The organism is Neiella holothuriorum, assembly GCF_019457915.1.
In the GTDB taxonomy this organism is placed as follows: domain Bacteria; phylum Pseudomonadota; class Gammaproteobacteria; order Enterobacterales; family Neiellaceae; genus Neiella; species Neiella holothuriorum.
On record NZ_JAHZSS010000003.1, the window covers coordinates 57,672 to 173,014 of the forward strand.

The 115,343-nt window shown below is 48.5% G+C and carries 107 protein-coding genes (2 of these 107 cut by a window edge); 64 read left to right on the plus strand and 43 right to left on the minus strand.

Going from position 1 to position 115,343, the window contains the following annotated elements; genetic code table 11:
• The 6 genes in view from trpA to K0504_RS03830 are tightly spaced (at most 10 nt apart) and all read right to left on the minus strand, a layout consistent with a single transcriptional unit that may run on beyond the window.
• Positions 1 to 378 carry the beginning of a tryptophan synthase subunit alpha gene (trpA, locus tag K0504_RS03805; RefSeq protein WP_220102837.1) on the minus strand. It extends 444 nt beyond the left edge of the window, so only the first 378 of its 822 coding nucleotides appear in the window; the start codon lies at positions 376 to 378; the stop codon falls past the left edge of the window.
• Positions 375 to 1,571: a tryptophan synthase subunit beta gene (gene trpB / locus K0504_RS03810; RefSeq protein WP_220102838.1), complete on the minus strand. Its 1,197-nt coding sequence runs from the start codon at positions 1,569 to 1,571 to the stop codon at positions 375 to 377. Before trpB ends, trpA begins: the two co-directional genes overlap by 4 nt.
• A 10-nt stretch (positions 1,572 to 1,581) precedes the next feature.
• Positions 1,582 to 2,964: a bifunctional indole-3-glycerol-phosphate synthase TrpC/phosphoribosylanthranilate isomerase TrpF gene (trpCF, locus tag K0504_RS03815; RefSeq protein WP_404822989.1), complete on the minus strand. Its 1,383-nt coding sequence runs from the start codon at positions 2,962 to 2,964 to the stop codon at positions 1,582 to 1,584.
• Positions 2,961 to 3,989: an anthranilate phosphoribosyltransferase gene (gene trpD, locus K0504_RS03820; protein ID WP_220102839.1), complete on the minus strand. Its 1,029-nt coding sequence runs from the start codon at positions 3,987 to 3,989 to the stop codon at positions 2,961 to 2,963. Before trpD ends, trpCF begins: the two co-directional genes overlap by 4 nt.
• 10 nt (positions 3,990 to 3,999) lie before the next feature.
• Entirely contained in the window at positions 4,000 to 4,623 is a 624-nt protein-coding gene (locus K0504_RS03825; protein WP_220102840.1) for an aminodeoxychorismate/anthranilate synthase component II, read from the minus strand.
• Positions 4,620 to 6,230 carry an anthranilate synthase component 1 gene (locus tag K0504_RS03830; protein WP_220102841.1) on the minus strand — a complete coding sequence of 537 codons (1,611 nt, stop codon included), beginning with the start codon at positions 6,228 to 6,230 and terminating at the stop codon, positions 4,620 to 4,622. Before K0504_RS03830 ends, K0504_RS03825 begins: the two co-directional genes overlap by 4 nt.
• 360 nt (positions 6,231 to 6,590) lie before the next feature.
• Between K0504_RS03830 and rnm the strand changes: the two genes are divergently transcribed.
• The 4 genes from rnm to scpB all read left to right on the plus strand — a co-directional run bounded on the left by rnm (position 6,591) and on the right by scpB (position 9,723).
• Entirely contained in the window at positions 6,591 to 7,463 is an 873-nt protein-coding gene (rnm, locus tag K0504_RS03835) for an RNase RNM (RefSeq protein ID WP_225917951.1), read from the plus strand.
• Between the two features lie 113 nt (positions 7,464 to 7,576).
• Complete coding sequence (locus tag K0504_RS03840) at positions 7,577 to 8,197, plus strand: L-threonylcarbamoyladenylate synthase (RefSeq protein WP_220102842.1); 621 nt, start codon at positions 7,577 to 7,579, stop codon at positions 8,195 to 8,197.
• A 3-nt stretch (positions 8,198 to 8,200) separates the two neighbouring features.
• Positions 8,201 to 9,052, plus strand: a complete 852-nt coding sequence (locus K0504_RS03845) for a segregation and condensation protein A (protein ID WP_220102843.1) — start codon at positions 8,201 to 8,203, stop codon at positions 9,050 to 9,052.
• A 44-nt stretch (positions 9,053 to 9,096) separates the two neighbouring features.
• Positions 9,097 to 9,723 (plus strand): SMC-Scp complex subunit ScpB, encoded by a 627-nt coding sequence (gene scpB, locus K0504_RS03850; RefSeq protein ID WP_220102844.1) that lies wholly within the window; start codon positions 9,097 to 9,099, stop codon positions 9,721 to 9,723.
• Positions 9,724 to 9,949: 226 nt separating this feature from the next.
• Here scpB and rsmF read toward each other — a convergent pair whose 3' ends face one another.
• Positions 9,950 to 11,413 (minus strand): 16S rRNA (cytosine(1407)-C(5))-methyltransferase RsmF, encoded by a 1,464-nt coding sequence (rsmF, locus tag K0504_RS03855; RefSeq protein WP_318837927.1) that lies wholly within the window; start codon positions 11,411 to 11,413, stop codon positions 9,950 to 9,952.
• A gap of 20 nt (positions 11,414 to 11,433) precedes the next feature.
• Here rsmF and K0504_RS03860 point away from each other — a divergent pair, with 20 nt between their 5' ends.
• From K0504_RS03860 to K0504_RS03870, 3 genes are read left to right on the plus strand one after another with little or no spacing between them, the layout of a single operon-like run.
• A complete protein-coding gene (locus K0504_RS03860) occupies positions 11,434 to 12,663 on the plus strand; it encodes a nucleoside recognition domain-containing protein (protein WP_220102845.1) in 1,230 nt (409 codons plus the stop codon).
• Between the two features lie 48 nt (positions 12,664 to 12,711).
• On the plus strand, positions 12,712 to 13,473 hold the full coding sequence (locus tag K0504_RS03865; protein ID WP_220102846.1) for a Nif3-like dinuclear metal center hexameric protein: 762 nt from the start codon (positions 12,712 to 12,714) through the stop codon (positions 13,471 to 13,473).
• Between the two features lie 18 nt (positions 13,474 to 13,491).
• The gene (locus K0504_RS03870) at positions 13,492 to 14,244 is read left to right on the plus strand and encodes a methyltransferase (RefSeq protein WP_220102847.1); all 753 of its coding nucleotides are present in this window, start codon (positions 13,492 to 13,494) and stop codon (positions 14,242 to 14,244) included.
• On the opposite strand, the gene K0504_RS03875 is transcribed toward K0504_RS03870, so the two are convergent.
• A complete protein-coding gene (locus K0504_RS03875; protein ID WP_220102848.1) occupies positions 14,201 to 15,097 on the minus strand; it encodes a transporter substrate-binding domain-containing protein in 897 nt (298 codons plus the stop codon). The two genes, K0504_RS03870 and K0504_RS03875, sit on opposite strands and share 44 nt — an antisense overlap.
• 54 nt (positions 15,098 to 15,151) lie before the next feature.
• Between K0504_RS03875 and K0504_RS03880 the strand changes: the two genes are divergently transcribed.
• Complete coding sequence (locus tag K0504_RS03880; RefSeq protein ID WP_220102849.1) at positions 15,152 to 16,888, plus strand: glycoside hydrolase family 36 protein; 1,737 nt, start codon at positions 15,152 to 15,154, stop codon at positions 16,886 to 16,888.
• Between the two features lie 2 nt (positions 16,889 to 16,890).
• Here K0504_RS03880 and K0504_RS03885 read toward each other — a convergent pair whose 3' ends face one another.
• Positions 16,891 to 17,514, minus strand: a complete 624-nt coding sequence (locus K0504_RS03885; RefSeq protein WP_220102850.1) for a hypothetical protein — start codon at positions 17,512 to 17,514, stop codon at positions 16,891 to 16,893.
• Positions 17,515 to 17,842: 328 nt separating this feature from the next.
• Between K0504_RS03885 and K0504_RS03890 the strand changes: the two genes are divergently transcribed.
• The 10 genes from K0504_RS03890 to K0504_RS03935 all read left to right on the plus strand — a co-directional run bounded on the left by K0504_RS03890 (position 17,843) and on the right by K0504_RS03935 (position 29,812).
• Positions 17,843 to 19,048, plus strand: coding sequence for an outer membrane beta-barrel protein (locus K0504_RS03890; RefSeq protein ID WP_220102851.1), 1,206 nt, complete (start codon positions 17,843 to 17,845; stop codon positions 19,046 to 19,048).
• Positions 19,049 to 19,099: 51 nt separating this feature from the next.
• Positions 19,100 to 21,037 (plus strand): ATP-dependent DNA helicase, encoded by a 1,938-nt coding sequence (locus K0504_RS03895; RefSeq protein ID WP_220102852.1) that lies wholly within the window; start codon positions 19,100 to 19,102, stop codon positions 21,035 to 21,037.
• A gap of 35 nt (positions 21,038 to 21,072) precedes the next feature.
• Complete coding sequence (gene tsaB / locus K0504_RS03900; protein ID WP_220102853.1) at positions 21,073 to 21,783, plus strand: tRNA (adenosine(37)-N6)-threonylcarbamoyltransferase complex dimerization subunit type 1 TsaB; 711 nt, start codon at positions 21,073 to 21,075, stop codon at positions 21,781 to 21,783.
• A gap of 149 nt (positions 21,784 to 21,932) precedes the next feature.
• Positions 21,933 to 22,766 (plus strand): class I SAM-dependent methyltransferase, encoded by an 834-nt coding sequence (locus K0504_RS03905; protein WP_220102854.1) that lies wholly within the window; start codon positions 21,933 to 21,935, stop codon positions 22,764 to 22,766.
• A gap of 5 nt (positions 22,767 to 22,771) precedes the next feature.
• Positions 22,772 to 23,626 (plus strand): alpha/beta fold hydrolase, encoded by an 855-nt coding sequence (locus K0504_RS03910; RefSeq protein WP_220102855.1) that lies wholly within the window; start codon positions 22,772 to 22,774, stop codon positions 23,624 to 23,626.
• Positions 23,627 to 23,825: 199 nt separating this feature from the next.
• Positions 23,826 to 25,499 carry a long-chain-fatty-acid--CoA ligase FadD gene (fadD, locus tag K0504_RS03915; RefSeq protein WP_220102856.1) on the plus strand — a complete coding sequence of 558 codons (1,674 nt, stop codon included), beginning with the start codon at positions 23,826 to 23,828 and terminating at the stop codon, positions 25,497 to 25,499.
• 183 nt (positions 25,500 to 25,682) lie between these two features.
• Positions 25,683 to 27,017 carry an Lcl C-terminal domain-containing protein gene (locus K0504_RS03920; RefSeq protein ID WP_220102857.1) on the plus strand — a complete coding sequence of 445 codons (1,335 nt, stop codon included), beginning with the start codon at positions 25,683 to 25,685 and terminating at the stop codon, positions 27,015 to 27,017.
• A gap of 89 nt (positions 27,018 to 27,106) precedes the next feature.
• Positions 27,107 to 27,574 carry a hypothetical protein gene (locus tag K0504_RS03925; protein WP_220102858.1) on the plus strand — a complete coding sequence of 156 codons (468 nt, stop codon included), beginning with the start codon at positions 27,107 to 27,109 and terminating at the stop codon, positions 27,572 to 27,574.
• 18 nt (positions 27,575 to 27,592) lie between these two features.
• Positions 27,593 to 29,071 (plus strand): ATP-binding protein, encoded by a 1,479-nt coding sequence (locus tag K0504_RS03930; RefSeq protein WP_220102859.1) that lies wholly within the window; start codon positions 27,593 to 27,595, stop codon positions 29,069 to 29,071.
• Between the two features lie 36 nt (positions 29,072 to 29,107).
• On the plus strand, positions 29,108 to 29,812 hold the full coding sequence (locus K0504_RS03935; protein ID WP_220102860.1) for a response regulator: 705 nt from the start codon (positions 29,108 to 29,110) through the stop codon (positions 29,810 to 29,812).
• A gap of 33 nt (positions 29,813 to 29,845) precedes the next feature.
• On the opposite strand, the gene K0504_RS03940 is transcribed toward K0504_RS03935, so the two are convergent.
• Together K0504_RS03940 and K0504_RS03945 are read right to left on the minus strand one after the other, a co-directional pair.
• The gene (locus tag K0504_RS03940; protein ID WP_220102861.1) at positions 29,846 to 30,226 is read right to left on the minus strand and encodes a hypothetical protein; all 381 of its coding nucleotides are present in this window, start codon (positions 30,224 to 30,226) and stop codon (positions 29,846 to 29,848) included.
• A 39-nt stretch (positions 30,227 to 30,265) separates the two neighbouring features.
• On the minus strand, positions 30,266 to 30,658 hold the full coding sequence (locus K0504_RS03945; RefSeq protein WP_220102862.1) for a rhodanese-like domain-containing protein: 393 nt from the start codon (positions 30,656 to 30,658) through the stop codon (positions 30,266 to 30,268).
• A 296-nt stretch (positions 30,659 to 30,954) separates the two neighbouring features.
• On the opposite strand from K0504_RS03945, the gene K0504_RS03950 reads away from it, so the two are divergent.
• From K0504_RS03950 to K0504_RS03990, 9 genes are all read left to right on the plus strand, one after another.
• Positions 30,955 to 31,728 carry a class I SAM-dependent methyltransferase gene (locus K0504_RS03950; RefSeq protein WP_220102863.1) on the plus strand — a complete coding sequence of 258 codons (774 nt, stop codon included), beginning with the start codon at positions 30,955 to 30,957 and terminating at the stop codon, positions 31,726 to 31,728.
• 250 nt (positions 31,729 to 31,978) lie between these two features.
• Positions 31,979 to 32,914: a homocysteine S-methyltransferase family protein gene (locus K0504_RS03955; RefSeq protein ID WP_220102864.1), complete on the plus strand. Its 936-nt coding sequence runs from the start codon at positions 31,979 to 31,981 to the stop codon at positions 32,912 to 32,914.
• Between the two features lie 31 nt (positions 32,915 to 32,945).
• Complete coding sequence (locus K0504_RS03960) at positions 32,946 to 33,083, plus strand: hypothetical protein (protein WP_220102865.1); 138 nt, start codon at positions 32,946 to 32,948, stop codon at positions 33,081 to 33,083.
• Positions 33,080 to 35,422, plus strand: a complete 2,343-nt coding sequence (locus K0504_RS03965; protein WP_220102866.1) for a winged helix-turn-helix domain-containing protein — start codon at positions 33,080 to 33,082, stop codon at positions 35,420 to 35,422. The genes K0504_RS03960 and K0504_RS03965 overlap by 4 nt, the downstream gene beginning before the upstream one ends.
• 298 nt (positions 35,423 to 35,720) lie before the next feature.
• Entirely contained in the window at positions 35,721 to 36,620 is a 900-nt protein-coding gene (locus K0504_RS03970; protein ID WP_220102867.1) for a sterol desaturase family protein, read from the plus strand.
• A 94-nt stretch (positions 36,621 to 36,714) separates the two neighbouring features.
• Positions 36,715 to 37,533: a DUF2797 domain-containing protein gene (locus K0504_RS03975; RefSeq protein WP_220102868.1), complete on the plus strand. Its 819-nt coding sequence runs from the start codon at positions 36,715 to 36,717 to the stop codon at positions 37,531 to 37,533.
• Complete coding sequence (locus K0504_RS03980) at positions 37,530 to 39,527, plus strand: RecQ family ATP-dependent DNA helicase (protein WP_220102869.1); 1,998 nt, start codon at positions 37,530 to 37,532, stop codon at positions 39,525 to 39,527. The genes K0504_RS03975 and K0504_RS03980 overlap by 4 nt, the downstream gene beginning before the upstream one ends.
• 85 nt (positions 39,528 to 39,612) lie before the next feature.
• Positions 39,613 to 39,894 (plus strand): hypothetical protein, encoded by a 282-nt coding sequence (locus K0504_RS03985; RefSeq protein WP_220102870.1) that lies wholly within the window; start codon positions 39,613 to 39,615, stop codon positions 39,892 to 39,894.
• A 540-nt stretch (positions 39,895 to 40,434) separates the two neighbouring features.
• Positions 40,435 to 40,638 (plus strand): cold-shock protein, encoded by a 204-nt coding sequence (locus tag K0504_RS03990; protein ID WP_220102871.1) that lies wholly within the window; start codon positions 40,435 to 40,437, stop codon positions 40,636 to 40,638.
• Between the two features lie 252 nt (positions 40,639 to 40,890).
• On the opposite strand, the gene K0504_RS03995 is transcribed toward K0504_RS03990, so the two are convergent.
• Complete coding sequence (locus K0504_RS03995) at positions 40,891 to 41,274, minus strand: YchJ family protein (RefSeq protein WP_220102872.1); 384 nt, start codon at positions 41,272 to 41,274, stop codon at positions 40,891 to 40,893.
• 147 nt (positions 41,275 to 41,421) lie between these two features.
• Between K0504_RS03995 and K0504_RS04000 the strand changes: the two genes are divergently transcribed.
• Positions 41,422 to 43,266, plus strand: a complete 1,845-nt coding sequence (locus K0504_RS04000; RefSeq protein ID WP_220102873.1) for a DUF885 domain-containing protein — start codon at positions 41,422 to 41,424, stop codon at positions 43,264 to 43,266.
• Here the strand turns inward: K0504_RS04000 and K0504_RS04005 are convergent.
• The gene (locus K0504_RS04005; protein WP_220102874.1) at positions 43,258 to 43,656 is read right to left on the minus strand and encodes a TraR/DksA C4-type zinc finger protein; all 399 of its coding nucleotides are present in this window, start codon (positions 43,654 to 43,656) and stop codon (positions 43,258 to 43,260) included. The two genes, K0504_RS04000 and K0504_RS04005, sit on opposite strands and share 9 nt — an antisense overlap.
• A gap of 136 nt (positions 43,657 to 43,792) precedes the next feature.
• Here K0504_RS04005 and K0504_RS04010 point away from each other — a divergent pair, with 136 nt between their 5' ends.
• From K0504_RS04010 to cobO, 10 genes are all read left to right on the plus strand, one after another.
• Positions 43,793 to 44,251, plus strand: a complete 459-nt coding sequence (locus tag K0504_RS04010; RefSeq protein WP_225917952.1) for a hypothetical protein — start codon at positions 43,793 to 43,795, stop codon at positions 44,249 to 44,251.
• Between the two features lie 148 nt (positions 44,252 to 44,399).
• Entirely contained in the window at positions 44,400 to 45,227 is an 828-nt protein-coding gene (locus tag K0504_RS04015) for an HvfB family MNIO-type RiPP peptide maturase (protein ID WP_220103048.1), read from the plus strand.
• Complete coding sequence (locus K0504_RS04020) at positions 45,224 to 45,994, plus strand: HvfC family RiPP maturation protein (protein WP_220102875.1); 771 nt, start codon at positions 45,224 to 45,226, stop codon at positions 45,992 to 45,994. Before K0504_RS04015 ends, K0504_RS04020 begins: the two co-directional genes overlap by 4 nt.
• A gap of 125 nt (positions 45,995 to 46,119) precedes the next feature.
• Complete coding sequence (locus tag K0504_RS18475) at positions 46,120 to 46,254, plus strand: hypothetical protein (protein WP_264082954.1); 135 nt, start codon at positions 46,120 to 46,122, stop codon at positions 46,252 to 46,254.
• Positions 46,255 to 46,408: 154 nt separating this feature from the next.
• Positions 46,409 to 46,951 (plus strand): adenine phosphoribosyltransferase, encoded by a 543-nt coding sequence (gene apt / locus K0504_RS04025; protein WP_220102876.1) that lies wholly within the window; start codon positions 46,409 to 46,411, stop codon positions 46,949 to 46,951.
• Positions 46,952 to 46,969: 18 nt separating this feature from the next.
• Positions 46,970 to 49,681, plus strand: a complete 2,712-nt coding sequence (gene dnaX, locus K0504_RS04030; RefSeq protein WP_220102877.1) for a DNA polymerase III subunit gamma/tau — start codon at positions 46,970 to 46,972, stop codon at positions 49,679 to 49,681.
• Positions 49,682 to 49,729: 48 nt separating this feature from the next.
• Entirely contained in the window at positions 49,730 to 50,056 is a 327-nt protein-coding gene (locus K0504_RS04035) for a YbaB/EbfC family nucleoid-associated protein (RefSeq protein WP_220102878.1), read from the plus strand.
• Positions 50,057 to 50,374: 318 nt separating this feature from the next.
• Positions 50,375 to 51,163, plus strand: coding sequence for an ABC transporter ATP-binding protein (locus K0504_RS04040; protein ID WP_220102879.1), 789 nt, complete (start codon positions 50,375 to 50,377; stop codon positions 51,161 to 51,163).
• The gene (locus tag K0504_RS04045) at positions 51,160 to 52,179 is read left to right on the plus strand and encodes a FecCD family ABC transporter permease (protein ID WP_220102880.1); all 1,020 of its coding nucleotides are present in this window, start codon (positions 51,160 to 51,162) and stop codon (positions 52,177 to 52,179) included. Before K0504_RS04040 ends, K0504_RS04045 begins: the two co-directional genes overlap by 4 nt.
• A gap of 13 nt (positions 52,180 to 52,192) precedes the next feature.
• A complete protein-coding gene (gene cobO, locus K0504_RS04050) occupies positions 52,193 to 52,795 on the plus strand; it encodes a cob(I)yrinic acid a,c-diamide adenosyltransferase (RefSeq protein WP_220102881.1) in 603 nt (200 codons plus the stop codon).
• A gap of 40 nt (positions 52,796 to 52,835) precedes the next feature.
• Here cobO and K0504_RS04055 read toward each other — a convergent pair whose 3' ends face one another.
• The 4 genes from K0504_RS04055 to metG form a co-directional block, all read right to left on the minus strand.
• Positions 52,836 to 53,231: a hypothetical protein gene (locus K0504_RS04055; protein WP_220102882.1), complete on the minus strand. Its 396-nt coding sequence runs from the start codon at positions 53,229 to 53,231 to the stop codon at positions 52,836 to 52,838.
• A gap of 121 nt (positions 53,232 to 53,352) precedes the next feature.
• The gene (locus K0504_RS04060; protein ID WP_220102883.1) at positions 53,353 to 54,924 is read right to left on the minus strand and encodes a SulP family inorganic anion transporter; all 1,572 of its coding nucleotides are present in this window, start codon (positions 54,922 to 54,924) and stop codon (positions 53,353 to 53,355) included.
• A 73-nt stretch (positions 54,925 to 54,997) separates the two neighbouring features.
• Positions 54,998 to 55,912, minus strand: coding sequence for a 1,4-dihydroxy-2-naphthoate polyprenyltransferase (locus K0504_RS04065; protein WP_225917953.1), 915 nt, complete (start codon positions 55,910 to 55,912; stop codon positions 54,998 to 55,000).
• A 221-nt stretch (positions 55,913 to 56,133) separates the two neighbouring features.
• On the minus strand, positions 56,134 to 58,179 hold the full coding sequence (gene metG / locus K0504_RS04070) for a methionine--tRNA ligase (RefSeq protein WP_220102885.1): 2,046 nt from the start codon (positions 58,177 to 58,179) through the stop codon (positions 56,134 to 56,136).
• 278 nt (positions 58,180 to 58,457) lie between these two features.
• Between metG and apbC the strand changes: the two genes are divergently transcribed.
• The 6 genes from apbC to K0504_RS04100 all read left to right on the plus strand — a co-directional run bounded on the left by apbC (position 58,458) and on the right by K0504_RS04100 (position 64,239).
• On the plus strand, positions 58,458 to 59,534 hold the full coding sequence (gene apbC / locus K0504_RS04075) for an iron-sulfur cluster carrier protein ApbC (RefSeq protein WP_220102886.1): 1,077 nt from the start codon (positions 58,458 to 58,460) through the stop codon (positions 59,532 to 59,534).
• An 88-nt stretch (positions 59,535 to 59,622) separates the two neighbouring features.
• A complete protein-coding gene (dcd, locus tag K0504_RS04080; protein ID WP_220102887.1) occupies positions 59,623 to 60,213 on the plus strand; it encodes a dCTP deaminase in 591 nt (196 codons plus the stop codon).
• The gene (locus K0504_RS04085; protein ID WP_220102888.1) at positions 60,200 to 60,679 is read left to right on the plus strand and encodes an AAA family ATPase; all 480 of its coding nucleotides are present in this window, start codon (positions 60,200 to 60,202) and stop codon (positions 60,677 to 60,679) included. The genes dcd and K0504_RS04085 overlap by 14 nt, the downstream gene beginning before the upstream one ends.
• 256 nt (positions 60,680 to 60,935) lie before the next feature.
• Positions 60,936 to 63,023: an elongation factor G gene (fusA, locus tag K0504_RS04090; RefSeq protein ID WP_220102889.1), complete on the plus strand. Its 2,088-nt coding sequence runs from the start codon at positions 60,936 to 60,938 to the stop codon at positions 63,021 to 63,023.
• Between the two features lie 344 nt (positions 63,024 to 63,367).
• Positions 63,368 to 63,652, plus strand: coding sequence for a GNAT family N-acetyltransferase (locus K0504_RS04095; protein ID WP_220102890.1), 285 nt, complete (start codon positions 63,368 to 63,370; stop codon positions 63,650 to 63,652).
• Between the two features lie 38 nt (positions 63,653 to 63,690).
• Positions 63,691 to 64,239, plus strand: a complete 549-nt coding sequence (locus K0504_RS04100; protein ID WP_220102891.1) for a TlpA family protein disulfide reductase — start codon at positions 63,691 to 63,693, stop codon at positions 64,237 to 64,239.
• A 6-nt stretch (positions 64,240 to 64,245) separates the two neighbouring features.
• Here K0504_RS04100 and K0504_RS04105 read toward each other — a convergent pair whose 3' ends face one another.
• The 3 genes from K0504_RS04105 to yciA all read right to left on the minus strand — a co-directional run bounded on the left by K0504_RS04105 (position 64,246) and on the right by yciA (position 65,683).
• Positions 64,246 to 64,647: a hypothetical protein gene (locus K0504_RS04105; protein ID WP_220102892.1), complete on the minus strand. Its 402-nt coding sequence runs from the start codon at positions 64,645 to 64,647 to the stop codon at positions 64,246 to 64,248.
• Between the two features lie 15 nt (positions 64,648 to 64,662).
• Complete coding sequence (locus tag K0504_RS04110; protein WP_220102893.1) at positions 64,663 to 65,121, minus strand: GNAT family N-acetyltransferase; 459 nt, start codon at positions 65,119 to 65,121, stop codon at positions 64,663 to 64,665.
• Between the two features lie 139 nt (positions 65,122 to 65,260).
• Positions 65,261 to 65,683 (minus strand): acyl-CoA thioester hydrolase YciA, encoded by a 423-nt coding sequence (yciA, locus tag K0504_RS04115; protein ID WP_225917954.1) that lies wholly within the window; start codon positions 65,681 to 65,683, stop codon positions 65,261 to 65,263.
• A 134-nt stretch (positions 65,684 to 65,817) separates the two neighbouring features.
• Here yciA and K0504_RS04120 point away from each other — a divergent pair, with 134 nt between their 5' ends.
• From K0504_RS04120 to K0504_RS04130, 3 genes are read left to right on the plus strand one after another with little or no spacing between them, the layout of a single operon-like run.
• Positions 65,818 to 66,693, plus strand: coding sequence for a putative RNA methyltransferase (locus K0504_RS04120; RefSeq protein ID WP_220102894.1), 876 nt, complete (start codon positions 65,818 to 65,820; stop codon positions 66,691 to 66,693).
• Positions 66,675 to 67,139, plus strand: a complete 465-nt coding sequence (locus K0504_RS04125) for a SixA phosphatase family protein (RefSeq protein ID WP_220102895.1) — start codon at positions 66,675 to 66,677, stop codon at positions 67,137 to 67,139. Before K0504_RS04120 ends, K0504_RS04125 begins: the two co-directional genes overlap by 19 nt.
• A 56-nt stretch (positions 67,140 to 67,195) precedes the next feature.
• A complete protein-coding gene (locus tag K0504_RS04130; RefSeq protein ID WP_220102896.1) occupies positions 67,196 to 68,482 on the plus strand; it encodes a CinA family nicotinamide mononucleotide deamidase-related protein in 1,287 nt (428 codons plus the stop codon).
• A gap of 180 nt (positions 68,483 to 68,662) precedes the next feature.
• Here K0504_RS04130 and K0504_RS04135 read toward each other — a convergent pair whose 3' ends face one another.
• Together K0504_RS04135 and K0504_RS04140 are read right to left on the minus strand one after the other, a co-directional pair.
• Positions 68,663 to 69,844, minus strand: a complete 1,182-nt coding sequence (locus tag K0504_RS04135) for a cystathionine beta-lyase (protein ID WP_220102897.1) — start codon at positions 69,842 to 69,844, stop codon at positions 68,663 to 68,665.
• Between the two features lie 87 nt (positions 69,845 to 69,931).
• A complete protein-coding gene (locus K0504_RS04140) occupies positions 69,932 to 70,477 on the minus strand; it encodes a DUF1415 domain-containing protein (protein ID WP_220102898.1) in 546 nt (181 codons plus the stop codon).
• Between the two features lie 206 nt (positions 70,478 to 70,683).
• Here K0504_RS04140 and argA point away from each other — a divergent pair, with 206 nt between their 5' ends.
• Positions 70,684 to 72,006, plus strand: a complete 1,323-nt coding sequence (gene argA / locus K0504_RS04145) for an amino-acid N-acetyltransferase (RefSeq protein WP_220102899.1) — start codon at positions 70,684 to 70,686, stop codon at positions 72,004 to 72,006.
• Here the strand turns inward: argA and K0504_RS04150 are convergent.
• The gene (locus K0504_RS04150) at positions 72,003 to 72,338 is read right to left on the minus strand and encodes a hypothetical protein (RefSeq protein WP_220102900.1); all 336 of its coding nucleotides are present in this window, start codon (positions 72,336 to 72,338) and stop codon (positions 72,003 to 72,005) included. The two genes, argA and K0504_RS04150, sit on opposite strands and share 4 nt — an antisense overlap.
• Before the next feature lie 205 nt (positions 72,339 to 72,543).
• On the opposite strand from K0504_RS04150, the gene rluB reads away from it, so the two are divergent.
• Positions 72,544 to 73,446: a 23S rRNA pseudouridine(2605) synthase RluB gene (gene rluB / locus K0504_RS04155; protein ID WP_220102901.1), complete on the plus strand. Its 903-nt coding sequence runs from the start codon at positions 72,544 to 72,546 to the stop codon at positions 73,444 to 73,446.
• 88 nt (positions 73,447 to 73,534) lie between these two features.
• Here rluB and K0504_RS04160 read toward each other — a convergent pair whose 3' ends face one another.
• The 3 genes from K0504_RS04160 to K0504_RS04170 all read right to left on the minus strand — a co-directional run bounded on the left by K0504_RS04160 (position 73,535) and on the right by K0504_RS04170 (position 75,434).
• Positions 73,535 to 73,771: a hypothetical protein gene (locus K0504_RS04160; protein WP_220102902.1), complete on the minus strand. Its 237-nt coding sequence runs from the start codon at positions 73,769 to 73,771 to the stop codon at positions 73,535 to 73,537.
• A gap of 141 nt (positions 73,772 to 73,912) precedes the next feature.
• A complete protein-coding gene (locus K0504_RS04165) occupies positions 73,913 to 74,587 on the minus strand; it encodes a tRNA-uridine aminocarboxypropyltransferase (protein ID WP_220102903.1) in 675 nt (224 codons plus the stop codon).
• 106 nt (positions 74,588 to 74,693) lie between these two features.
• Entirely contained in the window at positions 74,694 to 75,434 is a 741-nt protein-coding gene (locus tag K0504_RS04170) for a YciK family oxidoreductase (protein ID WP_220102904.1), read from the minus strand.
• 215 nt (positions 75,435 to 75,649) lie between these two features.
• Between K0504_RS04170 and K0504_RS04175 the strand changes: the two genes are divergently transcribed.
• The 4 genes from K0504_RS04175 to K0504_RS04190 all read left to right on the plus strand — a co-directional run bounded on the left by K0504_RS04175 (position 75,650) and on the right by K0504_RS04190 (position 82,516).
• A complete protein-coding gene (locus tag K0504_RS04175) occupies positions 75,650 to 78,196 on the plus strand; it encodes a VolA/Pla-1 family phospholipase (protein WP_220102905.1) in 2,547 nt (848 codons plus the stop codon).
• Between the two features lie 240 nt (positions 78,197 to 78,436).
• Positions 78,437 to 80,221: a M3 family metallopeptidase gene (locus tag K0504_RS04180; protein WP_220102906.1), complete on the plus strand. Its 1,785-nt coding sequence runs from the start codon at positions 78,437 to 78,439 to the stop codon at positions 80,219 to 80,221.
• An 87-nt stretch (positions 80,222 to 80,308) separates the two neighbouring features.
• Entirely contained in the window at positions 80,309 to 81,391 is a 1,083-nt protein-coding gene (gene sohB, locus K0504_RS04185) for a protease SohB (protein WP_220102907.1), read from the plus strand.
• Between the two features lie 60 nt (positions 81,392 to 81,451).
• Positions 81,452 to 82,516, plus strand: coding sequence for a GGDEF domain-containing protein (locus tag K0504_RS04190; protein ID WP_220102908.1), 1,065 nt, complete (start codon positions 81,452 to 81,454; stop codon positions 82,514 to 82,516).
• Between the two features lie 11 nt (positions 82,517 to 82,527).
• Here the strand turns inward: K0504_RS04190 and K0504_RS04195 are convergent, their stop codons facing one another.
• Entirely contained in the window at positions 82,528 to 83,820 is a 1,293-nt protein-coding gene (locus K0504_RS04195; protein ID WP_220102909.1) for a dicarboxylate/amino acid:cation symporter, read from the minus strand.
• A 174-nt stretch (positions 83,821 to 83,994) separates the two neighbouring features.
• Here K0504_RS04195 and K0504_RS04200 point away from each other — a divergent pair, with 174 nt between their 5' ends.
• Positions 83,995 to 86,346: an Ig-like domain-containing protein gene (locus K0504_RS04200; protein WP_220102910.1), complete on the plus strand. Its 2,352-nt coding sequence runs from the start codon at positions 83,995 to 83,997 to the stop codon at positions 86,344 to 86,346.
• A 69-nt stretch (positions 86,347 to 86,415) separates the two neighbouring features.
• On the opposite strand, the gene K0504_RS04205 is transcribed toward K0504_RS04200, so the two are convergent.
• Positions 86,416 to 86,856, minus strand: coding sequence for an Rrf2 family transcriptional regulator (locus K0504_RS04205; protein ID WP_220102911.1), 441 nt, complete (start codon positions 86,854 to 86,856; stop codon positions 86,416 to 86,418).
• 204 nt (positions 86,857 to 87,060) lie between these two features.
• On the opposite strand from K0504_RS04205, the gene rnd reads away from it, so the two are divergent.
• The 4 genes from rnd to K0504_RS04225 all read left to right on the plus strand — a co-directional run bounded on the left by rnd (position 87,061) and on the right by K0504_RS04225 (position 90,041).
• Positions 87,061 to 88,182 (plus strand): ribonuclease D, encoded by a 1,122-nt coding sequence (gene rnd, locus K0504_RS04210; RefSeq protein WP_220102912.1) that lies wholly within the window; start codon positions 87,061 to 87,063, stop codon positions 88,180 to 88,182.
• Positions 88,183 to 88,269: 87 nt separating this feature from the next.
• Positions 88,270 to 88,548, plus strand: coding sequence for a YcgL domain-containing protein (locus tag K0504_RS04215; protein WP_220102913.1), 279 nt, complete (start codon positions 88,270 to 88,272; stop codon positions 88,546 to 88,548).
• Positions 88,549 to 88,557: 9 nt separating this feature from the next.
• Positions 88,558 to 89,592 (plus strand): lytic murein transglycosylase, encoded by a 1,035-nt coding sequence (locus tag K0504_RS04220; RefSeq protein ID WP_404822990.1) that lies wholly within the window; start codon positions 88,558 to 88,560, stop codon positions 89,590 to 89,592.
• Positions 89,592 to 90,041, plus strand: coding sequence for a YcgN family cysteine cluster protein (locus tag K0504_RS04225; protein WP_220102914.1), 450 nt, complete (start codon positions 89,592 to 89,594; stop codon positions 90,039 to 90,041). The genes K0504_RS04220 and K0504_RS04225 overlap by 1 nt, the downstream gene beginning before the upstream one ends.
• A gap of 45 nt (positions 90,042 to 90,086) precedes the next feature.
• On the opposite strand, the gene dsbB is transcribed toward K0504_RS04225, so the two are convergent.
• Positions 90,087 to 90,608, minus strand: coding sequence for a disulfide bond formation protein DsbB (gene dsbB, locus K0504_RS04230; protein WP_220102915.1), 522 nt, complete (start codon positions 90,606 to 90,608; stop codon positions 90,087 to 90,089).
• 421 nt (positions 90,609 to 91,029) lie between these two features.
• Here dsbB and dusC point away from each other — a divergent pair, with 421 nt between their 5' ends.
• Together dusC and K0504_RS04240 are read left to right on the plus strand one after the other, a co-directional pair.
• Positions 91,030 to 91,998 carry a tRNA dihydrouridine(16) synthase DusC gene (dusC, locus tag K0504_RS04235; protein WP_220102916.1) on the plus strand — a complete coding sequence of 323 codons (969 nt, stop codon included), beginning with the start codon at positions 91,030 to 91,032 and terminating at the stop codon, positions 91,996 to 91,998.
• 188 nt (positions 91,999 to 92,186) lie between these two features.
• Positions 92,187 to 94,145, plus strand: coding sequence for an OPT family oligopeptide transporter (locus tag K0504_RS04240; RefSeq protein ID WP_220102917.1), 1,959 nt, complete (start codon positions 92,187 to 92,189; stop codon positions 94,143 to 94,145).
• Positions 94,146 to 94,226: 81 nt separating this feature from the next.
• Here K0504_RS04240 and K0504_RS04245 read toward each other — a convergent pair whose 3' ends face one another.
• The 12 genes from K0504_RS04245 to K0504_RS04300 form a co-directional block, all read right to left on the minus strand.
• The gene (locus tag K0504_RS04245; RefSeq protein ID WP_220102918.1) at positions 94,227 to 94,502 is read right to left on the minus strand and encodes an amphi-Trp domain-containing protein; all 276 of its coding nucleotides are present in this window, start codon (positions 94,500 to 94,502) and stop codon (positions 94,227 to 94,229) included.
• 11 nt (positions 94,503 to 94,513) lie between these two features.
• Positions 94,514 to 95,875, minus strand: coding sequence for a metallophosphoesterase family protein (locus tag K0504_RS04250; RefSeq protein WP_220102919.1), 1,362 nt, complete (start codon positions 95,873 to 95,875; stop codon positions 94,514 to 94,516).
• An 8-nt stretch (positions 95,876 to 95,883) separates the two neighbouring features.
• On the minus strand, positions 95,884 to 96,600 hold the full coding sequence (locus K0504_RS04255) for a histidine phosphatase family protein (protein ID WP_220102920.1): 717 nt from the start codon (positions 96,598 to 96,600) through the stop codon (positions 95,884 to 95,886).
• Between the two features lie 18 nt (positions 96,601 to 96,618).
• Positions 96,619 to 97,758: an HprK-related kinase B gene (locus K0504_RS04260; protein ID WP_220102921.1), complete on the minus strand. Its 1,140-nt coding sequence runs from the start codon at positions 97,756 to 97,758 to the stop codon at positions 96,619 to 96,621.
• Between the two features lie 23 nt (positions 97,759 to 97,781).
• Positions 97,782 to 98,675 carry a GAK system ATP-grasp enzyme gene (locus K0504_RS04265; protein WP_220102922.1) on the minus strand — a complete coding sequence of 298 codons (894 nt, stop codon included), beginning with the start codon at positions 98,673 to 98,675 and terminating at the stop codon, positions 97,782 to 97,784.
• Complete coding sequence (locus K0504_RS04270; RefSeq protein WP_220102923.1) at positions 98,668 to 100,302, minus strand: aminoglycoside phosphotransferase family protein; 1,635 nt, start codon at positions 100,300 to 100,302, stop codon at positions 98,668 to 98,670. The genes K0504_RS04265 and K0504_RS04270 overlap by 8 nt, the downstream gene beginning before the upstream one ends.
• A gap of 302 nt (positions 100,303 to 100,604) precedes the next feature.
• The gene (locus tag K0504_RS04275) at positions 100,605 to 101,084 is read right to left on the minus strand and encodes a CYTH domain-containing protein (RefSeq protein ID WP_220102924.1); all 480 of its coding nucleotides are present in this window, start codon (positions 101,082 to 101,084) and stop codon (positions 100,605 to 100,607) included.
• Between the two features lie 24 nt (positions 101,085 to 101,108).
• A complete protein-coding gene (locus K0504_RS04280; RefSeq protein WP_220102925.1) occupies positions 101,109 to 101,852 on the minus strand; it encodes a ParA family protein in 744 nt (247 codons plus the stop codon).
• The gene (locus tag K0504_RS04285) at positions 101,849 to 103,399 is read right to left on the minus strand and encodes a CHAD domain-containing protein (RefSeq protein ID WP_220102926.1); all 1,551 of its coding nucleotides are present in this window, start codon (positions 103,397 to 103,399) and stop codon (positions 101,849 to 101,851) included. Before K0504_RS04285 ends, K0504_RS04280 begins: the two co-directional genes overlap by 4 nt.
• On the minus strand, positions 103,399 to 103,569 hold the full coding sequence (locus K0504_RS04290; protein ID WP_220102927.1) for a ribbon-helix-helix protein, CopG family: 171 nt from the start codon (positions 103,567 to 103,569) through the stop codon (positions 103,399 to 103,401). The genes K0504_RS04285 and K0504_RS04290 overlap by 1 nt, the downstream gene beginning before the upstream one ends.
• A 194-nt stretch (positions 103,570 to 103,763) precedes the next feature.
• Positions 103,764 to 104,747, minus strand: coding sequence for an ABC transporter substrate-binding protein (locus K0504_RS04295; RefSeq protein WP_220102928.1), 984 nt, complete (start codon positions 104,745 to 104,747; stop codon positions 103,764 to 103,766).
• A 267-nt stretch (positions 104,748 to 105,014) separates the two neighbouring features.
• Positions 105,015 to 105,500, minus strand: a complete 486-nt coding sequence (locus K0504_RS04300) for an FKBP-type peptidyl-prolyl cis-trans isomerase (RefSeq protein ID WP_225917957.1) — start codon at positions 105,498 to 105,500, stop codon at positions 105,015 to 105,017.
• Between the two features lie 459 nt (positions 105,501 to 105,959).
• Here K0504_RS04300 and K0504_RS04305 point away from each other — a divergent pair, with 459 nt between their 5' ends.
• From K0504_RS04305 to K0504_RS04315, 4 genes are all read left to right on the plus strand, one after another.
• Positions 105,960 to 108,257 carry a chondroitinase-B domain-containing protein gene (locus tag K0504_RS04305; protein ID WP_220102929.1) on the plus strand — a complete coding sequence of 766 codons (2,298 nt, stop codon included), beginning with the start codon at positions 105,960 to 105,962 and terminating at the stop codon, positions 108,255 to 108,257.
• A 145-nt stretch (positions 108,258 to 108,402) separates the two neighbouring features.
• Positions 108,403 to 108,567, plus strand: coding sequence for a hypothetical protein (locus K0504_RS04310; RefSeq protein WP_220102930.1), 165 nt, complete (start codon positions 108,403 to 108,405; stop codon positions 108,565 to 108,567).
• A 1,102-nt stretch (positions 108,568 to 109,669) separates the two neighbouring features.
• On the plus strand, positions 109,670 to 109,798 hold the full coding sequence (locus K0504_RS18480) for a hypothetical protein (RefSeq protein WP_264082955.1): 129 nt from the start codon (positions 109,670 to 109,672) through the stop codon (positions 109,796 to 109,798).
• 650 nt (positions 109,799 to 110,448) lie between these two features.
• Positions 110,449 to 111,450: a hypothetical protein gene (locus tag K0504_RS04315; RefSeq protein ID WP_220102931.1), complete on the plus strand. Its 1,002-nt coding sequence runs from the start codon at positions 110,449 to 110,451 to the stop codon at positions 111,448 to 111,450.
• A gap of 136 nt (positions 111,451 to 111,586) precedes the next feature.
• Here the strand turns inward: K0504_RS04315 and K0504_RS04320 are convergent, their stop codons facing one another.
• Both K0504_RS04320 and gltB read right to left on the minus strand, forming a co-directional pair.
• A complete protein-coding gene (locus K0504_RS04320; RefSeq protein ID WP_220102932.1) occupies positions 111,587 to 113,074 on the minus strand; it encodes a glutamate synthase subunit beta in 1,488 nt (495 codons plus the stop codon).
• A gap of 13 nt (positions 113,075 to 113,087) precedes the next feature.
• Positions 113,088 to 115,343, minus strand: partial view of a glutamate synthase large subunit gene (gene gltB / locus K0504_RS04325; protein ID WP_220102933.1) — the 3' end only. Its footprint extends 2,343 nt past the window's final position; the window shows 2,256 of its 4,599 coding nt (coding positions 2,344-4,599); the start codon falls outside the window, past its right edge; the stop codon is at positions 113,088 to 113,090.

A 115,343-nucleotide genomic window follows, 5' to 3' on the forward strand; every position in this document is an offset into this window, starting at 1 on the left:
GGCTTTGGCACAGTCAGCATAAAAAGATTCAATGCCATTGGCGAACACCAAGTTGGCATACATCAGCAAGCCAATTGGTAGATCAGGAAACTCCGCACGAATTTTGCCAATGAGATCAAAACAGAGGCGTGGTGTTGTGCCACTGTCCAACGCTCGGATGGTTGCCGCTTGAATCGTCGGGCCATCCGCAAGGGGATCAGAAAACGGAATACCAAGCTCTAGCGCATCGGCACCCGATGTCACCAGAGTTCGTATAATTTCCAAACTCAATTCGGGATTCGGATCACCAATGGTCACAAACGGTACAAAGGCGCCTTGTTGCTTGGCGGCCAAAGCATCGAACATCAAGTCGTAACGGCTACTAGCGACGGTGCTCATGACATAACTCCTTTGTTCTTTAAGATCTCATGGACAGTGAAGATATCTTTATCACCGCGCCCCGATAGGTTGACCACTAACAGTTGATGTTTTTCTGGGGATTGGCGGGCCATGCGTAATGCCATTGCCAAGGCATGGGACGATTCCAGTGCCGGAATAATGCCTTCATGGCGAGCAAGCTCCTGAAACGCATCCAACGCCTCATCATCGGTGACCGAATCGTATTCAGCACGACCGATGGAGTGAAGGTACGCATGTTGCGGACCAACTGATGGAAAATCTAGCCCGGCAGATACCGAATAAGATTCCTGTACTTGGCCGTCATCGTCTTGCATGAGAGGGGCTCTCATGCCAAAGAAAATACCGTCTTTGGCGTGTTTGAGCGGGGCACCATGCTCGCCACTTTCAATACCGTGGCCGGCAGGCTCGACACCAATCAAGCGAACATCTTTCTCATCAATAAAATCAGCAAACATACCTATCGCATTCGAGCCGCCGCCGACACAGGCGATCAGCGCATCCGGTAAGCGACCTTCGGCCTGTTGAATTTGGACTTTGGTTTCTTCGCCAATCATGCGTTGGAATTCGCGTACGATGGTTGGGAATGGGTGCGGACCAGCCGCAGTGCCCAGCAGGTAGTGTGCTTTTTCATAACTCGCAGACCAATCCCGCAAGGCTTCGTTACAGGCGTCTTTGAGGGTGGATGATCCCGAATGTACCGGGATCACCTCGGCGCCCATCAACTTCATTCGAAACACATTTGGGCTTTGACGTTCAACGTCCTTGGCGCCCATGTAAACTTTGCATTTCATGTCCATCAATGCGCAGGCGAGGGCCGTTGCAACACCGTGTTGGCCAGCCCCTGTTTCCGCGATGATTTCATTCTTGCCCATGCGTTTGGCGAGTAAAACCTGGCCTAACACCTGATTCGTTTTATGGGCACCGCCGTGCAGCAAGTCTTCGCGTTTGAGATAAAGCGTAGTGTTAGTGCCTTTGGTCAAGTTACGGCAACGTGTCAGCGCCGTAGGGCGGCCGGCATATTCCTTCAACAGGCTACTGAACTCGGCCTGAAACTCAGGATCGTTTTGTGCATCAACAAAGGCTTTTTCTAACTGCTTAAGGGCAGGCATCAAAATTTGCGGTACATACATACCGCCGTAAGGGCCAAAAAATGGGTCAAGTAAGGTTGTCATGGAGCAATCCTTAATAATGTCGCAGCGCGCTAAAAACGCTGTCAATTTTGTTGTGATCTTTGATGCCGGGAGCTGATTCAACACCAGAGTTGAAGTCCAGCCCGGCGCAATTGAGTGCCGCCGCTTGAGCTGCATTTTGCGGATTGAGGCCGCCAGCAATCATGATATTGCTGACATCGACATCTGCTAATAACTGCCAGTCGAATGTGGTGCCGGTGCCCCCGCTTTGCGAGCCAATACGGCTGTCGAGCAAGTGACGATCAACCGACCATTGGTCAAATTCAGGCAAGCAGTCAGTCACACCGTGGGCTTTCCAGATGGCAATGCCATCCGTTAATAGCTGGCGTAGTTCGTTGATGTGAGCGGGTTGCTCACCGCCGTGCAATTGAACCGCGCTCAGTTTCAACTCGTTGGCAATGGCGGCCACTTGCGCAGGCGTATGATTCACAAACACGCCAACGTATTGCAGTGGCGCACCGGCCATCACGTGACGTGCTTGTTGGGTGTTAATGCAGCGCGGTGACTTTTCAGCAAAAATAAGGCCACCATAAACGGCGCCCGCCTTGAAGGCTGCTGCAGCGTCTTCGGTTCGCGTTAGGCCGCAAACCTTGTGCTCGCCTAACACTAATTTACTAGCGGCACGGCTGACGTTGGGTTGCGACATCAGCGAACTGCCAACCAAAAATGCGTGTGCGGTTTGATGTAAATCGCGGACTTGTTGATGTGTGTAGATACCGCTCTCGGACACGATGATTCGGTCAGCTGGGATCTGTTTCCCTAGCTCAACGGTGCGTTCTAAATCAATGCTTAAGTCCCTCAAATCTCGGTTATTGATGCCGATAACTTTGGCATCAAGTGCAATGGCTCGCTCTAACTCGTCTTGTGTTGAAACTTCAGTCAGTACGCCCATACCAAGTTGGTGAGCCAAATCAGCCAGCGGTTTGTATTCGTCATCGGTCAACACTGACAGCATGAGCAAGGTTGCATCAGCACCATGTAAGCGCCCTAAGTAAATCTGGTAAGAATCGATAATGAAATCTTTCAAGATCACCGGTTGACTAACTTGATCGCGAACTTGCTTCAGGTATGCCATACAGCCCTGAAAGTATTTGCTGTCGGTTAAACAGGAAATGGCAGAGGCCCACGGCAAGTAAGCCTGAGCTATTTCATCCAAATCGAATGGCTCGCGGATCAAGCCTTTTGACGGCGAAGCCTTTTTGCACTCTAAAATGAACGCAGGACTGATAGCGCGCAAAGCGCTGTAAAAATCGCGATCAGATTCGGTGACATCGTTGATAAAGCTAGCTAGTGGGCGCGACTGCTTTAACTCAATCAAGGTCTGTTGCTTGTCGGCAACAATCTTTCCCAGAATGGTGTCATCTAACATGCTCATGATTCCACCCGACTTGCGCTGGCCAGTGCGGTTAACGTTGCCAACGATTGCCCTGAGTTAATGACCGCCATGGCTTGTTCGGCGCCTCGCCGTAGGTTTTCAGCTTGGCCTGCCAAGTACAGCACCGCACCAACATTGGCTGCAATGGCAGCATGCTGGGCAGGTTCTCCTTGACCGGCAAGAATTGCCGTGGTGATTTCGGCATTCTCAGTTGGCGTGCCGCCAACCAGTTCTTCAACCGAATATTCTGGCAAACCAAAATCCGCAGGGGTGATGGTTTTTTCGGTGATGTTGCCGTGGTCGACTTCTGCCACCAAGGTTGGGCCGTGCAGGGCAATTTCATCTAAACCTGAGCCGTGAACGACCATGGCGCGATTTACACCAAGCTTCACTAACGCCTGGGCGATGGGCTGTACGAGTTCTGGCGCATAAACGCCCAATAACATGACATCGGGGCGAGCTGGGTTAATCAATGGCCCTAAAACATTAAATATGGTGCGCGACTTTAGTGCGCCACGGACGGGCATCGCATGGCGAATGCCAGAGTGATATTCGGGCGCGAAGATGAAACAAGCACCGCTTTTCTCAAGTGCTTTGGCAGCAATCTCGGGCGACATTTGAATATTCACCCCAAGGGTTTTGAGCAAATCGGCTGAGCCTGATTTACTACTTACGCTGCGATTACCGTGCTTACAAACTGTTAAGCCTGCCGCCGCTGCGACCAATACGCTGGTAGTTGAAATATTAATGGTATTAAGGCCATCACCACCGGTACCAACAATGTCGACGACTTGGCCTTCCGGACGCGGAAATGTCTTGGCCGCTTGTCTAAGTGCTTGCGCAGCACCAGCAATTTCATCGGCGGTTTCGCCTTTGATTTTTAGAGCGGTGAGCAGGCCAGCCATTAATGCTGGGTCAACATCGCCCTGTACAATGGCGGCAAATATAGTCGCCGTTTGTTCTGCGCTTAAATCTTTACCTGCGCACAGCAATTCGTAGCTCGATAAGATTGAGGATTGAGTCATTTGGGTATCCTTATTCAGCAACCTGTGGCGCGCTGGCAGATGCGGTTTTCGCCAGAGCCCAGGCTAAGCTTTGGTTAAGCAACTTGGCGCCGTCGGTGGTGAGGACCGATTCAGGATGAAACTGCATGCCGAGCACGCGATCGTCTAAATTCATCACTGCCATTGGAATGGCGTCGTAGTGCGCGACGACTTCCAAACCGCCGGCAACTTCGGTACCCATCAGCGAGTGATAACGCGCGACCGGTAACGGCTGTTGTAAACCACAAAACATGTGTTCACCGCAATGGTCGATTAACGACGATTTGCCATGAACAATATCGCCAGCAGAGCCAACTTTGCCGCCGTATTGTTCGATCAACGCTTGATGACCTAAACAGATACCAATAATTGGCACGTTCCCGCGGGCGAGGGCAATCAAATCAATCATGCAGCCAGCTTGATGTGGTGCACCTGGGCCGGGGGATAGTACGAGCACCGCCTGATCGGGGCAGGCTTTAATGGCGGCCATAACTTTGTCTGCGGCTAAGTTATTGCGATAAACCGTAACCGGATAGCCTTCTGAGCGAAATTGATCGACCAGATTGTAGGTAAACGAGTCAAAGTTATCGAGTAAGAAAATATGGGCCTTGCTCATGAATGGCCTCCTGCCTGAGCGATTTGCTCGTTGGCGTAGCGAATGGCGCTCATAACGGCTTGAGCCTTGTTGCGTGTTTCGTCAGCTTCAGATTGCGGATCAGAATCGTAAACCACGCCCGCGCCAGCTTGCACATGAGCGACTTGGTCTTTGACAAAAGCCGAGCGAATAACGATACAAGTGTCCATCGTACCGTTGCCATTAACGTAACCCACGGCACCGCCGTAACTGCCGCGGCGCTCTTGTTCAACGCTACGAATTAGTTCAGACGCTCTGATCTTCGGTGCGCCGGTGAGTGTGCCCATATTCATACAGGCTTGGTAAGCGTAAAGCGCATCAAGATCGTGACGCAAGGTTCCCACCACTCGCGATACTAAGTGCATCACGTGAGAATAGCGGTCAACTTTAAGCAAATTAGCAATGTGGCGAGTGCCGGGTTCGGAAATGCGCGCTACGTCGTTGCGGGCTAAATCCACTAACATCAGGTGTTCAGACAACTCTTTCTTATCGAGTCGAAGTTCAAGCTCAATCCGGCTATCGAGATCGGGGTTAATGCTGCCGTCGTCGTTAAAGCCCCGGCGGCGCGTGCCGGCTATCGGATAAACCTCTACATCGCGGCTGGTGGCGCAAAATTTAACGGCACATTCCGGCGAGGCACCAAACAGCGTGAAGTCCTGATCTAACATGTAGAACATGTATGGGCTCGGGTTGCTCTGCCGCAGGGCTTGATAGGCTAATAGGCTATCGGGACAAGTGAGGCTGAAAGTGCGTGATGGCACCACTTGGAAAATATCACCAACAAAAATGTTTTTCTTGAGCGCAATGACATGGTCAGCAAAAGTCGCATCGTCCATGCTTTCCGCTACAGCGCTATCAACAGGTTTGCCGGCGGTTGGCAAATGGCGTTGCAGTGATGCATCCTGACTTTGCTTTTCAATCTCTTTAATGCGTGACGGTACGGCTGCGGCGACGCTTGTGGCATTGGCACCACCAAATACTGTTGCCACCAAATGACATTGCTGCGCAACATGGTCTAAATGAAGCAAGGTTTCCGCTAAATAAAATACAAAATCTGGGCAGCTATTGGCGCCTTGAGGAACCTCTGGTAACTGTTCAATACTGGCAATCATGTCGTAAGCGAAAACGCCACCTAAGAAGATCGCATTGGCTTCATCGCTATCTGTTTCAATACCGTTGATAATGGTGCGCAATGCATCGAATGGCGATGCTGATTTGAGCCGGGCTTCTTCATCGAGATCGAATTCAGGCTCGGCAAACGTTGCGGTAATGACATTACCGCTGAACGCGGTAGCAGCACAGCTGTTGAGTTTTGAGTCGAGGAAAGGCAACAAGCTGCTGCCGTTATCCGTCAATGCTGTGATTGACACGGTACGACCGTGGCACTCCAACCGCAGCGCCGCATCAATGAGCATAAGACTTTGAGTATGCTGTTTGGAGTCAATTTCTGCGGATTCCAACAACATGCTATTGCGTTGATTGTTGCTCGCGCAAATCTGGGCGTAAAGAGCGAGCGGATCGGCCTGATAGCTCAGCGATTGGGTAATCACATGAGCATGGCCTTCAGGTAGCTGAGTTAGCTGACTCATAAGGCCTCCTGATGGGCTTGCCGAAGCACTGGCTGATGAGTGAATGGCATTAACAGTCGTTTCATCTCTGCGTGTCCTTATTGATGGTCTTTGGCATTCGCCTTAACCAGCAGAGTCGAGATACAAAAAAGCCCGCTCTTGCTGGAGCGGGCTTGGCGATTCGATATTTTCAGGCAATCAAAACTCAACGCACAACCCGCAAGGGACGTGCCACCACCAGTTGGTTAAATGAGTGTTTTGAACGAAAGTCATTGCAACTGCCTGTTCTCTGTAGTTGGATGATATAGGTACTTGATTGGCTAAAACTTGTCAAGCGAACTGGCTAAAACCACCGCAAATTAACTAAAAAACGAGCAGATATTGGACTCACAAACCGTTGCCGCTGAGCTGAACGAAAAGCTGACCATCGATTTACATTGCCATAGTACGGCATCTGATGGCGTATTAACGCCGCAAGAGCTCATCATGCGAGCAAGTAATATGCAGGTCGATGTATTAGCCCTGACCGATCATGACACCATCGAAGGACTTAAGGCTGCACGCCTTGTCGCCACAAGCATTAAGCCGCCCGTGCAATTGATAAACGGCGTTGAAATTTCCTGTGCTTGGCAAGGATTAGAAATCCATGTCGTGGGGTTAAATTTTGATGCTGAGCATCCAGCACTTAATGAATTACTTGGTAAACAGGCCGAGCGCCGGCTAACGCGAGCGATGACAATTGCTGCTCGCTTGCAACGTAAGGGCCTTGAGAACTGCTGGCGAAAAGTGTCGTTGTTAGCGAAGGGCGGTCAGGTCACACGCGCTCATTTTGCGCGGTTGTTGGTCAATGAAGGCTGGGTTAGTTTGCAGAAAACAGCCTTTAAAAAGTACTTACGAAAAGGCCGTAATGCTTATGTCGCGCCGCCGTGGTGCAGTATCAGCGAGGCCGTTTTGGCTATTCAGGCCGCGGGTGGCCAAGCCGTGTTGGCCCATCCATTGGATTATCAGTTGGCGGATAGTTGGTTACAGCGTTTGTTACAAGAATTTGTCGATGCTGGCGGCGATGCCATGGAAGTGGCACAATGCCAGCAGACACCAGCTCAACGGTTGAAATTAGCTGAGCTGGCTAAAAAATACGCATTGCTAGCCTCGCAGGGCTCCGATTTTCATTTTCCGGCAGGGCGTCGGGAATTGGGGCGCAGCCTCCAGTTGCCAGAAGGATCAACGCCAGTTTGGTCATGCTGGGCACCATAGCCAGTGCTAACAATGTTTAAGCGCATTGCGCTTCATAATAAGTTGAGCCGCGTTGACGATTACAATTGATAACAACGCCCTCATAGAAGCTAGCAACAGTTAGGAATAAAGTGATGAGTCAATTTTTTTATGTTCATCCTGACAACCCGCAAGCACGCTTGATTAATCAGGCTGCGGCTATTGTGCGCAATGGTGGCGTGGTTATTTACCCAACGGATTCGGGCTACGCCATTGGTTGCCATATTGGTGACAAAAAGGCACTGGAACGCATTTGCCGTATTCGTAAAATCGATAAAGAGCACAATTTTACGTTGGTATGCCGAGATTTATCGGAGCTGAGCCTATATGCCAAAGTTGAAAACACCGCATTTCGACTGATCCGCAATAATACGCCAGGTGCTTACACTTTTATTTTCAAAGCAACCAAAGAAGTACCTCGCCGACTCCTCAACCCCAAAAAGAAAACAATTGGTATTCGAGTACCGGATAACACCATTGCACTGGCGTTGCTTGAAGCTTTGGGTGAGCCGTTGATGTCGACAACCTTGATTTTGCCTGATAATGATGTGGCCGAATCTGACCCCGAAAGCATTCGTGATCGTTTAGAGCATCAGGTTGATTTAATTATCAACGGTGGTGATCTCGGCGAAGCGCCTACCACAGTGGTTGATTTCACGGATGACGAACCGGTTATTTTGCGTGTGGGGCAAGGCGATCCGGACGTCTTTTCTTAATTCATGAGTGCGGTTGATCCTGAGCCTCAATCACAGCAACAAACGTCAGCGGCAAGTCCTACTCAACAGCAGCCGCTGCCGCTAGGTTACGTGCGCGGCGAAGCCTTTATTGAACAACCGCAAGATTTGTATATTCCACCTGAAGCCTTGGCTGTTATTCTCGATGTATTCGAAGGGCCAATGGATCTGCTGCTTTATCTGATTCGTCGTAATAAGTTAGATATTTTGGATTTGCCAGTATTAGAAATTACTGAGCAATACATGGAATATATTGCGTTAATGGAAGAGCTGCAGCTCGAACTCGCAGCTGAATATTTGCTGATGGCAGCACTGTTGGCAGAGCTGAAATCGCGCATGCTATTGCCCAAACACAGTGATAGCGATGGCGATGAGGCTGATCCTCGCGCCGAACTACTAAGGCGCTTGCAAGAATATGAATTGTTCAAACGCAAAGCCGAAGAAATCGAGCAGCTCCCCCGTGATGAGCGAGATTTCTTTCGCGCAACAGCGGCGCTGGATGAATCTGTTCAGCCTTTAAAGCTGCAGCCCGAAGTTGCGATGGACGATTTGATGCTGGCATTTACTACGGTCGTAAAACGCGCTCAGGCTTTCGACCATCATCACATCGAGAAAGAAACCTTATCAACGCGTGAACGCATGACCAAGGTTCTCGAATCGCTGCAGCATGGCCGCTTTGTGTCGTTCGAAAACTTATTTGATGTGACTGAAGGTAAGGCTGGGGTTGTGGTGACCTTCTTAGCCGTATTGGAATTGGCAAAAGAGCAATTGTTAGAGCTGACTCAGAATCAACTATTCGCGCCGATTCATGTGCGGGCTAAAGCGCCAGAACAGTAGATAGAACAATAAGCGCCTATTCGGACAAATCATAGAGATCAAGCATGGCAACTCAAATTAATGATCAACAATTAATTCAGGTCATCGAAGCTGCATTATTTGTTGCCGATCAACCGCTTACGCCGGTGGCTTTGCGCGATTCGGCATTGCAACAATTCGTGGTGCCGTTACCTCGAATTCGCGATGCGCTTGAACAGCTTCGGCAAGATTATTTGTCTCGGGGCGTTAACTTGGTAGAGGTTGGTTCTGGCTTTCGCTTTCAGACTGCACCGGCGGTGAGCGAACAAATTGCCATGATGTGGAGCGAGCGGGCGCCACGCTACTCACGTGCGACCTTAGAAACCTTATCGTTGATAGCCTACCGCCAGCCGATAACTCGTGCTGAAATTGAAGATGTTCGCGGCGTGTCGGTCTCGACGCAGATCATCAAGACGCTGCAGGAGCGCGGTTGGATCAAAGTCGTCGGTCACAAAGAAGTACCAGGGCGCCCATCGTTATGGGCGACTACTCCTGTGTTTTTAGACTATTTTGGCCTTAAGAGTTTGAGCGAACTACCTGAGCTTGAAATGCCAGAAAACGCCCGCGAATTGGCGCTTGCCAATGAATACCCGCTACTCAATACTGATCCCGAAGCACTTCAAAAGCAGCCCGCCGAAGCCAACGACAATTAGCTTTCAAGGCATTAAACCGGCAGGTAAATTTGAGGCAAAAAAAAGCTCGGAACGATTCCTGTTCCGAGCGTAGGGGAATGGCTCATGTTGAGCCGTGCGCTAACTAACTGTTCCAGACTGGCAGCCCGAGGCGCTGCCCTCCTGTCATGTTTTAAAGTCTAGGCAATAATTCCTGATACGCCAATTTTTTGCTCGCTTTTTACGCGTTTATTACTCGAACATGCCGTTAAAACTCAGTAACCGCCTGATCGCGAACAAGATCTCTAGGTAACAAATTTTTAACTTTACCGTTGACCGCTTTGCCAAGCCCAAGCACTTGCGCCTCGAATGTAATAATGACTTCGCCTTTGGCCGGCAAGCCGTCAACGCCACTGACGACTTTGCCTTGCAGGTAATCACGCGCTTGGACTGCGTCTAAGCTGACTCTGCCCTGTGTTGCATGTTGGCCAAATGCCATCACGTATTCATGGCTTAGACGAAAATCGCGTTTAAATTGTTCGGCCACTTTCACACCGATGCGATCCATTCGAATTTTGTTGATAAGCGGTGTCAGTGCATTGGGGAATAGCCAGTAAGCATTGTCGCGTTGGTACCAAGTCATCTCCGCCGGTCGACTTAGCCCGTAATTGCTGAGGTGCTCATCGATCGCACTTTGAGCTTTTCGGGTCATCGGGCCATAGGGAAATTTACCCAGTTTATAGTCCAATGGTGGTGGTGCGTCAGTGGTGCCTGTTTTAGTAAAGGCGGCAATGAAAAAGCCCTCACAATCGAACAGTTGTGGCCAAATGTGGAGGTAGCCCTCAGCTGTTTGTGCTTTGCTGGCTCCCTCGAACAAGTTGCCCAATGAGCGCGCCTCAACCTTGCCTGCAAACGTCTCCAGTAGATGTTGGCAAACGTCCTGATTCTCTTGCGCATTCAAGGTGCAGGTTGAATAAACTAAAATGCCGTTGGGTTTAAGGGCATGAAACGCGCTGACGATTAATTGTTTTTGCACGGCGGCCAGTTGTTCAGTGCTTTCCAGCGACCAGTTTTTAAATGCGTCAGGATCTTTTCGCACCGAGCCTTCGCCAGAGCAGGGCGCATCGAGCAACACGGCATCGAAGGTATTGGGTAAGGCGGCACCAAACACGCTGGCATCAAAGTGTGTCAGCGCTGCATTTCTCACGCCACAACGTTGAATGTTGGTGAATAAACCTTTCAGCCGAGAGCCTGATAATTCGTTGGCGACTAAGCCGCCTTGGTTGCCCATGAGCGCGGCTAGTTGGGTGGTCTTTGAACCCGGCGCTGCGGCCATGTCGAGTACTAACGTTGGTTTTTCACATAAATAGGAGAGCGCCATTGGCGGCAGCATTGAGCTGGCTTCTTGAATGTAAAACTGTCCATTTAGATGACTAACATGGTTACCCAATTGATAGGTTGGCTGGCCGTTCAGCCAAACGCCCTCTGGGCACCAAGGAATGGGATCGGCTTGTGCCGTCAATTTTTGTAAGCTTTCGCCTGCGGGCATTTTCAGGCTATTAAGGCGAATACTTTTACGCAACGGCTGCTGGCAAATGTCGAGCAACGACTCAATGCTTAAGTGGCTGGGTAGTATCGCTTTGGTGTTTTCAATAAACTCTTGAGGGAATTCCACTTTTGGCATGATCGTAATGGGCTGGTAATTGATAAGATCAGCGCCGGATCTTACCACAATCAAATCAGGGAAATGATGTGTTAAATCGCGTTTGGCTGGTGATGATACTTGCCAGCATTGCCACGGCACTAAGCCAGTGGCTGTTTTTTGGCGATGTCAGCAGCGTCAATGGCTTGGTCAGCGCTTTATTTAGTAGTGCTGAGCTGGCGGTAGAGATCGCGCTTGGGTTAATTGGTGTGCTGTGCTTGTGGCAAGGTTTGTTTGCCATTGCGGAGCGCTGTGGCGCTGTTGATTGGTTGGCCAAGCGGGTGGCTCCATTGTTTCATGTGCTTATGCCGGGGATCCCAAAAGGCGACCAAGCATTTGGCAGTGTCACCATGAATTTAGCGGCGAATATGCTGGGACTTGATAATGCAGCTACGCCGTTGGGCATCAAAGCGATGCAGGATCTCCAACGGCATAATAAAACGCCGGAAGTCGCTAGCGACGCACAAATCTTATTTTTGGTGCTCAACACCTCGTCAGTAACCCTCATTCCAATCACCGTATTTTTGTACCGCGCTCAGCAAGGCGCAGCGTCGCCGGCAGATGTGTTTTTACCCATTTTGTTAGCCACTAGTGCGTCAACCTTAGCCGGACTGTCGATGGTGGCATTCATTCAAAGAATTAACTTATGGCAGCGCCAACTCATGGTGTTTTTCGCCATTGCCGGTGCGGTATTGTTTTCTTTGGTTGCTTACCTAATGCAACTGAGTGCCGACGCAATTAGTAGCCAATCGACGCTCATGGCCAACTTGCTATTACTTGGTTTTATTAGTGTTATCTTGCTTTTGGCGCATCGCCGTCAAGTTGCGGTGTACGACGAATTTATCGTGGGTGCCAAACAAGGCTTTGAGACGGCAGTCCGACTCATTCCATTTCTTGTGGCCATGCTCGTGGCTTTAGCGATGTTAAGAGAAAGCGGCCTACTTGGCGCATTAGTCGCGGGGATCGCAGCTGTGGTTGCTGCGTTAGGAGGCGATACGGCGTTTGTTGATGCGATGCCAGTGGCTTTTGCTAAACCGTTTTCTGGCTCGGCGGCGCGCGCTTTGCTCATCGATACAATGCATGTGCATGGCGCCGATAGTTTTGTTGGCCGCCTCGCGAGTATTTTTCAGGGCAGCACCGAAACCACATTTTATGTCTTGGCAGTCTATTTTGGCGCGGTCGGGATCCGCAATAGTCGTTACGCCTTATGGTGCGGTCTATTTGCCGATGTAGTGGGCATCATTGCCGCAATATTCATCGGTTACTGGTTTTATGGTTAGAGCTTTGCCGATAGAATGCGCGGTCAGATTTAGCAGAGGAATAGCAACATGAAGCGGCAACAACTAATCGATTATCTCGACGAACTTCTGCAAGCCGATAAAATTCGCGACTACTGCCCTAATGGCTTGCAAGTTCAAGGGCGCGACGACATTCAAAAAGTGGTTACTGGGGTAACCGCCAGTCAAGCATTGATCGACGCTGCTATTGCCGCAAATGCTGATGCCGTATTGGTGCATCATGGTTACTTTTGGAAAAACGAATCGCCTGTTATCACCGGCATGAAATACAACCGGTTAAAGGCATTGCTCGATGCCAACATCAATTTAATCGGCTATCACTTGCCGTTAGATGTGCACCCTGAGTTAGGCAATAACGCACAGTTGGCGAAGCGCTTAAATATTGTTGATTGTGTTGGGCTGGATCCAAATGATGCCTTTTCAGTCGCCATGAAAGGACGTTTTGCCGAACCGATCAGCGGCTCTCAACTAAGCCAATCATTGCTGCAGTTGTTGAATCGAAAGCCGCTTCACATCGATGTTAAAGACCAACCGTTGCAAACAGTAGGCTGGTGTACCGGTGGCGGTCAGTCGTTTATCGAGCAAGCGGCATTAGCTGACTGTGATGTATTTATTACCGGCGAAGTGTCGGAGCAAACGGTGCACGTGGCCCGTGAGCTAAACATCGATTTTATTGCCGCTGGTCATCATGCCACCGAGCGATATGGCGTTGAAGCATTGGGTCACCACTTAGCGCAGCAGCTGCAGCTGCAGCTGGATGTTCAGTTTATTGATATCGACAACCCGGCATAATGGCGTGATCAGAACAGCATGAAATCGAATTTTGATGGCGCGATTGCTAAGTTTGCGCGCAGTATTTATCAAACCCCAAAGGGGAAAGTCAGGCTCGCTGTGTTGCAGCGTGATTTGCTGAGGCTCCGAAATGGTAAGCCCCTTCGAATACTCGACGTTGGCGCAGGCATGGGGCAAATGGGACTGTGGTTTGCCGAAGCGGGTCATCAGGTCGTGTTGTGCGATATTTCTGCCGACATGTTAGAAGAAGCGCGCCAGCGTGCGGTTCAACTTGGCGTCGCTGATCAAGTCGAGTTGATTCAATCTGACTTGTTCGAATTGGCCGACATTGGCACATTCGACATAGTGCTGTGTCATGCCGTGTTGGAATGGGTTGAGCGCCAACAGCAATTTGTTGAGCGGCTCACGAAATATGTTGGTGCACACGGATGGCTGAGCCTAATGCCGTACAACGCCACATCTAAATTGATGCATAACTTAGTGCTGGGTAATTTTGAGTATGTTGCCAGTGGCATGAAACGCCGCAGCCGGCAACGGTTAAGCCCACAATGGCCTGTCGTGTTGTCCGAATTAGAGTTGTGGCTAAATGAGTTACAGCTGGATTTGAACGTATGCTCGGGTGTGCGCGTATTTAGTGATTATGTGCGCGACCGAGATCATGCTGTTGCCAATGAAGAGCAGTTAATCGAACTCGAGTTGCAGCAATCACGCAACCCAAACTTAATTCCTATTGCCCGCTATGTGCATTACCTTTGCCAGCGAGCTGGTTAACGGCATGTGGTGAAAGCCACCAGTCCGTTTGCATTGGCGGAATTTGTTCCGGTAAAAAAGGATTGTTGAGCTTGATCAGCGCACGCGGGTGGCTCGCTATTTGAGAGGCAATTTGGCCGAAATGTTTGTCGAACAGCGCCTTAAAGCTGCCATCTTCCAACGCTAAGGCAAAGCCTGCAAGCAATCGCTCGGCCAATTCAGTATTACTGCGATTGACGAAAAAGTAGCGCGGAAACACATAAAATAACGCAATGTCCTGATTGATCTTCAACTGGTCGTGAATCTTCGACTGTTCCACAAGCTCTAGTTGGATCTCATTTAAACCGCGTGGCAGGTAATCGATCTGCCCGCTACTAAGCATCGAGAATAATTCCTGATATTGCGGTGATGTCATTACCGGTAGTCGGTTGCGATACAAAATTCTAAGATCTTCCCAGTGTAAACCAAAGCCTGCGATGGCTTTTTCACGCAGTTGCTTGAGATCTGTTATTGTTTTGAATTTTGAATCTGACGATTCAGTGGTCAGAAGTAATCTGTAGCCCAACATGCCTTGCAGTAACGGTTGCTTGATGGCTTGGTAGTTGGCTTCGCGGCGTTTGCTAGTTGGTAGAAATGCGATATCGACAGCGCCTCGAGTGAGGGCGCGCAGACCTTGCTGCTCGGTTAATTGATCATTCAATGGGCTAGCTTGACTGGGGCCGTAGTCGTTCGCAGTGATATTCAGTAAGTGCTGTAGTAACTCAATGTCATAGTTAAACCGTTCGTGGCTTTGAAAGTACACGATCTGACTTTGAGCATGGCCGCGAGGGCAAAGCAACAACACCACAACCACGAGGGCAAAAAGTCGAACCACCAACGCCTCCAATACACTAGACTAACGTCAAACTTGAACTGCAATTTTGTCAGTATGCCTCATACGCCCACGCAATCAACCTTACCTGTGCCGTGTTTTGAAGGCGGTAGCAATCGTGGCATTAAATTGGTTGATGGTGTTGCACACGTATCGGGTCAGTCGAGCACGAGCCCGATTGACAATGTACTGCTGGCCGCTTGGGATGTTAGTGCCTGGCTCGACGCTCCCATTTTAGCGGATGGCTATCAAATGCTATGTCAGTGGCAAGGCTCATTAAGGGCGCCAGTGGCTGTGAGCCGCTGTGCTGATAACGACGCTGACTATCGCCGATATCCCGCTGAGCAAACGCGTTTTTACAATTACTTGCTCATAGAGTTGGAACCCGATAACAGTTATTGGTTAGTTGGTTTTGCCGATTGCCATCAATTCAATGGCTACTTTGAATGTCGCCACGATAGCCAATTAGTTGCGGTCGTTGAGACTGAATCGTTATGCCTCGAACCGGATCAGACAGCAGTTTTACCGACGCTCGTTAGTTTGCAAGCTGACTCAATCACCGCCGTGTTTGGCAAGTTCAGCACGATCATTCAATCACGTCATGGCACGCCTAAAATTCAGCAAAGTGTTAAGGGCTGGTGCTCGTGGTATCACTACTATGAGCACATCACGACAGACATTATTGCTGACAACGCCAAGCAACTGGCACAACAGTGGACTGAGGCCGATCTGGTACTGATTGACGATGGTTACCAGCGAGCCATGGGCGACTGGTTAATCCCGTCTAATAAATTTGCTGGCGGCGTTGAACAGGCCATTGATGCCATCACGTCGACTGGTTGCCGCCCCGGCATTTGGTTAGCGCCGTTTATTGCGCAGTTAGATTCGCAGCTTTATAAGGAACACCCCGATTGGTTTGTACACCATGCTGACGGCAGTCCATTGTTAGCGGACAGCGTTACTTATGGCGGCTGGCGTTGTACCCCCTGGTTGTTACTTGATACCTCTCAAGATGCCCCCTGTGAATTTTTGCAGCACACGGTTGACACCATGAAGCAACAGTGGGGTATTGCGTTATTTAAACTCGATGCCTTGTACTGGGGCGCATTGGACGTGCCGAGGGCTCACCCAATGACTAGTGTGCAAGCTTATCGGCGCGGGTTAGCTGCGATTAAACGCGGCGCAGGCGATGCTTGCGTTCTTGGCTGCAATGCGCCGATGTGGCCTTCACTTGGATTAGTTGACGCGATGAGAACGAGTGATGACATTCATCGTCATCAGCATCGGTTTAATCAACTTCATTTGGAAAATGCAGGCCGTAGTTGGCAGCATCGTGCTTTGTGGTTGCTCGACCAAGATTGCTTAACGTTAGAGAATTTGAATACTGAGTTCCAGCAACAAAGCGCACGCCCTGAGGCTTATGAATTTCATGCAAGCTCGATACTCGCGCATGGCGGTAATTTGATATTAGGCGATGCGATGAATTGTTTGTCTGCTAGTTCAACATTGAAAGTGTCTCAGTTACTAGCGCGACTCGCGTGCACCGAGCAAGTTGTGGATTATCAGTCATTAGCGTTTGATCGAGCATCACTAATATTAGATGACAACACCACGTTGTTTTTTGCATTTCATACTAATGCCGAAGTCAGTAAAACCTTTAATTTTCAGACGAATTACGACGTTGACTGGTTTGATTTTTGGCAAGGTATTGCCTTGGCTGATCAGTGTCAGGCATTACAAGTGGAGGTGGCGCCCAATCAGGCTAGGGTGGTGGTTGCTAAACGACGACTTTGAATTTAAAAGTCGAATTGCAGCTGCAAACCAAGGTTGGCATCGCCTAGACCAGGGATTGTGCCGGTGGTGTAAACAGAGCGAAGGCGAGTGCGCTCATCAAGTGCCATGGTCGCACCTAAACCGAATGCCATTTTAGCTTCCGTAAATTCGATGTCGGCGTAAGGCATGTATTGTTGCAGTGGATCATCTTGGCTGCGGTGGCTTAACGCATAAAACAAAGGATCGTATGCTTGAGTAAACAATTCAAAGCGTACGTTATCCGATGGCAACGCAACTAATGGCATTGAAAAATAGCGATAGGATTCGGCTTGGGTGTCATAAAAGCCATCGGTTGCAGCCGGCAAAATTTCAATTTTATGGCTGTAATTGACCAATGACTGGTAAAACGAATTGTAGGTTTGCACCACCGCTTGGCGAGCTCTGGTTAGCGATAAAAAGTCGTATTGTTGGTTCGCGTCAAATTCGTCATAGGCTTGTTGGCCTGTCGGCAATTCAGTCGACGAATTAGCTGTGCTAGATAAACTTTGATAGTCGAGGTAGTCGTCAGTCATTGCATGGCAAACACTGTTTAGTGAGAGCAGCAACACCCCAAACGCTAATATTGTTGAGCTAACAAAATACTTCATAGAGACCTTTTCACGACGAACAACTTCAAATGTACGTGTACTGCATCCGGTCAGTAGACGCAGCCAAACTACCAGCTTTGTTGCACAAAAATCAACCAGAATGCTCGATATTAAAGATTTCTGTGAAGCCTTCGTAAATTTACGGTTTGCCAATGCCGTTCGGTTGAACTAATTGCCATTGCTTCAATACATGCTGATTTTTGGCATAAATCTGAGTGCGCGACAGGTTAAAACTAGGTGGCGGTGTGCTGATTTGTCTGTATCATTTGCACCAACTAAAGCCCAACAATAAGGGCTTATTAAATTTGTTTTAAAGGGATGATTCGATATGCGGAGCTTTGTTACCGCCGTTCTGCCAAGCGCAGGCGCTGTTCTAATGTTGGGCACACAGCTAGCTCAGGCTGCGGGTTATGAGCCAGCGCAAATTGACGTGGGAGCCGGCTTAGGGTTGGTGCCTCAAATCGCCATCAAAAATGGTTTCGATGACAATACTGCCAACCAATCTTCAAATGAAATCGACAGTTGGTTTACTGTAATCAAACCCCGTCTAACACTGGAAGGTGGCGGAGACATTAGTCACTTGGCCGTTACTTATGAATTGGCTGACGGGCGTTATCACTCCAGCGATGAAGATGACTTTACCGATCATAAATTTATCACTGAATTGCACCATGAATTTACCAGTAAACACCGGGTTGATTTAGATTACCGCTTCAGTCGTGTACATGAAGAGCGGGGCACAGGTATAAGCGAAGGGCAAGGCGAATCGCTGACCGAAGTGGCTGAAAAAGACATCCATCGGGCAGATTTGGTATATGGCATTGGCGCTGCACAAGCGCGCTTTAACTTCGATATTAATGTTAATTACGAAGATCTCGCCTACCGCAATTACGAGCAATTAACTCAATATAGTGATTACGATACCATTGGCGGCGGCGCCACTGTTTATTACCGTTTGGGGCCTGATTCGTCACTCCTTCTTGACGCACAATACGCCGAGCGATCTTATGATCTATTGCCACCGTCGGGGCTTAGCCGTGATAGCAGCGATCAACAGCTGCGCTTGGGTTTTCGCTGGCAAGCAACGGGCGTTAGTGCCGGAACGTTTAAGCTAGGCTACGCAGAGCGTGATTACGATGACGCGCAGCGTTCGGACTTTTCTGGCCTGACGTGGTCATTGGGCGCTGAATGGGCACCAAAAACCTATTCAACGTTTTATATCGAAAGTGGCCGCAGGGCAAAAGATCCTGATACGCTCGGTGATTACGTGAGAGAAACAACGGCGCAAATCCGCTGGGAACATGGCTGGACGGAGCGCTTTACCACTCTTGCCTCCATTGCCTATCAAGATGAAGAATATACTGGCATTGAACGTGACGATGACGCACTGACCGGTGAAATTGGCGCCCGTTACCATTGGCGCCGTTGGCTAAACACCGATTTGAGCTATCAATACATTGACCAAGACTCAACATTCGATGCGCTCACCTACGACAAAAATATCTATTGGCTTACCGTGACGGCTTCACTTTAATGGCGACAACGAACGGCTCTGACATGCCACAACTCTGCGAGCGCCATTAATATGGCAGTAAAAAGTGTTGCCAAATGCTTTGAGCCAGACGGAGAGCTAGCCAAAGCGATCCCGCAATTCCGCCCGCGTGATGCGCAAATTGATATGGCAAAAGCTGTTGAAACAGCCATGAAGCAAAAAACTAGCTTGGTGGTTGAAGCAGGCACTGGTACAGGTAAAACCTTCGCCTATTTAGTGCCAGCGCTTCGTCATAAAGGCAAAACCATTGTCAGCACCGGTACCAAAGCGCTACAAGAGCAGCTGTTTCATCGTGATTTGCCTACGGTTGTCGATGCACTGGCCTGTGGTCGCCCGATTGCGCTTTTAAAAGGGCGCTCTAATTACTTGTGCCGCTATCGTATGAATTTGCACCTAAAGCAAGCCGACACGCTATTAGAAGCAGACTTGCAGGCTGATTTGGTGATTGTTAAGCGGTGGGCGAATACGAGCGACAGCGGTGATATTGGTGAACTTACCGAGCTGGGTGAGGATAGCCGTATCTACCCCTATGTCACCTCCACCCAAGATAACTGCTTGGGGCGTGATTGTGCGGACTATGACGAATGCTATTTATTAAAAGCCCGCAAAAAGGCGCAAGAAGCAGAAGTGGTGGTGATTAATCATCATTTGTTTTTTGCTGATATGGCCATTAAAGACACTGGTTTTGGTGAACTGTTGCCTCAAGCGGACACGTTTATTTTTGATGAAGCGCATCAGCTGCCTGACGTTGCCACTTTATATTTTGGTACGTCGCTATCGACACGCCAGCTGACGGATTTAAGCAAAGATGTTGAAGCGGCTTATCGCAGCGAAGCGAAGGATCAAGCGCAGCTTAGTAAGGCGGGTTCACGTTTAAGCCAAGCGGCTCAAGACTTACGCCTTTGTTTTGCGCGAGATCCCAGTAAAGGAAATTGGCGCGAGCAGTTACAAACCCCAGATGTTCAACGCGCGATTAAACGACTAACAGATGATTTAAGCTTTTTATTTGATGTACTGAAACTGGCGTTGGGTCGCGGTAAGTTAATCGATCAATGTTGGGAGCGATGTAGCCAATATATCAATCAATTAAAAGCCGTTTGCCAAGTTGAAGAGCTGGGAAATAGTTATTGGTTTGAAACAACGCCGCGCCACCTGATCATGCATTTAACACCGCTTGATATCGCCAGCCGATTTGAAGACTTCATGGGGCAGCAGCATGCCAGTTGGGTGTTTACCTCCGCCACCTTAAAAGTGGCCGATGGCTTTGGCCACTTTGCTAGCCAAATGGGGATCCAGCGTACTGCTGAATTAGGCTTGGCCAGCCCATTTGACTACCAGCAACAAAGCTTGTTGTACGTGCCGGCAAACTTGCCTGAGCCGGGTGGCGGTCAGCCCACTACCGATCAGTTTATTAATTGTATTATGCCGCTTATTAATGCGAGTCGTGGTGGCGTGTTTGTGCTGTTTACCAGCCATCGTATGATGCAGCTTGTGGCAGCGGCTATCACTGAACAACTGACTCGGCCAGTGTTGGTACAAGGTAAAAGCTCAAAGCGAATTCTACTTGACCAGTTTGTAGCTGCAGGCGACGCCGTGTTATTGGCCACCGGTAGTTTTTGGGAAGGGGTCGATGTCCGAGGCGACGCATTAAGCTGTGTTATTATCGATAAATTGCCCTTTGGGGCTCCGGATGATCCGCTATTAAGCGCGCGCATTGAAGATTGCCGACGTGGCGGAGGAGATCCATTTGGCAGCATTCAGATTCCACAAGCGGTGATCACGCTAAAGCAGGGCGCCGGGCGTTTAATTCGCTCCATCACCGATCGCGGTTTGTTGGCCATATGCGATGCCCGCTTGGCGTCACGCGGCTACGGCAAAACCTTTCTACAAAGTTTGCCTGATATGCCACGCACTCGCCTTGAAAGTAAGGCTGTAGCGTTTTTGCAGCAGCAACTGTCCGACAACGACTAAACCACTACAACGACAAGATAACGAAAGAAACCTTCATGACTAAAGCACGGATCCTGGCGATTGATACTTGCACTGAGAGTTGCTCAAGTGCGCTGCTCTGCGATGGCGACATTATCAGTCAAAGCCAATTAGCGCCGCGTGAGCACGCCAAATTATTACTACCTATGGTCCAGCAATTACTCGCTGACGCGCAAATGAGTTTAAGCCAACTTGATGCCATTGCATTTGGCCGTGGCCCGGGAAGCTTTACTGGTGTGCGGATTGGTACTGCAACGGCGCAAGGGTTGGCGTTTGGCGCCGATTTGCCGGTATTACCGATTTCAACCCTACAAGCCTTAGCACGGCAAGGTTATCGTTTATCCGGCATCGAGCAACAATTGGCAGCTATTGACGCGCGCATGAACGAAATGTATCTGGGCGCCTATCGTCATCTCGACGGTGACATGGTTGCCGTTGCCAAAGAGCGGGTTTGCCCACCCGAACACTGGCGTGAGATCATCGAAAGTGCGCCAGCTACTTCCGATTGGTATGCGACTGGCTCTGGTTGGAACGCTTACTTAGCAACTCTCGGCGAGTTACCGTCTAATGTAACGTGTCATGCTGACGACCTATTTCCGCTCGCAGAAGACATGGTTGCGTTGGCTGAGTTTGCTTGGGCTCGAGGTGAAGCTGTGGATGCGGCACTTGCACAGCCTGTTTATTTACGCGATACCGTGACCTGGAAAAAATTGCCCGGCCGCGAATAATTTTTAAGCTAAATTCTCACCAAATCAGCTCAAGCCAGCCGATTCTGTTTCAAAATATGAATAGGGCTGGCTATTTTGACTGAAATTCCCTTATGTTATCGCCCGTACTCTTCCGTAATGACAATAAATCTCAATAAAGGAATAACCCTATGTTAGGACGCTCGTGGACTAAAAAAATAGCTACCGGCCTAAGTTTCTGTACGTTGCTCTCGGCGGCAGTTATTTCCGCTCAGGTATCGGCAGATCCGCAATTAACAGAGGTTGTGGCTGATGAACGCCGTGGCGATGCGGCTAAGCGTGATATGTATCGGCACCCAACCCAAACCCTCAGTTTTTTCGGCATTAAACCAACGGATACGGTCATTGAGTTGGCACCGGGCGCTGGCGCTTGGTACACCGCTATTTTGGCACCTTATTTAAAAGCAGAAGGTCAGTTTATTGCGGCTAACTTTGTAACAACTGGCGATGAAAAATCGTATTACGTGCGCGCAGGTAAGAAATTCCTCAAAAAAGTAGAAATGAACAAAGACTGGTGGGGTGATATACAAGTCGTTGAATTTTATCCGCCAGAAGCGAGTAAGCTCGCTGAGCCGAATAGCGTGGATATGGTGGTGAGCTTCCGCAGTCTGCACGGTTGGCATCGTGATGGTAATTTGCAAGATGTTGTCGCGTCGGTATACCGCGCGTTAAAGCCAGGCGGCGTGTTTGGTGTGGTTCAACACCGCAGCTTGCCTTCAAAAACCAATGAAGAACTTAGAGGCACGGGCTACATTAATCAGAATGAAGCGATTGCGTTGATTGAAGCGGCTGGTTTTTCGTTACAAGCGAGTTCAGAAATTAACGCCAACGCCAAAGACACCAAAGATCACCCGAAAGGCGTTTGGACGTTGCCGCCTTCGCTACGTCTAAAAGATCAAGATAAAGACAAATATCTAGCGATTGGTGAAAGTGACCGCATGACCTTGAAGTTCGTTAAACCATAACGACCATGCAACACCCTTGGCACTATGAGCTGGCGGGCTTAACGCTCGCTGGCTGGTTGCACCGCCCACCAAACGCCACGCCCGACACGCCTTTGATTGTGGCAACTCATGGTTGGCTTGATAACGCTAACTCGTTTCTGCCACTGGCTAAACGATTAACCAACTATCAACTCCTCGCATTCGACTGGCCTGGTCATGGCTTATCAGATCACATCGCCGAGCATAGCAATTATCACTTTGTTGATTGGGCCGACACCTTACTGCAGGTGTTGGACGCGCAAATTGGTCCGGTGATTTTGCTAGGTCATTCCATGGGCGCATTGGTCAATACCTTAGTTGCGGCGGCATTTCCGGAAAAAGTCAGCAAGCTGATCTTAATTGAAGGCGCCGGACCGTTAACCGTCGAGCCCGAACAAGCAACCGCTATGTTGCGTAAAGGCTTGCTGAGTCGCACGCGAACCCGCAATAAACTGGCGCGTCATTTCGACACATTGGAAGACGTCGTTAAAACTCGGCAACAGGCATCGCCTGATTTAAACGATGCACTGGTGACGCTATTAGTGGAGCGCAATGTGGAAGCTTCGAATCAGCAGCTGCGCTGGCGCTACGATCCACGCTTAAAAGCGTTATCGGCAATGCGCATGACTGAGTTACAAGCACAACAGTTATTATCGAATATAGAATGCGACGTGCTAACCGTTATTGCTGATCAAGGCTATGCGCAAGTACGTCAGCTGCTTGAACAACGCCGCTCATGTTTTAAATCCATACAAAAAGTAGTGCTACCAGGCGGCCATCATGTGCATATGACACGCCCCGATGATCTTGCCGAGCTTATCGATGAATTTGTCGCCAACTAAAATTCAAACGCTTGATTGAAAATATGCGCTAGCTCTCAAGCTGAGCATAACAATCGATGCGATTTCGCAAAATTGTGTCACGATTCCAACATTAGAGTGTTAGCTCTAGCTGAATTCCTCCAAAGTTAACATTGGCTGGAGTTTTTGCAGTTACACTCAATCGATAATCTAAAAAAAAACAACATTGCAGGAGAGCGCAGTGGAGAAGATCTGGCTAAAAAATTATCCAGAAGGGGTTCCTGAAACCATTAACCCCGAACACTACACCTCACTGGTCGATATCTTTGAAGAGTCGGTCCGAAAATATCCGGATCAGCCAGCGTTCATTAATATGGGTGCTGTTCAAACCTTTCGCAGTTTGGAAGAGCAAAGCCGCGCATTCGCCGCGTACTTGCAACACGAACTAAAACTTGAGAAAGGTGATCGTGTTGCCATTATGATGCCCAACTTGCTGCAATATCCCATTGCGCTGTTTGGTGCCTTGCGCGCCGGCATGGTCGTCGTCAACGTGAATCCCTTGTATACACCACGTGAACTCAAGCATCAGCTAAATGACTCCGGTGCGAAGGCGATTGTGATCGTATCTAACTTTGCCCACACCCTTGAAAAAGTGGTTCGTGAAACGCCGGTACAACACGTTATTTTGACCAAGCTGGGTGATCTACTGGCACCGGTCAAACGAACATTGGTTAACTTTGTGGTTCGTTACGTCAAGAAGATGGTGCCCAAATACGACCTACCTGGCGCGTTATCGATGCGTCGTGCGTTAGCCAAGGGTCATCAACTGACTTACGTGAAACCGAGTATTACGCATGACGACTTGGCATTCTTGCAATACACGGGTGGCACTACGGGCGTAGCAAAGGGCGCGATGTTGTCGCACGGCAATATGGTCGGTAACTTAGAGCAAGTTGCCGCGGTGGTCAGCCCTGCTATTGTGCCGGGCAAAGAATTTATCGTCACGGCGTTGCCGCTCTATCATATCTTTGCGTTGACCGCGAACTGCCTAACCTTTATGAAATACGGTTGCGCCAATTTGCTCATTACCAACCCTCGTGACATTCCTGGCTTTGTTAAAGAGCTTTCGCGGTATCCGTTTACCGTCATGACGGGGGTAAATACATTATTCAATGCACTACTCAACAATGATGACTTCAGAGCAATGGACTTTAGCCGCTTTAAACTAGCCATCGGCGGTGGTGCGGCGGTTCAGCGAGCGGTTGCTGAACGATGGCAAGATGTCACCGGCGCGGTATTGCTTGAAGGTTATGGCCTGACCGAATGCTGCCCGCTAGTCACGGTATCGCCACTGAATCAACCCAGTTACAACGGCAGTATTGGACTACCAGCGCCTTCCACGGATATGCGCTTGGTGGATGACGAAGGCAATGATATTGGTCCAGGTGAGTCTGGCGAGCTTTGGGTCAAAGGGCCTCAGGTGATGCAAGGCTATTGGGGCCGCCCCGATGCAACTGACGAAGTGATTGTTGAAGACGGCTGGCTTCGCACTGGTGATGTTGCCAAGGTGGACGATGAAGGCTACTTCTACATTGTCGATCGCATCAAAGACATGATTCTGGTGAGTGGCTTTAATGTCTTTCCGAATGAAATCGAAGATGTGGTTGCCATGCACCCTGATGTGGTGGAAAGCGCCGCGATTGGTATTCCGCACGAAGTAACTGGCGAATCAGTAAAAATATTTGTGGTGAAACGAAGCCCTGAATTGACCGAGTCTGCCTTGATCCAGCACTGTCGCAAGCACTTAACTGCTTATAAAATCCCGAAGCAAGTGGAGTTCCGCGATGACTTACCTAAATCGAATGTTGGTAAGATACTTCGACGAGAATTGCGTAAGCATGAGGTTCAGGAGTAACGCCGCTCGTTGCCTGCTCACCTGAATTCACTAAGCCAAGCTGAGATGCTTGGCTTTTTTTGTAAAAAATTTGATAGACCTTTGGTTAGTCAAATGTTGCACAAACACTCCTCGTCGGCTGCACAGTTTCTTCATAATTGATCATTACCTTGTCCCTATCGTCAATTTACATAGGGCAGCTGTATGGGCAGTGTTCGAAATGGTCTTAGCTTTGGCCTTGTTCTTTCTGCGCTGCTATACGGATGTGGAAGCAGCGGCTCCGGCTCAGACACTCAAAATTCGGTAACTTATACAACCGATAGCGGTAGCTCTGGTTCAACGGCGGAATTACCTCTGGCCAAGTTACAGGTGGTTGATACAGGCCAGCTGTTGTGTTTTGACAACACAAATGAAATCACTTGCCCCAACCAAGATGAATCATTCTATGGACAAGATGCACAACAGCTTGGCTTGACCTTTGATTTACAACTCAATGGTGATGGCACCGTTACTGATTACAACACCGGATTGATGTGGCAGCAGAGCCCTGATCAAAATGGCGATGGCGTCATCGATATCAACGACAAGTTGACTTATGAGCAGGCTACCGATCAGTTGCCTTTAAGTTACGCTGGCTACGATGATTGGCGCTTACCGACCATCAAAGAATTGTATTCCCTAATGGACTTCCGTGGCACCGATCCGAGCGGCTATGACGGAACCGACACATCCAACCTGATTGCCTTTATCGACCGGGACTATTTTGATTTTGCTTACGGCGATACGGCTGCGGAAGAACGCCTTATTGATGCGCAATTTGCCTCCAGCACCTTGTATGTAGACGAAACGGCAAACGGTGGTGACTCTATTCTCGGGGGCGGTACCTTGTTTGGCGTTAACTTCGCCGATGGCCGTATCAAAGGGTATGGCTTAAGCCTGCTCGGTTCGGACAAAGATTTCTACGTTATTTATGTGCGTGGCGAAAGCGGCTATGGCGAAAACCAGCTCGTTGATCATAACGACGGCACCATCACAGACCTAACAACAAGCTTGATGTGGCAGCAACATGATTCCGGCGTTGGCTTAAATTGGCATGATGCATTGGCCTACGTACAACAGCAAAATGAAGCGAGCTTATTGGGTTATAGCGACTGGCGCTTACCGAATGCGAAAGAGCTGCAAAGTTTGGTCGACTACAGCCGTTCGCCAGTCACCTCAAATTCGCCAGCCATTGCCGCTGAATTTGATAGCACGGCCATCATCAACGAAGCCGGTGAACTGGACTATCCATTTTACTGGACCAGCACAACCCATAAAAACTGGACTGACAGCGCTGGCGGCGCGGCAGCCTACGTCGCGTTTGGTCGCTGTCTTGGCTTTGATACTAACAGTGACTCGTGGATTGACGTTCATGGGGCAGGCTGCCAACGCAGTGATCCTAAAGTGGGCGACCCTGCTGATTACCCGCAAGGCCATGGGCCTCAGGGCGATGCCATTCGCATATTCAATTATGTGCGACTAGTCCGCGGCGGCAGTTAGTTATCGGTTTTCGGATCCTGAGGCATTGCTAGCAATGCCTCAGGATTTCTGTTTCGTTCATCATGAATAATACCAACAAGGAAACTACTATGACGTCTATTCAAGGCTCAATGAGTAACATGATGCCGCCTCCGCCCAAAGGGCAAAACAGCACGACTCTCACTGAAGAGCAGTCTCAACTCATTACCGAAACGCTTGAGCAATATGATGCTGATAATTTAACGGAAGCCGACGCAAAAGCGATTGTTGAAACCTTCAGTGAAGCGGGTATCCAGCCCAGTGAAGCATTCGCCGCGCAACTCGATGAACTGGGGTTTGATGCAAAAGCAATTGGTGATTCTGCTGGCATGGATGGGCCTCCTCCACCACCACCGCCAGGTGAGCAAGTCGCTTCTCTGAGTATCACTGAAGAAATGCTGAGCGAGCTCAATACACTACTTAACGAGATGAGCGAAGGTAACTTGTCAGACGATGAGCAAGCGAATACATTGTCTCGGATTAAAGATATTTTTGAACAAGGCATGCCCGAAGGGGGCTTAGTTGATATTACCGTATAACGCGCTGGTGGTGTTGTTTTGACACTATCGAAAAAGCTAAACGGTGCCTTTCTGGGCATTACCGTATTTGTGCTGTTGCTGATGCTTGGTTTGGCCCGTTGGAGTTTTGAGCGCGGCTTTCTTGAATACGTAAACGCCATTGAAACCTCTCGCCTAGAAAGCCTAAGTAGCATGCTCTCTGAACTGTATGTAGCCCAAAACGAGAGCTGGGATACCATGACGCGCTCTCAGTTCAACTGGATGTTGAACATGTCCGCGGTGATGGCTCGCGGAGACGGTGGCGACTTTCTGCCACCACCACGCGCACGCCGAGAGCCGCCTCCGCCGCGAGGTGCACGTTCAGCGGCCGATGGCGGGCCAAGTCGTTTTCCTCCGCGTGGGCCGGGCCCACAAGGCGGTCCTCCAATTGGTGGGCCACCGCCAACTCAATTGCACGATATGAACGGCAATGTGATTGTTGCTGATAGCCTTGAAGCGCTAGATGACAATGCGATTCGTGTACCCGTTATGGTCGGGAAAATTCAGGTTGCTACCTTGTTAAGTGCGCCCAAGTATCACTTTGATTCACCAGAGGAAACCGCCTTTTCTCGCCAACAATTGATCACGTCATTATTGGCGGCGCTAGCTTGTTTAGCGTTGGCTGGCGCGGTAGCGTTTTTTGTGTCAGGTCGTATTCTTGGCCCTATTCGGCAAATGATTGCTAACGTATCGCGTTTGTCGAAGGGCGATTACACCGCACGTCTTGATGGCAAACAAACCGATGAACTAGGCCAATTAATGACCGATATGGATCACCTTGCGTTTAGTTTGGAGAAAAACCAGTCGGCAAGGCAGCGCTGGATTGCGGATATTAGCCATGAATTGCGTACGCCGATGACCGTGCTCACCGGCGAGTTGGAAGCCATTAAAGACGGCATTCGGCCGTTCGATCATCAGCAACTCATGTCAATTGATCAGGAGATCGCGCGCTTACGCCGTTTAGTCGATGACTTATATCAGCTTTCATTGTCTGACATTGGTGGCCTGCGATACCGGTTTGAAAATTTGGATTTATCTGAACTTGTTCAACTGTCGGCCGACTCGATAGTCGAACGTTGCAAAGGGCGAGGGCTAACCTTAACCGTTAGCGCCACACAAGCGTTTATGGTCAATGGTGACGAGCAACGTTTGCAGCAATTGATTACTAATCTGCTAGAAAACGCCATTGCCTATACTGATCAGCCGGGCCAGATCCAACTGGTCTTGGAAGCGTGCGGTCAACAGGTGTGTTTGTCGGTGCGTGACTCGGCTCCTTCGGTACAACCAGAGGTGTGTGAGCAGTTATTCGAACCCTTGTATCGGCAAGACTCGTCGAGGCAACGACGAGAATCCGGTGCAGGCCTTGGCCTTGCCATCTGTAAAAATATTGTCGAAGCACATCACGGCTCCATCAATGCCACGCCATCGGCCATTGGCGGATTGGAAGTTAATGTTAAATTGCCCCTTTTGCTGAATTGATAGCATTTGAACAGGGTAGCCTGAGGTAAACCTTATATGTCACAACCCCTTGTATTTATCGTTGAAGACGAACAAAAAATTGCTCAGGTCTTGGTTGATTACCTAGAGCAATCCAATTATCAAACCACCACGTTTTATAGTGGCGAGGGGGTTGTTGGCGCTGTGCGTGATCAGAAGCCCGATTTCATCATTCTCGATGTGATGTTGCCGGTTGTGGATGGCTTAACGCTATGCAAAGACATTAGAAAATTTTCGCAAGTGCCTATCATGATGCTGACTGCTCGTGTTGACGAAATTGATCGCTTGCTTGGGTTAGAGTTCGGCGCCGATGATTACGTGTGCAAACCATTCTTACCGCGAGAAGTTGTTGCGCGGGTGAAAACCATTTTGCGGCGGATTGAACATACTTCGGAGTTGGCAAATAGCGAACAATCTCAAAGCCAAAAAGTTATGCGTTATCGAGAAGTGGTACTGGATGCGGATCAATTTCGCTGCGAAGTCGCCGGCAATACGGTGATTTTAACACCGGTAGAATTTGCACTACTGCAAACCATGTTGGCTAAACCCGGCCGGGTGTTTAGTCGCGAGTTGCTGATGCGTGCCTGCTATGACGATATGCGCGTGGTTAGCAATCGGACGATTGATAGCCATATCAAAAACTTACGTAAGAAAATTGATGCCGAGTCGGACGAAGATGATTTGATCCACTCCATTTACGGTCTCGGCTATAAAGTTGAATAGATAGACCGTAAAATTTATCAGCAATTGCGCTGTTTAGCCGAATGGGGCGACCGCAGACCAGATAAAAGCAAGTGCTAGGACAACACCTAGCACGCCAATAATGCGAAAAACGTTAGCGAATTTAGTGGCAGCCCAAACCGCGAACTGCTGATGAAATCGAGGCGGTGTAAGCAGCAAGCCAACACCGACACAAATTAACAAATAACCCAACACCGTTATGATTGTGGGGATAGCGGTTTGGTGCGCCAACGCGACAAACAATGCGCCGATCGTGATCCGGCTGATAATCTCGAATAAATGGAAGTGGCGCTGTTGGCTAAATCGAATGATGCCATCGGCAAACGAGTGCGGGTTGTAGACCATCCATAAACAAAAGCCAGCCATTAAAAGCCCAAATGCGATGACGACAATCACAGCAAGGGCTCTTTAGTGGAAGCGCTCCACGGGTGGCTTTTAGCAGCCACAAACAACATCTTTGCCGGTCGAAGCTTGACTACCGTCGGTCGCGTAGCCATCTCTGAGCCACCAATCCAAACCGCCCAATAGTTCTTTTACCTTGAAACCAAGCTGGGCCAGCTTAAGCGCGCCTTTAGTTGATGCATTACAGCCAATACCGTCGCAATAACTGACGTAAACAGCGTCTTTATCGAGCTGTTGAGTGGTTTCTTCGGTCATGGTTCGATGAGGAATGTTGATGGCTCCAGGAATATGCTGCAGGGCAAAAGCTTCTGGCGAGCGGGCGTCGATCACAACAATATGTTGATTCTCAGTGAGCGAGACATAGAGATCCCACGAGTCAATTTCATAGTTCAACTTATCTTGATAGTGCCTGATTTGCTCATTCATCAAGGTATTCTCCATAGATTTTTTATGTGGTTCAGCCGACATTCTTGGTTACTAAAAAGAGTGCCTGACAAGTCTACTTCCACCTAAAATGGGAGCGATGATCATCATCTTGCACGAACTTGCGAAGCAAATGTCGATTTTATAACGTTAATTGCATTGGTGATGAGATTTCAAGTTTTGCGAACTCCCTCGTGAAATGTCATTGGGCCGATGAAGTCCGATTCACCCGCCATTGGCAGTGCTAAAACCGGCATCGCCTCGCTATTTTTTGTTCACTTAGACCGAAGGAGCTTGTAGTGGATTACCTAAAAATCAACAAAGAGTCGTGGAACAAAAGAACAGAAATCCACGTTGCGTCGAAGTTCTACGATGTTGACCGGTTTTTACAAGGAAATACGTCGCTTCAAGACATAGAGTTGCGCGAATTGGGGCCAGTGGCAGGTAAAACCTTGCTGCATTTACAATGTCATTTTGGTTTAGATACGCTGTCTTGGGCCCGTTTGGGGGCAAAAGTAACTGGGGTCGACCTATCGTCAACAGCCATTGATAAGGCAAATTTACTGGCGAAGCAAACGGCGTTAGATGCTCGTTTTATTTGTTCCGATCTCTATAGTTTTGGTGAAAACTCAACCGAGCAATACGATGTTGTTTTTACCTCGTATGGGGCGCTTTGCTGGTTGCCCGATCTAGCGCATTGGGCAAATGTTGTCGCGCGCAGTTTGAAACCTGGTGGAACCTTTTATATCGCCGAATTTCATCCGTTTCATGACGTGTTGTCAGGCTATTCCTACTTTCATAATTTAACCCCAGATATTGAGGAAGAGGGGACGTATACAGAAAATGACCCAGGTGACACGCAAACAGTTATAACTTGGGCACACCCGCTAAGCGAAGTCATTTGTGCGTTGATTCAAGCGGGTATTCAGATCGAACAATTCAATGAATACCCGTACAGCCCTTACAATTGTTTTGATGGTATGACTGAGCGAGAAACGGGTAAGTTCTATCTCAAACACCTCGAGCAAGACATCCCACTGGTATATACCATCACAGGCACAAAAGGTGCATAAAAAGCTATATTACGAAGCCTTCCATCCCGCTGCGGGTTGCTGTTAAGCGCACTAATGCGGCTAATTTAGCGGAATTCACGCTAGCCAATCGATGAGCTACCACAACATGAGTGGGTGTATGGCTCGATACGCACGCGAGCGTTGCAGATGAAAGCCGAGTGGACGATACGTAAGCGTCAACGCAATGCTTAACTGTAAATGGATATCGCACTGATGAATCTTGCGCTAACTGTGCTAGGAGGGGACTAACATGGCGCTTTATCGACATAACCTGCCTCATCTCGGTGCGGATATTTTTGCATGCTATACCGGCATGGACACGGAGATTCTATTTCGCGATGGCATTGATTTACCGGGGTTTGCTTCGTATCCCTTGTTACTTAACCCGCAACATAAAAATTTAATCCGTAATTATTACTGCCAATTGGCCGAGCTAGCCCGCGAGCAAAACGTAGGGTTAATTTTAGATTCGGTAACTTGGGTGGCCAACCGAGATCGAGGCGCTGCGCTCGGCTTTACGCCCTATGACTTAAAACACTTCAATATGGCCGCCATTGATCTTCTTGTCGATGTAAGACAAAAAATGGGAGATCTGCCAACGGTGCTCTCAGGACAGGTTGGCCCACGAGGCGACGGCTATACTGCTGACGATAGGATGACGACTGAGCAAGCGGAACACTACCATGCCGAACAAATTCAAGTGTATTCGCAAACCGAAGTGGACTTCATCAGCGGGTTCACCTTGTGTTATCCCGAAGAAGCATCGGGCATCGTGAGAGCGGCCACAAAGTATAAGTTGCCAGTCGCTATTTCATTTACGGTTGAAACTGACGGGCGACTACCAACCGGCATGTCGGTTAAAGACGCTATTGAACAAGTAGATGACGAAACCTATGGTAAGGCGATCTATTTCCTGATCAATTGTGCCCATCCGGAGCACTTGCTGAATACATTTAGTGATGGTGTTTGGTTGCAGCGTTTAAGAGGCGTGGTGGTCAATGCTTCTCGGTGTAGTCATGCTGAACTGAATGATTCAGAGACGCTAGATGATGGTGATCCTAATGAGCTGGGAATGCAGGTCGCCAAGCTGCGTCAGCAATTTCCTCACTTTACCATATTGGGAGGCTGCTGCGGCTCTAACCTGCGTCACATGAAGCGCATACTAGAACAAGCAAAGGTCGCATAAGCGTCTATCGACTCAAGGAAACTGGAGCGTCATGGAGAGTAAAACTTTAGAGCTAGGCACAACTAAGTGCTTGTTGCGTCGTGTCGCAACAGGTATTCGCCTACGCACGCTAGCTTCACATTTGGCAATTGAACGAAGCAAATTAGGTGTTGGTTGGATGTCGCCATGATTTACCGGTTTGGTGCCTATGAAGTCAATACGGATGAATATCGGCTAACCTGCAAGGGGCGATTGATTGCAGTTGAGCCAAAGGTTTTTGATGTTGTTGCCTACCTTATTGCTAACCCCAACAGGGTCGTGCCCCGAGCTGAGTTTTTCACTGAGTTATGGGCGGGAGTAACGGTCTCTGATGCCACATTAAGCAATCACATCAAGCTCGCGCGTGCTGCGCTTGGCGATAACGGCCACGACCAGCGCGTTATAAAAACCGTGCATGGTCGTGGCTATCAATTTGTCGCCGTTGTGGAAAAAGGCGAAAAGGAAAATGTGTTGGCGACAGAAGCGCCAAACGCGGCCTCGCCGCCATTTGTTGTGGAACAGGCCAAGCTCGACTCGTCAAACGCTCAATCCACCAAGTGGATGCCGATGGTTTGGGTGGCCTTGATAGTTGTCACTCTGATCGTGATTGCCGCAGTGGCTTTTGTTCTCGGCCCATTTCACAAGGCGACGACTCTGCCGCTAATGGATTCGACAAGTCTGGTGGGGCAGCGCTCGATTGCCATCCTGCCGTTTAAAAACTTAACGCGGTCAACGACAGACGATTATTTTACCGATGGCATTCATGGCGATTTACTCACTCAAATTTCAAAAATTCACGGTCTAAAAACGATTTCCCAATCGTCTGTAATGCATTACCGCGCTAGCCAACAGAGTTTAACTGAGATCGCTAATGAGTTAGCGGTGGAGCATCTTCTTGAAGGTAGTGTGCAGCGAGCGGGCGATCATATTCGTATTGCCGTTCAATTGATTGAGGCAAATACCAATGAGCAACTATGGGCAGAGACCTATACGCGAACCTTGAGCGCTGAAAATATTTTTACGATTCAACATGACATCGCCTTGTCTATCGTCACGCAATTAAATCTTATTCTCGCGCCTAGTGATGCAGCACTAGATACGCCTTTTCCCACCACAAATTTACAGGCATTAGAGGCATATTTCAGAGCTAAAGCCATGTTCGACCGAGGTACCCGCCAAGGCTTTATTGAAGGAAGCCGGTTACTCGAACGTGCCATTGCATTAGACCCTAACTTTGCTTCAGCTTATGCCGAGTTGGCCCTTGCGCGGTTGGGCCTTATTTATTGGGCTGGCTTACCAACGGCAGCCCAGATCGAAAGTGCCAGCGACAGTGTCAAAAGGGCGCTGGATTTAACCCCGCATTCAAGTGATGCCCACACAGCGCGTGCGGTACTTAACAGCAATAAGGCACTATTCAGTGAGGCGGAACAAGCGTTTCAACATGCTATTTCACTGAACCCGAACAACGCAAAAGCGTTGCACGAATACGGCTTATTTTTGTTGTGGCGGCGTAATGCGCCATTTAAAGCGACCGATGTATTGACCGAAGCGAGACGAACTGCACCCCGCGACGATAACATTGCATTGGCACTGGTGAGTGCGCTGACGAACTCCGGGCGATTTGACTCGGCGTTGCAGCTGGTCGACTTGGTGTTGGCGCGATCACCTAACTTAGCGCCGGCGTACCGAGCTAAATCGGATATTTACTATTGGATGGGCCATCACCTTGCACAATCCCAATCGTTATTGAGCGAGAGTTTACGGTTAGATCCTAATATGCCCTTTAATGCCATGGTCATGTCCACTGCGTACGTTATGGTGGGCGAAACCGAGATAGCTAGTCGCTGGTTAAGGCACGCGGTAAAGCTAGCACCGGATGCCAATAACGCTGAATTTTCGAACGTCATCATCGAATTGTTCAACGGCAACCGAAATGGTGCGTTTGATGCCTATATGGCGAGCGATATTGACGAATTTGTTTTTCCTGTGGTGATTTATGACGTCGTGGCCGAAGGGATAGCGCTGAATCGACTTGACGTGCTTGAACAGTATTATCGGCGGCACTTTGCCCCACTTTTTATCGACAACGCTGAGATTGATGTAACTAACTATATTCCCGCCATTGCCGTTGCTCGCATATTCATTGCAAAAGGCCGATATCAAGCTGCAGAACGATTGCTCCATCAGAGTTTGGCGGTCGTTCAAGTGCCGCCATATGGCGGTTGGAATTACCGAGAAAATGACTGGAAAACCAAAATATATTTGGCTTTGGGAGAAACTGATTTAGCCGTACTGTCGTTCAAGGAATATGTTGCTGCTGGCTTTGGCGCGTTGTCCATTATCGATGACCCTTTGTATCAGCCGCTGCGCAAATATCCGGAATTCCTTACCGCTATTGATGTGATGAAACGTTATCTCGAAAATGAACGAGAAAAAATGCGGCAGATGGCGCTAGACGGTTCGTTGATGCTGCCACCCGAAGATAATTAAATGTCGCTGTTACGTCGCCTTCTATTAGTAGTGCTCATGACGAGGCCCTACTATCGTTCGGGTGAAGCGCTTCCCGCCGGGTGCTAAGGCAAGGGATCTTGTTCCCAGACCGAAGGTAATCGGCGCCGTTATCAAAATAATAGATAATCGTTAGACAGTGCATAAGCAACTTACCTGCCGCTCTTACATCATCACAGAGCGTGCTAGGGCTGAGATTTACCCATCAATTGGGTAACGGGATGTGAAAGCTACTAGCTTCCCAAAACCAAACAAGGCGCAGTTGAAAAGGAGTTTTACCATGCATCTTTCAGAATCTCAGAAACAGTTTTTATGGACATTGCCGCAACCGATGTTTGTACTCGGTGGGACCATTCTCATGGCGTTGGTATGCGTATATGAGTGGATGGATAAATGGATATTACTGACGTTAATGATGTGGTTATGCATTCCTGTCATCATGTTAGGCGAACGAATATCACCCCGTCGGAAAGACTGGTGGCTTAGCCGTGGCGATCTATTTCGCGATGTGTTCTGGGTACTATCGTCCTATCTATTTTGGATTCCATTCTTTACTGAATATTACGAAGGGCCGATTCAAAGTGTATTTGGGCGTTTGCGAGACTCAGTGGGATTTAGCCTTAGCCTAGAAGCTCACAGTATCGGCGGTTTATTGATGATGGCGCTGCTAGCAACGCTTATTATCGAATTCATTGCATATTGGCTTCATCGTTTGCAGCACCGCTTTTTGTTCTTTTGGCGGATTCATGCAACTCATCATCATATCTCTAAGATCAGTGTGGGCCGCACCAATAGAACTCATCCATTAGAGTTCATTGGCCTAACGCTTGGTATGGCTGTCACGGTTAGTTTTCTGGTCGCTAGTACTGATGTGATCGCCGTTATACTGGCATTTAAGACGCTTTCGGTGAACGTCAACCACGCTAATATGCCATTGCGCTCAGGTGTCTTTGGTTGGATCTTTAATACCGCCGAATATCATCAACTTCACCATTCTAAAAACTATGCCGAGAGCAACAGAAATTACGGCTGTGTAGTGATTTTATGGGATCGGGTGTTCGGCACCTTTTCAGCAAAACCTCAAATTGAGCATGCGGGGGCGGGCACAGGCCAGAAACTGCCACTTTGGAAACAATTGGCACTGCCGTTCTTCTCCAATCGTGCATTGCGGAAATTGTAATGCGTGCTTTGCAATTGATGTGTTATGTCTAACGCAGCCTTTGAGCGTGCCCTGCGGTATACTGCGCGGCGAACAATTGGCTTAAAGGTTAACTATGCAAGGCACTCTTAAGAAACTCCAAACTTCGTTGAATGATGCTAACGAGGTTGTGTATCAATTGCCGGTTGGCGAGCAGTTGTTACCCCTTAACCCGCTCATTGGCAGCAAACTTAAGCTCAGTCACACCGGCAAGATCAACTGCTGTAATTGCGGCAAGGTGACTAAGAAAAGCTACTCCCAAGGCCACTGTTTTGTGTGCATGAAAAAGCTCGCTAGCTGCGACATGTGCATTATGAAGCCCGAAACCTGCCATTATGCGCAAGGGACATGCCGCGAGCCGAGTTGGGGAGAAGCAAACTGCTTTGTGCCTCACTATGTTTATTTGTCGAATACGTCAGGCGTCAAAGTCGGCATCACTCGGCATACCCAAATTCCGACCCGCTGGATTGACCAAGGCGCCACACAAGGGCTTCCAATCTTTAAAGTGAAGTCGCGTCATGTATCTGGTTTGGTTGAAATTGCGCTAGCCAAGTTGGTCGCCGATAAAACCCATTGGCAGGCGATGTTGAAAGGTAATAATGAAAATATCGATTTGAACCAAAAGGCCGCGGAGCTGATCCCTCTCATCGAGGATGCGCTCACTGATATTATTCAACAGCACGGTGCTGATGCCATTGAACGCCTCGACCAAGCGATTCAGCCGATACACTACCCAATTACCCAGTTTCCGCTCAAAGTTAAATCCTACAACCTTGATAAAGCGCCACAAATTGACGATGTACTTGTGGGGATCAAAGGCCAGTATCTGATTTTTGAAAATGGCGTGATCAATATTCGAAAATATACCTCGTATGACGTTGTTGTTGAGGCATGAGTGCTCAAACTGTGCCTCATTCAGCAGCGCTAACCGCAACGCTCAAAGACAAATTTGGTTTTGAGCATTTTCGGCAAGGACAGCAAGAGGTTATCTCGCGTGTTTTAGCTGGCGATTCTGCGCTGGCGATTTTCCCGACGGGCTCGGGGAAATCGCTGTGTTATCAGTTTTGCGCAATGCAAATGCCAAACTTAACCTTAGTTGTTTCGCCATTGCTGGCGCTCATGAAGGATCAACTCGATTTTTTAACTGCGCATCATATTCCTGCAGCAAGTCTCGACTCGAGCCTTAGCTACGACGAATATCGTCAAGTCGTTGCCTATGTGAAAAGCAACAAACTTAAAATTTTGATGGTCTCAGTTGAGCGCTTTAAAAATGAGCGTTTTCGTTTGCTAATGGAAGGCGTTGATATTTCGTTATTGGTGGTTGATGAAGCCCATTGTATTTCTGAATGGGGTCATAATTTTCGGCCAGACTATTTAAAGCTGCCAAGCTATCAGCAAGCCTTACATATTCCACAGACATTGCTGTTAACGGCCACGGCCAATAAGCAAGTAAAGCTGGATATGGCAAACAAATTCAATATTGCCTCAGATGCCATTGTGCAAACAGGGTTTTACCGTTCGAATTTAAACTTAAATGTGGTGGCGGTGGATGAGAGCGAAAAGGCCTCAGAGCTTCACCGTCTGCTCAATCAGTATGAAGGGCAAAGCGGCATTGTATACGTGACCCTGCAGAAAACAGCAGAGCAGGTTGCCAGCAACTTGCAGCGTGCCGGTATCAATGCCAGTGCTTACCATGCAGGCATGAAAAATGACGAGCGTTGGCGAATACAAGATGGCTTTATGCGCGGCGAAATTCCTGTTGTGGTCGCCACCATTGCATTTGGTATGGGCATAGATAAATCGAACATTCGTTATGTCGTGCATTACGATCTGCCAAAGTCGATTGAAAACTATAGTCAGGAAATTGGTCGTGCAGGGCGCGATGGCTTGCCTGCAGATTGCTTTGTGTTAGGTAATTTAGACTCGCTAAATACCATTGAGAATTTTGTTTACGGCGATACACCCGAACAATCAGCCATTGAAGCGGTGTTGAATGACATCGCGCAACGCCCAGACCATCAACAGTGGGAAATGCAACTTTATAAACTGTCTAACACCTCAAACATTCGCCAACTCACGCTAAAAACCCTCTTAGTTCAGTTGGAAATGCAAGGTGTGTTGACGCCGTTGTATACCTACAGCGCAGACTATTCCGTGAAAATGCTGTCTGACGAAAGTACGATTTTGGCCACTTTTGACGGCGAACGTCGCTGGTTTGCCGCATGTGTTCTCGAACACATTCAGTTTAAGCGCACGTGGGGCTCCGTCGACTTCGAAGGGATTTATGCGGCCTGCAAAGACTCGGGCAATCTTGGTGACCGCAAACGGGTTATCGCGGCATTGGAATATTTCAAAGAACAAAGCTGGATTGAGTTAAAACCTTCGGGCGCCGCCGAGGTGTTTGCAGTTAACGCTAAAGCCATGGATGATGATCTTGCGAAGCGGCTTTCCGGCCACTTTTCGACCCATGAACAAAGTGAAATCAAACGGATCGCCTTACTGTTGCGTTTTTTACAGTCGACGCGATGCTTAAGTTTCGGATTGGCGAAATATTTTGACGATCAAAACGCACCGCAACAATGCGGCCATTGCAGCGTGTGTAAAGGGCATACCGCTCAGTTTTCGGCACCGAAAGCCGTACACCTTGATACCAATTTGCTGCTAACAACTAGCCAGGCGTTAACGGCACATTTGCAAGAGCGGGGCATCTCAGCGCCGTCGAACGAGTTAATCACGCGATTTTTAGTTGGTATTAATGTGCCAGTGTTTACGCGTACAAAAGCAAAAACAGTCGCTGGCTTTGGCATTGCTGAATCGATGCGTTATGACAGCGTACTGAAAGTATTAATGAGTCAATGTTTACCTCAAGATAAAAGTGACATTGGGTAAAGACTCTAAGACGATTGGGTAACGACGCATCCGAACAGGTGGCGTTGGGTTTAGTAAATGGCTTTGAACACAAGAAGGACGTTGTATGAATTTGGATAAAGCGAAAAAACGTATCGCGAAACAGGTTAACAAAGGTTTCAATGGATACCCCTCGATTACCCTGCAGTATTTAGGCGCAACTAAGGAAGTTGCCACAGAAGTCGTTGTTCAATTTACGATGAATGAAGGCGAGAGTGCGCAAGAGCAGCGTTTTTCTTGTGAAACAGACATCCGAGAAAATGAGTTGATTCAAACGACGTTGCTCAAAGTCATTGAGCGAGCGAATGTCAACTCTGTCGTTGAAATTGAAGGCGTGACAGTTGTTTAGTTTTTACTCATAAAGGCTCGTTAATCGACTAATTTATTCGTGTTGTTCTTGAGAATAGAAATTAATTTCAGCCATTAAGTATTGTTGAACGGATACTTTATTAGCACTCGTTCGCTTGATTCGGCACTTTAAACCACGAATATAAGCCTGAAAGTACACCAAATTGATAGATTAAATAATTTTTTGTGAGTCGATAAATATTTGTTTTGTTCGGCATAACCTTCACTTTTTTACGCACAAAAATTGTGCTGAGTACTGTTTTTGGGTTCCGTTACTCGCATTTAATTAAAGTTTTTTCGGCTTTAAGTTGCTGTTTTAAATGTGTATTTTTGTTTGTTTTTCGCTGAGCTTTGTATTCGAACGACAACCGACTATTGGTCATAACAACATGTGCCAACAATAGCGACGCGAACGGCCAAAGGGCTAATTGCTCGCTGCGCCCAGTCAGTAAGGTGTAATGTTCTCTTATATCAAGGGCTATTTATGTTATGGTACTGTCGGAAATTGAACACGAACATCACAGTAATAGAGAGAAACAGTATGAGTTCAGGAACAGTAAAGTGGTTTAACGGCGACAAAGGCTTCGGTTTTATCACTCCAGATGATGGCAGCAAGGATTTATTTGTTCACCATTCAGAAATTCAAATGGATGGCTACAAATCACTTGATGAAGGTCAGAAAGTAGAATTTGTTGTTGGCCAAGGTCAAAAAGGACCATGTGCTACCAACGTAAAACCTTTATAAGCGATTAAATGTAGTCGTCTGACATAGGCCTTTATTGGCATTGTGTCTGAAAAGGTTACCAGTGAAGAATTTGCATGTTGAATTAGTTGCAGATTTTTCTTGGTAACCTTTTTATTTGTCGAGAAAAAAGTGATGCGTGCTAACGCAATGATTGGCCACCATCAACCGATTAGTCACTTCCTTGAGTACAACTTACTCTGCTGATGACCTTTCCCAAAAACCATCGACGTAGCCACTTTGGCGATGTACCAATTAATCACTGCGATCCAAGTACCACCACCGGCCTTTTTCAAAGCGAAAGTTTGCGACTTCGTGGTGCTGTTTAAGTTGGCCTGATTGGCGGTACAGCGCAACAAATTCAACCACACCTTTAGTGCCCAGCTTATGAGATTGCGCCACGTTCAACGCCAACCAAGCACAAGAGTCATTCCAGGTCTTAATGGCATCGGCATCTGCGGGGCGTGTCGAGGGGTGCCAGCTTTTTAAAATGAAGTCTAAGTCGCCAGTGGCATGAGCACTATAGCGTGCACGCATCAACTGCTCTGGGTGGCGAGCAAGTTTTGGATTCAGGTGAATCGCACTGCAACATTGTTTAGCCGCTAACATTGAGCCACAAGGGCATTGGTTTTTCTTCATGATGGTTTGCATTGCAAGAATAAAGAACCGATATGGTGCGGATCATAACTAGCTGTTGTCAAATCAGAATCATCTAGTTTATATCGATATTGATGGCGTCTGGCGCTACAATCAGCGCTCAGTTGTTCATTGCTCGTTGGATCTTCTATGCGCCCCTCTGCGTTGTTTACTACTACCGCTGCTGCGTTATTCCTTACCCTAGCAGGATGTGATAATTCAGGCTCTACTGCTAACACAAATCCTTCTCCTGATGCGCTCATCAATGTCGGGGAAGAATGCGATATTAGTCAGCTTAAAGGCGTGTTGGACGATTACTTTATTGCATCGAAACAGCTTTATCCAATGTGGGCAACGGCGCTTGGCGATACCGAACTAAACGGTAAGTTTGCCGATGGCCTATCCGATCAATGGTTAGCGCAGCGCCACACGTTAAACACGCAATCGTTAGCTCAAATACAGCAACTTAATACCAGCTGCTATCGTCAAGGCGAGCAGCTCATTGTCAACGAGTTTACTCGGTCGCGCCAATTGGCCTTGGTGGGCGAAACCTTTCCCACGCGATTTTTACCGCTTAATCAATTTAGCAATCCGTATTCGAGCTTAATTCAGTTTGCTTCAGGCAAAGCGGCGCAACCATTTGCAACGGTGGCAGACTTTGAAAACTTTAATGCCAGAGCTGAAGCGTTTACGCGCTGGGTTGATCTTGCCATCAACCGAATGAACGAAGGCATTGAGAGTAATGTGACACTGCCGCGAGTGTTAGCGCTCCGGTCGGCAGAGCAAATTCGTCGGACCTTGGGCTTGCCACAGTCTGAAAGCCCTTTGTGGGGCGCTTTAGTGCAGGCAGTGGCCGATGATACCTGGACGCCGCAAGAGCGCCAAAAAATTACAGCCCTGTTTGAACAAAGCGTTGAACAGTACATTGTGCCCGGATTGGCCAAGTTGGCCGACTATCTCGAAACGGACTATTTGGCAAAAACGAGAGCATCCGATGGCTATTGGGGCTTGCCTAATGGACGGTTGTGGTACAAGCACTACGTCAATGTATTTGTTGATGACACCCGATCGGTAGAAGAGATTCATCAACTCGGTTTAAGTGAAGTCTCGCGAATTCACCAACAAATGCTAGAGATTGGCAAGTTAGTCGGCATTGAAGGTGACCTACAGGCGGTGTTCCATGCCATGACGTCGGACGACAAGTTTTACTTTGACAATGGCCAGCAGCTCGTTGATGGCTATAACGAACTTAAGCAACACATCAATCCGTTGCTCGATGACTATTTCGCCAATCAACCCGCGCAAGATTATGAGATTCGCGAAGTCGAAGCTTACCGAGCGGCCAATGCAGCTGGCGCAAGTTATATGATGGGCAGCCGAGATGGCTCTCGCCCTGGAGTGTTTTACGTTAACACCCACAACTTACGTGCTCAGCCTAAATGGGGCATGGTAACCCTGTCATTACACGAAGCATCCCCAGGCCATCACTTTCAAATTGCAACCCAGTTAACGTTGCCGGTGTTGTCGGAGTACCAAAACTACCAAAGCAATGGTGCGTTTGTTGAAGGTTGGGCGTTGTATGCCGAACACCTCGGTCTAGAAATGGGATTGTTCAACGACCCTTATGATCATTTTGGCAAGCTAAGTGATGAACTCTTGCGGGCCATGCGACTGGTTGTTGATACTGGTTTACATGATAAGGGTTGGAGCCGCGAACAAGCCATCAGTTACATGATCAATAGCTCGCCAATGGCCAAAAGCGACATTGTGGCAGAAGTTGAACGTTATATGGCTTGGCCGGGGCAAGCATTGAGCTACAAGCTAGGCGAGCAAACCATTTTGGCATTGCGCGCCAAAGCGGAACAACAATTAGGTGACAGGTTCGATATTCGGGAATTTCATGACGTGGTACTGCGAAACGGCTCGATTAGCCTCCCCACGTTACGATTACAAATTGAGTTGTGGCTTGCTCAGAAACAGCGCGGATCAGAGTAAGATCCGCTTATTATTTTTGATGACATGCTTGTGAATCTGATCACAAGCATAACAACGCTGGGTAGTGGCATCGCGTTGGAGCATGTCTGTTTCAATCGATTTTTCGCAATCAGCACAAAAACCATAAAGGCCTAGCTCTGTTTGTGCTAACGAGGCATCTACTGCTCGTAAACGATTTAAAATTCGATTCACTTCTTGGCTTTCTTCATCCGCTAACGCATCAACAATTTCATCGCAGCTTAACGTTTTAAGCTTTTGCAGCACACGCTGAACCTCAGTTGAGTCAACTGCGTGTAGCGCCATTGCCAAATCTGCGATTAGTAGCTGTCGCTCGCTTTCCAACGTCTTTTTGAAACGCTCAATTTTTGCCATGAGTTGTTTGGTAGCCATATGTCTTGCCTCATTAAGTGCTGCCGAGTATAGGAAGGCGACTTTGGTGAACCAATGACTCATATCAAAACCGGGGTAACTAGCAGGGGACTAATTGCCAATTCATTGTTCCCGATTAAGATTAAATGGCTACTCAATGCAAATTTTTGAAATTTTTTTCTTGTGCGTTGGGTCTTTTATTTTGACTGGAGAGGCAACAGCAGCAAATTTAGCTGGCGCCACAATGATACAAATAAAATATAAAGGTATGATTATGAAACACTTAAACAAAAATTCTGTTGCTGCGGCTGTTGGTGCGGTTGCTGTTGGTTCTGTGATGGCTATGCCAGCTCACGCAGAAGCTTCACCTTTCGGGTTGACTGATCTGGTCGCCGGTTATCAAGTCGTGGCGCCAGAAGGTGGTTGTGGCGGTAAAGAGAAAAAAGAAGCCGGTTGCGGTGAAGGTGGTTGTGGCAGTAAAGGGGAAAAAGAAGCCGATTGCGGTGAAGGCGGTTGTGGCGGTAAAGACAAAAGTAAGGAAGAAGGCAACGGTGGCGGTAAAGACAAAACTAAGAAAGAAAGCAACTGTGGCGAAGGTTCATGCGGTAACAAATAAATGACCGTGTTACGGCATTGAGCTTAGCAAGTGACATTTGGGGCTGACTGAATGAGTTGGCTCTAGAATGATTACAAATAGTCAGCGCTCGTGCTGGCTATTTTGTTTGAGTGACAAGCGTAGAGGAATTATTTTGGTTAAGTTTGATATGCCCTGTGGGGCAGGGTTGGGCTTTAAGCGGCGCATGCTTGATGACGTGCTGAGCGGGAAACCATCGGCCGTTGACTTTTTCGAAGTCGCTCCGGAAAACTGGATCCCATTTGGCGGAAAACTCAGTAAAAAGCTTCGCTCGTTAACCGAAAAACACCCCTTCATTACGCACGGATTGTCACTATCAATTGGTAGTCTCGATCCGTTGGATGTGGATTTTGTAAAACGGGTGAAGAGTTTTCTCGATGAACACAATATTCAAATTTACTCAGAGCACCTGAGCTACTGTAGTAGCGACGGCCACCTGTATGATTTGATGCCCATCCCGTTTACCGAAGAAGCCGTCAAGCACGTTGTTGGTCGAGTGAAACACGTTCAAGACATAATTGAACGCCCTTTGGTGCTGGAAAATGTTTCGTATTACGCAGCCCCAGGCCAGCAACTGAAAGAGCTTGAGTTCGTTAATGCGGTTCTATCAGAGGCCGATTGTGGCCTGCTGCTCGATGTGAACAATATCTACGTCAATTCGATTAACCATGGTTACGATGCGCTGGAGTATCTTCAAGGCTTACCATCAGAGCGGATAGTTTATGGTCATATTGCGGGCCACTACGATGAAGCCGAAGATCTCATCATCGATACCCATGGCGCTGATGTTATTGATCCAGTTTGGGCTTTGTTGCAGCAGGCTTATGCGCATCATGGTGTTTTTCCAACCCTGTTGGAGCGAGATTTCAACATTCCGCCAATGCCTGAGCTATGCGTTGAAGTTGAAAAAATTGCTGAATTTCAGCGCCAAAGCCTGACGGCGGAGCAGCGCGCATGAGTCAATCCGATGATTATCGCTGGCATCAGCGTCAATTTGCTTCCTATATCCGCAACCCCGAGCAGAATACGCCGCCGCAAGATATCGAGCCGCGCCGTTTAGCTGTGTATCGCCGCTTAGTCTTTAACAACGTGAAAAGCTTTGTTGAAGAGGCTTTTCCTGTGCTTTGGAGCGTATGGGGAGAACATCACTTAGATGAAGAAGTCGCGGACTTTCTGGCCCTGCATACGGCGGAATCGCCTTATTTTATCGATATTGCCGAGGAATTTTTACAGTATTTGATTTCAGAGCGACAGGCTAAGGCGGATGATCCACCATTTCTAATTGAACTTGCTCATTATGAATGGGTTGAGTTTGAGGTAGCTTTTCATCGGCCAAGTCGCTTGGTTAAGCCGCTCCTTGCAGACAACATCGGATTATCAACGCCCATCGAGCTGGCTGAAACTGCACGAGCGCTGCAATATCAATTTTCAGTTCATCAAATCCGTACTGATTTCCAACCAAATGAGCCGGCTGAGCAGCCCGTCTATCTAGTGGTTTATCGCAATGACGAAGACGATGTAAAGTTTATGGAAGTTAATGCGGTCACTGCGCGATTGTTGCAGCAGCTTGCTGAGCAACCTGGGCAAACCGTACAAACCTTGATTGAGCTGATGCAGCAATTAATGCCTGAAGTCGCGCCAGAGCAAATCTCGCAAGGCTTAATCCAAGTGCTTGCTAGTTTATGTGTGCGTGGCATTGTTAAGCAGTCGCTCAAACCTGCTTAACAAAGTAGTGACAGCTATGGGTATAAGTAAATAGCAAAAATACCCTAGTAAAACACTCGGTCTTCCGATACGATGCGCGTTCGAAAATTATAAGCATTCCTATTCGTAAAGCTGGATGATTGAGTATGTCTTCTGAAAACTTTAAAGAACCCTACAACTTAGGTTATTTTTTGGCATTTCTAGCGGTATTGGCTCTGCCAACGCTCGTGGCTACGTTAACGTGGATAAGAGTACTCGGTGGCTGGGATTGGCAAACCTAATCAACGCTGACGAAAAGTTATACAAAAAGCGCCTTTGGGCGCTTTTTTTGTGCTCTGGGATCGCTAAAACTCTGATCCCGCGGGTTGGCCCATCCGCCATTCTGTGACACCATTGTCGCTTGATTTTTTTCAGCTTGAGCAAGCCTAAAACGCTATGAGCGAACAGTATTCCTTTATTAAAGCTTCTATCCGTACCATTCCGGATTATCCAAAATCAGGCATCTTATTTCGAGACGTCACTTCGTTGTTAGAAAACCCTACGGCATTTCACCAATCCGTTGAATTATTGGCCAAGCCCTTTAAAGACAAAGGCTACACCAAAGTCATCGGCACCGAAGCTCGTGGCTTTTTATTCGGAGCGCCTGTCGCATTGGCGTTGGGCTTGGGCTTTGTACCTGTGCGTAAACCAGGTAAATTGCCCAGTGACACCATCAGCCAAAGTTATCAGTTGGAATACGGCGAAGACACCTTAGAAATTCATCAAGGCGCAGTTGGGCCAGGTGATAAAGTGCTGTTAGTTGATGATCTGCTGGCTACTGGCGGCACCATAGAGGCAACGGCAGAACTTGCTCGTAAACTCGGTGCAGAAGTTGATGAAGCGGCATTCGTTATTGCGTTACCCGACTTGGGAGGCATTGAGCGGCTGGAAAAAATTGGTCTGAAATCCCATTACTTGTGTGCATTTGACGGCGACTAAATTTCAAAAGGAACGGACATGAGTTATCAGGTATTAGCACGGAAGTGGCGGCCAAGTAAGTTTTCAGAAGTGGTTGGCCAACAACACGTTGTTCAGGCGCTGACCAATGCCATGGAAACGGGGCGCCTCCACCATGCTTACCTGTTAACGGGTACCCGCGGCGTGGGTAAAACAACCCTTGGCCGGATCTTAGCCAAAAGCCTCAATTGCGAACAAGGGCCTGCTGCTGAGCCGTGCGGCGAATGTAGTGTATGCGTTGAAATCGATGAGGGGCGATTTGTCGATCTGATCGAAATTGATGCCGCATCACGCACTAAAGTTGAGGACACTCGTGAGATCCTCGACAACGTTCAATATCGGCCAACCCGTGGCCAATACAAAGTTTACCTGATCGATGAAGTGCACATGCTGTCTAGGCACTCGTTCAACGCGTTACTCAAAACCTTGGAAGAGCCGCCTCCGCATGTGAAGTTTTTGCTGGCAACAACCGATCCGCAAAAGTTGCCGGTGACGATTTTATCGCGCTGCCTGCAGTTCAATTTAAAAGCCATGACCGTTGAGCAAATCATTGGTCAACTGCAATTTGTGCTTGGGCAAGAGCAGGTGAGTTTTGAGCCACTTGCGGTTGAGCAAATCGCTCGAGCGGCTGAAGGCAGTATGCGAGATGCATTGAGCTTGACTGATCAGGCGATCGCACACGGCCAAGGGCAACTTACCGATACTCAAGTGACGGCCATGCTTGGCCTGATTGATCGTGATTATGTTCGCGCCTTAGTCAATGGACTGTTGTCTGGCCATGCCGAAGCTCTGATGGAGCAAGTTTCGATCGTCGCGGGCTTTGCGCCGGACTACGACAAGCTGCTTAGCTCATTGCAAAGTTTGGTTCACCGCGCATCGCTCGCTGCGCTTGCGCCTTCCGCGGTAGCGCCTCATGAGCCAGAGCGTGAATTATTGCAGCGCTTAGCGACGCATTGGGCGCCAGAGCAGTTGCAACTTGCCTATCAAATTTTATTGCAAGGACGACGAGATTTAGCCTTTGCGCCAGATGGCCGCAGCGGCTTAGAAATGATTTTGTTACGTGTATTGATGTTCCGACCGATGCATCAAATTGATTTACCAAAACACGAAGTCATGGTCGCAGCACCAACCGCCGTGCAGCAAACAAGCGCACCGGTAACATCTGTGTCGCCATCTTTACCCGAAGATAAGCTCGAAAATAAGCCAGAACCAGCAGCATCGTCGGCTACAGATACTCCAGCGGAACTAGCTCCAACGGCTACACCACCAGCACAAACTAACCCTGTGCAATCGGCCGTTAATGAACCCGAAAGCACGCCTGTAGATGAAGTCATACCATCAGTTACGTCCGAGGCAAACGAATTAGCTGAGGCTAAAGCTGAGGTTCGACCTGACGCCGAGGCGCCGTTCGATGCTCAAGTACTCGACGCACCAACTCAGCCAAGCGAGCCTACACCGGAAATCAGCACTGCCGCGCAACCCGAGGCTGTGAGTTCCACAGAATCAGCGCTTGAACCAAGCGGTGCGGCGCCTATTTCTCCGCCAACGCCCCATTCGGCACCTGTTGATGATGGCATGGCCGCATTATTGGACGCAGCAAACCAAGCCGAACCGGACTTGGCCAGTTTGGAAGCACAACAAGACTACATCATGGCGATGGCGCAAGATCAGGGCTTTAGTCCTGAGCCTCCTGCGGCTCAGGAGCCGGTAGACACATCGCTGCTGGCGAATGAGCCGCCGCCACTTGCTGATGCTCAGCAAGCTGCAGACGCTAGCTCGGCAAGCATTGGTGCATCACCATCACCATCACCGCTGAGCCCTGAGCAACCTGCTGATAACCATTTGAAAGCACCCGCATCTAGCCTTAGTGCCATGTTGAGTGCACGCAACCAGCTGCGCAGCCAAATAAAGCAACTTGAAAGTCAGCGCGCCACAACAACACCAGTTAGTGCAAGTAATAAAGCGAAGCCGGCTTCAACAGAGCCAGAGGAGCCAGACCGAGAATCGGTTGTTGCTGCGCAAACACCTCAACAGACTGCCGTTCCGAATAAAACCGCTGTGACAGCGGCGGTATCGACTGATGGTGCTGAAGATGTTGAGTCAAGGTTAGAAGTAAGCCAAACCGCAGCGCTTGTTAATGACGAACCTGCCAATATTGTAGCGGCGGATGCTGATTCAGCCGTGCCATTGCCAGCGCAGCCAGATGACGATGTAGCATCACAGTCTGCAAGCAATGCTGCACCACAGACTATGGCCGATGATACACAAGCTAGCTCAGTGACACTGCAGCCTGAGGTCAGCCAAGTGCCAGGCGCAAGTGGCCAAGGGCAGGTGAAAAGTTGGTGGGAGCAACTCATTGACACCTTGGGTTTTGATGCCCTTAAACGCCAACTTGCCTTAGATTGCGTGCTTGAACCTTCTGGTCAAGGCTATGTCTTACAAGTACCCGAGAAAGCGAGGCACTTGGCAACGGACGTTAATTTAACGATATTGCTGGAGCGCATTCATAGCTATGTTGGCCTGAATACGCCGATTGATATCGAACATGAAGCCAGTATTGAGGCTGAAACGCCTCGTCAGGCACAAGGGCGGCGCGCTGAAGAGCGACAACGCGATGCCGAAATAACGATTGCCAACGATCCGATTGTAAAACAACTGCAACAGACCTTTGACGCTGTCGTAGACGAAGATACAATTAAACCAATTCAATGACCGCATGAAGCGGTCCATGCATCAAATATTCATAAAGCGAGAAAAAATATGTTTAAAGGCGGAATGGGCAACATCATGAAGCAAGCGCAACAAATGCAAGAGCGCATGCAACAGGCCCAGGATGAAATTGCCAAGATGGAAGTCACCGGTGAAGCCGGCGCAGGCTTGGTAAAAGTTACCATGACAGGTAGCCACGGCGTGCGTCGTGTCGAAATTGACGAGAGCCTGATGGACGATGACAAAGACATGCTCGAAGATTTGATTGCGGCAGCCTGTAACGACGCAGCGCGTCGCGTTGATGAAACCAGCAAAGAGCGTATGGCTGAAGTCACCGGAGGCATGAATTTACCACCGGGTATGAAAATGCCGTTTTAATGGTAACGAATTGATTAAAAGGCCGCTTCGCGGCCTTTTTTATTGAGCCTGCTAAGCGGCTAAGGTATAACAAACGGAAGTGGCATTGTGTGTCACAACGCGCCGGATGAATGTGGTGAAAACCCACAGCTGTACCCGCAACTGTAAGCACAGCACGTCGTCAGTAGTGACGTGTTATGGCAAGTCAGATCTCCAGCGCCAACCTTTATTGTATTGTCCAAGCGGGATCACTTGGCGGTCACTCTCGCTAAAGCGTCGTCATTCCTTCAAAGCGAACAGTGAACAGTCCTGCCTAATTATGAAGTGAACAAGCAGGAAATGGCTGACAGCAACCTCTACTCAATCAAGCAACTCTCATGGCATGCAAGTAGCAAAGCTATTTTGCACAATATTGATCTGACTATTCCTAGTGCTGCAATGACGGGCATTATTGGCCCTAATGGTGCCGGCAAAACGAGTTTGATTCGGTGCTTGAATGGCTTTTATCAACCGAGTGCTGGAACCATCAATTTTAACGGTGGTGAATTGGCGCAATGGACATCACAACAGTTAGCGCAACAAATCGCTCTGGTGAGCCAGCAACCATCGGTCGATGATGGTTGGACGGTGTTGCAATTAGTCGCCACTGGCCTGCTTCCTTATAAACGCTGGTTTGAGGGCGATTCTCTGGGCGATGTTAAAGTGATTGACGATGCGCTTCAGCAAGTAGGCTTAGTCAATCAACGCGACCAATTACTGCAAACGTTATCTGGCGGCGAGTTGCAGCGGGCACTATTGGCAAAAGCGTTGGTACAGCAGCCTCATTGTATGTTGTTGGATGAGCCCACTAATCATCTGGATGCGCGCTATCAGCATCAGTTAATGAAGCTTATACGGGCGTTGCCAATGACCGTGGTCGCGAGCATCCACGATATCAACCTCGCAGCCCAGTATTGCGATTACCTTATTCTGCTGAAGCAAGGTCAAGTCATCGCCCAAGGCGCTGTGGCCGATGTATTCACAGCAGACAATCTATCGCTACTTTTTAGCGTGCCAGTTCGTGTTGATCCACACCCGTATCGAAATGGCTTATGGATGAACTTCATTGATGAAGAGGGCACACCATGAACAGGCGAGCAGCCCTCTTACTGATATTTGTGCCGATTAGCTTGTGGCTTGGATTAAGCTTTGGTGCCAGCAACGTTAGCGTCATTGAAGCGCTGCAATGTGGCTTGTTTGCTCGCGTAGATCCGTCATCATCAGCGCAGGGGGCGAACTGCGTAGCGCATCACCTTCACTGGCAAATCTTGGTCGATGTGCGCTTGCCGCGCGTGTTAACCGCATTCTTGGCTGGCGCTGGCTTAGCGTTATCTGGCCACGTGTTACAGCGTGTTAGCCGAAACCCACTTGCCGATCCTTATTTGTTTGGCATCGTCGCTGGCGCAGGCCTAGGCGCGGTTGTTGGCCAGCTCGTTGTCACTCGCTTAGGGTTGCAATTGGCCATGCCATTATTGGCGTTCATTGGCGCACTTACGGTCACTTGTGCGGTGTTTTTCGTGATGTGCCGTCAGCGTTGGCAACAAATTGAACGCATCCTTTTAGCCGGTGTAGCAATGTCATTTTTATGCACAGCGATGACCAGCTTTGTGTTGTATTTACAAAGTCCTCACGCGGCAAACCGCGTTCTGTTCTGGTTGATGGGCAGCTTAGCGGCGGCTGACTGGGCGGTCGTTGCTTTGTTATTGCCAATCATTGTGTTGGGCTCGGTGATCATTTGGGGCGCTTCGCGCGTAATGGATGCCATTCAACTTAGTGATGATGCCGTTCATGCCCTTGGCATCAACTTAAATCATGTCCGAATCGTGCTGATGGTTGTGGTTTCAGCAATGACCGCAACGGTCGTCGCTTTTTGTGGCGGGATTGGCTTTGTTGGCTTGATGATCCCTCATGTGGTTCGATTTAGCATGGGTAATCATCGAACACTCAATATTATTGGCTGCATTATCGGCGGTGGTAGCTTCTTGGTGTTGGTTGATTTGGCTGCGCGCGTTGTGTTGCCGAATCAAGAAATCCCCATTGGTATCATCACCGCTGCAATCGGTAGCTTGTTTTTCTTAGGCCTGATGCAGGCCAAGCGGACTTAATGGAATTGCCCAGATGACAGATACGAGTAAGCAGCAAAAGCACAAACAACGTCAGCAAAAACTAAAAGAAAAAGTAGATGAGCGTATTGCCAGTGCGCAACAAGACAAAGGGCTGCTATTGGTCATTACCGGTAACGGCAAAGGTAAATCGACCGCTGGCTTTGGCGTTGTTACTCGAGCCGTGGGACATGGCATGAAAGCCGCCGTTGTACAGTTTATTAAAGGCGAGTGGGACTGCGGTGAGCGTAATTTATTAGCGGCTAACGGTGTTGAATTTCATGTGATGGCTTCAGGCTTTACTTGGGAAACACAAAATCGCGATGCAGATATTGCCCATGCCAAAGTTGCGTGGCAAGAAGCCAAACGCATGCTCGCTGACGAAAGCCTACAGGTTGTACTGTTAGATGAGCTGACCTATATGGTGAGTTATAAATACATCGAATTGTCTGAGGTGATAGACGCCTTAGCCAACCGGCCAGCAGATCAACATGTTGTCATCACGGGGCGAGCCTGTCACCGCGAGCTCATCGCTATGGCCGATACCGTAAGCGAAGTGCAATCTGTTAAGCATGCCTTTGATGCTGGTATAAAGGTTCAAAAAGGGGTCGATTGGTAAAACGCGCCCAGTCGAGAGGGGGCGAGCTGGCTGATGAAGGTTATTGAATCTCTTTCAGCCAAGCGTTGGCGGGCTCGAGGGCTGTAAAAAAGCGGGCGGTCACGTTAGCGGCTCGATAAGCGCGGCCGAACTGCTCTTCGATAAGGTTTTGTGCTTCAGGTGTTTCTAAGACCACAGCGCAGCCACACAATCCGCGAGCCTTCCGATCCTTTAACGATTGAGTAAAAATAGCCTCAGCGTCTGGTGTCATTAAACTTAACTCATGTAACATCACCCGTTGATACCACTTACCCTGCTGCTCCAGCGCAGTGATACAAGTCTCCAGCGCTTGTTGGTATTGAATAATTAGCTCTTCATTAAAAGGGCCCGTTGCATCAGTAAATAACAGGTTGTTATCGATGTGAACGGAAAAAATCCCATGAGCGTCAAATTTCAATATTTTTCTACCTAGTCGTTCGTAACAGCAAAAGTTAATCGGTGGCTAGCGTGGCAGCACAGCCAAAACACTATTAAAAAAGGCTTACCGAAGTAAGCCCTTTTTACTTGTAAGTCAACCGTTAGGCTAATTCGTCAACAGCAACTTTGTAATTTGGATCTTCAAGTACGTTGACTTCAACCAAGGTGCCTGCGCGTTTCAGCAACTTGCGGCACTCTGGCGACAAATGACGCAGGTGAATGGTTTTGCCTGCGCTGTTGTAACGTTCGGCAATGGTATCAATGGCTTCAAGGGCCGAGTGATCGCAAACACGAGAATTTTTAAATTCGATGACCACGTCTTTTGGATCGTTTTTAGGATCGAATAAATCTTTAAAGTCTGAGATGGCACTAAAGAATAGTGGGCCCGTTAATTCGTAAATCTTCCAGCCGTTCTCATCGGTGTAGGTACTCGCGCGAATATGTTTGGCATGCTCCCAAGCAAATACCAAGGCAGCAACAATAACACCCACTACAACGGCAACTGCCAAGTCGGTGAAGACGGTTACCCCTGAAACTAATACCAGCACGAAAGCATCGTGGCGGGGAATGCGATTCATGATGCGCAAGCTTGACCACTCAAAGGTACCCACCACGACCATGAACATCACACCAGTCAACGCAGCAATAGGGATCTGTTCAATGAGCGGTGATGCAAACAGAATGAAGCTCAATAAGAACAATGCGGCTGCAATGCCAGACAGACGGCCACGACCACCGGCATTGACGTTGATCATCGACTGACCAATCATGGCGCAACCACCCATGCCACCGAAGAAGCCAGTCACAATGTTGGCTGCACCTTGGGCCATACATTCTTTATTGCCGCGGCCTCGCGTTTCGGTCATTTCATCAATAACAGTCAACGTCAGGAGGGATTCAATCAAACCAATGGCAGCAAAAATGATGGAGTAGGGCGCAATAAACATCAGTGTTTCGAGGTTTAAATCGATCATCGGTACCGCGAAGCTTGGCAAACCGCCGGCAATGGATGCCAGATCGCCAACACGCTTGGTATCAATATCGAGGCCAATCACCAACAGGCTACAGACCACAATCGCCACCAGCGCCGATGGAATCGCTTTGGTGATTTTGGGCAAACCCCATGTGATCACCATGGTGAGAGCAATTAGCCCCGCCATCCAAAACATCGACATACCAGTAAGCCAGTCACCAAATGCCCAACCCCATTTACCTTCTGGAGTGAAGCTTTGCAGCTGTGGCAATTGCGCTAAGAAAATCACAATGGCTAGGCCATTTACAAAGCCCAACATAACTGGGTGCGGTACGATGCGAATGAATTTACCAAGCTTTAGAGCGCCGGCGGAAAATTGGATAATTCCCATCAGGACGACCGCGGCCAGCAAGTATTGCAAACCCGCACCATCGCCAAATTGCCGCTCGGCTTGGGCTACTAAGGCGACCATGACGACCGCAAGCGCACCTGTGGCACCACTGATCATGCCTGGGCGACCACCAAATGTAGCGGTGATCAGGCCTACCATAAAGGCGGCATATAGGCCGACCAGCGGGTGAACGCCAGCGATAAAAGCGAAAGCGACAGCTTCTGGTACCAGCGCCAAGGCAACGGTTAAACCAGATAAAATATCTGATTTGGCGTTTGCCTGATGCTTCATTACAAGTTGAAATAGCATGGTATTAAACTTTGATGGGGGTCACATTTTGGCGCGTATGCTACCAGATTGTGATCAATATTGGAAAAATTGATCAGACCCTGATAGCTGGCATGAGTATAGCAGCTGAGAACGCCAACGCAGTGATGAGGGAATATTGGGCCGAGTTAGCTAACACCGCATTGAGCTGGCTCGCCTCAGATTGGTGTAAATTGCGAGTAAGGCGCATTGCTAACGGCATTGTGATTGCGCCGGCAATGAGCCAGTGCCACGGCGCTAAACCTAAGCCCCATGCAACACAACTCACAATAGCTGGCGTCATCACCAATAGGCTAAACACTTGTTCACTGCCGCGGCGACCGAGCCTGACTGCTAACGTCCGTTTGTTGGCTTGTTGGTCGGTTTCTATGTCGCGGGTGTTGTTGACTAACATGATGGCGCTAATGGGGGCGCCGACAATAAATGCCAGCCACCACGCAATACTAAGGATTTCACCGGTAAATAGGTAACTGCCGCCAACCACTGCGATCAAACCAAAAAATAAAAACACGGTCACTTCACCAAGGCCATGACTGGCTAGGGGGTAAGGGCCACCGCTGTATGCCAGTGCTGCCACAATACACAGCAGACCTAAGCCGGCAAACGGCCAGCCGCCGGCCAAGATCAACGGCATACCAGCGACAATACTCACCAGTGCGGCTAGGCCAATACCGAGCTTCATGCTGCGATGACTGATTAATCCCGACTGCGTCGCACGTTGTGGCCCTTTGCGCTCGTCAGTATCTACGCCCGATTTGGCATCAAAGTAGTCATTGGCAAAATTTACCAACACCTGCAACGCCAACGCACAAACAAACGCTAGCACGATCAAGTCGTAACGCGGTGTCGCGCTATGACTGATGGCAATCGCCGCTGCAACGGCAATCGGGGCCACCGCCGCAGGAAGCGTCTTGGGCCTCATGGCGAGGAGCCAAGCACTAAGTTGAGAAGGTGTTGAATTGTTCGGCATGAAAGTAACTGTTTACCAAAACCATAGTGTTGTTCCCCAAAGCAAGTTCAGTTTGGGGGTGCTAATAGTCAAATCAAATTGATTCGAGACGTCAGCCATTCTCAATGAATTTGACGTTGTCGCAAGGCGGTGAAAGCAGTCAGCTTAGAAGTTTACACAAAGTAAATGACTAAGCTGAATGCAAGAAGCCAGCGCCGCTACGACTTCCACGTCGCAGAGAATTAGAAGATGCGCATGCCCGGTTGGGCACCGTTATCTGGACTTAAGATCCAAATATCTTTACCGCCTGGTCCGGCTGCACACACCATGCCTTCTGACATGCCAAACTTCATTTTACGAGGAGCTAAGTTGGCAACCATCACGGTTAATCGCCCTTCAAGCTCTTCTGGAGTGTAAGCAGACTTAATGCCGGCAAACACTTGGCGTGATTCTGCGCCGATATCTAAGGTGAGTTTGAGTAGCTTTTTAGCGCCTTCAACGTGCTCGGCTTTAACAATTTTAGCAACTCGCAAGTCGACCTTGGCAAAGTCCTCGAATTGGATTTCATCGCTAATCGGATCAAATTCAGATGCCGGTGCGGCTTCTGGCTCGTCTTTCTTCGCTGGCTCAGCGGCAATCAAATTATCTTTCGAGTCATCTACCATGGCATTTACTTTATCCATTTCCACACGCTGCATTAGAGCTTTAAATTTGTTGATTTCATGGCCGAGCAACAACGTTTTATGGCTGTCCCACGTCAATTGGTCGTTCAAAAAGGCTTCAGAGTTTGCTGCGGTGGTTGGCAATACTGGCTTGAGGTAGACCATCAGCAGACGGAATAGGTTGATACCCATAGAACACACTTGGTGCGCTAATTCTTGTTTACCGTCTTCTTTAATCAACTGCCAAGGCGCCATATCGGCAATATAAGCATTAGCTTTGTCGGCCAACGCCATAATTTCGCGGACAGCTTTGCCAAATTCACGTTGTTCATACAACTCGGCAATGCTATCGCCAGCGGATGTGAATTCTTCTGCTAATTCAGGCGCAAGGATGGTCTCGCTAAGTTTACCGTCAAAGCGCTTGGTGATGAAACCGGCGCAACGCGAGGCAATGTTAATGACCTTGCCGACTAAATCAGAGTTAACTCGCTGCGCAAAGTCTTCGAGGTTTAGATCTAAGTCATCGATACGACTTGATAGCTTGGCAGCATAGTAATAACGAAGGTATTCCGGGTTTAAATGGTCTAAATAAGTACGCGCTTTAATAAATGTACCGCGTGACTTAGACATCTTGGCGCCGTTTACGGTGACATAGCCGTGCGCATAAACTGCATTCGGTTTGCGGTAGCCAGCACCTTCTAACATGGCAGGCCAGAAAAGGCTGTGGAAATAAATGATGTCTTTGCCAATAAAGTGGTACACCTCGGCATCTGAGCTTGGCGCCCAGTAATCATCGAAATTTAAACCGTCTGTCTTTTCGCACAGGGCTTTAAAACTGGCCAAGTAACCGATTGGCGCGTCGAGCCAAACGTAAAAGTACTTACCCGGAGCATCAGGAATCTCAAAACCAAAATACGGCGCATCTCGGCTAATATCCCATTGCTGCAAGCCTTGCTCAAACCACTCGGCCAACTTGTTAGACATTTCTGATTGCAAGTGGCCTGACTGAGTCCACTGCTGCAGCATGTCGGAAAATGCAGGTAAGTCGAAGAAGTAATGTTCTGAGTCGCGCAGCTCTGGCGTTGCGCCAGAAACGGCAGATACAGGATTCTTCAGGTCAGTAGGGCTATAGGTTGCGCCGCAGTTGTCGCAGTTATCGCCATTTTGATCCGTAGCGTCACACTTCGGGCAGTCGCCTTTGACGAAGCGATCGGGCAAGAACATTTGCTTCTCAGGATCGAACAATTGGCTGATGGTCTTGGTTTTAATATAACCTCCATCGCGCAACGCGAAGTAAATGCCCTCTGCCAGTTCACGATTCTCGTCACTGTGGGTGCTGTGATAATGGTGAAAGTCCACCATGAAATCAGCAAAGTCACGTTGGTGTTCAACCGCTGTATCGGCAATCAGTTGCTCGGGGGAAATACCCATTTGCTGAGCTTTAAGCATGATCGGCGTGCCGTGGGCATCGTCCGCGCAAACATAAGTGCAGTTATTACCACGTAGATTCTGGAAACGAACCCAGATATCGGTCTGAATGTATTCAAGCATGTGGCCTAAGTGGATCGGGCCATTGGCATACGGAAGCGCAGAAGTGACCAAAATGTCACGAACGGAATTTGTCATCGTGTCTTGGGCTTACTATGAAGTTAATAAAAGAAGCCGAATGGTAACTCAGATTGGCCTTGTAAGGCCACCGTTATAGGGCGAACAGACGCCTGCTTTGGCCGTAAACCCATCAGTCAAATACGATGTCGGTCTAAACTTGGTGATTCGAGGTTGCTGTGCCAGTATGGCTTCAAAAGCCTTAGCCGTGACACAATAGACATGAATGCCGACGGTTCGCTTTTCCTACCCTTTATTGACCCATTATTATCGATAGATACCATCGCCAAGGACGTAACATGTCAGATTTTAAAGCCGCTGTACTTCAAGTGATTGAACCCGTGACTCAAGTTACGCTGGGCTCGCTGTGCCTTGATATTAACGTCCAAGAAACGGCAGGCACAATTCATGTCACGCTGATCTTTCCTTTTCCCAATAAAGGGTTCTGGCAGCGCCTTGATGACGTACAAAAGCAGCGTCTCTATGACGCGGCTGCGGGCAAACAGGTTGAAGTTGAAGCTCAGCACGAATCGGTAGCAACGCTTGGCGAGCGCCTACCAAGCTTGGCTAAGGTCAAAAACGTGATTGCCGTATCGAGCGGTAAGGGTGGGGTAGGCAAGTCAACCACGGCCGTTAATTTAGCCTTGGCGCTGCAGCAAGAAGGCGCCAAAGTGGCGTTGTTAGATGCCGACATTTATGGCCCATCGCTTCCTCTCATGTTGGGCTGTGAAGGACAAACGCCAGCACTTGCCGATGGCGAAAAGATGATGATTCCGATCAGCACCCATGGTTTGGTCGTTAACTCGGTTGGTTTCTTGGTTGCAGCTGACACCGCAACGGTATGGCGTGGCCCAATGGCTGCTGGAGTTTTACAGCAATTGCTGCGCGATACCATTTGGGGGGAGGCAGACTACTTAATCGTTGATATGCCACCGGGTACTGGTGATATTCAATTGACCTTGGCGCAGGTAGCGCCAGTTTCTGCTGCGGTGATTGTCACTACGCCACAAACGATTGCGCTAGCCGATGCCGTTAAAGGTATAGCCATGTTTCAAAAGGTCGATGTACCCGTTGCCGGGGTGATCGAAAACATGAGTTTTCATGCCTGTAGTAATTGTGGCCATCATGATTACCTATTTGGAAAAGATGGCGGTAAACGTATTGCCGACCTATATGATGTGCCTTTACTTGGCGCGTTACCGCTAGATCGCCAAATAGGTGATGATGTTGATGACGGTAATCCAACCGTTGTAGCTGAGCCCGATTCACTGCTTGCTACTATTTATCGAGATACAGCCGCGGCAATGGCATACCATGTGTGGCTGGGGCAACAGCAGCAAGCTGATCCTGTGGCAATTGATATCTCAGATGATTGATCCAAGTTATTAATTTATTTTTAAGCAGGTGATCTTATTGTCACTTGCGCATAAACTACGCGGCAAATTTTTGAAGGTAGACACGAATATGAGATTGAACGACGTTCAAATTGAACAAGCACTCGATGACGGTACCATCGTTATTGAGCCAAAGCCGGCCCCTGCGATGATTAGCGGTGTCAGTTTGGATGTGTGTTTGGGCAATACCTTTCGTGTGTTTCAAGACCATACTGCGCCTTATATTGATTTAAGTGGCGCGCGCGAAGACGTTGATGCAGCTTTAAATGCTGTGATGAGCGATGAAATCTACATTAAAGATGGCGACGCCTTCTTTTTACACCCTGGCGAACTGGCGTTGGCAGTAACCCACGAGTCGGTGACATTACCGGCCGATATTGTCGGTTGGCTTGACGGGCGTTCGTCGTTAGCTCGCCTGGGTTTGATGGTGCACGTGACAGCCCACCGGATTGATCCGGGTTGGTCTGGCCGGATTGTGCTTGAATTTATGAATAGCGGTAAATTGCCGTTGGCACTGCGTCCTAAGATGAAGATTGGCGCATTAAACTTTGAAAAATTAGAGTTTCCTGCCGCGCGTCCATATAACAAGCGGGCCGATGCCAAATACAAACACCAACAATCTGCCGTTGCTAGTCGTATCAGCGAAGATGGAAAAGACTAATTCGAGTCAACGACTTGCCATCATCATGCGCGGTTTGCCCGGCTCGGGCAAATCACGCCTCGCCAAACAAATGTGGCAACAGCACGCCAGCCAATACCCTCGCGATCAAATTATATGCAGTACTGATGATTATTTTCAGCACGGCATGCGTTATGTATTTCAGGCTGAGTTGCTACCGAAATATCACTCGCTTAACTTAGTTCGCTTTATTGACGGGTTGTGTGCGGGTTACCCCATCATGATTTGTGACAATACCAATATGGCGTGTTGGGAATATTTGCCTTATCAACGTGCAGCTCAATCGTTGGGCTATAAAGTCAAACGAATTCTAGTGGGCGATCCGACCGAACAGCATCAACAACAGCTGTGCGCGCGCCATAATAAACACCAGGTGTCACTCGAAATCATTGAGCAAATGGCCGCTAATTTTGAGGCAGACCAAGACAAACCGATGAGCCCTTGGTGAATCGATACGTTTTTGGGTAACACAACCTCGTATCAAGGCTACTATATAGGGTTGAAAAACGCGGCACGTACCCATATATATGTGTTTGTTCAAGGCGCCAATGAACCGGAATTCAAGCAAATAAGCTGTAACTAAACCCTTACAACCGCTGTTCTTATCGGATTGTGACTGTTTATCAAAACAAGCTTGGCATTCTTTACAGGAATTCCTGTATACTTGCGCGCAAATTTAGGCTCATCACCAACTGAGTAAGAAAATGGCTGAATTATCTAAGTACAGAAACATCGGTATTTTTGCCCACGTTGACGCGGGTAAAACGACTTCTACAGAACGTATCTTGAAACTAACCGGTAAAATCCACAAAACCGGTGAAGTGCACGACGGTGCTGCAACAACTGACTTTATGGAACAGGAAGCTGAGCGTGGTATTACCATTCAGTCGGCTGCTACAACTTGTTTCTGGAAAGACCACCGTTTAAACATCATTGACACCCCTGGCCACGTTGACTTCACTGTTGAAGTTTATCGTTCGCTGAAAGTTCTTGATGGTGGTGTAGGTGTATTCTGTGGTTCTGGTGGTGTTGAGCCTCAGTCAGAAACAAACTGGCGCTATGCGAACGACTCAGAAGTTGCTCGTATCATCTTCGTCAACAAGCTGGACCGTTTGGGTGCAGACTTCTATCGCGTTGTCGATCAAGTTAAAAACGTTTTGGGTGCAAACCCATTGGTTATGACTCTGCCTATCGGTACTGAAGATGACTTCGTTGGTGTTGTTGATGTATTAAGCCAAAAAGCTTACATCTGGGATGACACTGGTTTACCAGAAAACTACGAGATCACCGACATCCCAGCCGACTTGGTTGATGATGCTGCTGCTTACCGTGAGCAACTGATCGAAACTGCTGTTGAGCAAGATGACGATCTGATGATGGCTTACATGGAAGGCGAAGAGCCTTCATTGGAAGACATCAAGCGTTGTATCCGTAGCGGTACTCGCACCATGGATTTCTTCCCAACTTACTGTGGTTCAGCGTTCAAAAACAAAGGTATTCAGTTGATTCTGGATGCGGTTGTTGATTACTTGCCAAACCCTGTTGAAGTTGATGCGCAGCCTCTGACTGACGAAGAAACTGGTGAGCCTACTGGCGAAACTGCACTGGTTTCTGTTGACGAGCCTTTCCGCGCGTTGGCGTTCAAAATTATGGATGACCGCTTCGGTGCGTTGACCTTTATTCGTATTTATTCTGGTACGTTGAACAAGGGCGACACCATCCTTAACTCTGCCACTGGCAAAACTGAGCGTATCGGCCGTATGGTTGAAATGCACGCTGATGACCGTACCGAGCTAAGCACTGCTCAGGCTGGTGACATCATCGCAGTTGTAGGTATGAAGAACGTTCAAACTGGTCACACTCTGTGTGATCCGAAGAACCCTTGTACGCTTGAGCCAATGATCTTCCCTGAGCCAGTAATCTCGATTGCTGTATCGCCAAAAGATAAAGGTTCAACTGAGAAAATGGGTATCGCAATCGGTAAAATGGTTGCTGAAGATCCATCATTCCAGGTTGAGACTGATGAAGATTCTGGTGAAACCATCCTGAAAGGTATGGGCGAACTTCACTTGGATATTAAAGTAGATATTCTGAAGCGTACTTACGGTGTTGAACTGACTGTTGGTCAACCTCAGGTTGCTTACCGTGAGACCATCACGCAAGCGATCGAAGACAGCTACACGCACAAGAAGCAGTCTGGTGGTTCTGGTCAATTCGGTAAGATTGATTACCGTGTTAAGCCTGGCGAGCAAAACTCTGGCTTCCAATTCAAGTCTACCGTTGTTGGCGGTAACGTACCGAAGGAATTCTTCCCAGCGATTGAGAAGGGCTTCAAGGTCATGATGGAAGAAGGTCCATTGGCTGGCTTCCCACTGCTTGACGTTGAAATTGAATTGTTTGATGGTGGCTTCCACGCCGTTGACTCCTCTGCTGTAGCGTTTGAAATTGCAGCGAAAGGTGCATACCGTCAATCTATGCCGAAAGCTGGCCCACAACTTCTTGAACCAATCATGAAAGTTGATGTGTTCACTCCAGAAGATCACGTTGGTGATGTAATTGGTGATTTGAACCGTCGTCGTGGCATGATCAAAGACCAAGAAGCTGGTGCAACTGGTGTTCGCATTAAGGCAGACGTTCCTCTGTCTGAAATGTTTGGCTACATTGGTTCACTGCGTACTATGACATCTGGTCGTGGTCAGTTCTCAATGGAATTCAGCCACTACGCGGCATGTCCTGCCAACGTAGCAGAAGCTGTAATTGCTGCAGAGAAAGAAAAGAAAGCTGCTAAGTAAGTTTTCTTGAAAGAATGAAGAGCCCTGCAAGTGAAAACTTGCGGGGCTTTTTTATGTTCAGGACGAACGGTATGCCGAGGGCGCACGGATGCGCAGGAGCGGCGATGCCCATGGATGGGCTGTATGCTGATAATGCAGGAGTAATTATCGGCGGTGAACACGCACGGATGGTATCCTTCCTTAGTTTCCTACACGTCACATCCGTGTACCACTCCCGTCGCGGAAGCATTCTATTTACCCAGAGAAAGCCGGAGCGGCGACTTCTAAGTTAAGCAGGAATCGAGACGGAGCATGGATCGTGGCCTAATGGCGTATTAATTAGTCAGAGTTATTGGAGATGAGCAATGGGTAAAGATCCAATTTCCGTCGAGCTTATTGAAAATGGCGGAACCATTCGTATTGGCAATTATGCTGAGTTGCAATTCAGCGGCCCTGTAGAGGGCGTTATTGATGCGCACCACACTGTAGTGGCGCCAAGTCATCGTGGCCAAGGTCTTGCTGGAGTGCTGTTTGATGCGCTCGTTAATGTCGTTGAAAAGAAGGGGTGGAAAGTAAAGCCGAGCTGTAGCTATATTGATAAACAGTTTGCACGCTACTCAGAGCTAACACGCCTTGTTAACAAAGGTTAACCGAGGCAACGCAAAGACTTATTAAACAAGGACGCAATATGAAGCAATGGATAATGCTTATGGGCTTACTTTTGGCGGCCAGCAGTCATGCCGATGACTATCACCAGGTTGCTGCTCAATCGTTGCGAGCGCTTGGCCAGCCTGTTGAACATATTTCTCTGATTGATCTACAAGGTTCCACAATTGGATTTGAAGACCTCAGAGGCGAACCTGCAGTTATCTATTTTTTCGCTTCTTGGTGCGCCAGTTGTTACAAATCGCTAGAGCAAATCGAACATATTCGCCAAAGTGGTCAGCAGAAAATTCGACTGATTGCCATGGCAATGGAGGATAACAATCCGAAATTGCAACGCATGTTGGCTAAAACCAGCTTTAAAGGGGAGGTGTGGTTACCAGAGCGAGGAGGCGAGATTTTGCTGGAGCGAAGGTTCGCTAATTCAGCTCAGTCACTGCCCTATGTGATTCGGCTTACCGCAGATCTGGTGTTAGCAGAGCATAGTTATCATCTAGCAAAACAAGAACACTGGAGCAGAGCTCTCGTTGAGGGAGATAACTTGGCCGCTGCTACAGAATATCGAGGTCAATAACCGCAATTAGCCCTTTAACCAGATCCGGTTAAGCCAACAGGCGAGAATTGGGCAAGCCCAGGCGAGCAGGGTAGGAATACTATGCCAAATGCTATCAGCCATCACATCAAGGTGTTGTGGGCCCACGTAATCGAGCGCCAACAGGCAGATGAACACCAATACGCCAGCGATATTGGCAAACTGTTGAGTGAAACGGGCTAGGGGAATGGTGATAACCAGCGAAAGTAGCAACCAAGGCAGCAGGTATGTGACTAACTCAGCAAGCAAATTCCCAAAATCAAAACCAAACTGATCGAACAGCCAAGCAGGTAACGCCACATCAATGGTGTGATCTGTCAGGAGCTGGCCAAACAACTGCAGCGCTGCTGCAGTTATGACAATCAGGATTAGGTTTGCAATTTGCGTCATAGTAACCGGCGTTGGTTAGATGAGCTTCTCAAAGCAGATGCTGTTTGGATCGTTAACATATTGACCAAAAGGGTCAATTTCGTGATACGCCTCGCTCAGGTACAAGCCAATAGCTTCAGGCTGGCGTCGGCCAGTTTCGAGCAACATTTTTGCGTAGCCCTGTTTACGGCCAATATCTTCCAAATGTGCGACTAAACGACGAGCCAAGCCTTGGCCACGATAATCTGGCAGCACATACATACGTTTGAGCTCAATCTCGGATTTGTTCAGTGGATAAAAAGCGCCACAAGCGGCCACTTCTTGGCCAGAGTAGGTAATTAAGAAAACACCGCCGCGACTAATAAAGTCGTTAATATCAATATCGCGGACTAGTTCATCAGGGTAACGCTTATTCACTTCTTCTTTAAATTGGCGCAGCAATTCCGTCGCTAGCTTAGAGGAAGGATCAGATACTTCAAAACGAAGCTCAGACATGTGATATCAAGTCCATTTACAGGTTGCGAAAACAATCGCGCACTAGGTTAATGAGTTTTAAGTTTGGTACAAGCCCAGAATTGAGATCTATTCGAGAGTTTTTTGTTTGGGCGTAACGTCATGCGTAAAAATCACTCATTTATATCGAATAATCCTTCGGGATCTCGCGCTTATTGCCGTTGGAGTCAATGGCGACATACGTGAAGCAGGCTTCGGTGACTAAAAAATGCTCTTGTGCCTGCTGTTCGCGAAGCACTGGTTTGACCCAAACTTCGAGCCCGAGCGTAATAGAGGTTTTACCAACACGCTCCAAATGACCGTAGCAGCACACAACATCGCCAACTTTTACCGGCTGTATGAATTTCATACTGTTGACGGCAATAGTCGCAGTTCGGCCCTTGGCGACTTCCTTCGCCATAATGCCGCCGGCAATATCCATTTGGGACATGATCCAGCCACCAAAAATATCGCCGTTGGCGTTGGTGTCAGCAGGCATTGCTAGCGTGCGCAGTAACATTTGGCCTTTCGGGGCTTCAGGCATGGTGGGTTGCTGTGTGGACATATTTTTCGCTCCGTCAATCGTAATGTGAACTATATCACTTTTTCCCGTAAAGTCATTGGCTTTGCCTCACCCCGCGCTGAGCCGTTACACTGTGGCGTGAAAAATAAAGGCGCAAACAACAAACTGGAACAGACATGCTTGATGCTCAAGGGCTTTGTTGCCCGTTGGATGGCTCATTGTTGGTTAACAAAGAGCGTAGTTTACTATGTCAACAGGGGCACAGTTTTGATGTGGCGAAGCAAGGTTATTGTCATTTACTGCCTGTTCAGCACAAGCGCTCAAGTGATCCCGGTGACAGCAAAGAAATGGTCGCAGCGCGTTCGGCATTACTGACTAACGGACACTATCAACCACTTGCCAATGCGCTTGCCGATGTTATTCAGCAACACGTTGAGCAAAGCGGCGAAGAAATAATGCGGTTGGCTGATGCTGGTTGTGGTGATGGTTATTATTTACAGCAGGTCGCGCAGGCTTGTTCACCTGAACGCGCAGAATACATTGGTTACGACATTTCCAAATGGGCTGTGCTTGCGGCAAGCAAGCGCTATAAAAATGCACGTTGGTTGGTTGCGAGTAGTAAAAATATTCCAATAACCAATGATTATCTCAACATACTGTTATGTATGTTTGGGTTTCCGGTTTATAGCGAATTTAAGCGCGTGCTGAAACCGGGAGGCCAATTACTGCTCGTAGATGCTGGCCCAAATCATTTGATTGAATTGCGGCAAAAGCTCTACCAAGACATTAAGCCTCACCGTCCTTGGTCTGCCGAACAAGCGCAAACTCAGGGTTTTGAGTTGGTCGGGCAGATGCTGCCTGTGCAGTTTAAAATCTGCTTACCGCAAGATCAGTTGCAACAACTGCTATTAATGACGCCTCATTTCTTCCGTTCATCACAGCAAGCTAAAGATGAACTGTCGACGTTGGCTGAATTGACACTAACCATCGACGCACAGATCCGCGTGCTGCAATTACAAGGAAATGGTGAGTCATGCAACGTTTGCTGCTAATCCGTCACGCTAAGTCAAGTTGGCGTCATGATATTGATGATCTGCTTCGACCGCTCAATGACCGAGGTTATGCCGCTGCGCAACAAATGTCGCAACGGCCAATTGTTCGCAGTAACTTACCCGATGTGATTTTGTGCTCGCCAGCAATCCGCGCATACAGTACTGCCGTATGCTTGATGCGAACACTCAATATTGCCGCTGAACGCTTGCAGATCTGCGATGAAATTTACGGCGCTAGCGCCACTGATTTACAACAACTGGTTGCTCAAAGACGTGAAGCAGTTGTTTGGTTGATTGGCCACAACCCCGCGATTCACCTTGCGGCCGAGCTATTTGCCGAATCTGCTATTGAAGCATTTCCAACGCTGGCGGTGGCGCAGTTTGATTTTGAAAACGACGTCGCTAGATTACAGGCGTTCGACTGGCCAAAACGCAGTATTGATTAAAGACCACTAGACACTCACATTTTAACCATATCACTTTCATTTTCACGGAGTACGTTATGAAAATAGCCCTGATTAGCACAGGCGAAGAGATCCTTGCCGGCGATATCGTCGACACAAACTCAGCGTGGCTAGCAGAGCAATTGCACGAGCACGGCCTAAAGTTGGCCTGGCACGTTACCGTGGGTGATGACATGGCCTCATTATTAGATGCATTTTCACTCGCGGCTGAACGCAGTGATTTTTGTATTGTAAATGGCGGCCTCGGCCCAACAACCGATGACTTAAGTGCAGAAGCTGCTGCCACTTGGTTAGGCGAGGGCATGCGCGAGTTACCCGAATGGCGTGACAAGCTTGAGCAATATTATGCCAAGCTTAATCGGGTCATGCCGGCGTCAAATATCAAACAAGCCATGATCCCTGAATCGGCGCAAATGATTGATAACCCAGTAGGTACTGCTTGCGGATTTGCGATTCAACATGATAATTGCCAGTTGATGTTTACCCCTGGCGTACCACATGAATTCAAACGGATGATTCACGATCAGGTGATCCCAACGCTGTTGCAACACGCCCAGCAACAAGCGCCAAGCCTGCATCGCTGGCTGACTATTGGATTAAGCGAATCGTTATTAGCGGACTTGCTTGATGATTTGCCGTTGCCGTCAGGCTGTACCCTTGGCTATCGTTCGTCTCAGCCGACCATTGAAGTGAAACTGAGTGTCCCATCAGATGTTTCTGAGGAGCAGTTATCGACAGTCAAACAAGGCATTAACCAACGTTTAGGTGGCTATGTCTTTGTCGACGCAAAGCTCTCCTTAGCGGCCCACATTCAGCAATTGATGCTTGCTCGCGGTGTTAAGTTGGCTACTGCTGAGTCGTGTACCGGCGGAATGATTGCCGATTGGTTGGTGCATGAAGCGGGCTCCTCCGCATACTTTGAACGTGGCTATGTCACCTATAGCAATGAAGCGAAGCAACAAGATCTCGCCGTGCCTGAAACGGTTTTGGCGCAATATGGCGCAGTCTCGGCAGAAGTTGCTGCAGCCATGGCCTGTGGTGCATCCGTTAACGCCAATACGGATTTTGCTTTGGCGACTAGCGGGATTGCTGGCCCAAGCGGTGATACGCCTAACAAGCCCGTGGGAACCGTAGCGTTTGCGTTAAAAACGCCAACTGGTGTTTACCAGCAGCTTCTCAAATTACCAAACCGCGGCCGCACAATGATACGTAAGCAGGCAGCGGCCATTGCGCTGGATATGCTACGCCGCTACCTAACTGGTGTTGATGTGCTTGCTGATTACTCTGGCGTAAGCGAAATGAAACAAGAGTTTATTGCTAACTAACGGCGAGCAACGCCATTGAATAGCGGACATTTATCGGTTGAATTGATTTGTCCGCTTGGGTTCCTACTGGTTTATTTCAACCAGTAGGAAACGGATTCGATTATCGAATAGCAATGATAATAAGGCTAAACGCTGACGTTACGGCGCTCAAACGCCGTAACAGGTATCAACAATGATTATCTATAGCGCTTGATTAAACCGTTCAAACCCGTCCGCTAAGTCTTCAATTAAGTCATCAACATGCTCTAAACCCACGTGCAGGCGAATAAGAGGGCCTTGAGTTTGCCATTCGGTAGCTGTACGTAATCGTTCAATGCCGTAAACCGCCAGAATTAAAGACTCATAGCCGCCCCAGGAGTAACCCATTTTAAAATGGCGCATGCCATCGAGCATGGCGGTTGTTGCTTTCTGATGGCCTTGTTTTAAAACAAACGAAAACAAGCCGTTGGAGCCAGTAAAATCGCGCTGCCACACATCATGACCGGGACAGCTTGAAAATGCTGGGTGGCGAATATGATCCACTTCTGGCCGGTGAGCAAGCCAGTTGGCAATTTTCAGTGCGTTTTCTTGATGTTGCTGCATACGTACGTTGAGCGTCCGCATGCCACGCATGGCTAAGTACAGATCGTCCGGCGATGTGCATTGTCCCAATAGGTAGCTATTCTCACGCAGTTGCGGCCACAAGGCTTTAGTTGCTACGGCTGTTCCAAGCATGACATCGGAATGGCCGACTACATATTTGGTAGCGGCTTGAATGCTGATATCCACGCCATGAGCAAAGGCATCAAACAACATGCCGGCGCCCCACGTATTATCGAGCATAACAATCGCACCGTGACGGTGGGCGACTTCAGCAATGGCTGGTACGTCTTGCACTTCCATGGTGATCGAGCCAGGAGATTCGGTGAAGATCACCTTTGTATTGGCTTTCATCAAGGCTTCAATACCAGCGCCTACTAACGGATCGTAATAGGTGGTCTCGATACCCAAATTAGCTAGCATCTTGTCGCAAAAATCGCGGGTTGGCTCGTAAGCTGTATCAACCATTAATAAATGGTCGCCAGCTTTTAGGAACGATAACAGCGCACCAGTAATTGCAGCGGTGCCGCAAGGATAAATCGCGCAACCTTCCCCACCTTCTAAGGCCACCATTGCATCAGCAAAAGCAAAGCTCGTGTCGGTGCCGCGGCGACCGTAAAACAACGTCTGATTAGCGCGATTGCCTGTCGCTTGCTTCATTTGGGCAACCGACTCAAAGACAACCGTGGAAGCGCGCATGACCGGCGGGTTAACAACACCTTTTGTCCATTTACTGTCGCGACCACCACTGACTACAGCCGTTGCTTTATGTTTGCTGCTCATGCCTAACCTTTTGCCTAATACAGAGAGAAATAGATTCGAACAGCGTTTGTAACACATTAGCTTTTGGATTCAAGCAAAAGCCTAAAATCACTTATACAAATATGGGAAGTAATCTTTCAATTCGTCCAAGGTTAGGCGCTCTAACTTTGCGATGTTGCGGGATGGTATTTTGTCGGGATCTGCGTAATTCATGAGCGCATCGGTCAGACTTTGCTCGCGAATTAAATGGAAGATAGGTACGGGCGAGCAGTTGGTTAGGTTACTGGTGTCATCAGGCTCCGAATCGACAAATTGATAGTCGGGGTGAAAACTCGCAATTTGGATTTCCCCTTGCCAGCCGCCTTGCTCCAATAATGCATCGGCGATGTCTAGAAAATCGTTGTACTGCTGAAAGCACAACAGCATGTTTGGCACGGCGATGAGTGTCGTTTCTAGTTCATCAACTGGCGTTGCTATTAATCGAGCGATTTCGTGATGTAATTCGGTCAACAGCTGCTCTTCATCGGTAGCTGTCGAAACCACAATATCAACTAACCGCATTCGGTGCGGGCGAGCGGCAAAGGGGCATAAATTAAGCCCAATCACCACGTTTTCGAGCCAACGTTTAACGTCCTGTCTAACCGATTCGGTCATGGTTTTTAATTACCTATCTAAAAGTGCAGTTTGCATAATACCTAATCCACTTTTAGCAGGATATGACGCTTTACTCAGTTTCAACGCTAAGATCAATAAGTTGGCGTCGTTGCGAAGCGAACAAAAGTTAGTCGAAGTCTTGCTTTAATGCCGGTCGCAGGCATACTTAGCCGCTATAGATTAAAGCACAGACACGGGATTTGATTGTGCGCACCACTGATTTAGTCGGCGGCATTCGTCACTCGGCACCTTATGTAAATGCTCACCGCGGCAAAACCTTTGTGGTTATGGTCGGCGGAGAAGCTATCGAACACCCAAACTTTCGCTACATTCTCAATGATATAGCCTTATTAAATACGCTTGGTATTAAGCTTGTTTTAGTGTTTGGCGCACGCCCGCAAATTGACCGTGCGATGGCTCGGCAGCATGTAGATGTAACCTTTCACAACCAGATCCGCATTACCGATAACGAAGCACTTGAGCAGGTCAAACAAGTGACTGGCGCGATGCAGCTCGACATCACGGCGCGTTTATCGATGAGCCTGAGTAACACGCCCATGCAGGGCTCCGATATCAATGTGATTACTGGTAACTTTGTGATTGCCCAGCCGATCGGGGTGATTGATGGTATTGATCACTGCCACTCTGGACGTGTGCGCCGCATTGATGTTGAATGCATCGACAACCTGCTTAGCAGCAACAATATTGTGTTACACGGGCCGATTGCCGCTTCGGTGACTGGAGAGAGTTTTAATCTCACGGCAGAAGAAATTGCGACTCAAATTGCCATTCGTATCAAAGCGGAGAAGATGATTGGCTTCTCCGAGCTGCCGGGCATTTTGGATGAAGCTCAGCAGGTTCGGCCTGAACTGTTGCCGAGTGATGCCGAGCAGGTACTGAGTCAGCCCGAGCATCATATTTTTGCTTGTCCGGCAGCACATAACTTTTTGACTGCTGCAATTAAAGCCTGCCGCAGTGGGGTCAATCGATGCCACTTGGTGAGTTACAAAGACGATGGCGCCTTGCTTCAAGAACTGTTTTCGCGCGACGGTATCGGTACGCAACTGGTGACCGAAAGTGCCGAGCGGATGAATGCCGCCAATATTTCTCACATCGGCGGTATTCTTGATTTAATTCGGCCACTCGAGCAGCAAGGCATTTTAGTGCGACGTTCGCGGGAGCAACTCGAAACTGAAATTGAACATTTCACTGTGGTAGAGCGCGACGGCTTAGTGATTGGTTGTGTGGCGCTATACCCTTGGCTAGAGCACAAGTGCGCTGAGTTTGCTTGTTTAGCAATTGACCCAACTTATCGTCAGGCGCAACGTGGCGAATTATTGCTTAAAGCGGCAGTTCAGCGAGCAAAAACGATGGGCTGTGAGCGTATTTTTGCGCTGACGACGACCAGTATTCATTGGTTTTTGGAGCATGGCTTTGTGATGGGAGAATTGACGGACTTACCGCCAAGTAAACAACAGCTTTATAACCTCCAACGCCGTTCGAAGATCCTCACGCTTGATGTGACTTAAAGCCTATTGCGATAGGCTTCGATCATACGCACAAGCGCATCACCTAAATGCGCTTCAAACTCATCTAAATCAGCGTCAATGGCGGCTAAGTATTGCTCGGCTTTGCTGCGGGGCAAGCTTTTACCTCTGACGCTGAATTCCATTTCGGGTAGCGATTTGTCGTAGCGGGGAATGACTTGCCAGTTGACGAAATCGGCATCTAACGTTGATACCGCTCTGTTGGCGAACTGACAAAAGCCTTCGATATGATCTTTGCCGTCAGGCCCAAGGCAGCCGGGCTCCACACGGTAAGTTAAGGTCAATTTATTTTGTTCAGGTTGCGGGTCTGGCATGGTAGCTAGTTTCGTTAATATTCCTGATGCCATTTAAAGATGTTCGCTGTTTCCAAACAAGCATTAATGGCAATTAATGCTAATTAACGCAGTAAAAAATTCAGTTTGCTGAACAACAAACGTGCGACGGGTTTATACTGTGCTACAATCCTGCGCCGCCTGAGAAGGCTACATCCTGTGTTGACCAAACATAAACGGAATCCTCATGAGTGAAAAATTGCAAAAAGTATTGGCCCGCAGTGGCTTAGGCTCGCGTCGCGAAATGGAACAAGTCATTAGCGCGGGTCGCGTTAGTGTCGATGGCTCCACTGCCAAACTCGGCGATCGCGTTGAGGATGATGCCGTGTTGCGACTCGATGGCAACATTGTGCAAACCCGTTCAGACAGTGACACCATTTGCCGTGTGATTGCTTATCACAAACCTGAAGGTGAAGTTTGCAGCCGCAAAGATCCTGAAGGTCGTCCAACGGTTTTTGAACGCTTACCTAAATTGTCGATTGGCCGCTGGATTGCGGTGGGTCGTCTCGATTTGAACACATCTGGCTTATTGTTGTTTACCACCGATGGTGAACTTGCTTCACGCTTGATGCACCCATCTTATGAACTTGAGCGTGAATACGCCGTTCGAATTTTTGGTGCCGTGGATGACGCCATGATTAAGCGCTTGAAGCAGGGCGTTATGCTCGAAGATGGCTTAGCATCGTTCGACACCATTCACGCCGCAGGCGGTGAAGGTGCCAATAAGTGGTTTCATGTGACGTTACACGAAGGCAAGCATCGTGAAGTTCGCCGTTTGTGGGAAAGTCAGGACGTCACGGTTAGCCGGTTGATTCGGGTGCGTTATGGCAACACAGTGTTGTCGAAAAAATTACCACACGGAGCTTGGCTTGAGCTGCCGCTTGAAGACGTCAACGTATTGCGCGACTCGGTGCAACTGCAGCACGAAACCCGCACCATGCTAGACATGACCAAAGACAACAAGGTTAATACCCATCGACTACGCCGCACGGCCCAAAAAAGTAGGGCGCGCCAGCTGCAGCGTCATAAAGCAACCTCCGCAAAGCCTAAAACTAAGCAACAGCCTAAACGTCGACAAGGTCGCGGCTAACCGCAGTTTACATTAACGATTACGTTTCAATTTAAAACAAAACGGCGCCTTCAGGCGCCGTTTTTTATTGGAGTAAGAACTGGTTGAATTACCCTTGTACGATTTTGGTGCCGCACTGTTCGCAAATCACATGCCGTTCATGATCGTCAATTTCCGCCAATAAAGGGCCCGCCGCCCAACCGTTGATCAAGCCAGTGAAAAACTCTTTCAGCGATCGGTGTTTTTCATTGCGAAATGGACTGGCTTTACGGGCGACCACCACCACATGTTGAGTGTCATGTTGGCAGCTTGCGCAATACCGTTTTTCCTTGCTTGTGGTTGTCATTCTCTTTCTCCTTGAGAACTGAAAGGCGCGCTGGGTTTCTATCGCGATGAGCATTCAATTCATCACCACTCTAGCGCTGAAGGGAGTAGCTGACAATAGTGAAGGCGACTGCCAAATCGAAATTTAATCAATAGGTTAAATTTATGATCCGCGTTGCCGCCTAGCTTCACTCAAACTGGCGAGGGAATAGCGATCAAACCAATTGTTTAGCTGTGTGGCTGCGCGTTGATCACCGAATAGATCGAGTGCCAATGCCGCAACTTCTGCTGTCGCCAACTGATGATCGCGAGAGGCTGTACGCAGCTCAAATCGCGATATCGCTGCGGGGCTAAACGACAACATCGGTAGTTGATGGAGGTAGTTGCTTTTACGATACATTTTACAGGCTTCACGCCATGCGCCATCAAGGATCACAAACAAAGGCTGTTTGCCACGTTGTAGGGGCGGAATACTTGCGCTGACAGGCTGCTCGGGTAGGGCATATTCGCCGGGAAAGATAACGATGGGCTGATATCTCGGGTTATTCAGCAGTGCCAACATAGCAGGGGCTGGCTCGGTGCGAGACCAGTTGTAGGCGTGGCAATCGGCAACAACGTCGGCAATTAACCAGCCGGTATTGCTCGGCTTAAACACTTCGCCCTGATACATGATCAGCAAAAACGCGGCGGTTTCCACTGGCTCAGGGCATTGCTGACAAATACATTGAGCAGGGGGTTGGCGGCATCCAATACAACGATCGTTGTGGCTACCGCGGCCAATATAGGGGCGGGTGCTTTGAGCTTTAGACTGAACAAATAATTGCTGAACGGCGTGCACAAACAAACTTCGTTAAGGGCAAAACACAAGTATAAGCTGTGTTTTGCATTGCTTAAATCAAGCAGGTTGAATACATACCACCTGCTGGTGAGTCATCTTTCAGTCGTTATTTGGGCTGAGCGTCTATGCTCTGGCCGTTTTCTTGCGCCTGAACACTCAACAAATAAAGGTATAGAGGCATTAAATCTGCGGGCTGTTTCAGCAATGAGACGTCCTCTGCTGGGTAAGCTTTAGCACGCATTCCGGTTTGAGTTGCACCTGGATTAATGCAGTTGACGCGAACATTGGTATTGCTCATTTCATCTGCCAATACTTGCATTAAACCTTCGGTAGCAAATTTTGAAATCGCGTAGGCATTCCAGAACGCGCGACCTTTTTTACCCACGGACGACGAAGTAAACACGATGCGCCCGGCATCGGCTTTCTTCAACAATGGCAACAGCGCTTTTGTCATGTTGAGCTGGGCGGTCACATTAACCTTCATCACTTCATCAAACATCGCCATGTCGGTTTGTTCAATAGAGCCAAGGACACCAAGCTCACTTGCGTTGTGAAGAACACCATCGAGCTGACCCAAACTTGATTCAATGGTTGCGGCCATGTCGAGGTAGTGTTTTTCCGTCGCGCCTTTTAAATCAAGTGGAATGATGGCTGGCTCGGGCCCGCCCGAAGCAACAATGGCATCATAAACTTGCTCTAACTTTTCGACGGTTCGTCCCAACAAAATAACAGTTGCACCATGCGCAGCTAATGAGGTTGCGGCTTGTCGGCCAATACCCGCGCCGGCACCGGTTACTAAAATCACTTTATTTTTAAATGCGTCTTGCGCAACAGTTTGAACGTTCATAACAGCTCACCCGAAAAATTCTGTGCGCAGTGTACCTGAGCTTGTTGCTCGACCCAAATTATTGGAACTGGGATCAAGGTAACAGGATGGCACTAGTGCAATTGCTCCTATTGGTTTAGCTTTAATGGATTATTCAAACGCGAGTTTGAATTTTACATTTGTGTTAACGAAAGGACGATTAACACCATAACAATGACAAGAAGTTGGGGAGAATAATGAAAATAACAAATTACACGGCTGCGCCGCTGTTACTGGCGTTGCTGGCTGGTTGTGGCGGTGGCGAGTCGCTAAAAGACATTGCCAACGATCAAGAACCTGCCGTTCCTTACACGCGAATCGTCTTTGATCCCGCTAATAGTGAAATTTCGTTGCCATCGGACATTTTGCTACTAACCACCACGGATGGCACGCTCGACATACCGGTCGATGATCCAATGGATTTAACGGACCCTGCCGTTGCCCTTAGTTCGTTGGACGGTTGGGGCACGAGTGCGCCCATTGTTATCGAAATGGATTATCCGCAAGCGTCATTTGGTGATTACAGCTTGAGTGTAGAAAGTGCTGCTCAAGTTGGCGCCGCTGAGCTTTTTGAGGTGATTTTAGGTAGCCCGCTGTCATCCGATCCTGATTGTGTGACTGTGTCGACAGGCCACCTTTGTAAAGTGGTGTCGCAATTAACTTATGGCGTCGACTTTATCACTCAATCTGATGGGACTGATTTTGTTGTGGTGCCCATTAAGCCACTAAAACCCAAAACGTCTTATTTATTGGCAACCACAACCTTGCTCGAAGACTCTGAAGGTCGCTCGGTGTTGCCATCGTCGAGCTATGAGTTGTTGCGCCTCGATGTTGAAACGCAGCCGCTAGGATCAGAATCACAATTGCTGCTACAAGCCGCCGTTAACAGCTATGAGGCAGGCTTAGCAGAAGCTGGTGTTGATTTAGATACGGTGAATTACAGCATGCCGTTTACTACGCAGTCAGTAGTGGATGTGATGTCGATTAGTCGACTGGTGGTTGCTAATAGCCAGCCAACGCTTAGCAATATTACCGATACAGGATTAAATGCAGCGGAAATGCTTGCTCTATCCGGTGTTGTGTTAGAAGGCCAAGCTGCGTTGATCGCAAGTGCTGCAAATGTTTATAGTGCGACGGTCAATTTAGTCATGTTCCAAGACATTGCCAGCACCGACAACTGTGATTTGACCGAATTGGTCACCACCGGTGTCTGTGATGTGTTGTTCACATATTGGCAAGCGCAAGGCGATAGCCCTGTTTCGATTGCCGGCGCTTTGGCGGATGGCTCGCTAACGCAAGAATCGTTCGCTATCCAAGCCATGACTCAAAATCCGGCGTTAACACCGGAAGATCTAGCGGATCCGAGCAAATGGGTTGGTTTGCAAATCAATGTGCCTGACGCCAGCGGCACCCCAGTTGATTCTGAAAAACATCTGACTCAATACAATCCGCTTGGCTTAGTCAAAGGTCTGCAACAAGTACCAGTGCTGATTACCGTGCCTGATACAACAACCGTGAATGCCATTCGAGCATCGTTAGCGGGCATTGATATGTCGTTGCTTCCTGCTGAGCTCACCTTGACTGAACCTGCCGCGGGCTGGCCTGTTGCCGTATTTGCTCATGGCATTACCAGCCTAAAAGAATCAGTGCTTGGTTTGGCCGGAACAATGGCGCTGCAAGGGCAAGCGACGATTGCCCTTGATTTGCCAATGCATGGTGCCCGTAGCGCCGATCTGACCGGCAATGGCGTGTATGAGCTAACCGCAACGGCGCCAAGTAACGGAGCGGCTTATGCGAATGGTAATGTATTGACGTACTTGAACCTTTCAAGCCTGATGTCAGTCCGCGATGCCATGCGACAAAGTGCGCTTGATATTTTAACCCTCCGCGCGGCCATTACATTCACAGCGTTGCAAGATGCGGCCATGATGCAGGCACCATTGCTTGATGCTAGCCACGTTGGTTTTGTTGGCATGTCACAAGGCGCCATTGTTGGCACATCTGCTGTTACGGTCGCCAATACACCGTTTGTGGTTGACGGCGTAGAAATGGCGAATCCATTTGCCTTCAATAGTGCGGTGCTTAACGTACCGACCGGCGGCTATGGGCCAAGTGTGGCGTTTTCAACCACCTTCGCTCCGGTGCTTAAAGATGGTTTAACTGCGTCCGATACGTTTTCGGAAGCGTTACAGACAGCTTTCTCACTCACTGCAGAAGAGCTAGAAGCGATTGCAGAAAATGATCCTGAGCAGTACCAAGCAATGGTCGATGCGGTGTATCCGACGGTGCTGAACGAATTTTTGTTCGCCGCTCAACAAGTACTCGATAGTGCGGATAGTATCAATTTCGCCAGTACGCTAAGTGCTCTTGAAACGCCGGTTTTACTGCACGAAGTGGTTGGTAATGGTGCGGAGAACTTAAGCGATCATGTGCTACCCAACAGTACAGCCGCAAATGGTTGGCCGGTAGCCGGTACCGAGGCACTAATTGGTGCACTTTCGTTACCTGCCATTTCTAGTTCGCAAGCCGATAGCGATGGGATTATGGGTGCAGTGCGTTTTATGTACGGTTTCCATAGTTCATTGTTAAGCCCTGCTGCAGTCGAAGGCATTGCGCCGGATGCGGCTAAAAATGCGGTAGTGACGGCTACCATGCAACAGCAAGCTGCAGAGTTTATTAGTACTGCAGGTCAGCAATTGACCATTTCTGAAGAGTCCGCCGCGGTGATTGTTCCAGCATCGTAAAAGGAACCAAGGTTGATAAAAAAGCTCGGCATATGCCGAGCTTTTTTGTATCTGGAAGGTATGATGACGAGTTTGATAAAAGTTGTAATTGGTCGGCTCGATTCGACAGCAACGTAAGACTAAGATTGGATGATGATAAGACGGCCATTCTGTGAGTACTGCCCAGTGCCTAACATTAAAACTCTAGTAGCTATATTTTGTGCGTTCACTTGCTGTTGGTTAACCGCTGGGCATGCGCAGGTGCAATCGCCAACGCAATGGCCACAAAGTGCTGGCGAACTTGCCATGCAATGCGAGCAAGCCGCCGGCCGTATCGATCAAATCTTAAGTCGAGATGTTGAAGCCGATGAGCAGTTGCTTCGTTTACTTGATGAAGCTGTTGCTGGCTTGGAATCGCAAATAGCCATTTCCATGGTGTTAGCAGACGCGTCACCCAATGCCGATCTGCGGCAGCAGGCGTTGCTATGCCTTGACGCCTTATCGACCATTGAGCAGCAGTGGTTAAGTTTTGATGAAACGAGTGACATGCTTAGTGCGTTGGAAGATCAGACGCTATCCAAGCAGGGCAGCCGTTTGCTTGGGCTTTGGTTGCATCAGGCAGGTTTAGTCTCCGGTGAGCGAGCACAGCAAAGCAATCAACGGTTACATTACGCAGAAGCTGGTTATCAACAAACCTTGCGAGCATTGGATAAAAAGTTACGTCTGCCGCAACAATGCCAGCAGGGTGTGCCGACCGATCAATTACAACGTTGGCTCAGCAATGACCAATTCGAATTGCCATTACGAGGCGCCCAGGTGATTCGATTTTTGCGCTACCCAGTGGCTACCGAATGCCGCCGTATGGCATGGGTTGCATTACAGTCCAAAGGCATGCCAGAAAATATGATGCAACTGGATATGGTGCTCAATCAACGCCAGTTATGGGCTAAAAATCATGGGGCCGCAAATTTTGCAGATTATCAGTTGCGCACCCAATTGCTCGATAGCCCTGAGCTGGTGATGCAATATTTGGCAGCTACTGCAGCGGCCAACTTACCCCAACAATTCGAGCACAGTGACTGGTTATATACCAGTGTAAGGGCGCCGGATTCGGCTGCTGATGTTGGTCAAAGTCCAATAGCGGTAATGCAACAAACATTTCAGTATTTGCAGCAGTTTGGTCTGCAATTTACGCCTGTGGTTGCACCTGATTTATTAACCCCCAAACAGCTTGAACAACAGCAACATAATCAACCGGCCCGTTATTGGCACCCAGGTGTAGCGGCGTATCACCTTAGTGTCACAGCTAATGGCGATGACCAACCGCGAGTGTTAGCCACTGTGTATTTTGATGTGTTTGCGCGCTCAAATAAATCGGCATCGGCACGCCACCGAGCATTACGCCATGGCGTCTACGGTGGCGGAGAAGCCGAAAGTGCGGTGTTGATGGCGCTACCGATAACGGCTTGGTACGGGCGCGATCGACGTAGCTTCTATCGTCAATTAGGGCAGGCAGTACAACATGCAATGGCGAGGGCGGAGTACCATGGCCTTAGTGGCAGCCCTATCGAGCGAGATTTCTCTCGACTGGGCATGGCGCTGTTCGAAGCGTTGATGGCTGACCATGATCCATGGCTGGCTGGCCAAATAAAATCACCTAAGCGGATTGCCAAGAAGTTATTCAGAGCATCTGTATCGCTCGACTATCATCGCCTTGGCATGTCGAACTTTGCTGGTTTGCAATCCATTAATCAGCACTATTTTGAACGTTATATGAAAGTGCCAATGCCGCCTGAATATACGCCGCAATATTCGCTCAACACTTTGATTAGCGACGGTGTACTTTACTATCAACGGCTCTGGTATCCGGCATTTGCTAAATTGCTATTGAGTTGCACTGAGCAAGTGAATGGAACATTTATGCAGCAGTTGTTTGAGCCAGCAGGGCAATCTGCTGCCTTTAATGCTGTGCAACAGGTTTGTCCAAACATTCATAGCCTTGAGCAGCTAGTGAATCAGGTTGCTACTGTGAAGCGGTTGCAATAATCACTATACTGGCGTTCATTTTTGAATTTATTGTTGCTGACGCCGGTCTTTATAGCGGTGTCGTTTAATTGACCAGAGAGTACGAGTTTGGAATTTTTGTATGAGTACGGACTGTTTTTAGCCAAAACGGTCACTTTCGTGATTGCCATTGCCGCGGTTATCGGCTTGATTGTTGCTAATTCATCAAAAGGGCGTGTTGGCCGTAAAGGTCACCTTGAACTGACCGATCTGAGAGATCAGCTTGATGAACACCAAGACGTCATTCGCCATCAGTTGTTATCTGATGAAGAGCTGAAGCAGCTCAAGCAAGAAGAGAAAAAGAAGGCGAAACAGGCCAAAAAAGACGCTAAACAAAAAGCCAAAGAAGCGAAAAAGAAAGGTGCTGCTGAAGATATTTCGGAACAGGAAGTACAAGGGCGCATCTTTGTACTGAAATTTAATGGCAGTGTCGATGCCCACGAAGTGGAATCGTTACGAGAAGAGGTGACGGCGATTCTATCGGTCGCAGATACTGACCATGACGAAGTACTGCTAAAATTAGAAAGTGGTGGCGGCGTGGTTCATGGTTATGGCCTTGCTGCGTCACAATTAGACCGTATAAAAAAAGCTGGTTTGACGTTAACGGTTGTGGTCGACAAAGTCGCGGCCAGTGGCGGCTACATGATGGCGTGTTTAGCCGATAAGCTCTATTGCGCACCGTTTGCCATTATTGGCTCCATTGGTGTTATTGCCCAAATACCGAACTTCCATCGTCTCTTGAAAAAGCATGACATTGATTTCGAACAAGTAACGGCGGGCGAGTATAAACGCACGTTAACCATGTTTGGTGAGAATACCGATCAAGCGCGTGACAAATTCAAAAACGAATTAAATGAAGTGCATGGCTTGTTCAAAGATTTTGTGCAGCGCTATCGGCCAGAGCTCGACTTAGCGAAGGTTGCGACTGGCGAGCACTGGTTTGGCATTCAAGCTCACGAATTAGGCTTGGTTGACGAACTAGCAACATCTGATGAGTTGTTGATGCAGCATTGCTTAGACGACAAAGAGATCCATGAAGTGCGCTATGTCATTCGCAAAAAACTGTCAGAAAAAGTGGCCGAAAATGTCACGTCGAGCCTTGCGCGCGTAGCCGCGAACTGGAGTCAAAAATTACGTTACTGGCAGCAGTAGCTAACGAATCGCCGGTGCTTATAAGGATGTTAAGCACTTAGAGCTAGGGAGTTAAGCCATTTGAGCAGACTAAACGAGTCACCACGTCCCACGGCACATGAGTGGATGAAAGAAGTCCCTGCAGGCAATGCAGGGCCTCGCGTCAGCGTGTTGATGCATTTGGTCGCGTTTGTTCCGGTGGCAACCCTTGCTGTTTACCACTTTGTGCTAGGCAACCTGCTGGTTTCCGCGTCACTTACAGTGATGGCCTCGATGCTGGCAGCAACCGTTCTAGTGGCGCGTGTTGCGCCTCATCTGTGTGTTCATGTGTTTCTTGATTGCCTTTTTATTTTCACTGCGTTACCAACATCCTTATGGGTGTTGTTTATGCCCGACCTATATGTCATTTACTTAATTCCAGCGCTCATTTTTGCGGCATTTTTCGTGATGCCTATACGTTTATCTACCCCTTTATTAGCGGTCTATACAATTACCGCAATTTTCTTTTTTGCAGGCCAACATGGCTTTGCCGAGAGTTTGCGAGTTGGGTTTGGATTAGGCGCTTGTTATTTATTTACCCTTGGCCTCGCTTCGATGATGTTGCGCCAACAGAAACAATTGACCGAGCTGGCGTTCCTTGACCCACTAACCAAAGCCTATAACCGTAACGCGCTGTTTGATGAACTTGCGCATGTCATGGATACGGCCGCGCGACATCAAACCGCAGCATCTGTGGTGATGCTCGACATTGATCACTTCAAGCAAATTAATGATAAGCATGGGCATGCGGTGGGCGATGAAGTGTTGATTTGGCTTACCAATCAGCTGCTGGCGCATAGTCGCCGTAATGATCGCTTGTTTCGTCTTGGTGGTGATGAGTTCTTGTTATTGTTACCGGACTTGAATAGTAAGGAAGCGTATCGGGTGATTGAACTCATTAAAGAGCGCATGGCACCCGTTGGCGCCCCTCATCAGATCCGCATCACGGTCAGTGCTGGTGTTGCTGAGTTGATGGCCGAAGACAGTGCCGATAAATGGCTCGACAAGGCTGATAAGGCGCTCTATTTGGCGAAAGAAGATGGCCGCAATTGCTGCCGCAGTTGGCAGCCAGCCTCATCATCAGAGACTGGCACCAGTGATTGTTAGTGTGGTGAGGCTTACTTGAGGTGAACCTCTTCTTCTTTTAAGCCGGCACTTTCATCGTTGTAAACGTCAAGATCCATTTTTCCTTCGCTCTTACCAACCACACAGGTCACCATGGTATCGCCCGTCACATTAACGGCGGTGCGTGTCATATCCAACAGACGATCAACACCGATAATCAACGCAATCCCCTCAACCGGCAAGCCCACTTGTTGCAGTACCATCGCGAGCATGATCAGACCAACGCCTGGAACACCAGCGGTACCGATGGAGGCGAGGGTTGCCGTTAAAATAACGGTGAGGAAGTCTCCGAAGCTTAAGTCAATCCCATACACCTGAGCGATAAACACGGTCGCTACACCCTGCATGATGGCGGTACCATCCATGTTGATGGTTGCCCCCATTGGGATGGTAAACGAAGCAACACTGTTATGAACGCCGAGCTTACGGGTAGCCGTTTCCATTGTGACCGGAATGGTGGCATTGCTCGATGCGGTGCTAAAGGCAAACAAAACGGCATCGCGCATTTTTTTCATAAACGGCTTGGGGTTTATTTGTGCAAAGGTGGTTAACAGCGTTGGGTACACCAACGTCGCGTGGATTATGAGCACCCCAAATACCACTAAGAAATAACCGGCGAGGTTCGCGATGGTGCTTAAGCCCATCTCAGTAAATAGTTTCGCCAAGAGACAAAATACACCGTATGGGGCCAAATTCATGAGGATGCTGACCAAACTCATGATGACCTTGCTGAGATCTTCAAAGACTGCCGCTAATCGCTCACCTGGCTTGCCCGATATCGCCATGGCGAAACCAAACAATAAGGCGAAGACAATAATTTGCAGCATATTGCCTTTAGCCATTGCCTCAATTGGGTTGCGCGGGAACATGTCGATGAATACCTGCGACAAGGCTGGCGCCTGTGCTGCATTGAAGTTAGCCGTGGTATCTAAGTCCAGTCCATGGCCTGGGCCAATTAAGGTCGCTGCAGACATAGCCAAAGCAATCGCAATTGCCGTGGTTAACAGGTAAAGCAGAATCGATTTACCACCCAGCCGGCCAAGTGTTGAAGCATCTTTTAGCTGGCAGGTGCCGCACACTAGCGATACAAAAACCAAAGGAACGACGAGCATCTGCAGACTGGCGACAAAGATTTTGCCCACAACGTGAAACAAGCCGTTGGTGAAATAGTTGTCGACAAACTCACTACCGGGAAATAACTGTCGCAGTGCAAAACCGACGACGATCCCGGCCACCATGCCCAACACGATACGCTGGGTAAGGGATAATTTTTTACTTTGGTTCATTTTAAATTCCGATAAAACCTGACGCCGCTACCTTACCAAGTGCGGTAAATGGGATAAAGGCCGCATTTGCTCGCATTTTGATTCAATTAGTTGAAATTGCTAATTACAGGTCTGGTTAAAAGTTCGTTATAGTGATGCCGGAATTATATACCCAGTTCAAGCACGGAGATGTTGATGATGTCAAAATGGGTGCAGTGGTCATGGATTTTGTTAGTAGCCTTATTAGTTGGATGTGGCGGCGGTAGTGCGTTGTCAGAGGACGACGATGACGACGACGGCGGTACAACGACAGAAACGGTTGAAATCACCTTATGGGCCTGTGACTCATTTGACTTGTCGGCGCCAGATTTAACGGGCTGTAGCGAAACGGATCAAGTTGAAAGCTCTCCGCCAACGGTCATTTTCGTTGAGGCAGAATCCGACGGTAGTGCAGCCAGTGGCGAAAAAGTGACGGTTGCAGCTGATAAAGGTGTGTTATCTCAATCCGATGGTACCGTCTTAACCAATACCGACGGCCAAGGGTTTTTAACCATTACGGCAGGTGAAGACACCGGTGTCGTGACGCTGACGGCGTCATATTCAGATGCTAGCAGTGAGCTTGTTGCTACCATCAACGGCACGCCAGTCACGTCTTCTAATAGTGTGTCAGTAGAGCTTTGGGACTGTGAACCATCGCAAGATGGCTGTATGCAAATTACCAACTTTTCTGCTGCATCGCCGGCACTAATTGTGGTGATGGCGCAACAAGATAATAATCCGGCAGTGAACCAAATGGTCACTGTTACCTCGTCGAAAGGTACCTTGTCGCCAAGCGATGGCATTGTGTTGACCGATGATAGTGGCTACGCCACGTTAGACATCTCAGCTGGCAGTGACAGCGGCATTGTCACTGTTGATGCCGTCTTTGAAGATGCCACTGACTCGCTAAATGCCACCATCAACGAGGTGCAAATTAACTTAGCGTTGACCACCTCATTGGCCGATGGCGAAGAATTAGCGGATGGCTCTACCATTGCGGTAACTGCCACACTCACCACAGATGAAGGTGACGCTTACGAAACCCCCGTTGAAGTCGTGTTCTCTTCAACGTGTGCCGAAGCCGATACCGCAATCATCGACGAATCCATTCAATCAACTGCAGGCACAGCCGTTGCAACTTATAAGCCGGACGGTTGCGAAACCGAAGATGTGATTTCAGCATCGGTAACCGTTGGTTCATCGAGTGACCTTGATAGTGTGGTGATTGCTATTGCCGACACGCCTGTTGGCAACATTGAATTTGTGTCTGCCGATCCAACCTTCATTTATCTTGAAGGATCAGGCGGGCAAACAACCTCATCCGTTACCTTTAAAGTCACCGACACCAATGGCCGAGCGAAACAAGGGGAGTCTGTCGATTTCTCACTTGCCAGTGGCGACGACAAAGTCGATTTGAGTGTGTTAACCGCGCTGTCTGACTCAAACGGTGAAGTAACGACAACAGTTCGTGCCGGCAGCTTACCGGGCTCGGCGCGCGTCCAAGCCATTGTCACGGATAGCGATCCCGTCATCTCAACGGTTTCCAGTGAGCTGGCTATTGCGACGGGCTTACCCGATATTGACAGCTTCTCATTGAGCTTTTCTGTTCATAACCCTGAATCTTGGGGCTATGACGGTGAGGAAGTTGACGTCACTATTCGTGCGGCAGACCACTTTGGTAACCCTGTCTCCGATGGCACGTCTATCTCGTTTATTACCGAAGGTGGGGCGATCGAACCAAGTTGTGAAACCGCTGGTGGCGTTTGTACTGTGAGTTGGACTTCGCAAGATCCGCGACCAATCAATGCTCGGGTCACTGTATTAGCATTTGCTGAGGGTGAAGAATCGTTTACCGACAATAACGGTAACGGCTTATTCGAACATGACGCTGATACCTTTGATACGGCATACGATATTGGTGAAGCTTATCGTGATGACGATGAAGACGGTATTTACAACAATGCCGATCAGCTTATCGACCGTAACTCAAATGGCAGTTACGACGGACCAGACGGCATCTACAACGGCCAACTTTGTCATCAAGACTCGGCAACCGCTGGCACTTGTACTCAAGACTTGGTTGATGTGCACAGTCAAGGTGTGATCGTGATGGCCGGCAACGCGCCACAAATTAAATTCTGTGGTTGGGATGGCACTAACCTAGATTGCAATACAACGCCGTCGACGTTAGCCGGCGTATCAACGGCCGTGGTTTGTGCTTACGACATTGCCGCTGACGGTGTGACCATCAACCCCGTTGCAGCCGGCAGTGAAATTAGCTTTACGCCGAGCGATCCATTGAAGCTATTGGGAGCAAGTGGTTTTGAACAAAGCAGCACCAATGCCAGTATTGTTCACCCATACCTAGGTATTGATGATTTTACCGCTTGTAGTGCCGGCGTCTACCAAGTGCGATTAGATTTAACCGATGGTGGTGGTCAGCTTCTCGTTGAACTGACAACGCCAAAAGGTGTGTACACTTCAGCTGCGGTAACGATAGAGCTGTAGTCGCAATCTTGAGACATAAAAAAACGAGCCATCTGGCTCGTTTTTTTATGTCTAAGTGAAATTGGCCACTTAGATGACTTGTGCTAAATGCACCACGGATTCTTGATTGATTCTTGGCTGACTCAGCACTTGGCCAACGGTGACTTTATCTAGCTCAGCCAGAAATGCGCGCTGGGCTTTGCCGAGTAAGCATTGCAATTTGCATTGGCCATTAGCAGGGCAGGCCACACCTTCACAGTCAATCGGATTAAGGCGTTTTTCAAAATCGCGAATGACCTGACCCACGGTGATTTGGTTTAAGTCGCATTTCAGGCGAATGCCGCCGAGTCGGCCACGCACCGAGGTGATGTAGTTCAGTTGTGATAATTGCTGCGTCACCTTAATCACGTGGTTGCGCGGCATATTGAAGTCTTCGCACACTTGGTTGACGGAGACGAGCTTGTCATCTTGCTGCAGCCCTAAGTACATCAGTGTGCGCAAGGCATAATCGGTAAAGCTAGTTAATTGCATAGCGAGATTTGATTGTTGGGCGAAAGAGCCAGTATGTAACTTGTTATACCGCCAAACTCTGATCGACAGCAAGGTCAAGCGTATAAATAGCAATTTATTTGTAGTAATTAGTGTTAATTACCGTGGTCCAGCGCCATATTAATGCTGGCGCATTAGCACCGGGCTTTGTAAGATCGCCTCTCTTTGTTTTGCTGGAGATCCTCCTTGCCCTTTCAAGTCATCAATTCGCAACCCCAACTGATCGCGGTTATTGAACAATGTAGTGCAGCACCTGTGCGTTATTTAGACACAGAATTTGTACGCGAACGTTCGTTGTACCCGCAATTTGGCCTGCTACAAATTTCCGATGGCAACCAAGTGTGGCTAGTTGATCCGTTAGGCATTGATGATTTAAGCCCGCTTTGGCAATGGCTACAGCAAACCGACCAGCTAACTGTTTTCCACGCTTTTGGTGAAGATCTGGAATTGCTATGGCATGAGGGCAAGATTCAATTTGGCAATATCCTCGATACGCAAGTAGCCGCAGCCATGTTGGATTGGGGCTCAGGTATGGGGTTTGCTGCATTGGTTGAACGGGTGTGTGGCGTCGAGCTCGATAAATCACACTCGCGCACCAATTGGTTAGCGCGACCTTTGAGTGAACAACAATTGCAGTACGCTGCTGATGATGTTCACTATTTAGTGCCTGTTGCTGAAGCGCTAATTACTGAATTAAAAGCCAAAGGCCTGTATGAAGCGTGCATGAATGAGTGTAGCCGCCTTGCGGCTCGCAAAGATAAGTCGCTCGCCAACCGTTATCTCGACGTGAAAAATACCTGGCAACTCAATCGCCAGCAATTAGCGGTGTTACGAGAGTTGGCAGCATGGCGCTATCAGCGCGCCATGGCAAAAGACATGGCGTTGGGTTTTGTGATTAAAGACTTGGCGTTAATTGCCCTGGCACGAAGCCAACCAGAGTCCATGGCGAAGCTAAAACAGCTGAATGATGTGTCGCCCATTGAAGCGCGTATTCACGGTTCAAAACTGCTGTCGTTAATCGCCGATGCGAAGAAAATTGATAAGGCTGACTGGCCTGAACAAATTTACCGCGTCATCGATATTCCGCAGTACAAACAGCGCAGTAAAGCGTTGGCCCAACTCATTCAACAACAAGCTGAGCAAGCTGATATTCCAGCGCCGGCGTTGGCCTCCAAAAGGCTCATTAATGAGTTGCTCATGTGGCATTGGCAACAACCAAAAAATGATGACAAGCCCGTGTTGCTCAGTGGTTGGCGCGGCCAGTTAGTTGGGGAAACGCTAACGCAATGGCTAGCAACAAACTGCTAACTTTCTTCCGATTTTGTTCATGATATAGTCCGAGCGGTTCGTGAAAATATCCGAACTAATTTTTAATTAGACGTGATTTAAAGCCCAATGCTAACAGCAATTTATAAAAGCCCGAAAAAACCAGAAACCTTTTTGTACTTACCCAAGCGCGATGATTTTTCTAAAGTGCCGGAAGCGCTGTTAGAAATGTTTGGCAAACCGCAATTTGTCATCGTGCTGAACTTAGCTAATAAGCAAAAGTTAGCATTGGTTGATTTGGAAAAAGTGAAATCCGAACTGCTTTCAACCGGCTTTTATTTGCAACTGCCACCGCCGCCGAAAAACTTACTGAAAGAACATCGAGAATCTCTCGGACTCGACGATTAGGAGCTTGTGATGAGTTGGTCAAATTTTACTGTTACTAGGTTACGCAACGCCCTGATCCGCCCTTTGTTACTTGTTGTAACTTGTTCTGCCGCGCTGATGAGTGCGACGACAATGGCGGAGGAGAAACCTAGCTTTGAACAATACTTACAACAAGTAAAACAACAAGCTGTGGCACAGGGGATTGCGGCTCATACAGTCGACCAAGCGTTTGCCAACGTGGAATTTAAAAAGCGGTCGGTCAAGCTTGATCGGAATCAGCCTGAAAAACGTCAGACGCTCGATACCTATTTGCCCAAGCGTGTACCGCAATGGAAAATCGACAAAGCCCGCAAACTCTACAAAGAGAACTACCAATTATTGTCGAAAATTGGCGATGAATTTGGGGTGCAGCCACGGTTCATTGTGGCGCTGTGGGGAAATGAAACCAATTTTGGTACCTATACTGGCAATTTTGACATCATATCCGCATTAGCGACATTAGCTTACGATGGTCGTCGGGAAGCCTTTTTTCGCAAAGAACTGATTGCAGCGTTAAGCATTTTGGATGAGGGCCATATTGATCTACCTAAATTTCAAGGATCGTGGGCTGGCGCAATGGGGCAAACCCAATTTATGCCAAGTTCCTTTTTAGCCTACGCCGTTGATTACGATGGCGATGGTCGAAAAGATATTTGGGGCACCCAAGAGGACGTGTTTGCTTCAATTGCCAACTACCTCAAGCAAGCGGGTTGGAACAATGATCTGACATGGGGCCGCCAGGTGAAGTTACCGGAAGGTTTTGATGTCAGCTTAACTGGGTTAAAGACCAAAAAATCACTGGCTGAATGGCAAGCGCTGGGCGTGCGCCGTTATGACATGAGTAATTTGCCAACGCGCGACATTCAAGCATCCATCGTGCTTCCTGATGACGCTCAAGGTCGTGCTTACTTAGCGTACGGAAATTACGATGTGTTGATGGACTGGAACCGTTCTTATTACTTCGTAACATCTGTGGGTTATCTGTCAGATCGTATTGCATATCCTTCAGTGTTCAAGGCGCAGTAATGAGCGGGCCGGAGCCGTTTTGGCAAACCACTGCACTGGACGATATGTCCGACGCCCAATGGGAGTCACTTTGTGACGGGTGCGGTAAGTGCTGCCTGACGAAGCTTATTGACGACGACACAGAAGAATTACACTACACCAACCTAGCGTGCGATTTGCTCGACACTAAGCGTTGCCGCTGTACGGACTATACCCATCGATTTGCCCGTGTGAACGATTGCGTGAAAGTGAGCTTAAAGCATCGCGAGAGCTTTTCGTGGCTGCCTCCGAGTTGTGCTTATCGCAGATTAGAAGAGGGTAAAGGCTTACCTGATTGGCACCCGCTGTTAACAGGGTCTAAAGCGGCCATGCACAAAGCCGGGCAGTCTGTTCGGGGTAAAGTGATTCATGAATCGATCGGTGGCGATCCGGAAGATCGCATCGTTAGTTGGCCGCTAGCGGACTGCTAGCGCGCCAATCGCAGGTCTAAATCTCCAGCGGCCGCCGCAATCAAATTACGGGCGGCGGGCAATCCAAAAGCGACTCATCAATACCACCGTCCAGATGGCGATATAAACTGAGAAGCACACAACCAACCATTGGGGCATGGAGTAGCCAAGAAATTCCCACTGCACTTCATCGCACATGCCACGCGGCATGAATACTTCAGGCAACCAATAATCCAACGGCGCCCAACTTGGAAACTCAGGATCCATACCACAGCTATTGATAAATGGATTCGCTGTTGGTGCCTGCAATGCGACGTGGGATAGAGCAATGCGTAGCCCTTCAATGGCACTGTAAATCCAAAGGCCATAACCAGCGATGCGAACGACCATCGAGCGCGGGTTTATCAAACCAATTAAACCAGCGAACATGAGGCCAAACATGGCGACGCGTTCGTGAATGCACTTCACGCAAGGCTCTAACAGCATCACGTGTTGAAAATAAAGGGCAACCAGATCGAGTACTAAGGCGGAAATAGCTAGCAGTAACCAAGACCAACGGGTTTCTGCGAATTGACATAATGCGCGCATGGAATTTGAGTGTTTACAGCAAAAAGAAGCGTGAATTGTATAACTTAGCGCGCTGTAGCGATAGTCGGCATCAAGTGAATTTTGTAACGGATCAAGTCAAAAAAATTGGATAAACCGTGGTGTAGGGTGGTCATTATTGTTTCAACTAGGGTCTTGTCCTTTGAGTCTGGGAAACAATAACCGTGAGAACAATAGTGTTGCGCTTTAATTTATCGCGGAGCGCTTATGCCTGTTGAACCAGTATCATGATTGTTCTGAACAAATGTGGCGCTTCGATTCAGTTTTGAATGGGGCTACGTTGATTTGTTCTGCCGTGATGCGCAACTCCACCGTACACACGTTATCGTTAAACTTGCGATTATGCTGTAGCAACATAGAATGCAGCGGCTGTTGACCATTTGCCAAAGACCCAAGCTGAACCATGACAAACACCATCGAAAATGCTGCCCACCTCAAACGTGTCGATCAATTGATATTGGCGCCAATGGAAGGTGTGATGGATCACCTAATGCGCGAATTGCTGACGGGGCTTGGTGGCTACGATTTGTGCGTCACTGAATTTATTCGCGTAGTGGATCACGGGTTACCAGAACGGGTGTTCTATCGGTTTGCGCCTGAGCTACACCACGGCGGGAAAACAACGTCGGGCACGCCCGTTCGCGTCCAGTTGCTGGGCCAGCAACCGGATGTAATGGCCGAAAATGCCGTTACAGCAGTCAGCTTAGGCTCGGCAGGTATCGACTTGAATTTTGGCTGCCCGGCCAAAACGGTGAATAAAAGCCGAGGCGGGGCATCACTGCTCAAGCAGCCTGAGCTTATCTTTTCGATTGTTGATGCGGTTAGACGAGCCGTCCCTAGCGAGCAACATGTCAGTGCCAAGATCAGGCTTGGTTGGGACGACACATCATTGCTGACCGAAACGATTGATGCCGTCAATCAAGCAGGCGCGAGCAGTTTAGTGGTGCATGCCCGAACCAAAACGCAGGGTTATCGCCCGCCAGCTCACTGGCATGAACTGGCAGCAATTTGTGCTCGTGCCAACATGCCCGTCATTGCCAATGGCGATGTGGTGGATTTTGACAGTGCCCAACGCTGCCTGATCGCCAGCCAATGCCAACATATTATGGTGGGTCGAGGCGCGTTAGCCTTACCAAATTTGGCGCAGGTAATTCGCGGGCAACAAGCGCCCATGACTTGGTCTCAAGTGCTGGCGTTATTGGTGAAGTATTCCAAGTATGAAGTGACCGGCGATAAAGGTAAGTATTACCCGAATCGCATTAAGCAATGGCTTACTCATTTGCGCCATCGATATAGCCAAGCCGATTGCTTGTTCAAAAAAGTTCGTACGCTAAAACGAAGCGATGAAATTGTTGCTTTGCTAACCCGTTAAAAACGCCCCCTGAAGACACTTATGCCGGCCAATCGCTCGCCCGCAAACAACAATAGCTGAATTTTGTCAGTTTGGCCTAACATGCTGCGCGCTATAAATCACAGTGCCATCTTGCGTTTGCCCCCTTGCACCCGCTGGCGGGATAGGTAGGATTGAGCGGAATTAAATATTTGTAAGTGGGATCAAGCGTGAGCGATAAAAAAGGCTTAGACGCCAAAGCTTATCGCCCTTTGAACGAGGGTGAGGAATATCAAAGCTATGTGCCGGCGAGTAGTAATGTCGCCGAATTCACGTTCAAGGCCGTCGGCCTTGGCATCTTATTCGGCATCATTTTCGGTGCCGCCAATGCTTACTTGGGCCTGCGCGCAGGTTTAACCATCAGCACTTCCATTCCCGTTGCGGTTATGGCCGTTGCGGTGTTCAAAATCTTGGCCAAGGGTGGTGTTAACAGCACCATTCTTGAAACCAATATCGCGCAAACAACCGGCTCGGCTTCGAGCTCCGTCGCCAGTGGCGTGATCTTCACCTTGCCCGCGTTATTTATGTGGGGCATTGCACCCGATCTGTTGCAAATGACGGTATTGGCCATGTGTGGTGGTTTGCTCGGTATCTTATTCATGGTGCCCCTGCGCAAATACCTAATTGAAAAAGAACACGGCAAACTACCTTATCCAGAAGGCACAGCTTGCGCAGAGGTGTTAGTGGCCAATGAACTTGGAGGCAATAAAGCCAAGTACATCTTTTGGGGCATGGGGGTTGCAGCGCTTTTTAAAACCTTAACCTCGTGGCTCAAAGTGATTCCCGATCACGCCTCATTCAATATTCCCTTTATTAAAAAAGCCAGTATCGGAATCGACTTATCCGCCGCGCTGTTTGGTGTGGGTTATATCTTAGGCCCTCGAATTGCTGCCATTATGGTTGGCGGTGGTTTGCTGTCCGCACTGATTATTATTCCCGGTATTGCATACTGGGGCGATGGTTTAACGGCACCGCTGTTTCCTGAAACGCAAATGCTGATCACAGATATGTCCGCTTCGCAGATTTGGACGCGCTATGTTCGCTACATTGGTGCTGGTGCCGTCGCAACAGCTGGCATCATTACGCTGATCCGCAGTATTCCTTTGATGATGGAGTCGTTTAAAGCAGGAGCTAGTCACCTTGGTGATGGCAGCGGAGCGGGGCGCGCGGTGCCTCGTACCCAGCGCGATTTGCCACTTAAGTTTGTTGGTGTTGCCGTGGTCATTATTGTGGCGGTGTTAACCTTGTTCCCGAGTGCTTTTGGTCAAGTAGGCGACATTGGTATTCGCCTCGCTGCAGCCCTTTGTGTCACTGTGTTTGCGTTCTTCTTTGTCACGGTTGCATCGCGAATTGTTGGCCTAGTTGGAGTGACTTCGAACCCGACGAGTGGCATGACCATTGCGGCGTTGTTAGGCACTGCGACCATCTTCTTAGCGATGGGCTGGACTGACACCGCCGGTAAAGCGGCAACCCTTATCGTTGGTTGTGTCGTCGCGATCGCTGCATCCATCTCCGGTGATACTTCACAAGATTTGAAAAGCGGTTATTTGTTGGGCGCTACGCCGAAAAAACAACAAATGGCAGAGCTTATAGGCGTGCTGACGTCAGCAACCTTTGTCTGTTTAGCTGTCTTGTTGCTGGCCGAAACCTTTGGTTTTGGTTCGAAAGAACTACCCGCGCCGCAAGCTACGCTGATGAAACTAGTGATTGATGGCGTGCTCGATCAAAACTTGCCTTGGACTCTGGTTTTCATTGGTGCTGGTATCGCCATTGTCTGTGAGTTATTCAAGATTCCATCGTTGCCGTTTGCGGTTGGCGTGTACCTGCCTGTTGCAACCATGACGCCAATATTCATTGGTGGTTTGATTCGCCATTACTTTGAAAAACGCACTAAGAAAGCGGCGCAATTAGAAGACCGTCGCGAACGCGGCGTACTGCTAGGTTCTGGCTTTGTGGGCGGTGAAGGCCTGCTTGGTGTGGGGATAGCGGCTGTCGCTTTTGCGCAAAGCCGTAAGCCGGATGGAATCGGTACCGATTGGCTGGGTAGCGAGGTAACAGCCATGGTAGTTGGCTTTATCGCCTTTGCCGCGCTGATGTATTGGTTCTTCAACAACATTCGCAAGGCTTAACAAACCAACAGAATTAAAAAGCCCGGCTGATGAGCCGGGCTTTTTTTGGGTTTAACGCGCCAATCGAATCATCGCTGCTGGTTATTTGCTCTTGATTTTGAGTTTGCCGCCGGCGTTCGGTTGGTCATCGGCATCATGCCAAGTAACTCGAAGATTGACGCGGTTGCGGCCTTCTTCCTTGTTGGCGGTGAGTTTAAAGTTAATGAGTCCGTGGGGCGTCATCGACAGTTCACCGTTATCATCAGAAAAACTCAATTTGCCGCTTTTTATGCCACTCGTTAGCGCTTTTAACAGATCGGCAATAGAGTCTTGGTCTTCGAGTGATTCGTAGCGAAATGCTTTGGTTTCTGAGGCCACCTTGGTTTTCCTTATGCGGTCAGTGCTTGTTGTTTATAGTCGGCGCGAATGCCCTTGGGATCAAAGACTTTAATCCATTGGTAGTCATTGCTGATGCCAATCACTGCGCCTTTGGCGTCAATGATGGTCGCACCTGCGCCAGCGCCAGTTAAACCTTCTTTAGCGCGACTATGACTATCAAGGGTGATATCGCACTCGAAGTGGATCAAGCTCTTGCGGCTTGAAATGCGCTGGCCGCGTAGCAAGTTACGATGACCATGAACAATGGCATGCACGCCCGCGGCATGCGCTAAATTGGCGCCATGTTGGCTAAGCGGCATATCAACCGAACGATATTTGGTGCGAATCATATTGGCTACTGGGCCATAGTAAAACTCAAATGCGCTGCCACTGAGTTGTAGTTTAAAGAGTTTGTTGGCGAAGCCGATGCCCTGATCGTGCAACATGGCCGCCATGCGGTCGTCGAGTCCTGCGTGCACAAACAAAAAAGAGCCACGTTTGTAAGTGAGTTGGAGTTGCTCAAAAAACCAGTGGAACTCACCCTCTGGCTGAAGAAACAACTGCTGCCATTTAAGCGCAGCGGCGTAGGCGGTGCGCATCGACAAACCGGCTTCAGTGCAGGCCTGTCTGAACTTTGCCGACTTGTTGTTAATCTTCGATACTTCACGTTCAATTGCCGGCGGCGGCATCATCCAGGCCGCTAACTTAGGGAATTGTTGATGCCATTCGTGTTGCGGGATGAGCAAACGGGCACAGCCGTCGTCATCGGGCAAGCGCTGGTAGTCTGATTCGGTTAGGTAGTCGCGCTTAATTTCTGCCAGAAATGGAACGGCTTTGACGCCCATGCGGACAAAAAAATGACCGTTTCGCGGATCTCGAGTTAGCCCCGCATAACGCATGCCGTAGTACACGCGAATATCATGATTTCCGGCCAGCAGCTTAACCTTGGCACCAGCTTCTATAAAGCATTTGAGCTGGCGAAGCAGCGCTAAGTTCGATGGGCCCTTATCAAAGAAGTCACCGCCAAACACATGGACGCGTTGCTTGCCAACCGACGTCAATTTAATTGATTCATCGTTACGAACGGGCTTAATGCTGCCACAGGCAACCAGTGAATCCGTCAGCGCCTGCGCATCGGCATGTAGATCTGAGATAAATACAATATCTTGCTTCGGCCATTTCCACTTATGGTTGCTCATCAGTTTGCTGACCGACTGTTGTGCGCGACTTAAGCCAGCGCCGCGGCGGCGCACCGAATGCTTATTACCAGCCAGCCACGGCTGAAACTGCTGGGGTAAACCAATAGCAAACTGTGTGCTTACAGTGGTTAATGATTTATATTTTCGGGCAAGTTTACGAGTCAGTTTGGCCATAGTTAGCGTCAATCAGTAAAGGATTCAGAAACAAGGCGTATTTTCCACTCGCCATCGATATGTTGCCATTGGCCGCCGGGTAGTACGGCAAAAAATACAACCGACGCATGGTACATGCTTAGTTTGGCAATTTGATGACGCTCCAACGCGCCAGTAAGGTAGGCGGCATGGCGAAATGCAGCGCCATGGCCGAAGAACAAAGTTAGGCCGTTCGCGGGCGCCTCCATGGCTTGCTCATTGATGTAATTGGCTACCCGTTGGCCTGCCATCATTAATGATTCCGCGCCGGGGTAGGGCAAGCAGTAATCGCTATCGGATTTCCATCCTTTGGGTGGCGCGGAATAACGCGGATCGGAGGCGATAGCTGCTTCAATTTCAGCCGTTGTCAGATTGGCTAAGTTGCCCACACAACGTTCCCCTAATTGCGCTGTTTCTATCAGTGTCGAAGTCCCGTGATCGGTTAGTTGATTGGCGCAAATAGTGGCGGTTTGCCATGCCCTTAGGAGCACAGAGGTGTGCCATTTAGGGTTAAGTCGGACTTGCCATTTGGTAACGAAAGCCTCAATTGAATCGGCTAATTGCTGTGATTGTTGTTGTCCAAGCTCAGTTAATGGATGAGGCTGGAATGCGCTGGGGGCGCCAACGTGTTGTTGATAGTCACCATGACGGATCAACCCAATGATTGAGCTGTTGGGCGGCAAACGCGGTGGTTGAGTGGGTTTCATCAGCTTGTCCATTACGGCTTAGTCTAAAAGGCGCTGACAGTGTTCGAGGAGTTGTTCGAAATTAACGCCGCCACTGACTTCATATACCTCGCAGCCTTGCAGTGCATCAATATAGACTTGCTGTAACGCTTTGTCGGTAAGCACGTCGGCCCCATTGGCTAAAAATTTGCCTGTTTGATCCTGATAAAATGGCCCCGGCGATTTCATAAGCGCCGGCAGTAAATCGTGACGCTTGGCAATATCTACCTGAGTGATAGTACAGGGGCTAGCGTTGCTCGGTTGCCAATTGAGGATCACCAAAAAATCTAATGAACTGGCGTGGTTAATTCTGTTGGCACCAAATAATCGAATGACGTCGGCATCGAACTTTTCTTCGAGTGGCCAGAGTTCATTGGTGTGCATCGCCTTATAACGGACCGCCTGTTGTTCATTGATGATCGGCAATAGTGCGGGGTTATTAATAATGGTGCCGGGATTGATCCGCGGTAACTTAGGAATGCCTCTACATTGTAATTGGCCGTGTTCACGGCGAATAAATAGCCGATCATTGCTAACAAATTGATAGCGCCCGTTAGCCATCAAATGCAGCATGCTGGTGCTTTTGCCGCCACCGGAAAAGCCACAAAACGCCATGCCTTTACTACCGGATGTTACCGCTGCAGCGTGGCCAATTAGCCAGTCTGACTGTTGCAACTTATTGATGTATTGATTATTAATGAAATTGATAATTTGATTACTATTGGCCAAGCAAGGGCCAATAGCAATTCGGTAAGTCAAACTCTGCAAGAACACCATGCCGGTTCTGACTTTAAACAGTAAACGGCCATCTTCTAACGGATAAAAGGCATCTTTTCGACCAGTTTTGCCGGCTTCACGCTGCCACTGTTGCCAGGCCACATCTAACTCAACGTTTGCGTGCTCTATGCAAACGATTGTTGCGGCCGTATCGCTTGAACCATCGGTTGATAGTGCTTGTTTGGCGGGTTTTAGCGTTGCAACGTGACGAAAGTAGTCAGCTAACTCCTCAAGCAATTTGAGCTGGTTGGAGACAACATCAATGGTCATGCCTGGTAGTGTCAGCAATAACCGTTGATCGGCCATTGTATGTTGCTCAATGAAAGTAGTTGCAGCGTCTTGGGCGGTGGCAGGAAAGCTCATGTCATTCTCTTTAAAAAACCGATTTAACACGGCTTGAGTTGATTGATGGCATAGTCAACATAGCGCTTGGCTGCGTCTATGCCGATGCCGTCTTTAGCGCCTCGAAAACCGCCAAACGCGGAAACTTCAAATACCACTGGTCCGGTTGCGGTTTCGGCGACATCAACGGTCGTGAAGTCCATACCAAATGGTTGTTGCGCGCGGAAGGCCATTTCAATGACGTCCTCACTGAGCGAAGCCGCTTGGTATTTTCCGCCGCTGTGAATCGTGGTGTTCCACGAATCAGTTTGCGCAACGCGCGCATATGCGCCTAAGTATTCGCCACCGAGAAACACCAACCCCATATCTCGGCCTGATAAATCCAATTTTTGCTGGATATACATCATTGGGTTCTGTTGCTTGAATGACTCAATATGTTGCCTGCGCTGCTGTTGATTCATCGAGTTGTCAATAACCACCATTCCGCGTGCTTTGGTTGAATACAGTGGCTTGAAGATGGCGCTACCATATTGCTCGACTGCGTTCATCGCGGCATCGATGGACTCGGTGATAGTGGTGGGTGGCATTGGGATCTGGTGCTGACGTAAAGTGACCGTACAGCTTAATCGATCGATAAGGCGCAAAATGTTTAAGGCTGGGCTCATAACCCGCACGCCTTGATGCTCACACCAACGCAGTAGTTCGAGTCGATCGAGGGTATTCGGGTTGTATTCTGCACTGATTTTCTTAACCAATAGTGCGTCATAGTCGGAGATTTTAGTCGCGCCGGCATATACCGCGCCGGTGGTTAAATCTGCACGCAGCTCCGCCATATCAATGACGTGGCGAAAACCCGTGGCGTGTTCAACCGCATCAGCTAATGCTTCGGTCGACCATTTACCCGGTAAACCGATCACGCCAACTTTTAAATCAATCACTAAACAGCTCCTTGAGCGGCAATTTAAACTGATTAGGTTTTGCCAAATCAGCTCTTAGCAAATATTCAAGTATGTATCTTGCCCGATAGAACATACGGCGCGCCATGGTCTTATCGAGAATAAAACGCGTCGATGTGGCGAACGACCGCGCTAAACCGAGCGCTAAACGAATCTCAAAGCTGTTATCGTTGCGTTGTGCAGCATAACTAGCTGCAACCTGATACAAGCCAAGGGCTTGATAGCGAACCCGTTGGCGAAACTCAGTTTCTAGTACCTGCAAACGATAATTCGAGACCATGAATACCGATACATCTTGGACGTAATCAAAGTACTCTGAGCGATGTAAATCGATGAAGTTAATGCGCTTTTGTTCCGGTTCAAAAATGACGTTGTCGATATTAAAGTCACCATGAATAAACACACTAAAGGGCGGCGGGTGGGCTGATTCGAGTTGTTGGGCCTGCTTAATCAACTGGTTCATACTTGGCTTTGTATGTTGACCGATGTGTTGTTTACCTTGCTGAAAATCCGGGTGAATTTGATAAACACTGCTGAGCCGTTTCTGCATTTGCGCCATAAATTGAGCGGGCGATGGTTGCGGGCGATGCGTTTCATCCCAAATGTTTGTGAGCGTCGCTGCTAGCGTCGCCATGGCCTTATCCATCTCTGCTTGCGATGACTGCAGCACCACTTGTTCAAAGGTCATGCCTTGTAAGTGTTCAATCAACAGCGCGGCTTTGTCACCGGACTTTTTGTAGTTAAAAACTTGCGGTGCCACACCGGGGTAGATCTCGTGCCAGCGCTCAACGCCTTGTAGCTCTTCTTTAAGCTTGCGGCGTTCGCCATCTTTAAAAATTGCGACATGCTGATCATCGTTTGAATCGCGGACATTGACTGACGAGATGCCTGAGCCAGAGCGGGTTTCAGCAAGTGGCTGGATGTCGAGGTTGGCTAGCACGTCGGTTTCTAGCCAGTCACTTAGTGAATCGCGAAGCGAATAAAAACGCTGAACGTCCATAGGCTGGCCAATGTTGCTGGAAATAATGGACTCGCTAATGCTCAGCAATGCATTGCCCATTTGTTCAATGCTGTGGGCAACGAACAAACCCGTCACTAAATCTTCCGTGTGTTTCTTTTGCTTTAGCTGTTGAGTGTATTTTTTCAATAACTTTTGGTACGACGCGCCGAGTTTACTCTCGCTTTCACCGAGTTTTAGTGCCAAGTCGGTATTGCGATCCACAAGTGCCGCTTCGATTCGCCCAGTGCTTTTAATCACCTGCCTTAACAGAGGCTGGAACACGGTTAGATCAAGCCGGTGTGAACGGCGCAAATAGCCGAGTTGTTGAACGCAGTCGCGGCATAATTCTGTTAATCGTTCCAGATCATGGGCGATGGTGGTGACAGCGCGAAGCGTGAGAGTGTCGGTCGACTTACCTTGTGCCAGCTGCATGGTGCAGCCGTTCTGAATGCGCTGTTTGAGCGAATACGCGTAACCGCTGCGCTGAATGATCTGCTGGGCGGTGATGATGGATTCATTGTCAAAGTACTGGGCGAGTTGGCGCAACTGGTTGGTAACTTCAACCAGTAAAAAACGAAGATTAGCGCGAAGCGAGCTCGACAACGGCATAGTTTAAAACCTGTTCCTTGGTAGTTAGCTAAGTGGGTGAATCAATGACCCATCATGGTCATCTAATACACGGATTGATTCGAGCGCTACATAGTAACGTCCAATTAAGACGTTACGGTGATCGTTATAACCCCTTGCACACGACAGGCTTTTGACAGCGGATCTTACTCTGGCTTTTGCTGGTGGAGGCGGTTACCAGCACGGTTGTGCTAGCGTGGTGAGCGCCTTCAAACTAGGGCCTACGCCCTATTTGTAGCGCCGCCGCTTGTGTTATTCAGCTCAGCGCTCAAGCAATTCAGCCGTCAAGCAATTAATGGTATGCCATCGGTTGCTAATGCTTTGTTTTTGTATCCTTTTATGTGCGTCACGTCTTGGCCAAACCATGTCGGAACCTCAAAGTCATCAGTTTGCTCAACACTTTCAAATTCAACTTCTACTAAGCGAAGTGGTGCCAAAGCCCCTTCAAACACATCCAATTCAAAGCACAAATTGTTATCCAACTTGCCCTTCCAACGTGTTTTCTCAACACGCTGACCAATGGTGTTGGGCCATAATTGAACAAACTGCTGCTCACTAATGGTCATTTCATTTTCGTTTCGTACTAACCCCTCGCCAGACTTAAGGGTCATAAAATATTTACTGCCTTTTTGCCGAATGCGAACCTCAACCGAGTCATCTGGTTGTGTGAGGTAACCTTGACGAATGCTGGTTTGGTCAGCATTTGCGAGATCTGGCAGCTCTTTAACCAGAAATTTGCGTTCTACTTCTTGCTGTTGAGACATGGTTATGACCTCTTACAGAACAGGTTATATGCGCTGCTTCAGTTCTTCCCAAATCGCGCAATAGGCTTTGGCGGCAGGGCGGTTTCGTGCAAAATCTAATACTGGCGCACGATGAACTCCCATTTTTTCAACATCCGTTGAAAAAGGAACATAAGCGTTTAAAAACGTTTTTTTATAGCGTTTGTGCATTCTCTCCATGGTTTCCAGATGCAATTTTTTTGCCCGTTGCACCATAGAAAAGACAGGGATGAGCTTTTTCTTACCGAGTTTATGCTCATCGAAAAACGTTAGTAATTGCTCATAAGTGCGTTCCGAAAGGGTGCTGGGGATCACCGGTACCACTATGTGATCGGCGGCTTTGAACACGCTTTCTGATAACGTTGAAATGTTAGGCGGGCAGTCGAGCAACACCACATCGTAGTCATTGTTAACGGCTTTCAATGCTTTTTTCAGACGTGAACGACTGTTCTTCATGCGCGACAGAAAAATATCAAAATCACGATAAGTCATATTGGCCGGCAATACATCGAGCAGCTCAAAGTCGCTACCGCGAATTGATTTGGTGAATTTATCGACGTCTTTAAAAAATGCATCGTGTTGCAATTTCTTTGACGGTTTAACGCGGTAATAGAACCCCGACGCGCCCTGAGGATCGAGGTCGCACAGTAAGGTTCGTTTACCCGATAAGGCCAGGGCGTGGGCTAAATTAACCGAAGTGGCGGTCTTACCAACACCGCCTTTATTGCTGTAGCAGGCAATGATTTTCATGACGATTCCTGTTGCTTAAATAACTGCCGGAATTCATTTCGCGTGGTGTCATTGTCAAAGTCTGCAAACTTGGCAACGACCTGATCGCGTTCTTGTTGTTGTTTATGGCTCAATACTGAGCGCAGCGCGCCAACACTCTGCGCGATGGCAATATGTTGTGCTGTGCCTTTGTTGGCATGTGTTGCCAAATATGCCTGCAAGCTTTCTTGCTGCACTGAGTAATCATTAAATAGGCCAAGGGTTTCTTGCAGAACTTTGAGTGATTTGATGAGTGCCTTAATCGATTTAGCCGCAAAGAGTGGGGCAAAAAACTCCATCAAGTAGCGTAGTTTTTTGCAATCAATACGCAGCTCATGGATTTGTTCATCAGGCGTTTGCGCATCAATCGCGCGGGCAATCTTGCATACCTTTTGATATCGCTTCCATATCAATGTTTGGGCATAACTCGCCGCTAAATGTTTTGCCTGTGGCCCAGGTTTAATTACGTTGCTATTCGCTGAAAATTGAGCGGATAGTGCTGCCATTGCTTGTTGATAGGCTTGGCTAGCAAAGCGTTTACTGAGCTTGTGATGGTGCGCTGCGCGTTCTTTCTCGAATTGGGTAAACATCAAATCAAGCCCTTGATGCAGCGACGCCGGGAGCAAGCTGTAGAAGCGATCCTTTTCGAGCAAGTAAACATCCAAATCACGTAGTTGCCCCGTTGGATTCATGTGCTCGGAAAACGCTTGCTTCAAGCTGATGGTTTGCGGTGCCGAATAAACCCCTTTGAACAGGCTGAGCACTGACCTTACTTTGCGCAATGAAACGCGGTAATCGTGCAAAAATTCAGTGTCATAATCGGCAATAACGCCAGCTTCGTTAGCTCGAGCTACATCAATGTAGGTATGAATGATTTGGCTTGCTACGGTAATCGCGTTGGGTTTGCCTTTAAAATGAAGCGTTGGCTTTGGATCGTAGCCACTTGGGATATAGCCCAAGGCGTTAAAAATTAATGTTGGCGATAAAACTTGATGTGGTTGCAGCGCTTTATTATTGGCAAGTGCTTTAAGCACCGCTTGTTGAGCTTTGACATAGCCACGCACGGGCTCAAACGTAATGAAACAATGCCAGTTGCTGTCTGGGCTAGCCGCCCAACATTGGATGGATAATCGAGCAACGGTCTTGGCATTGCCATCAAGTAATTTGCCTTGAACTGATTTTTGCAGCCCCTTAGTACCGGCAAGTAACGCCCGTAGCGGCGACACATCAGCAAGCTCAGTCTTAACTTGGCCAGGGGCCAGTTTGGCAACAAAGTTGACTGGCTGATCGCAAGGTTGGGTGATGGCTAAACCATTTTGACTGATGAGTGTTAGCTGATCATTGGAGCGGTATAACACGCGATTTGATTGCTGAATGGTTTGATCAAAGCAGTCATACAGCTGCACATCGGCGGTGTGTTCAGGTACATCAAGCGCTAGGCGATATTTGCCTAGCTTCTTACCCAACTGACTCGTTAGCCCAGTGTTGAGTGTTTTGGCTTCAACTTGGTATACAAACGATGCGTTCATTATTTCTTTTTCTTGTCGCCGTCTAAATAATTGTTGATCAGTTTTTCTATGATTTGTTGAACCGACGTGTCTTCTTCGATCGCTCGAATTTTAAGGGCTTTGAGCGTTTTCGATTCGAGCCGCAAGGATGTGTTTTTCTTACCGTCCTTACTGTTTTTGTCTTTGGCCATGAAAGTGACTTAATGAAATGATGACGTCATTACATCATTAAGTCATGTTAGCGCGTAATGATCAATGGAGACATAGCACGGTGTGATACCGATCATAACGATTGGATAGTATGAATTGTCGACACAACGAGCGCCCTTGAATCAGGCAATAAGCGTTGGAATGATAAAGTGCGCAGCTAGCTAGTGCTTGAGGCTTAATTGAAGCTGGCTTTTTTCGCGAGGGCGGGTGGTAAGCTTAACTGATAGCGATCCAACTCGGCTTTACTGAAATAGTACTCGGTTAATTCGCTGTTTTTGTAAGGCGGCGGTGTCTCGCCATTGAGTATTTGTTTGGCCATTAATGCGGCTGTGGCACCGTGATTTTCGCTATTAATCGCTATCGCACCTACGAGTTTGCCAGGACCCACTGACGCGATACTAGAGGAAAATACGGGCACTTTACTGTGTTGACTCATCCACCTGATCACCTCGTTTTCTGGAATGACCCGGGCGTCTTTGCCTTTTAGTGTGAAATAATTTTGGACGATGATGGCGTCGTATTGCTCCGGCGCATGTTTTACCGCAACTTGCCAATCTTGATAGCGATCAAACACCTTGATGTCGACCCGCATCGTACCCCAGGTGATCTGTTGTTTACCCCCGTATACGTAATTTAAATTGGCCTCTGTCGTCGCGCTATTGTCCATTATGATCAAAATACGATTGTTGGTTGCCGGCACGATGGATTGAATTAACCGAGCAACGGGTTCGAGCTGACGCCGCTCTAACACGCCAACGCTATGGAGCAGCAATTGGCGGCTGTCATCAAACACTTCCCGCGGATTATTGTTCAGGCCGTAGTAAACCACAGGAATATTGCGTGCAATTAAGGTTGGCTCTAATAGACGAATGGCGTTGTCATCTCCCAACATAACAAGCTTGGGCTGTTGCTGTTCAATGAAGTCGAGTGCTTTCAATGCCTGTTGTTGGTGTTGTGCTTTTGGTAAACGTTTGGTGTCGAGATAAAACGTAGCGAGCTGATAATCGGGGGAGAGTACGCCGTAAATGCCCGTTAAGCATTTGTTGGTCCAACTGTTTGCATGGTGGTAGCTAGAAACAACAACAACATCGCTTGCATTCGCAACTTGAGTGAGAAGTGCAAAACACAAAATAACGATATTGCTAATGCCTTTTACCATGCACTGCCTACTTCGGGGATTACTGATAGCGTTTAACTGATGAAACTAAAGCCAAGTACCAAGCCGTTTTTTAAACGCCACGCTGACTAATTATTAAATGCTGTTTCGTTAAGATTAGTCAGTTGGCGCAAGGGTGTACAAGGAAATTGGCTAAAGTGTGATGAAACAGAAAGTCCTTATGCAATAGATGCATTTGGCCGTCAGTTTACTGCCGTGTAGCCGCCAGCATCCATCGGAAACTCGAGCGATTAACACCCAATACGTTAATCAGAGGCAGCGAGCTTCAAGCAATTCTACGGTGAACGTCAAAGCCATATTCGGCCCAATCGGTGCTCGGCTACCTTTGCGTCCGTACGCTAATTCAGGCGGAATATATAGCTCCCACTTTTCCCCTAGTTTCATCATAGGTACACCAATGGTCCAGCCTTGAATGACGCTGCCTAATGCAAAGGTTGCGGGTTTATCACGTAAGTAACTGCTGTCGAATACTTGATTATCAACGGCTAAGCGGCCCTCGTAATGAACAGTGACAGGGTGATTCGCATCAATTGCGCAGCCTTCAGTTGCTTCCACAACGCGATATTGCAGACCTTCTGGCGTTTGTTGCACGCCGGGTTGCAGTTTGTTGCGCTCCAGCCACTTTAACGATGTTGCCAAGTTGGCTTGAATTTCTGCTTCGGTTGGCTGCTCGCTACAGCCCGATAAGGTTACTAAAACGGCGAGTGTCGCAAACAGTGCAGGGATGGTTTTCAACGTGTAGCTCATTGTGGTTATAGCTCATTCAGATTAAGGGAAGCGTTGCGGCTCGCCGATTTGCTTCAAAGAGTAACGCAGCATGCGCTGGAAGTCATTGCGGTTGGGAGATGGTTTTTAGCACCACTGTTTGGATCGTTCCTCGCAAATTTAAGGGCTTGTTCTGCATCTGTTCTGATTGTGAATATTGAACGTGGCTTAGTGAATGCGCCCAACAGCACCGCTGTGCACCCGCCGAAAAACAAGATCTGCATCACGCTTTTAACATGAATAAGGCCGCTGCCACCCCCAAGCAAGGACTGTACTTTGCCCATTCAATATTCGTTCAGGTTGTTAAATTAGCATTGCCCACATTGTCGTTCGGCGTAAAGATTTTAGCGCCAAGAGACCTAGCAGGTTGGCTGTGGACCATAACACCGTATGCCAATAATCAGAATTTATATAAAGGGCTATTTAACTATGAAAAAGCGATTTTTAAGCATTGGTTTAGTGTTACTCACCACGTCAAATGTCTTGCTAGCAAAGGATATTTTTATCGAAGATGATAAAAGTCTTAAAGCCGCCATTAAAAAAGCGGTGGCTGGTGACAATCTCATCTTAAAAAACGGCACCTATAACGACATGAATATCGTCTTTTACGGCGAAGGTACTGAAGACAAGCCAATTACCTTAAAAGCTGAAACGCCGGGTGAGGTGTTCATCGAAGGCTTATCAAACCTACAAATTGGTGGCTCTTACCTTAATGTGGAAGGCCTCCATTTCCGCAATGGCTACACGCCAAGTAAGGTTGTGGTTAGTTTCAAAATTGATGATGAGCGCGTTGCTTATAACTCTAAGTTCACCAATAACGTGATTGAAGAATTTACTCAAAAAGACCGCGAAATTAGAGATCAATGGATCGCGCTTTGGGGCCAACACAACGAAATCAGCAATAATTTTATTGCCGGTAAATCGAGCCCAGGTCCAACTATTATGGTTGAGCTAAAAGGCAATGAGCACATCCATAATCATCACCAAATTACTAATAACTATTTTGGCCATAAACCTCGCCAGGGTGGCCCTGCAGGCGAAACCATTCAAGTTGGCAGTAGCTATACGTCTATGGCGCCTTCGTACACCAATATTGAGAACAATTTGTTCGAATACAACAATGGCGAAGTAGAGATTATTTCAAGCAAATCGAATCACAATCAATTTAAGAATAATGTCTTTTTTGAAAGTGAAGGCTCGTTAGTATTGCGCCATGGCAACTACTCAAACATCGACGGCAATATTTTCATTGGTGACGGCGAGAACGAGCATATGGGCGGGATTCGAGTCATTAACACTGGCCACTGGATCACCAATAACTACTTTTACAAGCTCAAGGGCGAACAATTTAGAGCGCCAATTGCGGTCATGAACGGTATTCCATACTCACCGTTGAATCGCTACAACCAAGTGACTGATGTGGTCGTTGCCTATAACACCTGGGTTGAAACAGCAACGCCTTGGCATTTCAGCGTGGGTTCAAACGTCGAGCAAAGTGACGTGTTGCCGCCATCTGAGATCCGCTCGGCGCGCCCTGATCGCACAGTGTTCGCAAACAATCTAATTTACAATAGCGAAAAGGCCGAATACCCAATTCACAGCTACGACGAAGTGGATGGCATCAAGTTCGTCAACAACGTTTCTAACCATGCAAACAAGTCCTCAGTTGGCGAAGAAGGTATTGCTAAACAAAACCTTAGCATGACGGCTCTATCCGATTACCTGATGGTGCCGGGTCTAAGTCGCGAAGCGTTTTACCATGGCTTTGGCTTTGACAAGATCACCACTGACTTGTTGGGCAATGAGCGTGCAAATGGCAATAGAGTAGGTGCTATTGCGAGCGATGCTAATTCTGGTGAAGCGTTGTTTGATCGTGAAAACTTTGGTCCATCTTGGTTCTCAACAGCACAAGAAGCTCGAGAAGCTAGCGTCATTAAAGCATCAAATAGTGCCGAGTTGATTGCCGCTGTTGCTGCTGCTCAATCTGGTGACGTTGTTGAACTGACCGCTGCGCATTACACGATCGATCAACCAATTGAAATCAACAAGCAGATCCTCATTAAATCGAGCGATGCGAAGCAAAAAGCAACGTTAAACGTTACCGCGGCAAATACTGCATTCTTGATGTTACCTAAAGGCAATCTGCACCTAGACGCTGTGGTGATGCAGGGTAACGGTCAGCAAAATGCGATTAGCACGCTAGATAAGTACATGTCGAAGGCTTATGACGTTGCTATCACTAACTCAGAGCTATCGCACTTTGACAATGTACTAGACGTATCACGAGGTTCGTTTGCCGACACTATTTTGGTAGAAAACTCGACGTTCACGGACCTCAACAATGGCTTTATGTTGAACAAAGAAACGCAAAACCGTGGTACCTACAATGTTGAGCACTTAACCATTACCAACTCTAGCTTCGACTCTGTTGAAGGTATGATTGTTGACTACCACCGCGGTGGGTATGACGAGTCAACCATTGGTGGAAACCTAGTGTTCAAAAACAATGTGGTGACCAATTCAGGTAAGGATCAAGCTCAGAATCTACTGATCAAAAACCACGGTATTGTAAACGTGACGCTCAAGGGGAATACCTTCAAAAACAACCCTGTAGAATTAGTAGCTGTGTTGTGGGGTGAGAAAGATCAAAAGCCTGTTGATAACAAAGTTGTTGAATCAGGTGAGATCACCATTGTTCAAAACCTCAAGCTTGATTTGATGTACTAATCAAACCGTCGTTGTTGTTCTAAATCCCGCTCATGCATAGGTGTGAGCGGGATTTTTTGTTTTGTGCGTTTATGTTTCGACAAGCTCCCTTCGCCCGGCTAAGCACAGGCGTTACGAAAGCTCGAGAGTCTTATAGGTTCGTGGTTTGAATTTGCCTTACCCGTTCGCATTGAGCTTGTCGAAATGTGAACGCGTGGTGATATTTAAGCTGTTGAGCTATCGGGCTAACATTAGCCACCAAATTGACTTCATTGACGTGCCGGTGCTGACCGGCGGCAGCTTAAGACCCTTTGCTGGCAAAGGGCCTTAAGAATCCAAAACCAGCCCTACGTCAGCGTGAATCCGCTTAACAACATTCCTCATTAGATGACCGTTTGTGATGCGCCGTCCATGGCGCAACACAACCTTGGCTCGAATCCATTCTCGCCATCATCAACAAAGGATTGTTAATCGGCGCTGACGAAGGGCGATTGGTATGGGGAATAGTTAAATGTTCATATTTGATACCTCAGTATGAACGGTGTTCGAGCTCTGTGCTTAGCGCTTTTTCTAGCGGTTCGATGGATGACTAACCCAAAAATTCCCCGTTCGCACTGAGCTTGTCGAAGTGTGAACGCTAATTCAAATCAGCGCTCGATCTTCAAATCCCCGTTATTGGCATGAGGCCAAGCTCAGGAACAAGCACAAAACCAAGCGCTTGTTTGTCGTGCATGAACTGGTTTGGATTTGGTGGGCGAGTTTAAACGTGTTCAAGCGCGACTTTTGTGCGCCTGAGGTTGGTTTCATGTTGGCCAATGCCGGGGCACACTTTCTTTTGCTTACTGTTCTTTGTGTGAGCAAAGAAAAGTAAGTCGCCTTTCTTTGCAAAAGAGTGGCGAAACCAGATCTTGATTTCGCTTGAGAGCTATCGGGCAAACACCCCATTTCAAATAGACTTCATTGACGTGCCGGTGCTGACCGGCAGCAGTTCAAGGGGCTTTCTTGTCAAAGCCCCTTAAAAATCCCCCGACATCCCGACGCTCTCGGCCTTTGGCTTCATTGTGTTGCTCGCGCTCGAAAGCGCCTGCGGAACTCACCTTACTGAAACAACGTAAGGCTCAAACAGTCCTCGGCTTTACCTTTCGAGCTCTGCGCTACTCATCGATGGCGACGGGAACAGGAAAACCACACTCCGATTAGATAACAGCGCTCGGTTTCCGAACCCCCGTCATTGGCATGAAGCCAAACTCAGGGAAAAGCGCAAAACAAAGCGCTTGTTTGTCGTGCATGAAGTGGTTTGGATTTGGTGGGTAAGTTTAAACGTGTTCAAGCGCGACTTTTGTGCGCCTGAGGTTGGTTTCATGTTGACCAATGCCGGGGCACACTTTCTTTTGCTTACTGTTCTTTGTGTGAGCAAAGAAAAGTAAGTCGCCGTGAGGGCGACATCTGATTTTGATATGCCCGTTAGCTATCAGGCTGGCACCTTTCATCAAATAGACTTCATCTACGTGCCGGTGCTGACCGGCAGCAGCTTAAGACCCTTTGCTGCCAAAGGGCCTTAAGAATCCCAAACCATCCCGACGCTCTCGGCCTTCGGCTCTTTCCGTACGGAATAAGTGTGTTGCTCGCGCTCGAAAGCGCCTGCGGAACTCGCCTTACAAAAAAACGTAAGACTCAAACAGTCCTCGGCTCTTCCTTTCGATCACTGCGCTACTCATCGATGGCGACGGGAAAAGGAGAACAGCGATTCATTTTAACTACATTGCTCGATCACCCAATCCCCCTCATTGGCATGAAGCCAATCTCAGGAACAAGCGCAAAACAAAGCGCTTGTTTGTCGTGCATGAATTGTTTGGATTTGGTGGGGGAGTTTAAACGCGTTCAAGCGTGACTTTTGTACGCCTGAGGTTGGGTGAGTGGTTTCCAATGCTGGGGCACACTTTCTTTTGCTTACTGTTCTTTGTGTGAGCAAAGAAAAGTAAGTCGCCGTTAGGGCGAAACCTTAGCTTGATTTCAACGCAAGCAGATGAACATGTCGCAACAAATAAAATATTGAGGCGTATCAGATCCCTACCTAACGAGATTAGGGTATGGTTTAGCAATTAACTTGTGCTGCACAATGCAGCCTAAAACTACCCTTACAAGGATTGGCAAGCTTGTAAGGTCACGCTAACAAACGGTTAGCTTTCATGGAAGTTTGGAGAAGGGAGTCATGGGCGAAGAAATACTAGCGTATTTAGATCACAATATTCTAGATTCTATTCGTAAAGGCGATCCTCATAAAATTAAAGAGCTAGTCAGAGAGTTAAAGTTAACTCCAATATATTCATATGAAAATCTAAAAGAGATAAAAAGGTCAATAGGTTCTGAGGATATATTTCTGAATCTATTGAAACAACTCAAAGCAAAGTTTATAGAGCCGATCCTTGAGAGCAACCTCCTAACAGGTTCAGCGAAAATTCAAGACGTCGATATCTTTGATGTTTGGAAATGGTTCATTGAAAATGAAGACCCGATGCCTGAGTATGGATACGGCTTAACATCAATGTTAGAGAAGTTTTACGGTGGAAGAAGCGATGAAAGCTTTTCCGATATTTTTGTAAAGGGAAGTGAGGAGCTTAAAGTTCTCTTAAACGATGCATTAAAGAATATCACAGTTCAAGACTCTATCACTGAAGAGATGAGAGCAGCAATCGAATCTCTACCTGATTTACTAAATGAACAGTATCAGCAAATTAGTCGAGAGTTAGATGGGCAGGAGCAATCTCCCGTAAAAGCTTTTGAAGCTGCTACTGGGTTAGGTGCATTAGTCTTAAAAAACATTGAACCACCGAATGTAGTTGAAAAGGTATTTGAAAAAGTACAAAAAAGCATGGAAGGGCCAGAGTTAGACATTGATATATTCTTTGGTGTAAAACCACAGCCCTCTGAAGCAAACGGCGATAGAGAAAAGACTTTATCTGAAAAAGTAAACGGGATTTATCACCAACTAAACTTCTTAGGCTATTACAGAGATACAGGCATGAAAACCCCTAGAGGGTTTGTGAGATCTTCTAGCGATATGACTCATGCAGGAGTGGCTTCATTTTGTCACTTACTCTTATGCCGTGACGAAGGATTAGTGGTTAAAGCTGCAGCTGCATATGAGTATTTAGGTGTAAAAACCAAAATAGTGCACTTTCAAGCTAGCAAGAAAATTAACAAGGGCACGTAACAGTTGGCCGCGTTCCTCTTCATTTCACATTATAGTCAACCATTACCAAACCTGTTGTTTAGGTGTTGATAAATAAACAAAAAAGCCGCTCAATGAGCGGCTTTTTCAATTCAATGCTTGTGAAAGCAATTTGCAATTAAGGCAAATAACTTTCACCCATCAAAAACGCATCAACTTCTCGTGCTGCGCGACGACCTTCGTCAATCGCCCAAACAATCAAACTTTGACCACGACGGGCGTCACCACAAGCAAACACGCCTTCAACATTGGTGTTGAATTCGTTGTATTCGGCTTTGGCATTACTGCGGCCATCTTGCTCAACGCTAAGTTGCTCAAGAATTTCCGCTTCTGGGCCGGTAAAGCCCATTGCCAAGAACACTAAGTCTGCGTTCAGAACCTTTTCAGAGCCTGGAATTTCTTGTGGCGCGAATTGGCCTGCATCGTTGGTAACCCACTTGATATCAACGGTGTGAACGGCTTTCACGTTGCCGTTTTCATCGCCTTCAATCTTCTTGGTCATCACTTGGTAATGACGTGGATCATCGCCTTGGATGGCAATGGCTTCAGACTGACCGTAATCAACCAACAAGGTCTTCGGCCATTCTGGCCACGGGTTGTTCTGAGCGCGTTCGTCAACTGGCTTTGGCATGATCTCAAGCTGAACCACATGGTTACATTTGTGGCGCAGTGAGGTGCCAACACAGTCAGTACCTGTATCACCACCACCGATGATCACGACATTCTTGCCTTCGGCATTGATGTAGTTGCCATCTTTGTGCTGTGAATCGAGCAGCGACTTGGTATTTTTACCCAAGAACTCCATGGCGAAGTGAACGCCGTTCAGTTCACGACCTTCTACCGGCAAGTCGCGTGGTTTAGTGGCGCCTGTGGCCAGTACCACGGAATCAAACTCGTCTTGCAGCTGCTTGGCTGGAATATCTTTGCCAATTTCCGTGTTGGTGACGAAGGTGATGCCTTCTTCTTTCAAAATATCGATGCGACGGTCAATGATGTGCTTTTCCAACTTCATGTTTGGAATGCCATACATCAACAAGCCACCAATGCGATCAGCTCGCTCATATACCGTCACAAGGTGACCCGCTTTATTGAGCTGAGCAGCTGCAGCTAGACCCGCAGGGCCAGAGCCAACAATGGCTACTTTTTTACCGGTGCGTGCCGCAGGCGGCTCAGCAACCACCCAGCCTTCTTCGAATGCACGCTCAATGATCGCGTATTCGTGATGCTTGATGGTGACCGGTGGCGCATTGATACCCAATACACATGAACCTTCACAAGGAGCAGGGCACACACGGCCGGTAAACTCTGGGAAGTTATTTGTTTTGTGGAGGCGCTGAATCGCTTCTTTCCAGCGGCCGTGGTAAATCAAATCGTTCCACTCAGGGATCAAGTTGTTCACCGGGCAGCCAGCTACCTTCGGTGCAAAGCGGCTGTTACCGCTTTGACAGAATGGCACACCACAGTCCATGCAACGCGACGCTTGTTGCTTGATGTCGTCTTCGAGCATGTGCTCATGAACTTCGCACCAGTCAATTAGGCGCTCAGCCGGATCGCGATCTGCAGGCAGAGCGCGGTCTACTTTTAAAAATCCAGTTGGATTACCCATAATTCGCTCCTCCTTACTTCGCTAATGCGGCCATGTGCATATCAAATGCAGCGGCGGCAACGTCATTGTCAGTGTCATATTTGCCCGATGCGCGAGCTTGCTTCATGTACTCTTGCATCTGTTTGAAATCAACTGGCATGACTTTAACGAATTTGGCGATAGCTGCGTCCCAATCTGCAAGCAGATCGGCGGCTACGTCTGAATCGGTGTGCTTTTGATGTTTCTCAATCAACGCTTTCAGGCTAGCAATGTCTTCGCTATCTTCTAGCTTCTCGAGCTGCACCATTTCCATGTTGCACTTGCTGGCGAAGTCGCCGTTCACATCAAGCACATAAGCTTCACCACCACTCATACCTGCAGCGAAGTTACGGCCGGTTTCACCCAAGATAATGGCTTTACCACCGGTCATGTATTCACAACCATGGTCGCCCACACCTTCAACAACAGCGGTTACGCCTGAGTTACGAACGCAGAAACGTTCGCCGGCAATACCGCGGATGAAGGCTTCACCTGATGTGCCGCCAAAGAAGGCAACGTTACCAATCAGAATGTTCTTGCGTGGTTCGAATGGTGAAACTTTAGGTGGGTAAACCACCAGCTCGGCACCGGACAAACCTTTACCGAAGTAATCGTTGGCATCGCCTTCAAGTTCAAAGCGAACACCAGCGGCTGCGAAGGTACCAAAACTCTGACCGGCAGAGCCATTGAACTTCACGCTAATGGTGTCGTATGGCAAACCTTCGGCGCCGTATTTCTTACTGACTTCGTTGGAAATCATGGTGCCGACAGAGCGGTCGGTGTTGATGATTGGCATTTCAATGGCAACACGCTCGCCGCTCTCTAGGGCCGGTTGCGCTTGTTCAATGAGCTTGCGGTCAACAATGTCGTGGATCAAGTGCTTTTGAGCGATGCTGTTGTAAAGCGTTTCGCCTTCAGCGGCTTCTTCTTTGTGCAGCAGCGGCTTCAGATCAACGTGCTTGAATTTCCAGTGTTCAACATCTTGGCGAACGTCCAAACATTGGGTTTGGCCAACCATTTCTTCAATGCTGCGGAAACCTAGCTCAGCCATGATTTCACGTAGGCCTTGAACCATCATGGTGAAGAAATTCACCACGTGCTCAACTTTACCGTTGTAACGCTCGCGCAGCTCTTTGTTTTGAGTCGCAATACCAACAGGGCAAGTGTTCAAGTGACACTTACGCATCATGGTACAACCTTCAACAATCAAAGCAGCGGTGGCGATCCCCCATTCCTCGGCGCCCAACAGGGTCGCTACAGCGAGGTCGCGCGGCGTCTTCATCTGGCCATCAGCCTGAACCGTAATACGGCTACGCAGACGGTTTTTAACCAGCGTTTGGTGTGTTTCAGCCAGACCCAACTCCCACGGCAGACCCGCGTGCTTGATGGAGCTTAGCGGCGATGCACCTGTACCACCGTCATAACCGGCAATCAGGACCACATCGGCATAACCTTTACAAACACCGGCAGCAATGGTGCCAACGCCAGCTTCAGATACCAATTTCACATTGATACGGGCGTCGCGATTGGCATTTTTCAAGTCGTAGATCAGCTGAGCCAAATCTTCGATTGAGTAAATGTCGTGGTGTGGCGGTGGAGAAATCAGACCTACACCCGGTGTTGAACCACGGGTACGGCCAATCCATGCGTCAACCTTATGGCCCGGCAGCTGACCACCTTCACCAGGCTTAGCGCCTTGAGCCATTTTAATTTGGATTTCATCGGCATTCGTCAAGTAATGCGAGGTCACACCAAAGCGACCAGAAGCAACCTGCTTAATGCGCGACTTCATGCTGTCGCCATTGTCGAGCGGTTTAAAGCGGATTGGATCCTCACCACCTTCACCCGAGTTGGACTTAGCGCCAATACGGTTCATGGCAATTGCCAAGGTGGTGTGTGCTTCCCACGAGATTGAGCCGAACGACATGGCACCGGTAGCGAAACGCTTGAAGATGTTTTCGGCCGGCTCTACTTCGCTAATGTCGATGGAAGGGCGATCGGACTTAATGTTCAGCAAGCCACGCAAGGTGAATGCTTCTGAAGACTGATCATCAACTTCTTTGGCGTATTCTTTGAATTGATCGTAGTTATTGTCAGCTGTCGAGTGCTGCAGCAAACGAATCGTTGTTGGGTTGAATAGGTGACGCTCACCATCATGACGCCATGCATATTCACCACCAGTGGCCAGCACATCGTCAATGACGATACGGTTGGCAGCTGGGTAGCCTTCGCGGTGCGTTTTCAGCGCTTC

Excerpts from the sequence above, each read along its gene's own strand:
- trpB (WP_220102838.1), bottom strand. The coding sequence starts at position 1,571 with ATGACAACCTTACTTGACCCATTTTTTGGCCCTTACGGCGGTATGTAT.
- trpCF (WP_404822989.1), bottom strand. The coding sequence starts at position 2,964 with ATGAGCATGTTAGATGACACCATTCTGGGAAAGATTGTTGCCGACAAG.
- trpD (WP_220102839.1), bottom strand. The coding sequence starts at position 3,989 with ATGACTCAATCCTCAATCTTATCGAGCTACGAATTGCTGTGCGCAGGT.
- K0504_RS03825 (WP_220102840.1), bottom strand. The coding sequence starts at position 4,623 with ATGAGCAAGGCCCATATTTTCTTACTCGATAACTTTGACTCGTTTACC.
- K0504_RS03830 (WP_220102841.1), bottom strand. The coding sequence starts at position 6,230 with ATGAGTCAGCTAACTCAGCTACCTGAAGGCCATGCTCATGTGATTACC.
- K0504_RS03840 (WP_220102842.1), top strand. The coding sequence starts at position 7,577 with ATGAGTCAATTTTTTTATGTTCATCCTGACAACCCGCAAGCACGCTTG.
- K0504_RS03845 (WP_220102843.1), top strand. The coding sequence starts at position 8,201 with ATGAGTGCGGTTGATCCTGAGCCTCAATCACAGCAACAAACGTCAGCG.
- scpB (WP_220102844.1), top strand. The coding sequence starts at position 9,097 with ATGGCAACTCAAATTAATGATCAACAATTAATTCAGGTCATCGAAGCT.
- K0504_RS03865 (WP_220102846.1), top strand. The coding sequence starts at position 12,712 with ATGAAGCGGCAACAACTAATCGATTATCTCGACGAACTTCTGCAAGCC.
- K0504_RS03870 (WP_220102847.1), top strand. The coding sequence starts at position 13,492 with ATGAAATCGAATTTTGATGGCGCGATTGCTAAGTTTGCGCGCAGTATT.
- K0504_RS03880 (WP_220102849.1), top strand. The coding sequence starts at position 15,152 with ATGCCTCATACGCCCACGCAATCAACCTTACCTGTGCCGTGTTTTGAA.
- K0504_RS03885 (WP_220102850.1), bottom strand. The coding sequence starts at position 17,514 with ATGAAGTATTTTGTTAGCTCAACAATATTAGCGTTTGGGGTGTTGCTG.
- K0504_RS03890 (WP_220102851.1), top strand. The coding sequence starts at position 17,843 with ATGCGGAGCTTTGTTACCGCCGTTCTGCCAAGCGCAGGCGCTGTTCTA.
- K0504_RS03895 (WP_220102852.1), top strand. The coding sequence starts at position 19,100 with ATGGCAGTAAAAAGTGTTGCCAAATGCTTTGAGCCAGACGGAGAGCTA.
- tsaB (WP_220102853.1), top strand. The coding sequence starts at position 21,073 with ATGACTAAAGCACGGATCCTGGCGATTGATACTTGCACTGAGAGTTGC.
- K0504_RS03905 (WP_220102854.1), top strand. The coding sequence starts at position 21,933 with ATGTTAGGACGCTCGTGGACTAAAAAAATAGCTACCGGCCTAAGTTTC.
- K0504_RS03910 (WP_220102855.1), top strand. The coding sequence starts at position 22,772 with ATGCAACACCCTTGGCACTATGAGCTGGCGGGCTTAACGCTCGCTGGC.
- K0504_RS03920 (WP_220102857.1), top strand. The coding sequence starts at position 25,683 with ATGGGCAGTGTTCGAAATGGTCTTAGCTTTGGCCTTGTTCTTTCTGCG.
- K0504_RS03925 (WP_220102858.1), top strand. The coding sequence starts at position 27,107 with ATGACGTCTATTCAAGGCTCAATGAGTAACATGATGCCGCCTCCGCCC.
- K0504_RS03935 (WP_220102860.1), top strand. The coding sequence starts at position 29,108 with ATGTCACAACCCCTTGTATTTATCGTTGAAGACGAACAAAAAATTGCT.
- K0504_RS03945 (WP_220102862.1), bottom strand. The coding sequence starts at position 30,658 with ATGAATGAGCAAATCAGGCACTATCAAGATAAGTTGAACTATGAAATT.
- K0504_RS03955 (WP_220102864.1), top strand. The coding sequence starts at position 31,979 with ATGGCGCTTTATCGACATAACCTGCCTCATCTCGGTGCGGATATTTTT.
- K0504_RS03960 (WP_220102865.1), top strand. The coding sequence starts at position 32,946 with ATGGAGAGTAAAACTTTAGAGCTAGGCACAACTAAGTGCTTGTTGCGT.
- K0504_RS03965 (WP_220102866.1), top strand. The coding sequence starts at position 33,080 with ATGATTTACCGGTTTGGTGCCTATGAAGTCAATACGGATGAATATCGG.
- K0504_RS03970 (WP_220102867.1), top strand. The coding sequence starts at position 35,721 with ATGCATCTTTCAGAATCTCAGAAACAGTTTTTATGGACATTGCCGCAA.
- K0504_RS03975 (WP_220102868.1), top strand. The coding sequence starts at position 36,715 with ATGCAAGGCACTCTTAAGAAACTCCAAACTTCGTTGAATGATGCTAAC.
- K0504_RS03980 (WP_220102869.1), top strand. The coding sequence starts at position 37,530 with ATGAGTGCTCAAACTGTGCCTCATTCAGCAGCGCTAACCGCAACGCTC.
- K0504_RS03985 (WP_220102870.1), top strand. The coding sequence starts at position 39,613 with ATGAATTTGGATAAAGCGAAAAAACGTATCGCGAAACAGGTTAACAAA.
- K0504_RS03990 (WP_220102871.1), top strand. The coding sequence starts at position 40,435 with ATGAGTTCAGGAACAGTAAAGTGGTTTAACGGCGACAAAGGCTTCGGT.
- K0504_RS03995 (WP_220102872.1), bottom strand. The coding sequence starts at position 41,274 with ATGAAGAAAAACCAATGCCCTTGTGGCTCAATGTTAGCGGCTAAACAA.
- K0504_RS04000 (WP_220102873.1), top strand. The coding sequence starts at position 41,422 with ATGCGCCCCTCTGCGTTGTTTACTACTACCGCTGCTGCGTTATTCCTT.
- K0504_RS04005 (WP_220102874.1), bottom strand. The coding sequence starts at position 43,656 with ATGGCTACCAAACAACTCATGGCAAAAATTGAGCGTTTCAAAAAGACG.
- K0504_RS04010 (WP_225917952.1), top strand. The coding sequence starts at position 43,793 with ATGCAAATTTTTGAAATTTTTTTCTTGTGCGTTGGGTCTTTTATTTTG.
- K0504_RS04015 (WP_220103048.1), top strand. The coding sequence starts at position 44,400 with ATGCCCTGTGGGGCAGGGTTGGGCTTTAAGCGGCGCATGCTTGATGAC.
- K0504_RS04020 (WP_220102875.1), top strand. The coding sequence starts at position 45,224 with ATGAGTCAATCCGATGATTATCGCTGGCATCAGCGTCAATTTGCTTCC.
- K0504_RS18475 (WP_264082954.1), top strand. The coding sequence starts at position 46,120 with ATGTCTTCTGAAAACTTTAAAGAACCCTACAACTTAGGTTATTTTTTG.
- apt (WP_220102876.1), top strand. The coding sequence starts at position 46,409 with ATGAGCGAACAGTATTCCTTTATTAAAGCTTCTATCCGTACCATTCCG.
- dnaX (WP_220102877.1), top strand. The coding sequence starts at position 46,970 with ATGAGTTATCAGGTATTAGCACGGAAGTGGCGGCCAAGTAAGTTTTCA.
- K0504_RS04035 (WP_220102878.1), top strand. The coding sequence starts at position 49,730 with ATGTTTAAAGGCGGAATGGGCAACATCATGAAGCAAGCGCAACAAATG.
- K0504_RS04040 (WP_220102879.1), top strand. The coding sequence starts at position 50,375 with ATGGCTGACAGCAACCTCTACTCAATCAAGCAACTCTCATGGCATGCA.
- K0504_RS04045 (WP_220102880.1), top strand. The coding sequence starts at position 51,160 with ATGAACAGGCGAGCAGCCCTCTTACTGATATTTGTGCCGATTAGCTTG.
- cobO (WP_220102881.1), top strand. The coding sequence starts at position 52,193 with ATGACAGATACGAGTAAGCAGCAAAAGCACAAACAACGTCAGCAAAAA.
- K0504_RS04060 (WP_220102883.1), bottom strand. The coding sequence starts at position 54,924 with ATGCTATTTCAACTTGTAATGAAGCATCAGGCAAACGCCAAATCAGAT.
- K0504_RS04065 (WP_225917953.1), bottom strand. The coding sequence starts at position 55,912 with ATGCCGAACAATTCAACACCTTCTCAACTTAGTGCTTGGCTCCTCGCC.
- metG (WP_220102885.1), bottom strand. The coding sequence starts at position 58,179 with ATGACAAATTCCGTTCGTGACATTTTGGTCACTTCTGCGCTTCCGTAT.
- apbC (WP_220102886.1), top strand. The coding sequence starts at position 58,458 with ATGTCAGATTTTAAAGCCGCTGTACTTCAAGTGATTGAACCCGTGACT.
- dcd (WP_220102887.1), top strand. The coding sequence starts at position 59,623 with ATGAGATTGAACGACGTTCAAATTGAACAAGCACTCGATGACGGTACC.
- K0504_RS04085 (WP_220102888.1), top strand. The coding sequence starts at position 60,200 with ATGGAAAAGACTAATTCGAGTCAACGACTTGCCATCATCATGCGCGGT.
- fusA (WP_220102889.1), top strand. The coding sequence starts at position 60,936 with ATGGCTGAATTATCTAAGTACAGAAACATCGGTATTTTTGCCCACGTT.
- K0504_RS04095 (WP_220102890.1), top strand. The coding sequence starts at position 63,368 with ATGGGTAAAGATCCAATTTCCGTCGAGCTTATTGAAAATGGCGGAACC.
- K0504_RS04100 (WP_220102891.1), top strand. The coding sequence starts at position 63,691 with ATGAAGCAATGGATAATGCTTATGGGCTTACTTTTGGCGGCCAGCAGT.
- K0504_RS04105 (WP_220102892.1), bottom strand. The coding sequence starts at position 64,647 with ATGACGCAAATTGCAAACCTAATCCTGATTGTCATAACTGCAGCAGCG.
- K0504_RS04110 (WP_220102893.1), bottom strand. The coding sequence starts at position 65,121 with ATGTCTGAGCTTCGTTTTGAAGTATCTGATCCTTCCTCTAAGCTAGCG.
- yciA (WP_225917954.1), bottom strand. The coding sequence starts at position 65,683 with ATGTCCACACAGCAACCCACCATGCCTGAAGCCCCGAAAGGCCAAATG.
- K0504_RS04120 (WP_220102894.1), top strand. The coding sequence starts at position 65,818 with ATGCTTGATGCTCAAGGGCTTTGTTGCCCGTTGGATGGCTCATTGTTG.
- K0504_RS04125 (WP_220102895.1), top strand. The coding sequence starts at position 66,675 with ATGCAACGTTTGCTGCTAATCCGTCACGCTAAGTCAAGTTGGCGTCAT.
- K0504_RS04130 (WP_220102896.1), top strand. The coding sequence starts at position 67,196 with ATGAAAATAGCCCTGATTAGCACAGGCGAAGAGATCCTTGCCGGCGAT.
- K0504_RS04135 (WP_220102897.1), bottom strand. The coding sequence starts at position 69,844 with ATGAGCAGCAAACATAAAGCAACGGCTGTAGTCAGTGGTGGTCGCGAC.
- K0504_RS04140 (WP_220102898.1), bottom strand. The coding sequence starts at position 70,477 with ATGACCGAATCGGTTAGACAGGACGTTAAACGTTGGCTCGAAAACGTG.
- K0504_RS04150 (WP_220102900.1), bottom strand. The coding sequence starts at position 72,338 with ATGCCAGACCCGCAACCTGAACAAAATAAATTGACCTTAACTTACCGT.
- rluB (WP_220102901.1), top strand. The coding sequence starts at position 72,544 with ATGAGTGAAAAATTGCAAAAAGTATTGGCCCGCAGTGGCTTAGGCTCG.
- K0504_RS04160 (WP_220102902.1), bottom strand. The coding sequence starts at position 73,771 with ATGACAACCACAAGCAAGGAAAAACGGTATTGCGCAAGCTGCCAACAT.
- K0504_RS04170 (WP_220102904.1), bottom strand. The coding sequence starts at position 75,434 with ATGAACGTTCAAACTGTTGCGCAAGACGCATTTAAAAATAAAGTGATT.
- K0504_RS04175 (WP_220102905.1), top strand. The coding sequence starts at position 75,650 with ATGAAAATAACAAATTACACGGCTGCGCCGCTGTTACTGGCGTTGCTG.
- K0504_RS04195 (WP_220102909.1), bottom strand. The coding sequence starts at position 83,820 with ATGAACCAAAGTAAAAAATTATCCCTTACCCAGCGTATCGTGTTGGGC.
- K0504_RS04200 (WP_220102910.1), top strand. The coding sequence starts at position 83,995 with ATGATGTCAAAATGGGTGCAGTGGTCATGGATTTTGTTAGTAGCCTTA.
- K0504_RS04205 (WP_220102911.1), bottom strand. The coding sequence starts at position 86,856 with ATGCAATTAACTAGCTTTACCGATTATGCCTTGCGCACACTGATGTAC.
- K0504_RS04215 (WP_220102913.1), top strand. The coding sequence starts at position 88,270 with ATGCTAACAGCAATTTATAAAAGCCCGAAAAAACCAGAAACCTTTTTG.
- K0504_RS04220 (WP_404822990.1), top strand. The coding sequence starts at position 88,558 with ATGAGTTGGTCAAATTTTACTGTTACTAGGTTACGCAACGCCCTGATC.
- K0504_RS04225 (WP_220102914.1), top strand. The coding sequence starts at position 89,592 with ATGAGCGGGCCGGAGCCGTTTTGGCAAACCACTGCACTGGACGATATG.
- dsbB (WP_220102915.1), bottom strand. The coding sequence starts at position 90,608 with ATGCGCGCATTATGTCAATTCGCAGAAACCCGTTGGTCTTGGTTACTG.
- dusC (WP_220102916.1), top strand. The coding sequence starts at position 91,030 with ATGACAAACACCATCGAAAATGCTGCCCACCTCAAACGTGTCGATCAA.
- K0504_RS04250 (WP_220102919.1), bottom strand. The coding sequence starts at position 95,875 with ATGGCCAAACTGACTCGTAAACTTGCCCGAAAATATAAATCATTAACC.
- K0504_RS04255 (WP_220102920.1), bottom strand. The coding sequence starts at position 96,600 with ATGAAACCCACTCAACCACCGCGTTTGCCGCCCAACAGCTCAATCATT.
- K0504_RS04260 (WP_220102921.1), bottom strand. The coding sequence starts at position 97,758 with ATGAGCTTTCCTGCCACCGCCCAAGACGCTGCAACTACTTTCATTGAG.
- K0504_RS04270 (WP_220102923.1), bottom strand. The coding sequence starts at position 100,302 with ATGCCGTTGTCGAGCTCGCTTCGCGCTAATCTTCGTTTTTTACTGGTT.
- K0504_RS04275 (WP_220102924.1), bottom strand. The coding sequence starts at position 101,084 with ATGTCTCAACAGCAAGAAGTAGAACGCAAATTTCTGGTTAAAGAGCTG.
- K0504_RS04280 (WP_220102925.1), bottom strand. The coding sequence starts at position 101,852 with ATGAAAATCATTGCCTGCTACAGCAATAAAGGCGGTGTTGGTAAGACC.
- K0504_RS04285 (WP_220102926.1), bottom strand. The coding sequence starts at position 103,399 with ATGAACGCATCGTTTGTATACCAAGTTGAAGCCAAAACACTCAACACT.
- K0504_RS04290 (WP_220102927.1), bottom strand. The coding sequence starts at position 103,569 with ATGGCCAAAGACAAAAACAGTAAGGACGGTAAGAAAAACACATCCTTG.
- K0504_RS04295 (WP_220102928.1), bottom strand. The coding sequence starts at position 104,747 with ATGGTAAAAGGCATTAGCAATATCGTTATTTTGTGTTTTGCACTTCTC.
- K0504_RS04305 (WP_220102929.1), top strand. The coding sequence starts at position 105,960 with ATGAAAAAGCGATTTTTAAGCATTGGTTTAGTGTTACTCACCACGTCA.
- K0504_RS04315 (WP_220102931.1), top strand. The coding sequence starts at position 110,449 with ATGGGCGAAGAAATACTAGCGTATTTAGATCACAATATTCTAGATTCT.
- K0504_RS04320 (WP_220102932.1), bottom strand. The coding sequence starts at position 113,074 with ATGGGTAATCCAACTGGATTTTTAAAAGTAGACCGCGCTCTGCCTGCA.